The organism is Marinimicrobium koreense, assembly GCF_003762925.1.
GTDB lineage: Bacteria > Pseudomonadota > Gammaproteobacteria > Pseudomonadales > Cellvibrionaceae > Marinimicrobium > Marinimicrobium koreense.
The window spans coordinates 2,646,898-2,762,240 of sequence record NZ_RJUK01000001.1; the positions used below are offsets into that span (position 1 = coordinate 2,646,898).

Annotated in this window: 86 protein-coding genes (2 of these 86 only partly in view); 32 read left to right on the forward strand and 54 right to left on the reverse strand. The window is 54.8% G+C overall.

Annotated elements, in window-relative coordinates; all coding sequences use genetic code 11:
• Nucleotides 1–2,349 carry the 5' portion of a TonB-dependent receptor gene (locus EDC38_RS11520; RefSeq protein WP_246004396.1) on the reverse strand. 930 nt of this gene lie to the left of the window's left edge, so only the first 2,349 of its 3,279 coding nucleotides appear in the window; the start codon lies at nt 2,347–2,349; the stop codon falls past the left edge of the window.
• Nucleotides 2,350–2,763: 414 nt separating this feature from the next.
• On the opposite strand from EDC38_RS11520, the gene napE reads away from it, so the two are divergent.
• From napE to EDC38_RS16550, 6 genes are read left to right on the forward strand one after another with little or no spacing between them, the layout of a single operon-like run.
• Complete coding sequence (gene napE, locus EDC38_RS11525; protein WP_123638629.1) at nt 2,764–2,943, forward strand: periplasmic nitrate reductase, NapE protein; 180 nt, start codon at nt 2,764–2,766, stop codon at nt 2,941–2,943.
• Nucleotides 2,944–2,998: 55 nt separating this feature from the next.
• The gene (locus tag EDC38_RS11530; protein ID WP_246004397.1) at nt 2,999–3,337 is read left to right on the forward strand and encodes a chaperone NapD; all 339 of its coding nucleotides are present in this window, start codon (nt 2,999–3,001) and stop codon (nt 3,335–3,337) included.
• Nucleotides 3,334–5,838, forward strand: coding sequence for a nitrate reductase catalytic subunit NapA (gene napA, locus EDC38_RS11535; protein WP_123638630.1), 2,505 nt, complete (start codon nt 3,334–3,336; stop codon nt 5,836–5,838). Before EDC38_RS11530 ends, napA begins: the two co-directional genes overlap by 4 nt.
• Before the next feature lie 13 nt (nt 5,839–5,851).
• On the forward strand, nt 5,852–6,331 hold the full coding sequence (locus tag EDC38_RS11540; RefSeq protein WP_123638631.1) for a nitrate reductase cytochrome c-type subunit: 480 nt from the start codon (nt 5,852–5,854) through the stop codon (nt 6,329–6,331).
• A 12-nt stretch (nt 6,332–6,343) separates the two neighbouring features.
• Complete coding sequence (locus tag EDC38_RS11545; RefSeq protein ID WP_123638632.1) at nt 6,344–7,003, forward strand: cytochrome c3 family protein; 660 nt, start codon at nt 6,344–6,346, stop codon at nt 7,001–7,003.
• A gap of 40 nt (nt 7,004–7,043) precedes the next feature.
• Nucleotides 7,044–7,232 carry a hypothetical protein gene (locus EDC38_RS16550; RefSeq protein WP_123638633.1) on the forward strand — a complete coding sequence of 63 codons (189 nt, stop codon included), beginning with the start codon at nt 7,044–7,046 and terminating at the stop codon, nt 7,230–7,232.
• A 61-nt stretch (nt 7,233–7,293) separates the two neighbouring features.
• On the opposite strand, the gene EDC38_RS11555 is transcribed toward EDC38_RS16550, so the two are convergent.
• The 7 genes from EDC38_RS11555 to EDC38_RS11585 all read right to left on the reverse strand — a co-directional run bounded on the left by EDC38_RS11555 (nt 7,294) and on the right by EDC38_RS11585 (nt 20,004).
• A complete protein-coding gene (locus EDC38_RS11555) occupies nt 7,294–8,754 on the reverse strand; it encodes a tryptophan halogenase family protein (RefSeq protein ID WP_246004398.1) in 1,461 nt (486 codons plus the stop codon).
• Between the two features lie 60 nt (nt 8,755–8,814).
• On the reverse strand, nt 8,815–9,849 hold the full coding sequence (locus EDC38_RS11560) for a cupin-like domain-containing protein (RefSeq protein ID WP_123638635.1): 1,035 nt from the start codon (nt 9,847–9,849) through the stop codon (nt 8,815–8,817).
• Between the two features lie 38 nt (nt 9,850–9,887).
• A complete protein-coding gene (locus EDC38_RS11565; protein WP_123638636.1) occupies nt 9,888–10,616 on the reverse strand; it encodes a SapC family protein in 729 nt (242 codons plus the stop codon).
• A gap of 152 nt (nt 10,617–10,768) precedes the next feature.
• Entirely contained in the window at nt 10,769–13,819 is a 3,051-nt protein-coding gene (locus EDC38_RS11570) for a TonB-dependent receptor (RefSeq protein WP_123638637.1), read from the reverse strand.
• 843 nt (nt 13,820–14,662) lie between these two features.
• Nucleotides 14,663–15,382 (reverse strand): DUF6445 family protein, encoded by a 720-nt coding sequence (locus EDC38_RS11575; protein WP_281273526.1) that lies wholly within the window; start codon nt 15,380–15,382, stop codon nt 14,663–14,665.
• Complete coding sequence (locus EDC38_RS11580; protein WP_211331082.1) at nt 15,372–16,853, reverse strand: tryptophan halogenase family protein; 1,482 nt, start codon at nt 16,851–16,853, stop codon at nt 15,372–15,374. Before EDC38_RS11580 ends, EDC38_RS11575 begins: the two co-directional genes overlap by 11 nt.
• Before the next feature lie 151 nt (nt 16,854–17,004).
• On the reverse strand, nt 17,005–20,004 hold the full coding sequence (locus tag EDC38_RS11585; RefSeq protein WP_123638639.1) for a TonB-dependent receptor: 3,000 nt from the start codon (nt 20,002–20,004) through the stop codon (nt 17,005–17,007).
• Between the two features lie 1,104 nt (nt 20,005–21,108).
• Between EDC38_RS11585 and EDC38_RS11590 the strand changes: the two genes are divergently transcribed.
• The 4 genes from EDC38_RS11590 (at nt 21,109) to EDC38_RS11605 (ending at nt 25,586) form a co-directional block, all read left to right on the forward strand.
• The gene (locus EDC38_RS11590) at nt 21,109–22,419 is read left to right on the forward strand and encodes a CmpA/NrtA family ABC transporter substrate-binding protein (protein ID WP_246004399.1); all 1,311 of its coding nucleotides are present in this window, start codon (nt 21,109–21,111) and stop codon (nt 22,417–22,419) included.
• A gap of 60 nt (nt 22,420–22,479) precedes the next feature.
• Complete coding sequence (locus tag EDC38_RS11595; RefSeq protein ID WP_123638641.1) at nt 22,480–23,466, forward strand: ABC transporter permease; 987 nt, start codon at nt 22,480–22,482, stop codon at nt 23,464–23,466.
• Between the two features lie 14 nt (nt 23,467–23,480).
• Nucleotides 23,481–24,332 carry an ABC transporter ATP-binding protein gene (locus EDC38_RS11600; protein WP_123638642.1) on the forward strand — a complete coding sequence of 284 codons (852 nt, stop codon included), beginning with the start codon at nt 23,481–23,483 and terminating at the stop codon, nt 24,330–24,332.
• A 69-nt stretch (nt 24,333–24,401) separates the two neighbouring features.
• The gene (locus EDC38_RS11605) at nt 24,402–25,586 is read left to right on the forward strand and encodes an alginate export family protein (RefSeq protein WP_123638643.1); all 1,185 of its coding nucleotides are present in this window, start codon (nt 24,402–24,404) and stop codon (nt 25,584–25,586) included.
• 12 nt (nt 25,587–25,598) lie between these two features.
• On the opposite strand, the gene EDC38_RS11610 is transcribed toward EDC38_RS11605, so the two are convergent.
• On the reverse strand, nt 25,599–25,814 hold the full coding sequence (locus EDC38_RS11610) for a MerR family transcriptional regulator (RefSeq protein WP_123638644.1): 216 nt from the start codon (nt 25,812–25,814) through the stop codon (nt 25,599–25,601).
• A gap of 158 nt (nt 25,815–25,972) precedes the next feature.
• On the opposite strand from EDC38_RS11610, the gene gmk reads away from it, so the two are divergent.
• From gmk to EDC38_RS11635, 5 genes are all read left to right on the forward strand, one after another.
• Nucleotides 25,973–26,590, forward strand: a complete 618-nt coding sequence (gene gmk, locus EDC38_RS11615; RefSeq protein ID WP_123638645.1) for a guanylate kinase — start codon at nt 25,973–25,975, stop codon at nt 26,588–26,590.
• Between the two features lie 122 nt (nt 26,591–26,712).
• On the forward strand, nt 26,713–26,988 hold the full coding sequence (rpoZ, locus tag EDC38_RS11620) for a DNA-directed RNA polymerase subunit omega (protein ID WP_024461656.1): 276 nt from the start codon (nt 26,713–26,715) through the stop codon (nt 26,986–26,988).
• Nucleotides 26,989–27,046: 58 nt separating this feature from the next.
• Nucleotides 27,047–29,155: a bifunctional GTP diphosphokinase/guanosine-3',5'-bis pyrophosphate 3'-pyrophosphohydrolase gene (spoT, locus tag EDC38_RS11625; protein ID WP_123638646.1), complete on the forward strand. Its 2,109-nt coding sequence runs from the start codon at nt 27,047–27,049 to the stop codon at nt 29,153–29,155.
• A 328-nt stretch (nt 29,156–29,483) separates the two neighbouring features.
• Complete coding sequence (locus tag EDC38_RS11630; protein ID WP_123638647.1) at nt 29,484–30,902, forward strand: sulfatase family protein; 1,419 nt, start codon at nt 29,484–29,486, stop codon at nt 30,900–30,902.
• Complete coding sequence (locus tag EDC38_RS11635) at nt 30,892–32,394, forward strand: sulfatase-like hydrolase/transferase (RefSeq protein ID WP_123638648.1); 1,503 nt, start codon at nt 30,892–30,894, stop codon at nt 32,392–32,394. The genes EDC38_RS11630 and EDC38_RS11635 overlap by 11 nt, the downstream gene beginning before the upstream one ends.
• Nucleotides 32,395–32,448: 54 nt before the next feature.
• Here EDC38_RS11635 and EDC38_RS11640 read toward each other — a convergent pair whose 3' ends face one another.
• The 4 genes from EDC38_RS11640 to EDC38_RS11655 form a co-directional block, all read right to left on the reverse strand.
• Nucleotides 32,449–35,550, reverse strand: a complete 3,102-nt coding sequence (locus tag EDC38_RS11640) for a glycoside hydrolase family protein (protein WP_123638649.1) — start codon at nt 35,548–35,550, stop codon at nt 32,449–32,451.
• 156 nt (nt 35,551–35,706) lie between these two features.
• Nucleotides 35,707–37,407 (reverse strand): arylsulfatase, encoded by a 1,701-nt coding sequence (locus EDC38_RS11645; RefSeq protein ID WP_123638650.1) that lies wholly within the window; start codon nt 37,405–37,407, stop codon nt 35,707–35,709.
• A 187-nt stretch (nt 37,408–37,594) separates the two neighbouring features.
• A complete protein-coding gene (locus EDC38_RS11650) occupies nt 37,595–38,767 on the reverse strand; it encodes a family 43 glycosylhydrolase (protein ID WP_170162905.1) in 1,173 nt (390 codons plus the stop codon).
• A gap of 167 nt (nt 38,768–38,934) precedes the next feature.
• Nucleotides 38,935–40,080: a hypothetical protein gene (locus tag EDC38_RS11655; RefSeq protein WP_123638652.1), complete on the reverse strand. Its 1,146-nt coding sequence runs from the start codon at nt 40,078–40,080 to the stop codon at nt 38,935–38,937.
• Nucleotides 40,081–40,526: 446 nt separating this feature from the next.
• Between EDC38_RS11655 and EDC38_RS11660 the strand changes: the two genes are divergently transcribed.
• Together EDC38_RS11660 and EDC38_RS11665 are read left to right on the forward strand one after the other, a co-directional pair.
• A complete protein-coding gene (locus EDC38_RS11660; RefSeq protein ID WP_123638653.1) occupies nt 40,527–43,439 on the forward strand; it encodes a TonB-dependent receptor in 2,913 nt (970 codons plus the stop codon).
• A gap of 185 nt (nt 43,440–43,624) precedes the next feature.
• Nucleotides 43,625–43,978: a hypothetical protein gene (locus EDC38_RS11665; RefSeq protein ID WP_123638654.1), complete on the forward strand. Its 354-nt coding sequence runs from the start codon at nt 43,625–43,627 to the stop codon at nt 43,976–43,978.
• Between the two features lie 325 nt (nt 43,979–44,303).
• On the opposite strand, the gene EDC38_RS11670 is transcribed toward EDC38_RS11665, so the two are convergent.
• The 12 genes from EDC38_RS11670 to galE all read right to left on the reverse strand — a co-directional run bounded on the left by EDC38_RS11670 (nt 44,304) and on the right by galE (nt 62,482).
• Nucleotides 44,304–46,391, reverse strand: coding sequence for a Sip1-related alpha-galactosidase (locus EDC38_RS11670; RefSeq protein WP_170162906.1), 2,088 nt, complete (start codon nt 46,389–46,391; stop codon nt 44,304–44,306).
• Nucleotides 46,392–46,997: 606 nt separating this feature from the next.
• Entirely contained in the window at nt 46,998–47,543 is a 546-nt protein-coding gene (locus EDC38_RS11675; RefSeq protein ID WP_123638656.1) for an RNA polymerase sigma factor, read from the reverse strand.
• Nucleotides 47,544–47,880: 337 nt separating this feature from the next.
• Nucleotides 47,881–48,924 carry a glycoside hydrolase family 43 protein gene (locus EDC38_RS11680; protein ID WP_123638657.1) on the reverse strand — a complete coding sequence of 348 codons (1,044 nt, stop codon included), beginning with the start codon at nt 48,922–48,924 and terminating at the stop codon, nt 47,881–47,883.
• A 33-nt stretch (nt 48,925–48,957) separates the two neighbouring features.
• Nucleotides 48,958–50,538: a hypothetical protein gene (locus tag EDC38_RS11685; RefSeq protein ID WP_123638658.1), complete on the reverse strand. Its 1,581-nt coding sequence runs from the start codon at nt 50,536–50,538 to the stop codon at nt 48,958–48,960.
• Nucleotides 50,539–51,117: 579 nt separating this feature from the next.
• The gene (locus tag EDC38_RS11690; RefSeq protein ID WP_170162907.1) at nt 51,118–52,995 is read right to left on the reverse strand and encodes a family 43 glycosylhydrolase; all 1,878 of its coding nucleotides are present in this window, start codon (nt 52,993–52,995) and stop codon (nt 51,118–51,120) included.
• A 104-nt stretch (nt 52,996–53,099) separates the two neighbouring features.
• Complete coding sequence (locus EDC38_RS11695; RefSeq protein ID WP_211331083.1) at nt 53,100–54,656, reverse strand: sulfatase family protein; 1,557 nt, start codon at nt 54,654–54,656, stop codon at nt 53,100–53,102.
• 247 nt (nt 54,657–54,903) lie between these two features.
• Complete coding sequence (locus tag EDC38_RS16730) at nt 54,904–56,076, reverse strand: formylglycine-generating enzyme family protein (RefSeq protein ID WP_211331084.1); 1,173 nt, start codon at nt 56,074–56,076, stop codon at nt 54,904–54,906.
• Between the two features lie 341 nt (nt 56,077–56,417).
• Nucleotides 56,418–57,980, reverse strand: coding sequence for a sodium/sugar symporter (locus EDC38_RS11705; RefSeq protein ID WP_123638660.1), 1,563 nt, complete (start codon nt 57,978–57,980; stop codon nt 56,418–56,420).
• A 32-nt stretch (nt 57,981–58,012) separates the two neighbouring features.
• The gene (galK, locus tag EDC38_RS11710; RefSeq protein WP_123638661.1) at nt 58,013–59,176 is read right to left on the reverse strand and encodes a galactokinase; all 1,164 of its coding nucleotides are present in this window, start codon (nt 59,174–59,176) and stop codon (nt 58,013–58,015) included.
• Nucleotides 59,169–60,221 (reverse strand): UDP-glucose--hexose-1-phosphate uridylyltransferase, encoded by a 1,053-nt coding sequence (locus EDC38_RS11715; protein WP_123638662.1) that lies wholly within the window; start codon nt 60,219–60,221, stop codon nt 59,169–59,171. The genes galK and EDC38_RS11715 overlap by 8 nt, the downstream gene beginning before the upstream one ends.
• Nucleotides 60,222–60,265: 44 nt before the next feature.
• On the reverse strand, nt 60,266–61,420 hold the full coding sequence (locus EDC38_RS11720; RefSeq protein ID WP_123638663.1) for an aldose epimerase family protein: 1,155 nt from the start codon (nt 61,418–61,420) through the stop codon (nt 60,266–60,268).
• Nucleotides 61,421–61,471: 51 nt separating this feature from the next.
• Nucleotides 61,472–62,482, reverse strand: coding sequence for a UDP-glucose 4-epimerase GalE (gene galE / locus EDC38_RS11725; RefSeq protein WP_123638664.1), 1,011 nt, complete (start codon nt 62,480–62,482; stop codon nt 61,472–61,474).
• A 365-nt stretch (nt 62,483–62,847) separates the two neighbouring features.
• Between galE and EDC38_RS11730 the strand changes: the two genes are divergently transcribed.
• Entirely contained in the window at nt 62,848–63,849 is a 1,002-nt protein-coding gene (locus EDC38_RS11730; protein WP_123638665.1) for a LacI family DNA-binding transcriptional regulator, read from the forward strand.
• On the opposite strand, the gene EDC38_RS11735 is transcribed toward EDC38_RS11730, so the two are convergent.
• Nucleotides 63,839–65,038: an MFS transporter gene (locus EDC38_RS11735; RefSeq protein WP_123638666.1), complete on the reverse strand. Its 1,200-nt coding sequence runs from the start codon at nt 65,036–65,038 to the stop codon at nt 63,839–63,841. The genes EDC38_RS11730 and EDC38_RS11735 overlap by 11 nt on opposite strands.
• A 264-nt stretch (nt 65,039–65,302) precedes the next feature.
• Between EDC38_RS11735 and EDC38_RS11740 the strand changes: the two genes are divergently transcribed.
• Nucleotides 65,303–65,686, forward strand: a complete 384-nt coding sequence (locus EDC38_RS11740; protein WP_123638667.1) for a RidA family protein — start codon at nt 65,303–65,305, stop codon at nt 65,684–65,686.
• 56 nt (nt 65,687–65,742) lie between these two features.
• A complete protein-coding gene (locus tag EDC38_RS11745; protein WP_123638668.1) occupies nt 65,743–65,946 on the forward strand; it encodes a DUF3185 family protein in 204 nt (67 codons plus the stop codon).
• A gap of 3 nt (nt 65,947–65,949) precedes the next feature.
• Here the strand turns inward: EDC38_RS11745 and EDC38_RS11750 are convergent, their stop codons facing one another.
• The 5 genes from EDC38_RS11750 to EDC38_RS11770 form a co-directional block, all read right to left on the reverse strand.
• Nucleotides 65,950–66,843 carry a chemotaxis protein gene (locus EDC38_RS11750; RefSeq protein ID WP_123638669.1) on the reverse strand — a complete coding sequence of 298 codons (894 nt, stop codon included), beginning with the start codon at nt 66,841–66,843 and terminating at the stop codon, nt 65,950–65,952.
• An 82-nt stretch (nt 66,844–66,925) separates the two neighbouring features.
• Nucleotides 66,926–67,918 carry an alpha-L-glutamate ligase-like protein gene (locus tag EDC38_RS11755; RefSeq protein WP_123638670.1) on the reverse strand — a complete coding sequence of 331 codons (993 nt, stop codon included), beginning with the start codon at nt 67,916–67,918 and terminating at the stop codon, nt 66,926–66,928.
• Complete coding sequence (locus EDC38_RS11760) at nt 67,915–69,474, reverse strand: inactive transglutaminase family protein (protein WP_123638671.1); 1,560 nt, start codon at nt 69,472–69,474, stop codon at nt 67,915–67,917. The genes EDC38_RS11755 and EDC38_RS11760 overlap by 4 nt, the downstream gene beginning before the upstream one ends.
• The gene (locus EDC38_RS11765) at nt 69,471–70,262 is read right to left on the reverse strand and encodes an ATP-dependent zinc protease family protein (RefSeq protein WP_170162908.1); all 792 of its coding nucleotides are present in this window, start codon (nt 70,260–70,262) and stop codon (nt 69,471–69,473) included. Before EDC38_RS11765 ends, EDC38_RS11760 begins: the two co-directional genes overlap by 4 nt.
• Before the next feature lie 101 nt (nt 70,263–70,363).
• The gene (locus tag EDC38_RS11770; RefSeq protein WP_123638673.1) at nt 70,364–71,239 is read right to left on the reverse strand and encodes a lysophospholipid acyltransferase family protein; all 876 of its coding nucleotides are present in this window, start codon (nt 71,237–71,239) and stop codon (nt 70,364–70,366) included.
• 193 nt (nt 71,240–71,432) lie between these two features.
• Between EDC38_RS11770 and glyQ the strand changes: the two genes are divergently transcribed.
• The 4 genes from glyQ to EDC38_RS11790 are packed head-to-tail and all read left to right on the forward strand — an operon-like array spanning nt 71,433 to nt 75,861.
• On the forward strand, nt 71,433–72,404 hold the full coding sequence (glyQ, locus tag EDC38_RS11775; RefSeq protein WP_024461667.1) for a glycine--tRNA ligase subunit alpha: 972 nt from the start codon (nt 71,433–71,435) through the stop codon (nt 72,402–72,404).
• On the forward strand, nt 72,401–74,476 hold the full coding sequence (glyS, locus tag EDC38_RS11780; protein ID WP_123638674.1) for a glycine--tRNA ligase subunit beta: 2,076 nt from the start codon (nt 72,401–72,403) through the stop codon (nt 74,474–74,476). The genes glyQ and glyS overlap by 4 nt, the downstream gene beginning before the upstream one ends.
• Nucleotides 74,477–74,479: 3 nt before the next feature.
• On the forward strand, nt 74,480–75,085 hold the full coding sequence (gmhB, locus tag EDC38_RS11785) for a D-glycero-beta-D-manno-heptose 1,7-bisphosphate 7-phosphatase (protein WP_123638675.1): 606 nt from the start codon (nt 74,480–74,482) through the stop codon (nt 75,083–75,085).
• Between the two features lie 2 nt (nt 75,086–75,087).
• Complete coding sequence (locus EDC38_RS11790) at nt 75,088–75,861, forward strand: lysophospholipid acyltransferase family protein (protein ID WP_246004400.1); 774 nt, start codon at nt 75,088–75,090, stop codon at nt 75,859–75,861.
• 128 nt (nt 75,862–75,989) lie between these two features.
• On the opposite strand, the gene EDC38_RS16555 is transcribed toward EDC38_RS11790, so the two are convergent.
• The 11 genes from EDC38_RS16555 to EDC38_RS11850 form a co-directional block, all read right to left on the reverse strand.
• Nucleotides 75,990–79,688: a pectate lyase family protein gene (locus tag EDC38_RS16555; RefSeq protein WP_246004401.1), complete on the reverse strand. Its 3,699-nt coding sequence runs from the start codon at nt 79,686–79,688 to the stop codon at nt 75,990–75,992.
• A 255-nt stretch (nt 79,689–79,943) separates the two neighbouring features.
• Nucleotides 79,944–81,902, reverse strand: coding sequence for a pectate lyase family protein (locus EDC38_RS16560; protein WP_246004402.1), 1,959 nt, complete (start codon nt 81,900–81,902; stop codon nt 79,944–79,946).
• A gap of 257 nt (nt 81,903–82,159) precedes the next feature.
• On the reverse strand, nt 82,160–83,197 hold the full coding sequence (locus tag EDC38_RS11810; RefSeq protein ID WP_123638676.1) for a sensor domain-containing diguanylate cyclase: 1,038 nt from the start codon (nt 83,195–83,197) through the stop codon (nt 82,160–82,162).
• A gap of 135 nt (nt 83,198–83,332) precedes the next feature.
• Nucleotides 83,333–84,640, reverse strand: coding sequence for a glycosyltransferase (locus EDC38_RS11815; protein ID WP_123638677.1), 1,308 nt, complete (start codon nt 84,638–84,640; stop codon nt 83,333–83,335).
• Between the two features lie 8 nt (nt 84,641–84,648).
• Nucleotides 84,649–85,632, reverse strand: coding sequence for a lipid A deacylase LpxR family protein (locus EDC38_RS11820; protein ID WP_123638678.1), 984 nt, complete (start codon nt 85,630–85,632; stop codon nt 84,649–84,651).
• A gap of 163 nt (nt 85,633–85,795) precedes the next feature.
• Complete coding sequence (locus tag EDC38_RS11825; protein WP_024461675.1) at nt 85,796–86,110, reverse strand: DUF3144 domain-containing protein; 315 nt, start codon at nt 86,108–86,110, stop codon at nt 85,796–85,798.
• On the reverse strand, nt 86,094–89,243 hold the full coding sequence (locus tag EDC38_RS11830) for an efflux RND transporter permease subunit (RefSeq protein ID WP_123638679.1): 3,150 nt from the start codon (nt 89,241–89,243) through the stop codon (nt 86,094–86,096). Before EDC38_RS11830 ends, EDC38_RS11825 begins: the two co-directional genes overlap by 17 nt.
• Nucleotides 89,240–90,472 (reverse strand): efflux RND transporter periplasmic adaptor subunit, encoded by a 1,233-nt coding sequence (locus EDC38_RS11835; RefSeq protein ID WP_170162909.1) that lies wholly within the window; start codon nt 90,470–90,472, stop codon nt 89,240–89,242. Before EDC38_RS11835 ends, EDC38_RS11830 begins: the two co-directional genes overlap by 4 nt.
• A 53-nt stretch (nt 90,473–90,525) precedes the next feature.
• On the reverse strand, nt 90,526–91,470 hold the full coding sequence (locus EDC38_RS11840) for a hypothetical protein (RefSeq protein ID WP_123638681.1): 945 nt from the start codon (nt 91,468–91,470) through the stop codon (nt 90,526–90,528).
• Nucleotides 91,470–92,339, reverse strand: coding sequence for an ABC transporter ATP-binding protein (locus tag EDC38_RS11845; protein ID WP_123638682.1), 870 nt, complete (start codon nt 92,337–92,339; stop codon nt 91,470–91,472). Before EDC38_RS11845 ends, EDC38_RS11840 begins: the two co-directional genes overlap by 1 nt.
• Nucleotides 92,336–92,713: a GntR family transcriptional regulator gene (locus EDC38_RS11850; RefSeq protein ID WP_123638683.1), complete on the reverse strand. Its 378-nt coding sequence runs from the start codon at nt 92,711–92,713 to the stop codon at nt 92,336–92,338. The genes EDC38_RS11845 and EDC38_RS11850 overlap by 4 nt, the downstream gene beginning before the upstream one ends.
• A gap of 715 nt (nt 92,714–93,428) precedes the next feature.
• On the opposite strand from EDC38_RS11850, the gene EDC38_RS11855 reads away from it, so the two are divergent.
• Complete coding sequence (locus EDC38_RS11855; RefSeq protein ID WP_123638684.1) at nt 93,429–95,762, forward strand: Tex family protein; 2,334 nt, start codon at nt 93,429–93,431, stop codon at nt 95,760–95,762.
• A gap of 94 nt (nt 95,763–95,856) precedes the next feature.
• Here EDC38_RS11855 and EDC38_RS11860 read toward each other — a convergent pair whose 3' ends face one another.
• From EDC38_RS11860 to EDC38_RS11880, 5 genes are all read right to left on the reverse strand, one after another.
• A complete protein-coding gene (locus EDC38_RS11860) occupies nt 95,857–96,834 on the reverse strand; it encodes a YheT family hydrolase (protein ID WP_123638685.1) in 978 nt (325 codons plus the stop codon).
• Nucleotides 96,835–96,845: 11 nt separating this feature from the next.
• Nucleotides 96,846–97,733: a fatty acid desaturase gene (locus EDC38_RS11865; protein WP_170162910.1), complete on the reverse strand. Its 888-nt coding sequence runs from the start codon at nt 97,731–97,733 to the stop codon at nt 96,846–96,848.
• A 166-nt stretch (nt 97,734–97,899) separates the two neighbouring features.
• On the reverse strand, nt 97,900–99,270 hold the full coding sequence (locus EDC38_RS11870) for an MATE family efflux transporter (RefSeq protein WP_123638687.1): 1,371 nt from the start codon (nt 99,268–99,270) through the stop codon (nt 97,900–97,902).
• Nucleotides 99,267–99,740 carry a YaiI/YqxD family protein gene (locus EDC38_RS11875; RefSeq protein WP_123638688.1) on the reverse strand — a complete coding sequence of 158 codons (474 nt, stop codon included), beginning with the start codon at nt 99,738–99,740 and terminating at the stop codon, nt 99,267–99,269. Before EDC38_RS11875 ends, EDC38_RS11870 begins: the two co-directional genes overlap by 4 nt.
• 24 nt (nt 99,741–99,764) lie before the next feature.
• Nucleotides 99,765–101,030, reverse strand: coding sequence for a GGDEF domain-containing protein (locus tag EDC38_RS11880; protein ID WP_123638689.1), 1,266 nt, complete (start codon nt 101,028–101,030; stop codon nt 99,765–99,767).
• A 256-nt stretch (nt 101,031–101,286) separates the two neighbouring features.
• Here EDC38_RS11880 and EDC38_RS11885 point away from each other — a divergent pair, with 256 nt between their 5' ends.
• The 3 genes from EDC38_RS11885 to EDC38_RS11895 all read left to right on the forward strand — a co-directional run bounded on the left by EDC38_RS11885 (nt 101,287) and on the right by EDC38_RS11895 (nt 103,995).
• Nucleotides 101,287–102,324: a glycoside hydrolase family 43 protein gene (locus tag EDC38_RS11885; RefSeq protein ID WP_211331085.1), complete on the forward strand. Its 1,038-nt coding sequence runs from the start codon at nt 101,287–101,289 to the stop codon at nt 102,322–102,324.
• A gap of 24 nt (nt 102,325–102,348) precedes the next feature.
• Nucleotides 102,349–103,239 (forward strand): TraB/GumN family protein, encoded by an 891-nt coding sequence (locus EDC38_RS11890; RefSeq protein ID WP_123638690.1) that lies wholly within the window; start codon nt 102,349–102,351, stop codon nt 103,237–103,239.
• A gap of 213 nt (nt 103,240–103,452) precedes the next feature.
• The gene (locus EDC38_RS11895; protein ID WP_123638691.1) at nt 103,453–103,995 is read left to right on the forward strand and encodes a PEP-CTERM sorting domain-containing protein; all 543 of its coding nucleotides are present in this window, start codon (nt 103,453–103,455) and stop codon (nt 103,993–103,995) included.
• 114 nt (nt 103,996–104,109) lie between these two features.
• Here EDC38_RS11895 and EDC38_RS11900 read toward each other — a convergent pair whose 3' ends face one another.
• The 3 genes from EDC38_RS11900 to EDC38_RS11910 form a co-directional block, all read right to left on the reverse strand.
• Nucleotides 104,110–104,463 carry a DsrE family protein gene (locus tag EDC38_RS11900; protein WP_024461697.1) on the reverse strand — a complete coding sequence of 118 codons (354 nt, stop codon included), beginning with the start codon at nt 104,461–104,463 and terminating at the stop codon, nt 104,110–104,112.
• Nucleotides 104,464–104,645: 182 nt separating this feature from the next.
• Nucleotides 104,646–107,858 carry an efflux RND transporter permease subunit gene (locus tag EDC38_RS11905; protein ID WP_123638692.1) on the reverse strand — a complete coding sequence of 1,071 codons (3,213 nt, stop codon included), beginning with the start codon at nt 107,856–107,858 and terminating at the stop codon, nt 104,646–104,648.
• Nucleotides 107,855–108,919, reverse strand: coding sequence for an efflux RND transporter periplasmic adaptor subunit (locus EDC38_RS11910; protein ID WP_123638693.1), 1,065 nt, complete (start codon nt 108,917–108,919; stop codon nt 107,855–107,857). Before EDC38_RS11910 ends, EDC38_RS11905 begins: the two co-directional genes overlap by 4 nt.
• 218 nt (nt 108,920–109,137) lie before the next feature.
• Between EDC38_RS11910 and EDC38_RS11915 the strand changes: the two genes are divergently transcribed.
• The 4 genes from EDC38_RS11915 (at nt 109,138) to EDC38_RS11930 (ending at nt 112,083) form a co-directional block, all read left to right on the forward strand.
• Nucleotides 109,138–110,412 (forward strand): NAD(P)/FAD-dependent oxidoreductase, encoded by a 1,275-nt coding sequence (locus tag EDC38_RS11915; protein ID WP_123638694.1) that lies wholly within the window; start codon nt 109,138–109,140, stop codon nt 110,410–110,412.
• Nucleotides 110,413–110,442: 30 nt separating this feature from the next.
• On the forward strand, nt 110,443–110,868 hold the full coding sequence (trxC, locus tag EDC38_RS11920) for a thioredoxin TrxC (protein ID WP_123638695.1): 426 nt from the start codon (nt 110,443–110,445) through the stop codon (nt 110,866–110,868).
• An 85-nt stretch (nt 110,869–110,953) separates the two neighbouring features.
• Nucleotides 110,954–111,553, forward strand: coding sequence for an exopolysaccharide biosynthesis protein (locus tag EDC38_RS11925; RefSeq protein ID WP_123638696.1), 600 nt, complete (start codon nt 110,954–110,956; stop codon nt 111,551–111,553).
• Between the two features lie 65 nt (nt 111,554–111,618).
• Complete coding sequence (locus EDC38_RS11930) at nt 111,619–112,083, forward strand: riboflavin biosynthesis intermediates N-glycosidase (RefSeq protein WP_123638697.1); 465 nt, start codon at nt 111,619–111,621, stop codon at nt 112,081–112,083.
• 11 nt (nt 112,084–112,094) lie between these two features.
• On the opposite strand, the gene EDC38_RS16360 is transcribed toward EDC38_RS11930, so the two are convergent.
• The 4 genes from EDC38_RS16360 to EDC38_RS11945 form a co-directional block, all read right to left on the reverse strand.
• Nucleotides 112,095–112,247: a hypothetical protein gene (locus tag EDC38_RS16360; protein WP_170162911.1), complete on the reverse strand. Its 153-nt coding sequence runs from the start codon at nt 112,245–112,247 to the stop codon at nt 112,095–112,097.
• 249 nt (nt 112,248–112,496) lie between these two features.
• A complete protein-coding gene (locus EDC38_RS11935; protein WP_123638698.1) occupies nt 112,497–112,952 on the reverse strand; it encodes a hypothetical protein in 456 nt (151 codons plus the stop codon).
• A 17-nt stretch (nt 112,953–112,969) separates the two neighbouring features.
• Entirely contained in the window at nt 112,970–115,051 is a 2,082-nt protein-coding gene (locus tag EDC38_RS11940; protein ID WP_123638699.1) for an RHS repeat domain-containing protein, read from the reverse strand.
• A 34-nt stretch (nt 115,052–115,085) separates the two neighbouring features.
• On the reverse strand, nt 115,086–115,343 hold the 3' portion of the coding sequence (locus tag EDC38_RS11945) for a hypothetical protein (protein ID WP_123638700.1). Its footprint extends 90 nt past the window's final position; the window shows 258 of its 348 coding nt (coding positions 91–348); the start codon falls outside the window, past its right edge — the gene reads right to left on this strand; its stop codon occupies nt 115,086–115,088.

The window sequence follows — 115,343 nt, forward strand, 5'->3', positions numbered from 1 at the left end:
CACATCTTCGGTGAGGCCGAAGCTCAGGTTCAGGCTGGGCAGAACGGTGTCGTAATCGGTGCCCTGAACGGTACTGAGCATGGAGTCACCGGAGGCGAGTGCGAAGATTTCCGGATAGTCGTCTCTCATCACCTGATACAGTGATTCATCTTCACTGGTACCGCGCCGAGCGGTGGGCGGCAGAGTCACATTGCCCGTAGACGCCAGTTGATAGTTCACATAACGCAGACCGACATTACCGGTCAGAGGAACCGCCCAGTCGTCAAACTCGAAGTTCCCGCGAACATAGAATTCACTACGCTCTTCGTTGGTCGAGCTGATATGACGCGGCGCGAAGTGGCTGTACAGACGATCGTCCAGGTCTTCATAGGGTAGGGCACACTCGCCGCTGCCGTCCATGGCGTTACCCAGGGCACTCCAGGAGCCACAACCGTCGCGCAGGGTCTGAATATAATTTTCGGACAGATCCATTCGGGGAAACAGGAAGCTGTTGTTCGGCCCCTGCACGACTTTTCCGTCGTACTGATCGGCAAAGCTGACCCGCTCAAACAGCTCCGGCGCCACTTGCGGCGAAGCGTTGTAGGAGCCTTCAGCGGACCAGGGCGTACCCAGCGCCTGCCAACCCTCATACTCGGTATCGGCAATGGCCAGGTCTTTTTCCGAGTAGTAGGCACCCGCCTGAATGGAGGTGAAAGCGCCGTCGAAATCGTACTGGAAATCCACCTGGAAGCTATCCGATTCGGCGCTAGCGTCCACTTCCTGCTGCATGCCATTGCTCAGCCGCAGTATCGGGTTGGTGTAGGTACCATCCACTGGCCCATCAACTTCCGGCGGGTTGGAGGTGTTCGAGTTCAGATACTCAAAGGTTGGGGTATCGCCCCGCAAATCCATAAAGAAAGGCGCATGCTCAAAGGTCTGGTTGCCGTTGATGCGTGAGGTCAGGTTGTAGTTGTGGACTACCTGCGTCGACTCCACCCGCTGATAGTCCAGCGACAGGGTCATGCGATCAGAGGGGTTCAACTGCACATTGAGCGAGGTGTCTTCCACCGTATTTTCGTTGTAGTTGTAGCGCGAGCGGAATTGCAACGGCATTTCCGGATGGTTGGCACGGCCTACGCCCGAGGTCAGAAAGCCATCCCCATCGTAATCGGTCTGGTTATTGACGGTCAGCGGCCGGCCCTCATCGCGCTCATCAAACCACTGAATGGTATTGGGCACGTACGGCAGGAAGCCGCGGTCCCCCGACGCAATCACTCGCTCGCGCCACTCCAGAGAGGCTTTGGAGTTGATGTGTTCCAGTGTAGCCACGATGGTTTCTTCGGTATTGGCCCACTGCAATGAGGTGGTAAAGCCCGTGCGCTCACGGTCATTTTCCGCGGTGCTGATGTGGTAGTTGGCTGGCGCATACCAGGTGACCCCGTCGGGCTGACCTTCCAGCGCCTCGCCCTCGTAGGGCGGCACAAAGGCGGCGGCATCTTCGGCATCGTATTGGACGGTGTCTTCAAAACCCAGGGCATCACAGGCACGCCAATCAGAGGCGCCCGGAATACAGGGGTTGGAATACTGGCCTTCAATCACCCCGGGAGTAGCGGTGCCCCACTCGTCATAGGAGAAGGTGTCCAACACACCACGGCTGTGGTAATTCCCCAGGCCAACGCCATCGCCGCGGGTCTGGTATTCAGACTGGGAGCCGGCGATCAGAAAGCCGAACCGACCCGCACTGGTTTCCCAGTTGTCGGAGAACAGGGCCGAGAAGGACGGCGTCACCTCCTCCCGGTAGTCGCCATAGTGGCCCTTCGCATTCAGGGAGACGAGCCGTCCTTCAGAATCAAAGGGTTTGCGGGTGATCAGGTTGACCGTGCCAGCAATGCCGCCGGAAATCAGATCGGCGGTCTGGTTCTTGACCACCTCCACGGACCCCAGCAGCTCCGCCGGGAAGTCCTCATAGCTCAAGCCGCCCCAGGGGTTGGCACTGAAGGCGTCACGGCCATTGATTTCACTGCGCACCCGATCCAGGCCCCGCACCAGCACGCCCGTGCCTTCGTCAGCGTAGTGCTTGGGATCATCGGAGGAGGCAAAACGTTCAATGGTAACCCCCGGCACCCGCTGCAGCGCTTCGGTCACGCTACGATCCGGGAGCGCGCCAATGTCCGACGCCGTAATGACGTCCTTGAAGGTATCCGCATTGCGCTTGATGTCCTGGGAGGTTTCGATACTGGAGCGCATTCCGCGCACCACGATTTCCTCCAGTAGCGCCTCGTCCCCCTGCGCCACGGCGGGTTGGGTAGTCGCCACGGCGGCACTGCAGACCACCAGGCTGAGCAGCTTTTTATTGAACACGGTTGGCATGGTTGTGTATCCCCTATTGGCGTGTGTCATGCATTTTTTATGTTTGGCGGAGTATCACCTCCTGGATGTCCTTCCCCAGCAACGCCACCTGCGCTCCGTCCCGGAGCCGCCGGGCACTGGACCCATCCAGTGCCCGGCAATGTGATGAACATAACAATCGTGAAATAAAATATCAATAACTATTTATTTTTATGAAAACAACTTTCACGACCCTCGGCGCCAATTGCCCGGACAAACAAACGAAGCCTCTACTTTTTCCCGTATTTGCTCATAAAAACGTCAATTCGATATTGCCAATTCTTCTAAATCATCGTCGGAAATCCAGTGGTTGACCTGTATCAATGCACGCTCCGGAATATGTACTACCCTTTCGATAGTCAGCCTTGAATAACGAGATCGAGACACGGAGTCGCCATGTCAGTCGACACGCACCCATCCGAACCAGACAACTCGCAGGAAAAACGTCGGGAGTGGCGAATGTTCGCCTTCATCGTGGTTTTCCTGTTCCCGATACTCACCGTTGCCCTGGTCGGCGCCTACGGTTTCGCCATCTGGATGTACCAGCTACTGGCCGGGCCTCCCGGAGCGGGTTGATTCCCACAGCACTGCCTAACGCCACCCCCTATGAACCACCAACAGGAGGCTTCTCATGGCTGTCATGCACCATGAGCCCGACCATCAACAGATACCCGTCACGACGCTGCCGGTGGAGTGGCACGTTGCCAGTGTGATCGTGCACACCCAGCCCGCGGCACTGGCAGCCATCGAGCAGTGGCTACGCGAGCTGCCCCAACACTGGCCGGACGAAACGCTCAAATGCGCCGAAATACACGCCCAAAGTGATCAGGGAAAGCTGGTATTGGTGCTCGAGAGCACCGACGCACAAGCGATTCTGGATGTGATTGACCAGACCAGCGCGCACCCCGGCGTTGTCAACGCCGCACTGGTCTACCACGAAGTGATTCCGCCGGAGGAACAACCGCAATGAATCTGACCCGCCGCCAATTCGCCAAGGCCAACGCCGCTGCGGTAGCCGCCGCGGCCATCGGTATGCCGTTGCCCGCCAGCGCCAGCAACCTGGTCACCAACCGCGAGCTGACCAACCTGAAATGGAGTAAGGCCCCCTGCCGGTTCTGTGGCACCGGCTGTGGCGTCATGGTCGCCACCCGGGACAACCGGGTCGTGGCTACCCATGGCGACGTCAAAGCCGAGGTGAACCGGGGCCTGAACTGTGTGAAGGGCTACTTTCTGTCGAAAATCCTTTACGGACCGGACCGGTTGCACAAACCGCTACTGCGGATGCGCAACGGCCAGTACGACAAGAACGGCGACTTCCAGGAAATCTCCTGGGACCAGGCCATGGACTTGCTCGCCGACAAGTTGAAGCAGTCGATTCGCGAACATGGCCCGGAGAGCGTCGGCCTGTTTGGTTCCGGGCAGTGGACCGTTTGGGAAGCCTACGCGGCCAGCAAACTGTTCAAGGGCGGGCTACGCAGCAACAACCTCGACCCCAACGCGCGCCACTGCATGGCCTCGGCGGTGGGCGGCTTCATGCGCACCTTCGGCATCGACGAGCCCATGGGCTGCTATGACGACATCGAGCACGCCGATGCGTTCGTGTTGTGGGGCTCGAACATGGCGGAAATGCACCCGGTGCTGTGGAGCCGGGTCACCGACCGCAAGCTCTCCTACGAGCATGTCCAGGTGGTCGCCATGTCACCCTACGAAACCCGCAGTTTCGATCTGGCGGATCTGCCCATAATTTTCAAGCCTCACACCGACCTGATCATTCTCAACTACATCGCCAACTACCTGATCGAGAACGACAAGGTCAATCACGAGTTCGTCAACAAATACACCCGCTTTGTGAAAGGCCAGGACGATATCGGTTACGGCCTGCGCGCCGAAGACCCCCGCCAACAGCGGGCCAAAGGCGCCGACAAAGCCAACACCTGGAGCGATATCACCTTCGAGGAGTTTGCCGAATTCGTCAAACCCTACACCCTGGAACGGGCCGCCAAGGAAACCGGCGTCCCCAAGGCCCGCCTGGAACGGCTGGCAAAAATCTATGCGGACCCGGACATCAAGGTCATGTCCTGCTGGACCATGGGCTTCAACCAGCACACCCGCGGGGTCTGGGCGAACAACATGATCTACAACATTCACCTGCTGACCGGCAAAATCAGCGAGCCGGGCAACAGCCCCTTCTCGCTGACCGGCCAGCCCTCGGCCTGTGGCTCGGCTCGGGAAGTGGGCACCTTTGCCCACCGCCTGCCCGCCGACATGGTGGTCACCAACCCAAAACACCGGGCCATGACCGAGAAAATCTGGAAGCTGCCCGAGGGAGCCATCCCCGACAAGGTGGGCTTCTCCGCCGTGGAGCAGAGCCGCAAGCTGAAAGACGGGGTGCTCAGAGTTTACTGGACTCAGGTGACCAACAATATCCAGGCCGGCCCGAATACCAGTCAGGAAACCCTGCCCGGATGGCGCAACCCGGATGCGTTTGTGGTGGTCTCCGATGTCTATCCCACCGTCTCGGCCCAGGCCGCCGACATGATTCTGCCCAGCGCCATGTGGGTGGAAAAAGAGGGCGCTTTCGGCAACGCCGAGCGACGCACCCAGTTCTGGCACCAACTGGTACCCCCGCCGGGCGATGCCCGCTCTGACCTGTGGCAGTTGATGGAAGTCTCCCGGCGCATCAAAACCGATGACGTCTGGCCTGCGGAGCTGCTCAACAAAGCCGGGGAATTCAAAGGCAAGACACTGTTCGATGTACTCTTTGCCAACGGCCAGGTCAACCAGTTCAGCAACGATGACCGCGCCGAAGGTTATGCCAACTATGAATCCGAGGCCTTCGGCTTCTATGTGCAGAAAGGCCTGTTTGAAGAGTACGCCCGCTTTGGGCGCGGCAAGGCCCACGACCTCGCCAATTTCGATCGGTACCACCAGGAACGGGGCCTGCGCTGGCCTGTGGTGGACGGCAAGGAGACCCGGTGGCGCTTCCGCGAGGGCCACGACCCCTACGTGGAAGCGGGCACCGGCGTACAGTTCTACGGCAAGCCGGACAACCGGGCCCTGATTTTTGCCCTGCCTTACGAGCCCCCGGCGGAGTCGCCCGACGAAGAATACCCCTTCTGGCTCAGTACCGGGCGGGTACTGGAGCACTGGCACACCGGCTCCATGACCCAGCGGGTCGAGGAGCTGAACCTGGCCGTACCCCACGCGCTGGTGTACATGAACTACGAAGACGCCCGTAAGCAGGGCTTCCGCCGCGGCAGCGAAGTACGGGTGACCAGCCGGCGCGGCAACATCCGGGCACGGGTAGAAACCCGGGGCCGGATCAAGCCACCGGAGGGGCTGGTGTACATTCCCTTTTTTGACGCCAACCGGTTAGTCAACAAGCTGACACTCGATGCCACCGACCCGATTTCCCTGCAGACGGATTTCAAGAAGTGTGCCGTCCGCCTCGAACTGATCAGCCTTGCGTAAGGGAGAGCCCATCATGATCAAACTGATTAGACGCAGCATTCTGATGGCAGGCCTGGTGATGCCGCTGATCGCCTCAGGTGAACCACCCCAGGAGGTCCCGGCACCGGATGGTGTGCGCCAGGGTGGCACGCTCAGCCAGACGGCCGAAGCGCCTCCGCTGGCCAATGTGCGCTCGAGCATGCGCCGGCCTACACGCAATTACCCCGAGCAGCCGCCGATGATTCCGCACACTATCCGCGGTTACCAGGTGGACACCAACTTCAACCAGTGCCTGAGCTGCCATAGCCGCAGCGCCACCGAAGTCAGCGGCGCCCCCATGGTCAGCATCACCCACTTTGTCGACCGGGACGGACAGACGCTGGCCTCGGTTTCACCGCGCCGCTATTTCTGCGTGCAGTGTCATGTGCCCCAGCACGACATCGATCCGGTGAAGGTCAGTACCTTCAAAGGGGTTGACCAGGTGCTGGAAGATATCATCAAGCGCGGTGAGTAGCGGGGGACGGTTATGTGGAAAACACTGAAAGCGTATTGGAAAACGTTCAACCGACCCGCAACGCACATCAGCCTGGGGGTACTTACCCTCGGTGGTTTTATCGCCGGCATCATTTTCTGGGGCGGCTTCAACACGGCTTTGGAATTCACCAATACCGAAGAGTTCTGCATCAGTTGCCATGAAATGAAGGCCAACCCTTACGAGGAGTTGATCCCGACCATTCACTACACCAACCGATCCGGCGTGCGTGCCACCTGCTCAGACTGCCACGTTCCCCACGACTGGACCTACAAGATCGCCCGAAAAATGGAGGCCTCCAAAGAGGTGTGGGGCTGGATCTTCGGCACCATCGATACCCGGGAAAAGTTTCTGGACAAGCGCCGCATGCTCGCCGAGCGCGAGTGGCGCCGGCTGAAAGCCAACGACTCATTGGAGTGTCGCAACTGCCACAACTTCGAGTATATGGACTTTACTCAGCAATCACCCCGGGCCCGGGAAATGCACTCCACCCTGCTGGCCAGCGGCGAGAATACCTGCATCGACTGCCACAAGGGCATCGCCCACAACCTGCCGGACATGCGCGGCGTGGAATCGGGCTTTCACGGTGACCTGAGCGAAGTCTACGCCCCCGGCAGCACGGCCGTGGCCCGGTTCCTGTTGACCGAGGAATAGCCTTCGCTCACAATTCCGGAACCGACCAGGAGACCGAACTGTGAGCGACAACGTCATAGCCTTCAAACGGCCCAGCGCCAAAGAAAAGCACAAGGGTAAAACCTTGTGCCGCAGTGGCTTTCATAAGTGGAAGGTGGTCACCGAGCGGAAGTTTGATGTCAAGCAGGGGAAGTTGGTTACTCTCTACGAGTGCACTCGGTGCGGCAAACGGAAAACAACGGCCCATTGATAATAGGCCGATGATCGTTTAATGCTCGCACTGGACTGAGTGATAGCTGAACTACTCGCTATCAACAGCGCGACTTGCAGTAATGATTAATAAACTCCTGATGGGTGGGAATCTTGTTTACCGCATCGGAAATTGTTTTACGGGTGTTGCTTAGGTGGCCCACCAACTCCTCATCCGACATGGTACTAAATATCGAGTGATAGCGTTTCGGCATAATACCTTGGCCTAGCATCACGTGTAGCCAGGAGCTAAGCCTGAACAGTTCATTCTCACCCAGAAAAACCAGAGCGTTTTCTTTAAACAGCTCAATACGATGGGAAAGTGACTGCGGAATATCCATGTGCTTGCAATAACGCCAAAACTCGCTATCTTCGCGAGAGGTGGCGTGATAGTGCAATATAATAAAGTCGCGTACATTTTCCAGCTCAGCAATATTCTGCTGGTTGTATTCATCAATGATGGGTTGGGTAATCCCATTGAACGGAAACATCCGCATCAACCGAATGACTCCAATCATGAACATATAGATACTGGTGGATTCCAGAGGTTCAACAAAACCACTTGAAAGCCCGAGTGCAACACAATTCTTAGTCCAGAAGACTTTACGTCGCCCGGTCTTATATTTTATTACCCTGGGCTCGGTTCTGACCTCGCCTTGAACGTTATCCAAGAGGTGCTGAGTTGCTTCATCGCCGGACATGAACTTACTACAGAAAACATTGCCATTTCCCACTCGATGCTGCAATGGTATGTGCCATTGCCAGCCGGCTTTATGCGCCGTACAGGTAACGTAAGGTCGAGGAGACTCAACCGATTCGGTTTGAACAGCAATGGCACTGTCACAAGGTAACCAGTGCGTCCAATCTTCATAAGGTACCTTCATCGTTTTATCGATCAACAGGCCGGTGAACCCCGTGCAATCGATAAATAAATCACCCTCAACTACCTCGCCAGATTCCAATTGCAGCGCTTTGATATCACCATTCATGTGTTGCTGCACATGCTGTATCTTGCCTTCTACGCGTTTGGCACCTAATTTCTCACTGAATTGTCGTAAAAACTGGGCGTAACGGGTGGCATCCAGATGATAGGCGTAGTTAAGGCTGCCTTTTTTCGAGATGGCGAATTTATTGGCTTTGGCGGCTTGTGCTGCCAAGCTATACTCTTCAAATCCCGCGTGTATGCCTTTGCTTTTTCCATACAGCCAAAAGTTTTGGAAATCAGCAAGGTAACTACTTTGGCCAGTGGCGCCAAAAGGATGGAAATACTGCTCCCCAACCTGTCCCCAGTTCTTGAATTCAATACCGAGCTTAAAAACCGCCTCCGTAGCACACATAAACTCCTGTTCATCAATACCCAGCAACTTATGAAACGCTTTCATGGGCGGAATTGTTGCCTCACCCACGCCTACTGTTCCAATTTGATCGGACTCAACCAAAACCACGTCGATCAATTTCCCCAGTTGGTGGGACAATGCTGCAGCAGCCACCCAGCCAGCAGTGCCGCCGCCGGCTATTACCACTCTTCTTACACTAGTATTTTGCAACGCTAACCACCTACATCACCAACAGGCTTCAACAATTTATCGGTTAAGCTTATTTAGCAGCAAAGCACGCAACATTCGGGCTTTGGCCGAGTCAATTTCACCAAGATATCCACGCGCCTCCTCAGGTAAATGTGCACCTGCCCGGTCCGGGTCACCGAAGATGTAATAATCGAATATATGTTTCCAAGCTTGTTTTTCGTGCTCGGGCTTATCACGCAAGCTCAACAATGCGTGGTACAACACATTCATTGCGGGGCCCATATGTTTAGCGGAGTCACTCCACCAATAATTGATCAGCACATTAAAGCGACTTTTAGACTCCACTTGATGCCACCACATACTTGGCAGATATAGGGCATCACCGGGCTCTAGATCAGCAACCTGCCCGTGCTCTATTGCTTCGGCAAAGTTGGGGTATTGTTCGAAATCCGGATTATCGAAATCAACCATGCTTAACGCCTGGCCCCCGGGAGTGGGAGTCAAGGGCCCCGGGTAGAGGTTGGCTATTTGATCAGGTGGAAAGAGTGTAAACCGACGCTTGCCCACTGTACAGCACGCCAAATTATCCGAGGCATCGTAGTGACAGCAAGCGGTCGTACGGTTGCCAATCCAGATACTCGCCCGAACGTCTTCAATTGGGTAGCCCAAATCCGGTCTGGGAATTGCAATGTCATTTTCAGCCCTGAAACCAGGGAAGTGAGTATCAATAACGTTGGATGCAATGTAGTAAGAGGTCGGATTTTCCTCTTCAAAGCCTTTCTCTATAAGATCAAGAACTTCATCTATCGTCGTTTTCTTAATATCATAATTGAGCTGTGTGCGATTATCATTATAGAAGTAGCGTCCCTGGATCTCAGGAGGGCCGATACAGGCAAACGAAGGCCGACCATTATAGTATGAATTTAGATAGCGTATGGCACTACTGTCTGATTGCCGCCCTTCATCCACCAGCTTCCAATGCTTAACCAGGCCTTTAATAATTACCGGCTTTTTAGAGGCTATGACACTTTCGTCCAAGGATTCGCTTGAGCAGTCGGTAATAACAGCAGTTTTAGTGGCAATCGTTACCATGATATATCTTCATTACACATAATTTAGCTATTCTGACATCACTGTATTTTGGCATTTTTGATCTCTATCAACTTCCGTATATTTGTCATAGACGCAACCACAGCATAAGCCAAGGGCAGGAAACCGCGCTTACTCAACGCCTCCAATTTATCACCACTAAGTGAGGCGAGCTTCTCCTCATTAATAGTGTAGTTCCCTACGAGCTGACGCTTCTCCCCATTGTTCAGATCTATATCGATAGTGACCGGTTCAATTAAGTCTAATTCCGAAAAGGCACTAAACATAGCGTCTTGAGTGGCCATGCCTTCATGTATGATTTTTAAAACGCTCGTAATATGGTCTAAATATGGGCTAGTCCCGCCATGCTCGAGAAAGAGCGGATATCCATCCTCCTCGCTCACTTTGGGGTGGTCCAAATCTATATGGACCACAGGATTTGCACTGGAATCCTCATCTTGAGATTGCAGACCAATCAGGAACGGGCCCTTTACTATAGCGGCGGGAATATAATTTGCAGTCCAACCCGATCTATTAGCTGGATTAAGATAAAGATTCTCGTCTTTGTTTAGACCTAGAAGTGCCGTCGCTTGAAATTTTTGGGATTCAGAATTCTTCCTGATCAGAATAGGGTATTCTTTTTGCAATTCGACAAACTCGGTCGGGAAAGCCAAAATGCTAGCAATGTTGTCTCCAAGCTCAGCACTGTAACGTGGGATCACTTTCAAGTTCTGATGCGATACATTGTTCAGCAATACATGGTTTGTCATAGTCTTCTTATTTGACCTTCAAAAAATTGTGACATCTACCGGGCAGATAGAGAATAACAACAAAACCTGCCAAGTGAAATAAAAAAGCCGCTTTGCAGCGGCTTTTTTATTTATCAACGATAAGACTATTAATTAAATTTCAACCATTTTAATTAAAAGCTATAACGTGCGCCTACTGTATAACGTGGTCCCAGATCGCGCAGATCCCACATCATCTCGTAGTTACGACCATGAGAACGGCTGTCTTCACCTGTGATATTCAAGCCCTCGAAGGACACAAACAGGTCCTCAATGATCTCATAGCTCACACTCACGTCAATTTGAGAGTAATCCTCAATATAGCGTGGGTTAGCGAAAGCACCCCTGTTTGTCTCGTTTAGATACTTGTCACGCCAGTTATAAGCGATACGAGCCTGGAAGCCATAATTTTCGTACAAGCCCACCAGGTTTGCAGTATCGCTTAAGCCCACCAGCGCAAACTGAGACTCATCAGGAGAACCCAGGTTATCGAAGCCTACATCACCGCGAACCAGCGTGTAGTTGGCTTGAACACCAAAACCGGTATCGCCAAAGAAGTGCTGCACCGCAAATTCAGCACCGTGAATTTTGGCTTCCCTGGCGTTGTTTGGCGTATTGGTTCTGAAGATAGTCTCGGGATCTTCTGGGCGAGACCTCAGATCCCAGAGTCCTCCTGGCTGACCTGAGAGGAACTCGTTCTGCTCTTGAGTTGCCGTGTAGTCAACATTACCAAATTCAGTGACCCAAGCCTCGTTGTACGTTCCGTTTTGGTCAATAAATTCATTGAAGACCATCATACCGTGCAGGTTGTCGTCATTAAGCGCGAAGCCCCGATCAGCCAACTCTTCAGCCGCCGCTACCGCTCTCGGGCCGGAGGTAACGTCACGAATACCAAGCAACGGACGCTCTACCTGTTCGGACCCGATAAAGTTGAAAACATTCTTCTCAAAGAACCCAACAGACGCGTAGCTTGTATCGTCGTAATACCATTCCAGCGACAGGTCGAAGTTGGTCGACTCCAAGGGTAGCAGACCGGGGTTTGACGCGGACGCTGTAGGCCGTGCACCCAAGTACGTTGAACCACCGCCAGCTCCGAAGCTGTCTGCCGAGACACCCAAGTCACCCAGTCCCGCCCGGGCAATGGTTTTGCTGGTCGAGAAACGACCAACCAAATCATTGGTAATATTCAGGGTGAAATCGAAGCTAGGTAGCAGGTTGTCATAGCTGGCCTCAGCTGAGACCAGACTAGAGGGTTGGGAGGGATCCACGTTAATCGCAACGTCGTTGTTGGATTCCCAAATAGTGACATAGCCCGCTGCCAGAGAGCTGGAATCCACGTCCGTGGTTTCATAGCGCAAACCCGCCAAAATATTGAATGGCATATCGCCCAGGTCGCCGTTTACCGTAATTTGGGCAAAAGCCGCCGTCATCTGCTCATTGACCAGATTGTCAGCCGATTGATTCAGCGGCGCTGGCAAGATATCAGAGTAACGTGGGATCTCATTCGTGGCATAGTCATACAGCTCAGCGGCGTTAGCCCTGAAGCCATAACCATCCAGCGGGTTGTAGTCATCAAACTCGCCCTGAATGTCAAATGGCTCTACCAAGTCGCCAAACTCACCGGGGTAGGCCCCTTCCCAACCCCCTAAAGCAACATTGCTTGCCGTGTAGTTAAGCGTGTGGGATTCCATTTCGCGCGATTCAATACCAAAATCAATTGCACCGTTATCGAACTCATAGGTGCCATCAAGCTGGACTTGGGTAACCGTCATCATCTGGTCAGCTTGACGCAGATTTAGCATGGTTGAACTCACATCACCGGGGTCAATTACGCCGTTATCGTTTGCATCATTAATACTGTCATCATATTGGTTTTCAACAATAGGGAATTCTCGGCCGAACCACCATTCACGACCGGTGACGACGGGCGCCGCCAGAGCCATGCGTACCGAACCGGTTCCGAAAGGCCCGGTGCCGCGAGCGTGCATTTCCGAATCGTGTATATCCAGGTCAAAGCTGAGCGCATCATTAACCTGATATTCGAAGTTTACGCCAAATGATTCCAGGGTATCGGTTGTCTCTGCCCACTGCTGCTCGTACCCTTCATCGATACCGCCTGCGTACGATTCCCGGGCATAGATCATGGTGGCAATGTCTTGGTTGTCAAATTCGACAGCCTGAATATTGGCACCCTGCTGCATCCAGTTACCAGTTTGCCCCAACGCTTCTTTCACTTCATTTTCGGCAAAGGTGTAATCAACAGTCGCCGTAAAGTCTTCATTTGGCGCAAACTGGAGAGTCAGCTGCGCATTATCGCGGGTACGCTGAGTATCGGTAAACTCATAGCGCAAATCGAAGAAACGAGAATACAGCTGACCTTCTTCTGGCGCATTCTCCACATCTACGTCAGTGTTATTCCATGCTCTTTGTGGAGCATTCACGCTATCCCATTCGTAGATACCCCAATCGTTAACGTTGGCACCGATGGTACCTGAGTCACGCTGCTGGTGGCTTGCACTCAGCGAAACCCCCCAGGTGGCGTCGTCGTTAGAATAACTGATAAGCGTGGATAACTCTGGCGTAACATCGTCGCCGACACGGTTGGTGGTGTCCATCATCGCCTTACCACCAACAGTTGCATTAAAACCGGGGTTGTCCAAAGGCCGGGCTGTAAGAATATTGATGGTGGCACCAATACCACCAGTGACCATCGACGCTTTACCCGTCTTATAAACTTCTACGCCGCTAACAGCTTCGGATGCGAGGTTACCGAAGTCGAAGGATCTTGAACCGCCGCCTTCGCCGCGGTTGATGCCTGCCGTCGGCATGACACGACCATTCAAGGTCACCATATTGTTACCCGCGCCAAAACCGCGCACTGTTACTTCTGCGCCTTCACCGTTTTCGCGACTGATGGAAACACCGGTGATGCGCTGTAATGATTCAGCCAGGTTGGTATCGGGGAACTTACCGATATCCTCCGCCGAAATAGCGTCCACGACGCCGGTCGAATCACGCTTGATATCCATTGACTGCTCAAGCGAGGCACGAATACCCGTCACCACCACCTCTTCAAGCGCTGGGCTACTTTCTTGCGCCAATGCCACTGCAGAAAACCCTGACATTGCACATGAGGCGACGGCCGAAGCAATCAGTTTTCGTTTGAAATTCATATTTTTATACATGTGACTCTCCTAACTGAAACCAGGTTATTATTGTTGACACAGAAAGTGCCACAAATTGTTTACCAGCAAGCTGTCATCACTGCTGTACATTTCGGTTGGTTGATCACCATCGCTGAGCCAGGGGCAGACTCCCTTACTGTTATTGTCATATCCTGCTTCGGCATCCACTCGCTCTCATTCTCCGAAAACCATTCACCGATAAAAGAATTTTGCGCAAGGCGCTAAGCTATAGGCTTAAGATATCATTTGGAAATATCAATTTTATTTTTTATTCCTTTCGAGGTCTTATCGAGCCTGAAGTCACCGAGATCATCATTAGCCCCCCGCTCAACCCCTCATAACGGTCAAATCGACCATATTTATTAGTCGTATAGACAATTACATCTGAAAATACACCCTGTCAACTATTAATTACCTATGCCGAGTAAGCACGTACTTAGCTAATGGTGTACTCCTTCCAGAGTAGCCCCAAGCTCATCAATGTGCAAAGACCTAAGCACAAAAAAGAGTCATCTGACTTACAATATTATTATTGTATTACCTTTTATGCTTTTAGCCTGCTCCCCATGCTGTCAGCTTCGTTGTCGAGTTGGCGATTTCTCTAAAATTAAATTCAGAGTGGGCGGGATTAGGGCTGGCGAACCTTAAGCCTGGGCAGGTTTTTACCGGCCGCCACCTGGAAATCGCTCAGCCCTAGTGTCAAGTTTGAAGTGCGACAGAAGTAGCTAAGCGTAGGATAACTCCGAGGGAGAACGATGTTGATGACGTAAATTTACGACACGTAATCACATGTCAAATTGGGGGTCCACACCAAGGAAGTCTTATACTTCAAGTGTTTATTTGCTAGGGAGTCAAATCAACAACGTCGATAAAGCTGTTAATTGATAAGCGACCGGTGAGCGGGTCGGGGTCCGGATGAAAGTCGGCTTCGATGCACCCCGAATGAAGGATATTGCGGGGATAGACCACCATCCGATTGAAAACGCCTTCAACGCGATGGATTTCTTCAAACAATGGTGTAGATCCATTGATGTAGGCACGGCCGGGCATATTGGGTCCATCATTCTCCGACTCCAATGACCGCAGATAGGCCACTTTCCTATCTTCCGTGAGCCGCTCAAAACCGGTTTTGCGATGTCGATAGAACGCCGTGCCACCGTACCCGGATCGAAACAGGTAGTGGATGGCTGCCAGGCCTTCCGGTTCCAGAGAGTCAAAATGGGGAATACGCTGCAACAGCGACAGCTGCTCCGGCGGAGTCGTGACCAATGAATACTGACACATGGTAAATTTGAGTGTCCGGCCAGACAGGCCAAAGGCATCCGCCATGGCCCCCTGAAGGCTCTCCAGCACGAAGCGCTGGTAAGAAAGAGAAACAGGCGCTCGAATGCCGGGGAAGAAGCGCGACTGGGTCGTAAAGTTCAAATGACTCGCTTCTTCACGCAGCCGCTCTGGCTGCTCCACCAATTGGTCAATGATCATTACCGGTGTGCGCTCTTCCCCGACATGTTCCATCCGAATCGACCTTTCAGGCGATGGGGCCCATACACGATCAACCCTCACGACAATACTCCTCAACAAATGCTCCGTGCGGGGGGAGCCTCTCTACCCCCAAACTCACCTGTCGCCTGAAATCGTCCAACGTTTTTTTCAGTCGCTCGTCACCCATAGCACGGACAATCGGGTGGTAGCGTTCTGGATTGATTCGTTGCCCCAACATGACCTGCACCCATGAATCAAGGCGGAACAGTTCATTTGGAGACTGGTAGGCATGCCCCTGCTCCCGAAATAGAGCGATGCGCTCCCGTAATGAATCCGGAATGCTCATGCCACCGCAGTGACGCCAAAATGGGCTGTCAGACCGTTCTGTGGCGTGATAGTGCAGAATGATAAAGTCTCGGATCTTTTCCAGCTCATCTTCTGCAATCCGATTGTAATGGCTCACCAACGAAGGCGTTATACCGTCAAAGGGAAAGAGCTGAATCAACCGCGTCATACTGATCATGATCAGGTGGATTGACGTCGACTCCAACGGCTCAACGAAACCACTGGACAGGCCCACGGCCACACAATTTTTGTTCCATGTCTGACGACGCCGTCCCGTGCGAAACCGGATCAGGCGTGGTTCAGTCAGCGGCTCACCCTCGATACTTGATAAGAGCCGATCCCGCGCCGCTTCATCGCTTAAATAACGGCTGCAGTACACCAGGCCATTTCCCACCCGATGCTGGAGAGGAATACGCCAACGCCAGCCACTGTCGTGAGCACTGGACAAAGTGTAGGGTGGTGGTGGGCCGACGGATTCTGTCTGTACCGCCAAGGCGCTGTCGCAGGGCAACCAATGGCTCCAGTCCTCATAGCCGGTATGTAGAGCTTGCTCAATGAGCAATCCACGAAACCCGGTACAGTCGATGAACAGATCCCCCTCCACCACATCCCCGGATGCCATTTCCAGTGACTCGATATGGCCTGAATCGGGATTCAGGTGCACCTGTTGGATTTTACCCTCGATGCGCGTAACACCCTCGCTTTCACTCTTGGATCGCAAAAAGGCGGCGTATCGGGTCGCATCCAGATGGTAGGCGTAGTTCAGGCTGCCGTTCGGCGAGGTGGCGAACTTGCCTTCCCGAGCCGCCTCATGCTCCATGCAGTATTCCCCGAGCTCTCCACCGAAACCCTGCTCCCGGGCACGCAGCCAGAAATGCTGAAAGTCCGCCATCCAGGTTTCTTTCCCGGTCTTCCCGAAAGAGTGGATATAGTGGTCACCGTCCCGGGCCCAATTCTCAAAGGCGATGCCTAATTTAAATGTGGCGCCTGTGGCTGCCATAAATTGCTGCTCATCTACACCAATCAGTCGATGAAAGTTGCGCATGGGCGGAATACTGGCTTCACCGACACCGACGGTACCAATGTCTTCGGATTCGACAAGCACAATATTGAGCAAATCGCCAAGCTGCGACGACAATGCCGCCGCACAGACCCAGCCAGCAGTGCCACCACCTGCAATTACCACTTTGCGTACGGGCTTGTTCAAGATGCTCTCCTGACAAACAATTTCAATTTGTAGAAACCATATCACGGTTTTTCCAGAAACTCACCGGCGAAAAAAAAGGCCGCTGCAAGCAGCGACCTTTTTTTCTTACCAGGGACCACGCCAAGAGGCGGGTCCAGACGTTCGCACGACCTTAGAAGGCGTAGCGAGCACCGATCTGGTAGCGAGCGCCCTGGTCTTGCAGATCCCAGAGCTGGTTCACAGAGCGACCATGTTGGCGAAGATTTTCTTCGGTCAGGTTGATACCTTCGAAGAATACCGTCAGGTCGTCGGTCACATCGTACGCGACGTTCAGGTCAAGCTGAGAGTACTCCTCAACATACACCGGGTTCCGCGAGTTACCACGGTTGGTTTCATTGAGGAACTTGTCACGCCAGTTGTACGCCAGACGCACGGTGAAACCGTAGTTCTCGTAAATACCTACGAGGTTGGCGGTGTCACTCAAGCCTAGCAGCGCGAACTGTGACTCCGAAGGATCGCCCAGATCGTTGAACGCTACATCACCACGAACGATGGTGTAGTTGGCCTGGACACCGAAACCGGTATCGCCAAAGAAGTGCTGGGCAGCCAGTTCGCTACCGTACAGCTTAGCTTCGCGGTTGTTTACCGGTGTAGCGGTATTGAACACCATCAGCGGATCTTCCGCATTCGGAGTCAGGTCGTAATCGGTCGCAACGTCTACCGCGAAGTCAGCGTCGTCACTGTAGTCAGCCGCCCCATTCGGGAAAGCATCCGGATTATCCAACACAGCGGTCATTACAAACAGTGACGTATCGTTGATGTCATAGCCACCATCGGACAACGCCTGAGCTGCCTCTTCGACACGAGGACCATTGGTTACGTCACGCAGACCGAAGTGACTTTCCGGAATTTGCTCCGTACCGATGAAGTTGCTCACGCGCTTCTCGAAGAAGCCAGCTGACACATAGCTGGACTCATCGTAGTACCACTCAACCGACAGATCCAGGTTGTCTGATTCCAAAGGCTTCAGTGATGGGTTGGTTGCGTTTGCAGTCGGAGTGGATCCCAAGTAGGTGGAACCTACGTTCCCGAAGCCGCCCACGGATGCTGCCAACTGGCCGTAACCGGCGCGAGCAATGGTTTTGCTGTAAGAAAAGCGAGCTTTGACGTCGTCTGTCAGCGCGATATCGAAGTCCAGGCTGGGCAGGAGGTTGTCGTAATCAGACTTGACGGTAAACGCTTCCGTATTTTCACTGAAGACAGTCTGGAAGTCATTGTTGTCTTGCCAGACTCGAGCATCCGGAATCAAGGTGAATGACGTTGAGGTCACATCAGTGGTCTCGTAGCGGAAGCCGGTCACCAAGTTGGTTTCCATTCCGCCCAGCTCGCCCTGGATAGTTACTTGGGCGAACAATGCGTTGATATCTTCTTCAATCAGGTTGTTATTGGAGAAGTCCGGGTTATAAGCCACCGCATAGCCATTGTCGGCAGTGCCGTATTCGCTGACAGCCCACTCCGCCAAGGCAACCGGATTGCCGCGGGCGCCGTTCTGGAAACCACCGCCAGTGGGGTAATCATCGAACTGTCCCAACAGGCTGAACTCTTGCAGCAAGCCATCGGGAATTTCACCCGGGTTGGCTACACCCCAGTCACCCAGCGCCATGTAGCGATCCGAGTTCTGCTGTTCCATTTCTACCGTACGGCTTTCAACACCGAAATCGAAACGGCCATCGTCAAACTCGAAAGCACCATTGAGCTGTACTTGAGTGACATCAGTAGTCTGACCCGCGTACCAGATCCGAGCAACCTGGGAACCGAAGTCATTCAAGCTGAAGCCATCTTCAAATGTCGCCTGAGTCAGCGGCAGATCTCGATCCCAATCAGTTACCTGAGACGTCTGGGTCGGGTTGGCCACACTCACGTCGATAGAGCCGGCGTTACCCGGACCGTCCGGCAGACTCTCCATGGTCGAGTCATGAACGTCAAAGTTGAAGCTCAAGCGATCGTTGACCTGCCACTCAGCGTTGAAACCAATAGAGGTCAGTTCGTCGCGCTGCTCACGCCACTGCTGCTCGTAGCCGTTGTCTTTATTGGCCAGGGTCTCTGAGTAAAGGGCAGGAGTAGCAACTGCGGAATCATCAAACACCAGGCGATCAACGGTATTGCCGTTGGCATACCAGAAGGTCTGCTCGCCACGATGCTCAGTGAGATAGTTCTCAGCGTAGACCAGATCACCGGTCAGGGTGAGGTTGTCCTGGGGCTGGAACTGCAGGGTCAACATGGCGTTGGTACGCTCACGGTGACGATCCGAAACGGAGTAGCGAACATCGTTGGGACGACCATACAATTGGCCATCTTCCGGCGCATTTTCAATCACTGCATCATCGGTGAAGGAGTACAGTTCATCCTCACCCCAGCGACCAATGTTCCAGTCGTTAGAAGTGGCACCCGCAGCTCCGGAATCACGCTCCTGGAAGCTAGCTGCCAAGCTTACCCCAAAGGTGTCGGAGTCATCAGTCCAGCTGAAGATGCCGGACAGCTCGGGGGTCAGGTCATCACCCGTCAGAGTGGTGGTATCGTGAACGGCTTTAAAGCCCACGCTACCTTCGGTTCCGCGATCGAGAGGACGGGCGGTCTTGATGTTAATGGTACCGCCAATACCGCCGGTTGCGATGCTGGCGCGACCGGTTTTGTATACTTCCAGCCCAGAAACGCTTTCTGACGCCAGATTGGCAAAATCAAAGGCGCGCGTGCCGCCACCGCGGGTACCGCTGGCGCCACTACCACCACCGAAGGTGCTGGCGGCAGGAAGCTGGCGACCATTCAGTGTCACCATGTTGTTGTCGCCGCCAAAGCCGCGGATGGTGACCGACGAACCCTCGCCGTTACGGCGGTCAATGGACACACCGGTAATACGCTGCAGGGATTCAGCCAGGTTGGTGTCGGGGAACTTACCGATATCTTCGGCAGAAATAGCATCGACCACACCTGTGGCGTCACGCTTGATGTCCATCGCCTGCTGCAGTGATCCGCGGATACCGGTGACCACCACCTCTTCCAGCATGGGCTCGCCCTGCTGCGCGAATGCACCGCCGCTGAAGCCAGCCAGGGCCGACGAGGCCACGACTGAGGCGATCAGGCGCTTTTGAAAACTTTTACGATTGGGATTCATGGAACTCTCCTTACTGAGACCAGGTTATTATTGTCGGCACACAAGGTGCCGCAAATCATTTGCCAGCAATCTGTAACAAGCTGTTGTACGGTTTTTGGTTGATCACCACCGCTGAGCCAGGGGCAGAGTCCCTTACTGTTGTTGTCATTTCCTGCTTCGGCATCCAGACGCTCTCACTCTCCGAAAACCGATCACCGCAAACCCAATTCGGCGTCCGCTCACACGACACAGGCACCTAATCGCCATTAGAAATAAACCTGATGATTCTTATAACTTAAAAGAACTTACCAGATCCACTGACGTTTAGATAATCCTTTATGTGCCGCCTAAACCCACAATAGGGTAATAGTGACCATAAATATTAGTCTTCTAGACTATTACACTCCCACCCATACCTTGTCAACAACCAATTGCTTTGACGAAACAATCGGTTATGAGCGATTGATGTGTTCTTCATTCAGGTAAGTCGGGACGTCACCAAGGCCCAAATATTTAATCGTGAATAAGTAGGGGGATGCCCTTAAATATTATAATAATAATATTTTGCTTCGGCTTGAATTATGCGGCTTCACCTGACTGATCACATTAGGCTCCACACCCTAGAGCTAACTTCATAGCCATGCTTGCCTCATTCTCGCGCACCTCAAACCTCGTCCACCGTACCAACTTGGCGCACTCTTTCTGTCGTCATGCCCGCGCTTGAGGCAAACACAGCTGGATTATCCTGACCCAGGATGAAGCACCTCTCTGTTTTTCGATCCACTGCTGTGCAAATCGGCCAATCCTCCCCTCATTTACGGGAAATTTCCTCTATCTGCTCAGTCGTCGTTTCGTTGGCACAGCTTTTGAATACACCAGCTCGTGCACCCGACATTCACTTGTCCCTTTAGTTTGCGATCGTGAGCCAAGCCATCTGATTGTTCCTGTCGAACAGTCAGCGACACATGACGATCAGTTCCGTCATCCGTGTTTTTCACTTTTCAGGAGTCAACAATGAACACCTTTCTTGACGCGCTTCGCTCTTTGCGTCGCTCATTGCGACGCCCTCTATCATCCTGCTTTTGTCAGATCTCAAAACGGTTGGGATTTGCATTTATTGCTTTAATGAGCCACTCCACATTGGCCGTTGGGCCACCCGAGAAAGCAGACCTGCGGTTTGGCTTCATCAAGCTGACCGACATGGCCCCTTTGGCCATTGCACTGGAAAAAGGCTACTTCGAGGATGAAGGCCTTTTCGTCGAGCTGGAAGCTCAGGCGAACTGGAAAGTGTTATTGGACGGGGTGATCGACGGGCAGTTGGACGGCGCTCACATGCTGGCCGGTCAACCACTGGCGGCCACCATTGGCTACGGCACCAAAGCCGATATCATCACCCCCTTTTCCATGGACCTGAACGGCAATGGCATTACCGTTTCCAATCAGGTTTGGGAGGCGATAAAACCTCATCTACCAACCGGCGAGGACGGAAAAATACAACATCCGATCCATGCCGATGTCCTGAAGCCGGTCATTGAATCAATGGCCAAAAAAGGTGAAAGCTTCAAAATGGGAATGGTGTTTCCCGTTTCCACACACAACTATGAACTCCGCTACTGGCTCGCCGCCGGCGGTATACATCCGGGGTTCTACGCTCCCCACAAAGGAGACACCTCCGGCCAGAGGCAGGCCGACGCCTTCTTGAGTGTAACGCCACCACCCCAGATGCCTTCAACCCTTGAAGCAGGCACTATTCACGGCTATTGCGTGGGGGAACCCTGGAATCAACAGGCCGTTTTCAAAGGCATCGGTGTGCCCGTCATCACGGATTACGAAATCTGGAAAAACAATCCCGAAAAAGTGTTTGGGATAACCCGGGAGTTCTCCGAAAAGTACCCCAACACCACCATTCGCCTGACCAAGGCGCTGATTCGTGCGGCCAAATGGTTGGATGCAGACGATAACGCCAACCGGGAGGAAGCCTCGAAAATTCTCTCTCAGCCCTACTACGTCGGGGCCGACTATGAAGTGATTGCCAATTCCATGACCGGCACGTTCGAGTATGAAAAAGGCGATACCCGAGAGGTTCCGGATTTCAATGTATTTTTCCGCCACAACGCGACCTATCCTTATTACTCGGACGCCATCTGGTACCTCACGCAGATGCGCCGCTGGGGCCAGATCAGCGAATCCAAACCAGATGAGTGGTACTTCGACATAGCCCGAAAGGTCTATCGCCCGGACATTTATGCGCAGGCAGCTCAAGCGCTTATTGCAGAGGATTATGCGGTCGCCGACGAGTTCCCCGACTTTGCCAGCGAGTCCGGCTTCAAGCCCCCGCAGGATGATTTCCTCGATGGCATTACTTACGACGGGACCAAGCCGACCAACTACATCGAATCACTGGAAATCGGTCTGAAACAGAACGACACCCTGTAGTCCCGCATTTAGATATGTTGGGCGCTGCAAATCGCCCAACCTTACCCGGAGGACGTCACCATGACTTCCACAACCTTTCAGAAACCCAGGTGGTTTCGCTGGCCTATCAGCGGCGACCGGTTGACGAACATCGTCAGCACCATCACCTTACCCTTGATTGGACTGGCCCTTTTCATTGGCGCCTGGCACATCGGCGCCCAGCAGGTAAACACCTCGCTGGGCACCTTTCCCGGACCCGCCGCCGTCTTTGAGCAGTGGCAGAACCTGATCGATGAACATCAGTCGGAGAATCTTCGGGCGCAAGCGTTTTACGAACGACAGGAGAAGCGTCACGAGCGGCAATTGGACAAGAATCCGGATGCACAGCTCACCTTTCGGGACTATAACCGTCGTCCGACATTTTTCGATCAGATAGTTACCAGCCTGTTTACCGTGATGACCGGTTTTCTTCTGGCTACTGCGGTGGCTATTCCATTGGGGATAGTCATCGGCCTGAGTACTACCACCTACAGGGCAATCAATCCGATCATCCAGATATTCAAACCGGTATCCCCTTTGGCGTGGCTACCGCTGGTCACCATGGTGGTGAGTGCGGTTTACGTCAGCGATGACCCGATGTTTGAAAAGTCCTTTATCACCTCGGTGATTACCGTGGCGCTGTGCAGCATCTGGCCAACCCTGATCAACACCGCCGTGGGCACCGCCAGCATTAACAGCGACCTGCTAAACGTCAGTCGGGTGCTGAGCCTCAACTGGTTTACTCATGTAAAAACCATTGTACTGCCCTCGGCCATTCCCATGATGTTCACCGGACTTCGGCTGTCACTGGGTATTGCCTGGATGGTATTGATTGCTGCGGAAATGCTCGCCCAGAACCCGGGGCTGGGAAAATTTGTCTGGGACGAATTCCAGAACGGATCCTCCAACTCCCTCGGACGCATTTGCGTCGCAGTATTGATGATCGGGTTCATTGGCTTTTTGCTGGACCGCTGTCTACTGCTGATTCAGAGCCGCGTCAACTGGGATAAAACAGCGATCTCTCGCTAACCAAGGAGTTTGATATGAGTCAAGTTCACCTCGAATTAACCCAGGTCGGAATCGATTTTCCCACTCCCAAGGGTCCGTTCAACGCACTCAGGGATGTAAACTTGAAAATCGGTCAGGGCGAGTTTGTTTCGCTGATCGGCCATTCCGGCTGCGGTAAATCCACAGTGCTCAATATAGTCGCCGGTCTGTATCAAGCCACCAGTGGCGGCGTGGTGCTCAATGGCAGGGAAGTGAACTCTCCGGGACCCGAGCGTGCAGTGGTGTTTCAGAATCACTCGCTGCTCCCCTGGCTGACGGTTTACGACAATGTCGCACTCGCGGTCAAACAGGTCTTCAAGGGCCAGAAGTCCAGGGCGGAAATGCGTGACTGGATCGAACACAACCTGGCACTGGTACAGATGACCCACGCCATGCACAAGCGCCCCGGTGAAATTTCCGGCGGCATGAAGCAACGGGTCGGCATTGCCAGGGCGCTGGCCATGGAGCCGCAGGTGTTACTGATGGATGAACCCTTCGGCGCGCTCGATGCACTGACCCGCGCACACCTTCAAGATTCGCTGATGGACATTCAGGCCACCCTGGGCAACACGGTCATCATGATCACCCACGATGTGGATGAGGCGGTTTTGCTGTCCGACCGGATCGTGATGATGACCAACGGCCCATCAGCCACCATCGGAGAGGTTCTGCCTGTATCCCTGGAGCGCCCGCGGAACCGACTCGATCTGGTGGACAGCCCCGAGTACAACGAGTGCCGCAGTGCCGTACTGCGTTTTCTGTACGAGAAGCAGAAGAAGATTGAATCCATTGACGCCAAACGAAAGGCCAAAAAAAGTTGGGCGCAAAAATTGAAAATTACCGGCTAGCTCCTCTATAGACAAAAACATCTTTTACCAAAAATTCATTACCCGATTACAGAACTGGAGAAACCTGCAATGCACAGAATGACTTATCCCCTGAGCGCCTCGCTCGCCCTATGCCTGAGCGCCCCGGCCGCTGTTGCTCAAAACGGTATTGTCGAAGCCCTGCAAAGCGGCGAGACCCAGCTGCATCTGCGCACCCGTTTCGAAGATGTGGACCAGGACGGCGTGGAAGGCGCCAGCGCCTTCACTCAAAAAACCCGCCTGACCTATGCCTCCGGACGCTATGAAGGCTTCAGCCTGCTGCTGGAGATGGACGACACCACCGCGATCACCGATGTTGACTACAACGACGGCACCGGCATCAACCCGGGCACCGCCGTCATCGCCGACCCGGAAGGCACCGAGATCAACCAGTCCTACCTGGCCTATCAGGCCGGCGCCACCCAGGTGAAGTATGGCCGCCAACGCATTCTGCTGGACAATCAACGCTTTGTCGGTGGCGTCGGCTGGCGCCAGAACGAGCAGACCTACGACGGATTCTCGGTCAGCAGCAAAGCGGTGGATCAATTCGAGCTGTTCTACGCCTACGTGCACAACGTGAACCGCATTTTTGGTGAGAGTGTGGCCGGTGGCGATGACAAGCATCAGAGCCATCTGCTCAACGGCAAATACACCGGGCTTAATGCCGGCACGCTGGTGGCCTACGCCTATCTGCTGGACAACGAGACGGCGCCGGGGCTGGCCAGTGATACCCTGGGGCTGCGCTGGCAGGGCACCTTCAACGAGACCTTCAGCTACAACCTGGAGTACGCCACCCAAAGTGAGGCGGGCGACAACCCGACCGACTATTCCGCAAGCTACCTGATGGCCGAAGGGCTGGCCAAGGTGGAGGGGTTCAGTCTCAAACTGGGCTACGAGGTGCTGGGCTCGGATGACGGCGCCGCGGCGTTCGCCACACCCCTGGCCACGCTGCACGCCTTCCAGGGCTGGACGGACAAGTTTCTGGCAACGCCCGCCACCGGGGTAGAGGATATGTACTTCAGTGTACGGCGACCGGTCGGGCCCGTGAACCTGACGCTGGTGTATCACGACCTGAGCGCCAATGAGGGGGATGCCGATTATGGCTCCGAGCTCGGGTTGGTAGCTGGCACCAAGGTGGGGCCGGTGGGCCTGACCCTGAAGTACGCGGACTACAGCGCCGATGAGTTCGCCACGGATACCCGCAAACTGTGGCTGATGGCGGCGGCCACTTTCTAATCGGTCGATTCGTCAGGCGTTATCTACCGGGCCCAGTTCCTCATCAATCAGCCCGATCACGGTGCCCACACCGTTTTCGCGCAACCGCTCCAGGAGCTGGGCCAGGTCGTCAACCCGCTGCGGGTCAAGCAACCCCGCCTCGTCGGGCGCCAGGCGACCTTTTTCGATCATCCGCTGTACGAAGGCTTCGCTGGCATTCAACCGCTCGGCGGCGGCTTCTTTCGTCATACCTTGTGTCACATTCACCTCATTGGTCGTTTTTCACCGGAGCACGGTCGATGAACCCCGGTTAAAGCTGTGTCATAATGCCGTTTTTTAGCGCCAAAGTCGCCCTGCATCGCTGGCGTTACCCACTCAACCCAGACCGACCCGAGAAGAGCAGCTTCATGAGCAGCAAAGGCATTCTCTACACCGTTTCCGCCCCCTCCGGTGCGGGCAAAACCAGCCTGGTCAACGCCCTGGTGAAATCCAGCCCGGAAGTCTGTGTCTCGGTGTCTCACACCACCCGCCCCATGCGCCCCGGCGAGCAGGACGGCGTAAACTACCACTTTGTGGACCACGCCCGCTTTGAGGCCATGCTCGCCGAGAATGCTTTCCTGGAGCACGCTAAGGTGTTCAGCAACCTCTACGGCACCTCCCGTCACTGGGTGGAAGATACCCTCAACCAAGGGCTGGACGTCATCCTGGAAATCGACTGGCAGGGCGCCCGGCAGGTTCGCGAGCAGCTTCAGGATACCGTCAGCCTGTTCATTCTGCCCCCGTCGCTGGCGGCCCTGCGCCAGCGTCTGACCGGGCGCGGTCAGGATCAGCCGGAGGTCATTGAGGCCCGTATGAACGAGGCCATCAACGAAATTTCCCACTACCGGGATGCGGACTATCTGATCATCAACGATGACTTCACCACCGCACTGGCGCAGTTCCAGGCCCTGATCACCAGCCAGCACCTTAGACGCGACCGGCAGGAACAGGTTCACAAAGCCATGCTGGACGAGCTATTGGGCTGACGCACGGCGAGCAAATTGTGTACAATATCCGGTCCGATTCCCGAATTTCCCGGCGCCGGCACCCGGACCCCTTGAAGGTCCAGGATACCGACGCCATTTCAATACTGTGAGTACGAGACACTATGGCACGTATTACCGTTGAAGATTGCTTGGATCACGTCGACAACCGTTTCGAACTGGTGATGGTCAGCGCCAAGCGCGCCCGCCAGCTCGCCGTGGGCGGTAAAGACCCGCACGTTCCGGAAGAAAACGACAAGCCCACCGTCATCGCGCTGCGCGAAATCGAGGAAGGTTTTGTCGACGCCAGCATCCTGCTGGAGGCTGATGAGCCGATTCGCCAGGAGGCACCCAGCGCCGAACACATTCAGGAAACTGAGGCCCAGCCCGGCAACGAGTAAGCGCCTCGCCATTTAATACCCGGCCGGGTCCGCCCCCGGCCTCGTTTGGAGTAAGGCCTTGCAGACGATCGAAGCCTTGAGTCACAGGCTTTCATCTTACCTCGAGTACAGCCAAATCAATTTGGTGAAGCGGGCCTACTTTTACGCGGAACAAGCCCACGACGGACAAAAGCGCCGTAGCGGCGAAGCGTACATTACCCACCCCTTGGCCGTCGCCGACATCCTCGCCAACATGCACATGGACCATCAGAGCCTGATGGCCGCCATGCTGCACGACGTAATCGAAGACACCGGCATCAGCAAAAAGGCCATCGCCAAGCAGTTCGGCGATACCGTGGCCGAGCTGGTGGACGGGGTAAGCAAGCTGACCCAGATCGAGTTTGAATCCCACGCCGAGAAGCAGGCCGAAAACTTCCAGAAAATGGCTCTGGCCATGGCCAACGACCTGCGGGTCATTCTGGTCAAACTGGCCGACCGACTGCACAACATGCGCACCCTGGGCGCCATGCCGCCCCACAAGAAACGCCGCATCGCCAAGGAAACCCTGGAAATCTACGCCCCTATCGCCCACCGCCTGGGCATGAATGACATCCGCCTCGAGTTCGAGGACCGGGGCTTCTACGCCATGCACCCGCTGCGGGCCAGCCGCTTGCAGGCGGCCCTGAAAACCGCCCGGGGTAACCGCAAGGAACTGGTCGAGCAGATTCAGACCGCCATTGAAAAGCGGCTGGAGCGGGAGGGCCTGATTGCAATCGTGATCGGCCGGGAGAAGCACCTGTACAGCATTTACGAAAAAATGCGGCAGAAAAAGAAGTACTTCAAGGAAATCATGGACGTCTACGCCTTCCGCATCATCGTGGACAGCGTGGACACCTGCTACCGGGTACTGGGGGTCATTCACAACCTGTATAAACCGGTAGCCGGGGAGTTCAAGGACTATATCGCCATTCCCAAGGCCAACGGTTACCAGTCCCTGCACACCGTGCTGCTGGGCATGCATGGCGTCCCGATCGAAGTGCAGATCCGCACCAAGGAAATGGACGAGATGGCCAACAACGGCATCGCCGCCCACTTCCTGTACAAGAACAGCGGCGATGAAAGCATCAGCCACAGCCGGGCCCGCCAATGGGTTCAGGGCCTACTGGAAATGCAGCGCCGGGCCGGGGACTCGTTGGAGTTCATCGAGAACGTCAAAATCGACCTGTTCCCCGACGAAGTCTACGTGTTCACACCAAAAGGACGCATTGTCGAGCTGCCCCACGGGGCCACGCCGATTGACTTCGCCTACGCGGTCCACACCGACATCGGCCACAACTGCGTGGCCTGCCGGATCAATGGCCGCCTGGCACCCCTGTCTCAGCCCCTGCAGAGCGGCCAGAAGGTCAACATCATTACCTCACAAGGCGCCCAGCCCAACCCCAATTGGCTCAATTTCGCCGTGTCCGGCAAGGCCCGCAGTGCCATCCGCCACTTCCTCAAGCACCAGCGCCATCACCAGTCGGTCGCTCTGGGCAAGCGGCTGCTGAGCCGCTCGTTGGCGGATGTCGGCCTGAAGCTGGATCAACTGAGCGAAGAGCAGGAAAAGCAGTTGCTCACCGCCACCCAGATGAAGTCCATGGAGGACCTGCTCGAAGACATTGGTCTGGGCAACCGGGTCGCGCAGGCGGTAGCCAAACTGCTGCAGCCGGACGCCGACGTCAATCCCCCCAGCGGCAGCATCTACTCACCGCTAACCATTGATTCCGCCGAAGGCATGATGATCACCTTCGCCCGCTGTTGCCGCCCGATTCCGGGCGACCCGATTATCGGTCACATCAGCTCGGGCAAGGGCCTGGTGGTCCACCAGGACACCTGTCGCAACATCACCGAGCTGCGCCACAAGCCGGAGAAAATCAGCTACGTCAATTGGGCGCCCACGGTCACCGGCGAGTTCCTGGTGGATGTGCGGGTGGAAGTGGAGTCCGAGCGGGGCATCATCGCCACCCTGGCCACCCGGGTGACCGAGCAGGGCGGCTCCATTGAGCACATCAAGGTGAACGAACGGGACGCGCACAACAGCGTCATCAACCTCTGTATTGGCGTACACAACCGCATCCATCTGGCCAATATCATGCGTCGGGTGCGCAATCTCAGTTTTGTGCTGCGAATCAATCGGGCGAAGAACTGACCCCGTCAATAGACTCCGCGCCCCTCAATTGTAAAAAGGCGTAGCCCGTCGATTTCGCTCAACGACCATCGACGATATGCTTAGCAGCCTCGCTTGGCCGACAAAACTTTGTGCAGTAGTTAAGCGATGGCATCGGTGCGAAGTTTCCTAGGTCCTCCCTAGCCGAAGTTGAACACCGCGGGCTCGGCTACCTCTTCGAAACGCCCAACGTCACTCCAATTGGCACCCAACTCATTTTCCATCCTGTGCATTAGAAACTAGTTCGGATTCTCACTTTAAATCCGTCCTTTTCTAAGTGAAGCCACCCTTATAAAAACTGAGTGCTTTTATGAAAACAATTGCCCTGTTATCTCTCGTTTTTCTGTGTTTCCACGCTAAGGCGCAGGAGAGCCCCAACATCTTACTCTTCATCGCTGACGATCTCGGCTACTTAGACACAGAGATTGCCAATTCGCCGGATGCAAAAACGCCAAACATCAAACAACTTGCCTCCGAAGGCATGGTATTTGAACGCGCTTACGTCAACAGCCCTACTTGCGCTCCAAGCCGAGCGGCGCTATTCACCGGATTGCGATCACAGCGCAACGGAATTGAAGCTAACCACGATAAAACCCGCCTTGAGGGCGTCAAGCATATACTGACGGGATTCCAGGATCTTGGATACGAAATAGCTGCCTTTGGCAAAATCCGCCACGGCAAAAAGGGACAAGACCCGTGGGATCACGGGGTCGAACACTACGGGGCCGACAGTATCGACATCCAAGAGATTGCAACTTTCCTCAAGAAACGCGACCCAAACCGTCCTTTGCTACTGCTGGTGGGGTCCAACCCACCACATGTTCCTTGGCCCAGGAAATCCTCTTTCGATCCTAAGGACGTTACGCTACCCATTAAGTCAATAGATACCCCGAAAACCCGAATAAGCTGGTCTCAGTACTTGGAGGACGTCAGAACAATGGATGAGCTATTTGGTCAGACCAAAACGTTGTTTGAGCAATATTCAGGAAAAAACAGCATTGTCGCTTTCACGTCGGACCATGGTGCACAGTGGCCCTTCGCCAAGTGGAACCTCTACGAGGCCGGAACACGAGTACCCTTGGTTCTCAAGTGGCCTGAAAAAGTACCCGCCGGAAGCGATACTCAAGCTCTGGTAAGCTGGATTGATATTTTCCCGACACTGACAGAGCTGGCCGGTGGCACTCTAAAAGTCGACATCGACGGAACAAGTTTTGCCAATGTTCTTCGCCATGGCAAAAAAGATCATAGAGAAAAGGTTTTCACTACCCATACAGGGGACGGTGTTGGTCCTAACGCCGCCAACAGCTATCCAATGCGGGCCGTGGTGCAGGAGCGATTTAAGTACATACGAAATATGCACCCGGAGTTTCTCTACACCAATCATTTAACCAAAAATGTGCATATGGACCACAACAAGCATTGGCCAGAATGGGAGAAGCGTGCGAAACACGACCCTCATTCTGCGGCGATCGTGGGTGCCTACCTCGCACGACCGGCAGAGGAGCTGTATGACCTTAAGCTAGATCCTCACGAACAAAATAATCTAGCACAAGACCCCGATCATGTTGATGCTCTATTAACACTCAGGAACGAACTAAATCAATTTATGCACGAAAGTCGGGATAGGGTTATCGTTACCGGTCAACCTATTAGGCTCATCGACTGCTGGCTGATTGGCTGTCCCCTTCAAAATTCGGAGCCTAGCTCCAGAGAGTTTAATGAAAACTGAACGTTATAGCTGGGAACCCAACTGGCGCCGATTACATCACGTTAGTACAGGAAATTATACTTTGGAAAAATTAAAGCTTTATCTGCGGTGCAGCCTTTTGATTGTTGTTCTACCAGCAATAGTCGGATGTGGCAGCTACACAGCTACCACCAATCAAAAGCCGAATATACTATTCATTTTAGTTGATGACATGGGCTTCGGTGACTTAAGTCTTACAGGGAACAAACAAGTCGAGACACCCAATATCGACCAGCTGGCCGCTAACGGCTTATTACAGCGCAACTTCTATGTAGCTTCTCCCATTTGCTCCCCCTCCAGAGTTGCTTTCTTTACTGGTCAACACCCGTCTCGATACAAAATACACTCCTTTATCAACACCAAGGATCATAACCACCGTAGGGGCATGGCTCACTACTTGCCGGAAGACGCGTTCACTCTAGCAGATTTAACGAAGCGAGCTGGATATGCCACTGCTCATATCGGGAAATGGCATATGGGTGGTGGGCGCGATGTCGGAGATGCGCCGCTGCCCACTGACTATGGTTTCGATGAATCCTATGTATCGTTCGAAGGATTAGGCAATAGATTATTATTCTCAGATCATCAAAACAGGCTTTCGGAGCGCAGTTCGGAGCTTGCCCAAGGCAACATTGACTGGCGACCAAAGCATGAAACAACTGAGATTTATTTTGATAAAACTATTGATTTCATTAACCGGAAAAAATCCCAACCCTTTTACGTCCAACTATGGCTCAATGATGTCCACACTCCTAACATGCCCTCAGATGCCATGTTATCCAGAATCGAAGATAATGGGCTATCGATCAATCAAAGGAAATTCAATGCTATTCTCGTCAACATGGACAAGCAGCTTGGGCGCCTCTTTAGCCATATAGAAAACCAAGGTCTGGCCAACAATACCTTGATAATTCTAACCAGCGATAATGGCCCAGAAAGCAAAAAGCAATACTACCAGAATGGAGAAATACCGCCTGGCAGTACGGCTGGTTTGCGTGGACGGAAGTGGAGCCTGTATGAAGGCGGTATTCGTATGCCGCTTCTGGTGCAGTGGCCAGAAAAGATCATAGCGGGTCGACAGGACGACACCACTTTAATCACTGCGGTTGATTTCTTGCCGACCGTCGCTGCACTTTTGGGCGAACCTCCACCTCAGTCTGACGGGCATAACCTGCTTCCTAGCTGGACAGAGGCCCCCATTCGTCATCGGCCAAAGCCAATATTCTGGGAATTTGGCAGCACTGGTGATCCAGACGCACACCCTAGATCTCATCTAGCATCGGACCGAAGCCCAAAACTGGCTATTCGTGACAACCAGTGGAAACTGCTGGTAAATCCGGACGGTACGGGGGTAGAACTTTACAATATTGCAACCGATCCACATGAAAAAAATGAAGTTTCAGGGCAGCATCCAAGTATTACTGAGCGTCTAACTAAGGAGGTGACATCATGGCGAGCGGGGTTTAAACACTAAGCAGATATTTTTAAGCCCGGCCACTACCAACCGGGCTTAATTTTAAGTTTGGCTCTAAAATCGAACACGCTCAAAATGAGTTATAGAGTCAAATTCGAGATCGACATTTTCGGCATAAAGCCCTACACGGCCAGGCTCTCCGGCAAGAGGGTCGACAACATCAAACTGTAGTTCATTATTGACCCAAACCATGACACGCCCTCCCTCTTTCGCAACGCGATAGAAGTTCTGAGCACTGACTTCCTCACGCACAACAAAGCTGAACGGACGGTTTTCTCCCTCCGGCACATTGAGACGAACCCTATCCGCTGTAACATCGGCATTGAACGTTGCGTCATGGAAGCGGCCTCGGCCATTGAAATCGTACGCTACTGGTGCAACTGTCCACTGGCCTCCATCGAAGTACTCAATTCCAAAATTTTCAGACTCTACATTCGGTAGCCGGTACGTGACCGACAAATAATTATTGAAACCGGAGTGCCAAAGGATCCGCGCCATGGATAATCGAGACTCTGCACGTAAGTCATACTCGTACTGCGTTTGCGTATCGCCCTTGTGGTTACTGTGCCCATAAGTTACGTCGCGATACGCTGAGGATTCCGTAATAACAGTCGACTTGCCATCTTTCACGTGAACCAACTCGTGCGTTTCCTCTCTAAAGTTAGTCCGAGCCAACATGTAGTTTTTTTCATCGACCCAATGCACCACTACTCCTGCATAACCCCTGGATGGTAAAGTACTGCTAGAGGCGTTCACTGAAAACTCGTAGTTCAACAAGCCATCACCTTTGATAGAAATTTGTCTTCCATCGGTCGGCGGCTTTAAACCTGTCTCTGTCACGCTCCAGGTCTTATCCCAGCCGTTAATGTAGGCGTCATTTTCTTCGAATCCACGAGTCATGGAGACATTGTCCATCAGCACATCTGTATCCGTGCGGGAAACAAGCCCCATTCTTCCAGCGGAGTCAATGCGGTCGTCGATAAAAATCGGCTGGTCATTATTGACCTTGTAGTGGCCAACTTCGGCGAATAGACTATTTCCGTTTCGATACACTCTAAGTGGGTGAAAAGGTTCCTTGAAATTTGCTATTCGTGAATCGTCATCAAGAAAAGCGAACGAATCTGGTAGCGCGTACGTCGTGCGTTTCTCAATCCCTTCTAATCGATCTACAACGACGACAGAATCATTTACCCTGTCGAGTAAAACCTCTACCCAGCTATCATCATCCTGATACCAAGCGATGATACCGGCCAACATCTCTAAACCAGTCCGACTGGCTTCAGAAGCCTGCGCCAAATCATCTTGTCCCACGCCAGCGAACTGCACATGAGATTCAACGTAACCGTTAGCAATAGGGGAAGTACTGAACAGGATGTGTTTGGCGCTCTCTCCAGACATCGAGAGCTCACCATTCTTCGAAAAACCTATTGTTCTTCGGGCTTCCATTTTCGATTTGTCGGTATTGTTAAAATCCAGGGTCAGTGAAGGCGCAGACGATTCCAGAGGTTTAACCGGCGAGCTTTTTGCTGTAGGGCCTTCAGTAACCATTTCATCGTCCCAAAAATAGATGCGATCCTTTCCTTGTCCATTGTCATTATTCCATAGCGCCTTGTATACAACCCAGGTTTCGAAGCCGTTTAACCCTTTTAATATATTGGGCTGGGAAGGAATGACAATGTCAGGCTCATAGGGCTCTCCGTTGGTATCATAAACCCCAAAATCCACCTGATGGAATTTCTTCTCATCCATGGTACGCGCTGCGACGGCCACAACATTTTCTCCTTTTCGCAGCATGTGTTGTGGAATCTCAGTATTCTGGAAACCACGTTCAGGGGAATTGTCATTACGGCGATCAATGAGTACATGCCCATTTACCGACAGTGTTCCGAGAGCTTCGAAATGGTGACGTAAAATAATTCGCTCTGGAACTGTGTCTAGATTGAAAGAGCGCCGTAGCCAGATAGCCGCCGGCCCCTCCTCGTGCCCCCATTTCTTTCCATTATTCTTTTCATAATTGTTGACGATACTGGGAATTACGGTGCTCTGCTCTATCTCCGGATACCCGAAACCACCTTCCGCTAGCGTCCAATTACTATCGTCATAGGCGGGATTGTCCCAGTTGGAATCCGGCTTAGAGAACGTTAATCGGTATTCTTGTGCGCCATGCTCCGAAGTGGGAAGGATAGGCGTGTATTTGAGCAATAGACGTTCGAGGTTCCTAGTCAGAAGCTTACCCGGATATTTATCGGCGTTACTCATCGTTTTGTAATCGGCGTTTTGCGCGACGCCGGTATCGTACAGACCGGTTCGCGGACTAAAGTGGTTCCCGACGAAGAGCAAGTAATACTGCCCATTTCGGTAATACATTTCAGGCCCTTCAAAATTGAATTTGTTGAAGGCCTCCCAGCGACCTTTTTCACCGGACAGGACTTCGTGGCCGTGGGTGGCGTCAATCTCCCCCGGCTTGTATGGTGCGTTAAGAAATGAATCACCCACTTTCCAAAACCATGCTTCGCCGATACCCTCAGCTCGGGGGAACTCAAATGGTTGAACTTTGCGAATGTAGAGTAATGTTCCGTCATGAGCAACGAAGAACTGTGGATCAATGCCACGCCCGTAAGGATGCTCCGGTAAGCTGTGGAAGAATTCAGGTTCATCATAGATAGTTTCGGGCTTACCATGTATGAGACCAACACCATTGAAGACGTGAAAGAAGACACCGTTGTGGAAAACGACGTCACCTGCCCCGTACGCCTTGTATCGAGAACCTACATATTGATCATTGTTTTCAAAAGCCGGGTCTGATACCCACTCAGGCAGAGTGGACTCAGAGGATGAAATAAGCTCGTAAGGCTCGCTCCAATAACGCAGATCCTTGGAAAAATAGCCATTTCCGTTTGAGGGATACCCCGTGAGAAGATACTTTCCTTGATACTTCTCGATGGTTCCATCAAGTATCATGACTTTTTGATTGTCGATATGCTCTGGTGTCCAGTAGAACGGATTAGCCGTCAGGATGGGCGCATCGTTCTCTTCCGCCACCTGACCAGAATCGCTCCGAACTCCCGTAGTAGTTTCTTTTGCGCCCTCCTGGCTGACGCAAGATGTCAGCCCAATAATGAAAACCAGCGAAAATTCTTTGAATCTCTTAAACATAGGTATGTTTCCGATCGAAGGGTATGGCTCCAACAGAGCTTGGGTTCCGTGGCGCTAGGGCATGACCGATCGACCAAACCACTAGCACTTTCGCGACCGTCTCCCCCAAGACCACGGTGGAATTGAGGTGTGGAACGAAACCCGTCTCCGTAGCGCTTATTCCTCGTTGTCTCGGGTGGGAATGATTAAACCCGGCTTGTGCTCATAAAGGCGCTCCTTCACGCTCCAAAGTCCTCCCGAGTCAGGGCGGCGCTTCCCTATCCATTGGTCAACAAAATCGCGCTGCGCCCACTTTTCATACTGTAATATCATTGATTGGGCAATATCGGGGTGTTTTTGGAAAAGGTCGACAGTCTCGGTGCGGTCTGCATCCATATCATACAAACGCCAAGAACCCAACAGTCGAGAAACTAGCTTCCATCTCCCGTCACGCACCGCACGGTTACCCTCGTGTTCAAAGAAAATTGGCTCTGGTCGGCTTAGCCTCTTCCCTTCAAATAGGGGAACTAGGCTTACTCCGTTCATGGGTAGTATGTCAGTATCCCTGTACCGTGCCGGATATGTAGCATCGCTAACGTCGATTAAGGTGGGAAGTATGTCTATAACATGGGCGGGCGTGTCCAGGAACTCTTTTTCCGGACGCTTTGAAATACCAGTTGGCCAGTGAGCAATAAAAGGCGTTGCGATGCCACCTTCAGTAGAGAAGTGCTTGTAAAGCTTGAATGGTGTGTTTTGCAGCTCCGCCCAGCTCTGTCCGACGAACACTCTCGACGTGGGGCCTCCCAATGGACTCCCCAGCGACATACCGTTAGGGCCACTTTCCGCAGAACCGCCATTATCTGACAAAAACAGGATTAATGTATTGTCGAGTTGCCCTTGTTCCTTCAAGTATTGCGTCAATCGCCCAACACTCGCATCCACATGTTCCATAGCGGCTGCATAAACCGCCATTATATGGTCGTAGCGAATCTTATCCTCGCGGCTTAGGCTGTCCCAATCCGGAACGTCCGGTGACATCTCGGGCAAAAGCCAGTTTTCATCCAATAATCCAAGCTCAATCTGGCGCTGATAACGCTCCCGACGAAGAACTTCCCAGCCTTTCATGTAGCGGCCTCGGTATTTCTCTATGGTCTCCTGTGGTGCCATTACCGGAAAATGCGGAGCAACGTGAGACAGATATAAGAAGAACGGTTTGTTAGTAGCCTCGGCTTCCTGGATAAACTTAATTCCCCAGTCTGTCCATAGATCAGTTCCGTACCAGTATTCGTCTGATACCCGATTATCGTCCAGTTGCAGCTTCTTACCATTTAAAAAAATGGGGGAAACAACCTTTTGTCCTTTTTTAAAAGAAGCCTGATCCGGGAAATAAACGCCACCAGCGGGTAAAGCCAGCGAAGCCTGAAAGCCACGTTTATGCGGGGGCGTTTCATTATGTCCTAAATGCCACTTACCGGTCATCGCCGTAAAGTAACCGGCATCAGACAGTACATCGGCGGCCGTAACGGCTCGATCATGAAGGTAGCCAAGCGTCCCCCTCGATCCTTGACGCTCGAATCCTGCCAAATAGCCCATTCCTGCTTTATGCGGGTACATCCCTGTTAGCAAAGACGCCCGCGTCGGACTGCAACGAGCCGTATTATAGAACTGACTCAATTTGACACCGTTGCTAGCCAATTTATCTATATTGGGAGTTGGGATCTCCCCTCCATAGCTACTTATATCGGAGAATCCCATATCATCTAAAAGTATAACGACAATATTTGGCTTTTTATCAAGACTTTCCGTTGAAGCGTTGGCCACGAAAGAAACGTAGGTAAATACCAAGATAATATACAAACCACATATTATTTTCGCCATTCAACGCTCCTAGAAGCTATTTTATATCATTCAAAACGTTAATATTTTTGGATTTCTACTCGATGTAGTGAACATTGAAATAGTTTTGACAAACTTCTATAGCTATTTTTACCACCAACTTTGATCGCTGCGCACAACTTAAACAAGTTAAGCGCAGCGACATAAAACACAGCTTTGTTATTGTTTACTACCTCAAGGTTCTAGAAAAGTCAGGGTAGAATCTTTCACCAACCATACGCATTGGAATAATTGCCGGACGAGTAAGAAACTTCCGCTCCAAAAGATCTCCACGGGGATTTCCAAACATGGTTGCCCACCAATTCCCTTCCTTATCCTTGAATAAATTATTGTGACCGGCCCCAATAACGGATGTGTATCTATCACCGTAAGGTCCGTAAACATTATCGGCCGTTGATATCACCACGTCGTAGCTGTAACGATTGGCAGCCCAATCCTTTCGGTCTTCGTAAACGCGAGTCGGATCATTGGGCTCGCCCGGATCATAGGCATAGCTTCCATCAGGCATACGAAAGCTCCAAATTGCTTGGACGAGATGATACTTTCCCTTTGCCTTGAAAATGTAAGCCCCCTCAATGTAGGGCTTTCTGCCATACTCCTTTTCATCCAACTTTCGCATAGGCTCAGCCAACCCACTCATATCTTCTTTCATTCGTGCAATTTCATGATTGTGTCCCACGAAATACACAGTGCCATCATCATCCTCGAACAAGCTTCCATCAATTCGAGGAAAGATTGGGCCATCACTATTTCCTTCTACGTTTTCATAGGGTCCCGCCGCTTCTCCTGTCTTACTACGTAGAATAAAGCTCCCTTTTCCGTTAGGATTTTCAGGAATAGTTGCGACAATAAAGTAATTTTTCTGACTTTCAATATAGTGAATTTCCGGCGCCCAGAGAGTACGACGCTTGCTGCTTATTGGGTTACCATTGAGATCCACAGTACGATTATCGTCAGCATAGAAGTACTCTTTCTGCCAAGTTCCATGCTTATCGAAATCCCATACAACGCCCATCGACTCCCAGTCTTTTAAATCTTTAGAGCGCCACAGCTTAATTCCTGGACTGCGATCATAGGCCGTTAACCTACCCGGCATCCCTACCGTTCCGGTCATATAGTAGTAGCCGTCGTTTCCTAGGTTAACGTATGTATCCCTGAGCCAATGATCAAATAAGGGCTCTACAGAATCTGGGATTTGTAATACGGGATCTTCTACATTTACCTCCCCATAGCGGGAAGGCTCATCGGCCGAAAGCTCACTCTCGTGCGTCTCTACCCCTTGGCATGCACATAGCAATGCCGATAGACCGAAAGTAATAATGGGATATGTGATACGTTTCATATAGTTTATACTCGCCATTGTTTTAACCGAATTGTATCCTAGTGTTGTTCTCCGGTCATAGAGAACATTCACATGGTACCTAGAAATTTGTAACATTCAGCCCATTTCGAATGGGTTATACGGTCGAGGCAGACATCCTTGAAGCCACCTCGACTCAAAACATTACGCTACTGCTTGGGAAGGTCTCTAAAATCATCTAGCCACTGAAATCCTTCGTCCTCTGAATTACAAGTACTGAAGCAGAACAACCCATTGTATATCCATGCATCCGAGTTGCTCGAATAGTTTGGAAACGAATTCTGACGCAACGCAAAAGTGGCAACTCGAATTTTATTACTATTTACGCTAAAATAATCTCTGTGGACATTTCTCAAGTAGTGTCTACGCGAATTAGTAAAATTATGCATTGCATTAAAGTCCAACCAACGCGACGTACTTTGTATATTCTGCAACGTTACCAACTCCTCCCAAACTTTCTTGTTTGTACCTCCAGGATAGTATTGGTTAGCGTAAGAGCTTGAAAGCGAGTTTCCATTATTACTTTTATACCAACGCATCAACGAAAACTCTGTTATTATAATACCTTGATTACTACGAATCTCACCCAACGTGAAATTTAATGCATCACTCCACTCTTCAATCAGATTGTGATGCATGTGAAGGTCTACACCTGAAATCCAGCTTTTGTCCTTTGCAAACTGCATCAAATCATTGAACACCGCTGTTCTTTCAGACGTTTTGTGGACATTGTTGAAGGATCCCATGTAGATATCATATGCATAATTGTTATTATTTTTGAAGTTATTGATTTCAATCGCCATTCTTTCATACCAATCCGTCATATCTCCATCCCTAAATGTCAGATCAGTTTCACGGAAAGGCTCATTGCCAACAACGACAATGTCAATATTTCCTGCTCCTGCACCCCGTATGACTTTACGCATAATATCAAAATCGTCTAGTCGTCCCTGCGTTCCAGGACCAGGAAAATCGCGTCCATTAGTAGCCCACTTCAAATTGAGAATCGTTTTATATCCCGCGTTGTGCAGTGCCCTGAAGTTAGTAATGCTCGGGTCAGCATCGACTTCCGCCTGACTCTTTCCGCGTAGATTCGACATATCGACAAACATCCTCACCCATACTGTTCCTGAGCGCTGCAGCATGCCGTTTTCACTAAGATCGGAAAGTTGGACTCCCAGACCGTTTACATTTACACCCATTGCCTTATCAGCCTTCGCAGGTAAAATAGCCAAGCAGGAAACTGTAAGGGCCACCCACAGTACATCTGTTAAAAATCGACTAGTCGCAAACATTTAACACATCCTCTTATTTGACATTATTGGATCGACTGGAATAGTCCCTCATCTAGCAAGTAGCTTCGGAGTCTTTTCTACAGCCGCCTAGTATCTTTACTCTTACTTCATGAAGAAAAGACGTGTAGAAAAGCATAAGCCGAATTGAAATAATGAGATTTACATTACTTTATAATGTATTTTTATAATACATTTGGTTTCATAATAGTTCCTAATCTCCCCTGTTAACCAAATAAATTTCAGCCTGTACCGCAATTAAGCTAAAACTTGGCATTTTCTGGACATTAGGCTAAAACACGCCTTCGAGTAATCACAACCAACACATCCAGTTCGGTTTTTTCGGACTTACGCGTCTTTAATAGATAAGGGCGCAAGTTCTACCTGCCGATCATGCGCCTCATATGAAGAAAGACTCACTAACAAATAACAATGGGTGAATTAGCACTATGACTACCAAAGCGACTAACTTGTCCCCCAAACGCCTTGCGCAAGCCATCGCACTTGGCGCTGCGTCGGCTGGCGCAGCCTACCCCTCGCTAGCCCAAGAGGAAGCGGTGCTTGAGGAAATTATTGTCTCCGGCGTCCGCTCTTCTATTGAGGGCGCTGTAGACATCAAGCGGCGGGCGACTAACATTGTAGACGGCATTACCGCTGAGGATATCGGCCAAATGCCAGATGTATCCATCGCTGACGCCATCAGCCGTATTCCCGGGGTTAACTACACTACAAACAATGGCCGTGCTGAATTTGCGACAATCCGAGGACTGACTCCTGATTTGACGCTGACAACCTTCAACGGTCGTATCTTGACAACCACCGCTCCGGGCACGCGTCGCGTTGCGATGGGCCGATTGCCATCGGAGCTTCTTAATCGAGTTACAGTGGCCAAAAGTCCTGAAGCAAAGATGATCGAGGGCGGCGTTGCCGGAACGGTTCAGCTCGAAACCGTAAAACCTCTTGATCGGAAGCGTCGCAGTGTTGTCGGCGTGGTGCGGGGCCTTCATAACGAAAATGCCGACGACATCGAAACCGCTGACGGTATGGGCTGGAGAGGTAGCTTATCTTATATCGATCAATTAATGGACAACAAGCTCGGTATCGCTCTCGGCTGGGCTGGACTTGATGAAGACACGCCTGTCTATGAGAACCGGTTGTCAAACCCTAGGTTCCGGGCGCCAAATAACGGACCATTCGGAAACGCTGATGAGAATCTTACGCCACGGAATGACCTCGATAACAGTGGTCTTCGAGAGGTATCTCCCGGAGCGGTTAGCTACGATATCGTAGATCAGGATGTTGAGCGAAATAGCTTCTTGGCCGTCGTTCAATACGAACCAACGGCTGATTTTAGTCTGAACTTTGACGCAGCTTACGTAGAACAAACCACATTTGTTCGCAATAACCGGCTAATTTTTGAGAACTTGCTGATTCCTGAACTTGGTCCCTCTCCAGGAACTGAGGGTGATGTATCCATCAAAGAGTTTCTTTCCGGCTCCGATGACGCGTTCGAGCTCCTCACTGCGGTTTCCGATGGATTGGGCAGAATTGTCAACTTTCGAAACCCCAACAACATTGACGAGGAAACCGTAAACCTGGGGCTTAAATCCGAGTACCGTATCGGAGACTGGACTCTGGGGGCGAACCTCTCCCACTCAAGCTCGACGCAGGATCGCGACAACCCCACACTGGCCACACAAATGTTGAGCGTCGATGGCCGGCCAGGGCTTCCGCTAACACGAAATGGCGCATTTGATATCACGGACTCCGGAAATATAATTATTGGATTTGAGGAGGGCGTAGAGAATCCGGAACAATGGGGCATTCGCAATATACTTACGTTCCAATCGGAATCGGAAGACGAAATTAATTCACTAAGTTTTGACGCAAATTGGAATGTCAATACGGGATTTATTTCGTCTGTTGACTTAGGAGTTAGAATCGAACAGCGCGACCTATCCCTGGTAACAGATCGAAACCGTTACTTTTTTGGTCCACCACCGACGTCCGGAAACTGGCCTACTCTAGACGAATCTGATGTGGCTTTCGATTTCCCATATTCTAGCTACTTCAATAGCTACGGTGATCCTTCACGCGACGGCTCGAACGGCCTGGATTATACGCCCTACTGGCCACAATGGAATGAAGATGCACTTATTCAACGTGCTTTCGATGAATTTGATCGTCAAGACCGGCCTGCAAGTTACTCGTTTGAGGACCAGCTGAACTCCTTCGACCTACCAAACACCTTCGATCTATCCGAGGACACCGCTGCCTTCTATGCTCAACTTAATTTTGATAGCGAAGTCGCGGGCTTAAACTATTTTGGTAATGCGGGTATTCGTGTTGTATCTACGGATGTTGAAGCCTCTGGATTTAGCGTTTCGCTAGACAACCTTACAGCTCGATTTGATGATGAGACGCAGTCTTACGCCTTTGGCGGAGTGAGCAATGACTTGCTGTCCAACACTGAAAGTCATTCTTACACCAAAGTATTACCCTCACTTAATCTAACGTTCGAGCTGACGGACAACTTGTATTTGAGAACGGCTGCCGCCCGAACTATGTCTCGACCGCTATTAACCGATTTGATTCCCACAGTGGATACAAATGTAGACGCAAATCAAGCTGAGTCATTACGGTTGACACCTAAATCACCAGACCTCGATCCTTTCTTCGCGGATCAAGCGGATCTATCGCTTGAGTGGTATCTCAGTGAAGATATCTCAATGACCGCAGGCTATTATTTCAAGAAAGTCGAAGCGTTTTTGACTCGAGAGCTTCAAAATGCCACTACCCCTGCGATTGAAGTTGATGAGAGTGGTAACCCAACTGGAGAAACACTTGACGTAGAAACTCTAATTAATAGGCAAGTAAATGCTGACACATCATTCGACTTCCAGGGACTAGAGTTCTCTTACAATCATTACTTCGGTATGGGCTTCGGTGTTACCGCTAACGCGTCGTTCAATGATACTGATGCCGTTGAGGACAGCACCGGCGTCGGGACAAGAATAATTCCGGTTCCGGCTGGAGGCATTAGCGACGAAGTGTATAACGTTATCCCTTACTACGAGCAAGGCCCGCTAGCAATTCGACTTGCGTGGAATAAAAACAGTGGTTTCAGTCGTCCCGCTCGCGGCTCTTTCCAAGAGACCCCAGATGGTCGTTTGGATATGACATTTCAATATGAAGTGAACAAACATATTAAAATCATCGGGAGCGCGAGAAATATAACCGACGAAACTCTGGATCAATATACTTACCTTTTTGAAGGTGTCGATCCGGTATCCACCGGATACCCTGAACGTATAGTGTCTCCGGGACGATCCTATACTCTGGGGCTTCGGGCGCGCTTCTAACTTTTTTACTTAGTTCTAGGCCACTGTTGAAACAGTGGCCTATTTTCTAATAAAAAGCCATGAGAAACGGTTCGTTCGCTAAAGAAAGTAGCTTGATATTATTTGAATACAGCACTTGGATCTTCTACATACTGGCCCCAACAATATGAGCTAATCACTGTATTTCCAAATAATATGGCAATATTATGGAAGAGCGCCTTAAGGCGATCCAGATTTTACGAAAGAGCTTTCAGAGAGTGGATTCGATGAAGCAAAAAACAAGAGACAACAACGTTGAGTTATCCGCACTTCGTTGGCTTGAACGAAATCAACATTCAAACGACGCCAACAACACTCTTAAGGATTATTTGACTTGGATGCGAGATCCTGATAACGCTCAAGCGTATGAAAAAGCACTTCATGTTCTTTCACTTGTTAACTTCTTATCCGAAACTAAGCAGATAAATGAAATCAGTGAAGAAACCAACAAGCGTGTAAGCATAGAAGGACGTTGTAAAGACCACAATTCCCAGAATAGAAAATTGGATCATGAAACCTGACTGAATTTTCATTTAACCTCCGGCTCCACACAATCTTTTACCTATTCTAGAATTTCAACGCTTTCTTATTAAAAACGCTTTAAATTCTTCCTCTCCCGGACATGTAGCTTTAGCATCCCAGGTTTGATCTGACAGTTATAGCTTTTCTGTTGGTTTCTGAGAGATCAGATCTAGACTACCAAACCTTACAACTGTGCGTTTAATATGAAATAGCATTATAAGTGCCGGAGACTCTTTACGTTTTCTTTAGGAATATCCATGTCATTGAAAGGCCGTTGCTTAGATGAAAAGCAACGACCAATAACGCTAAATTTATCACGCGGGCTTATAGTTTAAGATTAATTGTCACTGCTTCACTTGAGTGGGGCGCTTGGATTTCCCAAAGGTGCGTATCGAGCTGATCGACTTTAAAGCCTTGATTGCTAACTGGCTTCTTTTTGTGATAAACAACAACAGGGCCTGATTCAACGAGAGTAAAAACCAGATTTTCCTTGTCATACTCAATCTCCGAAATGGTGGCCGCACTTAAGTATTTGTCACTGCGACCAATTACAGCCCAGCCTTTCTGAATAGGAGACAGTTGAATAAGCTTGTCCGAAAAGCCTTTAAGTTCGAAGTCAAAACTTTCGTTCAGCTTGCCGCCAGCTTTCTCGTACCAATCATAGTAAACCAGTCCTTCTTCGGTTAGCATCCAATCTTTTTTCTCATCCTGAATCATTAGGTCTGCTTCGAGATAATCTTGCGGTTTAATTGAGGCTCTCACTGCGTTTTTTGGCGTCGGGTGAACTAGGTTATAAGCTATAATAGTAGCCGATCCATTAGCAAGGGGCGCAATGGTTTTATAGGCTTCGGCGACATTAAGCGCATCTAGCCCCGCAGATTCCACCATTGGTGATGACGGCGCAATTGGACGCAGGAGCCTTCCATCATGAAAGCTCAACGGATCAATAAGCTCCGGAACAAAGTCGGCCGGCGCGTCGGAGAGATAAACAGGGGCGCCCGAAACTGCCTTACTAACAGCCATCATTCGACCAGAAACTCTATCGCTCGAATGGAACATATCGTGATCTGGCCAAACGACTTGACCAGCCCAAAGCGTATTTTGGTAGCTCTGGTAAAGATGTGACTTCGCCTTGGCCTGGTCATTCAACAGGTAGTCGACACTGACGCGACTGACATTGCTGTAGCGTGTATTGAATACCGTTAGCAGGTCGAGCGCGAAGCAGTTAATCAGTCCCTGAGAAAGATTGTGTACGGACTGCTCTAAAGACTGAGCATTACGTGCGACGGCCTCAACCGGATTTTCAGTGCCGAAATAGAAGGGAAGCACACGATTTTGATTGTCGATTTTTACAAAGTCAAAACCTTGATCAACCGTTCGTCCTATCATCGTATCGTAGAAAGCATGAGATGCCTCGGGCGTATTCTTCGGAATTAGGACCCCCTTTTTTTGCTCGCTTTCGAACAGATGGTTATCTAGGGCCTTTTCAGTGTGATCGACATGCAGTCCCTGCCAATGACCATTCATCGCGTGCCAAATCGAAATCCAGCGAATCTTATCAGACTTCAACTTCATGAGTGGTTCGAAGCCATTTTTGAACGTTTTTTTATTGGGGTTGAATGAGAGAAGCTGGCTGTCTGGCATCCTGCTACCGGTTTGGTCCTGATGACCATCATCGACGAGCACCCAGCGTACGGGAACCGAGCTCGCTTCGATTTTCTTGATCGCATCAACCAGTAAATCAGAGCTGATGTTTCGACGGTACTGTTCCCAACTGGCCCAGCCCAAGTACTCAAAGGGCTCAGGGTACACTTTGTCTTTGCGGAGCTTGAAACGGCCCTCTAATGGCTTCTCGGCGGCCGCCTGTTTGTAAATTTTTTCGAAGGCTTCATGAGGTGTGTTGGCCATCGCCCATGCAAGAATCGGAATGTCGCCACTGGTCGTTGCTGTGCCGAAATTGGAAAGAATCAGGTCCAAGCCATTGTTGTCGTCAATCTGGAGGTAGGACATAGTCTTTGGTCCAGCCAAACCGTGCACAATCAGATACCTTCCGTCTTTTAATTTGAATTGTGCAATTAGGCCTTTACGCGAAGGGTTAGACGCTGTCGAATCGGGTTTGTAGCCGTCTTCTACTAAGTTGCCAAGCTTCTCCGCAGGCCAAGCGAAGATTCGATTTGCAGCTCCGTGCAACCTGTCTTTTCCGTCGGTACTGAAATAGACGACCGAATCATAGGGAGGGAGTTTAATATCCCAACTATCGAGCGTGAAATTTTCCGGTGTTTTTTCGTAGCCGCCAAGGACCTTGATCCCAGAATCATCAAGCGCAGTAATGTCCAAGGTTTTTGCGAACGCCAATGAGCTTACAGCCCATGATAAAACAAACGTAATGGATGCGGTTAATAGTTTATTCATACTTTCCTCATTTATTAAATAACCCGTAAACGGGTATGGAAGAGATTGTCGAATCTGGTGTACATAAATTCTAGCGCGACGCTTCTGATGACTTGGATTTATAGAAACCATACCTAAACTTAAGTCCCTTAATGAGATCTTCCAATAGCTCCTATTCTTTCATCCTTCGCCACTCTTTATAGGCAATGGTAATGAAATAAAACGCCATGGACTGTGGTACTTTTCAGCTATATCACTTTTCCGCATTTTTCCGTTTTCAGTTGAACCAACCCGACTATCGATTTAGTCCTATTGGCTATTATAAAGTTAACTAAGTAATACCCCGATAAGTCATAAAACAATAACAGATTCTCTTGGACTTCCTGCGGGAACACTATGACCTTCACGTAATTTCCTTCGAACCGATCCATGCATGGTCCTTAGGCTAAATTGGCGGCGTTCAGGCCATGCACTAAAAATTACCATAACTCTCGGATACTTTTGGAATTATCAAATTAGGTCCGTTTCAAATTGGGGAGGGGGGGGATAAGTACCATAACCTGAAAAGCCTTGTCATAATAAAATACGTTGCTACCTAGCAGAGTACCGATTAGTTATTTATTTTATCTAAACCGCTAACACATCGCCCAATAAACCGATAGCTTTTGCGGTATGCTTTTCAGCAGATCTCGTCGAAATACTCATTAGCTCAGCTATCTCAGCATAGGGGCGATTTTGAATCGCCCTCATAACAAAGATGTCTCGAGTACGCTCCGGCAATTTGTAAAGTTCAACTTTCAGCTTGTTCACTGCTTGCTCACCCATAGCGGCACGCTCAGCGGAAATTTCCGACCAAGGTTCGGGAGCGTCTTCCAACGAACAGTGTTCGCCTTTCGACCGAACGGCATAGTAGCGAAGATAATCTTTATATGTATTGGCAGCAACCCGGAATATATACGAATCAAGATTGTCTATACGGTCACAGCTGTTGCTTTTCAGCAAACGAAGAAATACCTCTTGAACGAGGTCTTCCGCCTCGTCAACACTGCTGACACACTTTAAGAAGTATTTGTAAAGTGGCAACTTGTATTCAGAAAATCTTTCTGCAGCCGAGCAAACATTCTTGCCTCTGTCAGCGCAAGTATCGCCTCGGGCATATTTATTAAGCTTCATGTTAGCTCACCTCAGCTTTGAGCTATCGAGTTCTGCAAATGTGTATGCACAACACTTTTGGAGCACAGGCGTCACTAATTACAGGGCCGCCACATCACCTTTACGCAGAATTCAGTGCGAGGTTAGCAGCCGATTATGTAAACGTTATACCTACATTAACCCAGAGTTTTATGCCTGTCAAACGATAATAATGTAATCGTTTAACCTTTTTAGACTATTTCGTGATAAAATGGCTCACGCCGCTAGCCGAGATCTGACAGCAACTAGCAGGTGGGAGGCACACCAAAAAAGTGTTGGCACCTACTCTCTTACGCAGTTTACCCAGAGGGGATTCAAATCATTTCAGTGCTTGCTTTTTCCTTAAATAATACGCCGATTTTGGTTCAACGACGACAAGATCCTCCCCCCCTCCAACATTCCTAAACTGAGCTTTTACAAGGGCCGTGGCACGTGGATGAACGTCTGTTGCGGTTGCATGGGTATGAAACACATAGAAAAGCTGCTTATCGTCTCCAAAGAAGAAATCTCCATGGCCAGTGCCATCTGCGCCCATTGAATCTCTGTCGATAATTGGGTTCCCAAAGTAACGCTTCCAGGGCCCCAATGGCGAACTTGAGGTTGCATAACCCACTGCGTAGTCATCGCTTTTGAAATGGTTGGCAGAGTAGAACAGGTAGTATGTCTCGTTATGCTTAATTACCGTAGGGCCCTCAGCTACCACAGCCGACTCGAAGGTCTGAGTATCCTCCCACGTATCGGGCTGGGGCGTAATGCAATGCCGGAGAGTTTCAGGTTTAATCCCGCTCAAATCATCTTCAAGCTGTGCTACATAAATGTGGTTACCTTTATCCAACCTCACATGGTAAAGATACACTTTCCCGTCATCATCCTTGAAAACGAAAGGATCTATCTGTCGGCGACCCTCGCCAAGAGGCATAATCTCTTCCTGTACAAAAGGCCCCAAGGGCGACTCACTATGCGCAATCGCAATATTCTCATTAGCTGTATATGCGATATAGTAAAGGTTTTTGTGCTGAAACACCTGAGGTGCCCAGAATCCCCTGTCGCCATAAGTCTGCTGACCTTTATTCAAAACGCGTCTTTTTTCGACGCTGCCCGGTGCATGCCATTGAACTAAGTCGTCTGAAACTAGAACTGGGAATCCAACTTGCGGCGGTGGTTCCGTTCCGTACAAATAGTATAGCTTTCCGTCATAGTGTATCGTTGGGTCCGCTATACGGACCTTATCGGGCTCGTACACCGATGAATGGTCGAGACCGGCTGTCGCTATCTCATTCGGTAGGGAATCGCTTTGAGCGCAGGACGCCGCTATCAGTGACATCAGGATAGTCACGATTGATATTTGAATTTTTGAAAACATATTAAGTCGTCCTGTTTATCGTTTTTAAAGAGGCTAGCGCCACAAGTCAAAATCCTTATGAAGATACTTGTTGAAGGAGAACGTCCCATCAGCATTTTTTCGTACGGTGCGACTTAAAATGATACCGTTTAGAATCCAAGGACTAGTATTTTCATCGAAGATTTGTTGAGCACCAAACTGCTGCCATACGCCGTAAGTGGCAAGCTCAAACTGACCAGATGCTGTATCCATGAAAACATCGAACGCCTTCGAGAAATAGTCATTCAGCATGCTGTCATACCAAGGATGCGCAGTCACAAAATCGATCCATTGTTGTCGACTGATACCTGCTCCGCTTGCCTGTCTGGCCAGAAGATCGTTTAGATATTCATGTACCTCCCAGTTTGGGTCAATGCCATAGGCTCCTGCAAATTCCGCATCAATTTGATCGCTCGTATGCTGCTTATAGTAGCGCATAGCTGAGAACTCCGTACTGATGATCTTTTGATCAGATCGGATACGATCCAGTGCATACTCAATAGATCGCTTCATTTCGCCAAAATCACTATCTATATGGTGTATGTGCAAATCCACACCCTCAACCTCGGGCGTAGCTCTGGCGAGCTCAAGAAGCCCGTCAGATGCTGACTGGAACGCAACGTCATCGAGTCTATTGAAAGCACCCAAATAAATAGGCATATTCTTTTTTTCACTTCCTGCACGGTACGCTACCGTGGCTTGAAGCATCTGTTCGTAAAAGCGCTCTAGATTTGGTGCATTGCTGGGCGCGTTACCTGGACTTTCGATAATGGGCTCATTTCCCACAACGATGATATCAGCGTGCCGCCAAAATCTATCATATAGCTCAGACAAATTGCTTTTGTAAGTATCCATTATAGCTTCGTCCGGATCGGGCATATTACGATCTGGATTCTTGAAACCCCATTTTATATTGATGATTATCTTATATCCCTGCGCCTTAAGTTCTGCAATGTTACTCAACTTAGGAGAGTTATTAAGCCGGTATGGTGGCGTTGGGTCATCATCAAAGAAAAAGAAATAATCCAGAAATCCTCTAGCCCATTCGCTGTTGAGCTGATCGATCGTCTCTTTCGTTTTACCCGTATAGTTTTGAATGGCGCCGTTTAGATTCACACCGATTTGCGGAAGCTTCGTCACGGTTTTAAAAACAGTGCTATAATCCCCTACCGTTAATGCAGCCTTGTCGGTCCAGTTTCTCTTGGAACTCGCGATGAGTCGAACTTGCAAAGAATCGCCGTTTTCTACAGTCGAGGAAGTATCGGTAAATGTACCTTCATTAATAGCGTACTCACCGCCCTCAATACTTATAGGTAAAGTGGTATCAATACCGGAGATTGTCACTAGCTCAGAGGTAACAAAAGAACCCGGCGCCACGTCATGTTTCGGATTAAAAAGGAACACATCGGGCGCATCAACCATTTCTTGGTTCGGTTCCGGCGCTGGATCCTGGGATCCGCACTCATCAATGATTGACGATTTGCAGTCTCCTTCCGTACTACTAACCGAACTGCTTCCACCACAAGCACTGACGACCAGCACTAAAAAAATAAGTGTAAAACTCAAACAAATATTATTTTTATACTGAATAAACATGAATTAGCCTCGCTGATCTCAAGTCCACTTTAGCCTATCAAAGGCCCGGCGATAGTCTCTGTTAAGGTCATAGCTACCAGTTTGTCTAAACTGTACAGTTCGATTGACGAAAATTCCGTTAAGAATCCGGGGACCCTGGGTTTTGTCAAAACTCCCTCACAACCCTGTTTGAAGGCTTAGTTCGCCAAAAGAAACTGTGGATATTTCGTAAAAATTTCATAAGCATCTGTCAGGCACCAAAGTCGGTATTGCAATGGTGGACATGTAGGTCTATTCCATAGACTTCTGGAGTTGACTTCGCTAGCGCAAGCATTGCCTCCGGTGCCTCCTGAAACCGGGGGAGCGACAGCCGACTCAAGATGTATTCGCCCCCTCAATATCGATCGCTTTAGCAACATCGAGCCTAACCCGGACTGACAAAATTTCAGTTCTAAATAGAACATCGCGAAACTGTGCGAGAACAACTTGGTCTTGGGTGCTTCCGGCAACTGCCGAGTTGGCGATGGCTGAAAACATCAGCACAGCCAAGACAGCATCAGAAAGTCCATTTTTTTTGACTACTTATATCAGGGAACATCATTATATCCCTTCAGCCTCACCCGCCGCCTCCCCATGTTGCCGCACAGGCTTAAGCTGCATGTGGTTGCTTATGACAATGGGCACAAGACCGAAGTGCATTCGGAAAGGCGCAGTGATGTCGTTACCAAACATAGTGGTCCACCAGTTTCCGGACTTGTCCTTGAACACTGTGCCGTGTCCTGCGTGGGGAACGCCCATTCGCGCCTTGGTGTAAGGACCCCAGATGGTATCGGAAACACCATACATCATGTCGTAGGTACCGTTAGTGCGCAGAGGACCATGCCACTCTGCCCCTGTAAGAACATACTTACCATTTATTTTGGCCAGCGCGTTTCCTTCGTAGCCTACGTGGTGGTTTTCGATCGTCTGCAGTTTGCGTGGTGGCGCCACAAAACCAGATCGGTCTGCATTAAGCTCACCGAGGCGTCCCCCGCCCCAAAGAAAGTACAACTTGCCGTTACTATCCTCAAAGATATAGCCATCAATGCCGTCAACGAATTTTCCCTCCGTGACATTGGTATAGGGGCCTTCAGGTCTTCCTGTAGCGCTTTTGAACAAGTAAGTCACGCCCTTACAGCACAGACTGAAGGTCAAATAGTACGTATCGTCGCTTTTAACATATTTAAATTCGGGGGCCCAGAGCTGCATTCTCGAGAAGTCACCAGGACCTAGCTCGCTCCAACTCCAAATGGTTGCCACATCCTCCCACTTCTCAAGATCCTTGGACCGAAATAGCGTAATTCCGCCATCGCCATAGAGATATCCATAGCCATTCTGTGTTCCGACAAGATAGTAATAACCATCACCGCCTAGTGTCACAGATGGGTCACGAAGGGTCTCGCTGGAAAGACGAGGCTCTTGCTCAGAAACAATAGAGTCCTCCAAGATAACATCAGAAACTGGCCTAAGTCGCTCTCGTTTGGAGAATTCCAAAGGAACTATCGCAGGTCTCGTACGCAACGCCGCATAGCGATCGGCTTCGGGCGCGGCGTAAGTAGCGTAAAGCTGCCCATATTCATCTTTGAAAATAGTCGTTTGTCCGGCATGGGGTACCGCAAGGTAGCGACCCGAATATGGTCCTAGCAAGTTTTCTGACTCAGCGACATAGACATCATCCGTCGCCGTCTTCATGCGGCCGCTTACTTCGTTGGCGAATCCGTAGTACTTACCGTCAATTTTCTTGATGAAAATCCCCCGATCGCCTATTCGATCACGTGCGGGCCAATCTTTTTGCGCCGAGAAGTCTGTTCTCGGGTAACCATCGTTTGCCGGTTTGATGAATTTTGATTCACCTATGACTGATGTGAGAGATTCATCTAAGGGAGCGATGAAACCATGCCCATAGAGAAGATAGCTTTTTCCATCTTCATCGTGAAAGAGGGAGGGGTCCGACTGGTGACGAATGAGGCAGTCAGATTCTTTGTATGGACCCGAAGCATCGCCTGTAATGCTTTTCGCCGTTCGGATACAACCCAGTACATCAACAAAAACGATATAAAATTGGCTATCAATGTAGTGGATTTCTGGCGCCTCATAACGCTCGCCCTTTGCGTCGTATACAGCGCCCAGTGGAATCCATTTTCGTAGGTCTTCAGAGTGCCATACGTAGATTCCGTTATTCGGTTTTTTGAGATTGGTTCCGGTCATATAGTAACCATCTTCAGCGCGGGTTATACTGACATCCTTCAATAAGTTATCGCTGAAAAGGGGTTTCAATAATTCGGCGCTCGAACCAGGCTCGTTAACTGCATTTAACTGATTTGAAGGGTGATCCCTAAATAATAGGTCGCGCTCACCCTCTTCTTCCTTCCTATCAAGTGGCGAGGCAGAGACAACCATCGAAACTGCGAACGCAAAAAATACAAACCAGCATTTCATAGGGAGCCTATTTGCATATTTTGACCAGCACATATGGTTCGTGCTCCTTAATTTTGGCGAACGAACCACTAGGTTTATTTAGAAATAACCTGGTTACAGCGCGGTCACTGAGTGGATTTTATTTCGTCAAGCTTGCTCTGGAGTTCTTTTAGAATCTTAGGATGTCGCTCGGCAAGATTGACTTTTTCCTCAGGATCCTCTGATAAATTGAAAAGTTGAGGGTGGCCTTTCAGGCCGGCATCCACCGCTTTGTTCTTCATCCAATCGGGCAACGTACCTGTGAACGGTTCAATATATTTCCAGTCCCCGCGGCGCAATGCCAGAGTATATGCTTCCTCCAGCATGTATGTACGTCCATCCTCATTAGCATCCATAAGTGCGGGCAAAATATTTTCGCTATCTTTTGCTTCCTTTCCGTTTAGTTCTACACCAATTAGTGATGCCAAAGATGCATAGAAGTCAATGTGGCTGAACAGTGCGTCGCTAACACCTGGCTGAATTTTCTTCGGGTAGTAAGCAATCATAGGAACTCGGGTTCCCGCCTCTAGAATGCTGTATTTACCGCCTGAGAATGGACCACTGGGCTTATGATTACCAAGCATCTCCACTGCAAAGTCCTCGTAGCCGTCATCCAACACCGGTCCATTATCACTACTGAATAAAATCAGCGTATTATCCAGGAGATTATGACGCTCAAGCTGTGACACTATTTCTCCCACAAACCAATCCAGTTCGACGATATGATCCCCACGGGGACCCATATCGGTCGCACCAACGAATTGCTCATTGGGTACACGCGGCACATGAATATTATTGGTGGGCAAGAAGAGGAAGAATGGTTCGCTTTTATTCTTTTCTATAAAATCTTCTGACTTCTTAGCGAAGTCTTTTGCAAACTCTTCATCTCTATACTCTGCTGACTTTCCACCTTTCATATAGCCAATGCGACTAATTCCGTTTACGATGCTGTCGCTATGCTGGTCATCAGCCTGCTGTTTGAGTAGATCCGGCCGTTCGCGCCCCACCGGGCGGTCTCCGATTTTCTCCTTGTAACTAACGGTAATTGGATCTTCCGGATCCAGGTTATAAATTCGCTGATTTTCCAAGTATGCAGTCGGTACACGATCACCGGTTGCCGGGATCAAAAAGCTATAGTCAAAACCAAGCTCCGCAGGTCCCGGACTTACATAGTCATTCCAATCAATGTTTCCACTGCCAAGTCCTAGATGCCACTTTCCAATTACGGCCGTGTTGTAACCAGCACGCTTGAACATGTCGGCAAGGGTTGGCTCTTCAGGGTCTATTACTAGCGGGGCATCGCCCGGTATGATTTCTGCCTCTGCGCGAAACGCGTATTGACCCGTTAGCATGGAAAAACGAGAAGGTGTACACGTAGCTGCTGGACTATGAGCATCAGTAAAGCGAATGCCTTCGTCAGCCAATTTATCTACATGAGGCGTTTTGACAGCCGTTGCGCCATAGCTACTGAGGTCGCCATAACCTAAATCATCAGCATAAATAAGGACAACGTTAGGCTTACTTTCATTGTAACTTGATGATGCAACATCGCTGATTGGCCCCGATGAAGTTTGGTTTTTTCCGCATCCGGATATGACTAATAAACTCATGCTAATTAGGAAAATTTTATTTACGGACATCATGATTGTATCTCCTATGTGTATTTTTCTTCGAACCTTACCGTGGAAGATTCCCGGCCATCAAAGCCTATAGCAGGATGGGCCATTATCAGAGAGGTTTCGCTTCCGTACTAGACCAAGTTCTATGCTTGTCACCACTGGCGTCTTTCTATGAATAATATCCTTATAAACAAGTTTCGTAACACTCTATTATGACTACTGCTGGATGGTCGCCGAATTCTTTGTTCTCCTAGCTCGGTCGTTTGGCAGGCTAATCTTCATCCTTTACAAGCCTGAACCCGACGTGGGCATGTCCCGAATCGGGACTAGACTTCATCCGAGCGGACACGCGATAACTTTCACAGTAGGTCTCATGACATAAGAAGGACCCTCCTCGAAGAACACGCTTCGGTACCCTAGGTTCCTGCGGATCATGGCTCTTTTCCGGCCCCGTAGGATTGGTAATGTGGCCCTGTCGTTTTGCTTGAGAGTAATATTCCGAGTGATACCAGTCGGCCGTCCACTCCCACACATTTCCCGCCATGTCATACAACCCATAGCCATTGCTGGGGAAAGACTTTACAGGTGCTGTTCTGTAAAAGGAGTCCTCTTTTGTATTGTTATCCGGAAAGCGTCCTTGCCAAATGTTCGCCTTATGCTGCCCTGTATCAACCCCCTCGTTGCCCCAAGGAAACATATTATTCTCTAAACCGCCTCGAGCAGCCCACTCCCACTCTGCCTCCGTAGGCAACCGCTTCCCTGCCCAACGGGCGAAAGCCTGAGCGTCGTCCCAGGATACATGGACCACTGGATGATTCTCTCGACCTTCAATGTCACTGTCAGGTCCCTCAGGATGACGCCAGTTGGCCCCGGGAACCCAACGCCACCAATTCGCGGGGTTGCTCAGAGATACAGGTTGGCCTGATGGAAAAAATACGAGTGAGCTGGGGACCATTACATCATCTGGTGGGCGAGGAGTACCCGGCGGGAGCTGCTTTTTAATATCTTCCCAATTCGGTTGGCGCTCCGCTGTGGTAACATAGCCAGTCTCTTCGACAAATTGACGAAACTGGGAATTAGTAACCTCTGTTTTGTCCATCCAAAAGCTAGACACAGTGACTTCATGTATGGGCGACTCATCTGGCCTTGCGTGATGGGAATCAGAGCCCATTAAATATGTACCACCCGGAATCAGTACCATTTCTGAGCGGGAAGGTGTTACCTCAGACTTAATCACTTCCTTGTCTTCAGCTAAAGCAAAACGCTCAGACAATGTACCACTACAATGAGTTGAGGAACCATTCCCCCCCTCCCTATTCTGGTTCAAAACCTGATCTCGGTTACCACTTGTGTCTAATGTGTTTGCATAGGTGGAAAAACATTGAACCAACAACAACATTAATGTCGGCAAAGTAAGGGCAGTTTTAGTTCGAGGCTGTTTCATAAGGCAATCACGCTAAGTAGTCAGATTTGTCATTATTTTGAAGTACAAACGAACCGTATGCTTTATTACCGTAGTCGAACTTCAAAAAAATCTACGTGCCACATTCGAACACCGAAAGTCGGCCAAAGAAGACAAACACATCAGTGACATCTTGCTATTGATGCGTCGCTAATGCCGTGTCAATGTAAACGTTATACCCTCGCCATCCCCAGCCGTCAAGCGCTCCTTGACGCACTTTATGTCAATCGCGGCGGAGGGCTTAAACCCTCCGCCGCGTAGCTTTCTAAAGAAGCCAAAATTTTCAGAAAAACCTATCTCAAATACCAACTAAGTAGAGCAAGTTACCACCAGGCGACATAAAACGCCGCAAGAATGACAATGACAGCCAGAGCCGACACATCGAAACCCGGGCGGGTAGCAAATGTGATATCTCCGAGCTGCACCGGCCTCTCATGCTCCGGCGTTCGCCCAAGCAGTGATACGACGACCGCCACCAGAACGCACATCAAGAACACCATACCCACCCGGTCGATAAAGGGCAGTTCGGGCCAGAACAGCTTCAGAGCCACGCTGAATATCGCCGACCCCAGGGCTGCCGCCAATCCGCCGTTTGCCGTCGTCCGCCTCCAGAACATACCCAGTAGAAATAACGTGACAATCCCTGGCGTGAAGAAACCCGTGAACTCCTGGATGTACTGGAAGGCTTGATCAAACTGGCCCAACAATGGCTGCGCGACCAGCATGGCAACCACCAAGGCGGATAGGCTGGCGACACGCCCTATCAACACATAATGACGCTGGCTCAGACCCGGGCGGTATTTGGCATAAAGATCCATGGTAAATATGGTCGAAATGCTGTTGGTCATCGATGCCAAGGACGAAACAATCGCGGCGATCAATGCGGCAATGATCAGGCCTTTGAGACCCGAGGGCGCGAAAGTCAGCAATGAGGGGTAGGCTTGATCCGGTCGCTCCAGATTCGGCACTAACAGCACGGCAGCGATACCGGGCAGTACCACTATCAAAGGCATCAGCAACTTCAGGAATGCGGCTAACGCAATACCTTTTTGAGCCTCGTGAATGCTCTTGGCTGCCAGCGCACGCTGAATGATGTACTGGTTAAAGCCCCAGTATGACAGGTTCATGATCCACAAGCCTCCTACCAGTACAGACAGGCCGGGCAAGTCCTTGTAGTGGGGACTCGAGGGTGCCAGGATCATATCGAACTTCTCAGGCAACTCCCTAGTCAGAGTGACAAATCCGGATAGGGCCCCTCCTCCGTCGCCAATCAGGGTCAAAACGGTATAGGTGAGAAACAATCCGCCCAACACTAGCAATACCACTTGGATAATGTCGGTCATGGCAACCGCTTTCAAACCGCCGTAAAGGGAGTAGGTAATGGAAAACAGTGCCAAAAACAACATTCCGTACAGGATCTCAATGCCGCTAATGGTGTTAATCGCCAAAGCTCCCAACCAAAGCACTGCGGTAAGATTCACGAACACATACACACCGAGCCAGAACAAAGCCATTACCGAGCGAACCCGATGATCGTAACGCTGCTCCAGAAACTGAGGCATAGTGTAAATTTTTCGCTTCAGAAAAATTGGCAGGAAAAACTTACCTACGATAATCAAAGTCAACGCCGCCATCCACTCGTAGGACGCAATTGCCAAACCTATATGGTATCCGGAGCCGGACATCCCGATAATCTGTTCAGCAGATATATTGGCGGCAATTAGCGAGGCACCAATGGCCCACCAGGGTAAGCTGTTACCCGCGAGAAAGTAGTCATTGGTGTCCTTTTGATGACCGGTTTTCTCCCGAGACACCCACCAGGCAATACCAATAATGCATAACACGTAAGCGACAAATATCCCGATATCAAAAGTGCTAATCTGCATAAGTAAACCTTTTTATTATTACGGTGATTGAGTTAACAATTTTCGTCTAAAGAGGTTTCACTGAATGCCCCTTGCTCTGCCGTACAAATATAAAGACTTTCTCGAATACCCGTGCGGGCGTGATACTCAACCGATACCGCATTCTCCACCGAAGGAACCAGTTCCTTGGGCACCAGGGCCACAACACAGCCACCGAATCCGCCTCCGGTCATGCGCACCCCGCCTTGGGTACCAATGACCTCGTCGATAATGGCAACCAGGGTATCTACCGGTTCGATTGTGATTTCAAAGTCTTCCCGCATAGAGCGATGGGACTCCGCCATCAGTTGACTGACGATTCGGTAATCCGACTCCTCCAGCGCTCGGCCCATGGCGAGAGTCCGATCATTCTCGGATATAACGTGGCGGGCACGTCGGAATACCGGATCAGACATTCGTTCTCGCCCGGCGTAAAGTTGGTCCATAGTCGCCGCACGCAAAGACTCTACCCCCAGAAGACTTGCCGCCTCTTCACACTGTTCTCGGCGTAGGTTGTACTCGCTGTCCACTAATCCCCGTTTAACGTTGGAGTTGACGATGACGACCTGATAATCGGGATTAATAGGATGGTATTCATAAGCGAGCGACTGGCAATCGAGTAGCAGCGCATTTCCCGCTTTGCCTAGTGCCGAGATGAGTTGATCCATAATCCCGCAAGAACAACCGACGAACTCATTCTCGGCCCGCTGCCCGATTAGAGCAGCTTCGACGCCACTGAGCGGCAACTTATACAAACTGGCCACCGCCTTGAGTACCGCTATTTCCAATGAGGCGGATGAACTCAGTCCTGCCCCCTGGGGTACATTGCCGGTAATTATCATGTTCACGCCGTTAAAATCGTACGTTTCACTCAGAACTTTCAAGACCCCCCGGACATAATTGCTCCAGGGTTGCGCCTGATCAAATCGAATGTCATCCATGCTGAAGTAACTGGTTGCACCAGAGTAATCCATAGCAACTGCAGAGATAATGCGATCGTCTCGCCGGCCGACAGCAACATCAGTACCGAAATTGATCGCGGCCGGAAATACGAAGCCTTGATTGTAATCCGTATGTTCACCAATTAGGTTGACACGACCGGGCGCGCGAGTCATCACATCGGGGGCACACTGAAAGTAATACTCAAAGGCTTGCGCCAGCTTGTTGAATTCAGCCATGGTTCTGCTCCCGTTTGTAATGAATCGCCGAAAGAGATCGTAATCTCTCGGCGGCTTGCTCAGGCGTCAAGTCACGCTGAGCTTCCGTCAACATTTCGTATCCCACCATGAACTTACGCACCGTGGCCGAACGTAGCAGGGGAGGATAGAAATGGGCATGAACACGCCACTCAGGATGAGCACTTTGATCAAAGGGGGCGCCATGCCAGCCCATTGAGTAGGGAAAAGACACCTGGAAAAGATTGTCGTACAACGTCGTCAGACGCTGGATAGCTTCAGCCAGCGATTCGCGCTGGTCTGAATTCAGATCTGACAGACGGGCCAGTTCAAAACGCGGCAACAACAATGTTTCAAACGGCCAGGCGGCCCAATAGGGAACCATTACCAACCAATCCCGATTTTCAAAAACCAGGCGTTCTCGCTGTTCAACTTCACGTTCAGCATAATCCGCCAACATGGATCGACCATTCGCCTGATAATAGGCCCTGAAACGCTCAAGTTTGCGCGCCGCCATGGTCGGTATTTGCTGCTGTGCCCACACTTGCCCATGAGGATGGGGATTGGAGCACCCCATCATCGCCCCTTTGTTCTCGAACACCTGTACCCAGCGATACTCACGCCCCAGCTCTCGAGTCTGCTCCTGCCAACAATTGATGACGGCCATGAGCTCCGAAATACTCAATTCAGGAAGTGTTTTTCTATGATCAGGCGAGAAGCAGATGACTCGACTGCGCCCCTGCTCGGCGGCCATAGTGAACAGGGGGTCGTTGGTACTCACAGATGGCGTATCGGGTTTGAGCGCGGCAAAATCATTCTCAAAAACATACGTAGATTCGTAGCACGGATTCTGCTCACCATTTACTCGCCGATTGCCCGGGCACAGATAACAGTCCGGATCGTAGGGTGGCCGCCTTTCGGTGTCCGGTAGCTCAGACTGGCCCTGCCACGGCCGTTTGGCCCGATGCGGAGAAACCAGCACCCAGTCGCCTGTCATGGGGTTAAGACGGCGATGTGGATGCTCAGTCGGATCAAAGGTGTTGTTCATTTCCAATGCTCTGCTGTGTTTCAGTTTAACGTCTGCCAAAATCACTATCGCGCGGAGAAGCGGTAGATGATCTGCTGTTTATAGGTGTCCCCCGGACGCAGGATGGTGTCAGGGAAATTGGGATTATTGGGTGAATCAGGAAAGTACTGGGGCTCCAGACACAGAGCCGTTCGGTGCTCATAAGCGAGCCCATTTTTACCCCGAGTCGAGCCGTCAAGAAAGTTACCCGAATAGAACTGCAAGCCCGGACTGTCAGTGACTAAGGTCATTCTTCTGCCCGATGCCGGGTCACTGAGAACTGCCGCCACCTGCAAGTCATTGGGCGATTCCTCTGACAAGACCCAGTTGTGATCGTAGCCGTGGCCGAAAGTCAGTTGTCGGTTATTTTCCCCAATACTTTCGCCAATTGCCTTGGGCTTAGTAAAGTCAAACGGCGTTTCAGAAACCGAACGAATCTCACCCGTTGGAATCAATCCTTCGCCTACCGGTGTAAAATGATCGGCGCGGATTTGTAAACGATGGTCGGCGATGGATCCCGAACCAGCCAGATTAAAGTAGGCATGATTAGTCAGGCTTACAGGAGTCGGCATGTCAGTCTTCGCCTCTAGGGTCAAGCGCAACTCGTTCTCTTGGTTGAGCTCATAGACCGCCGTAGTGGTCAGCGTTCCGGGGTAACCACCTTCTCCATCTGGACTGACCAGTCGTAGCCGAACTCCTGCGGTCTCTTGGGTATTATAAGGTTCAGCCTGCCATACTTGCTTGTGGAATCCGGTGCTTCCGCTGTGCAGGTGATTACCGTTATTGTTTTTCTCAAGCTCATAGGTTTCCCCATTCAGCTGAAAATGACCTCCGGCTATTCTATTACCGTATCGCCCGATTATAGCGCCAAAATACTTGGTATCATTGACGTACTCATCAAAGCTTTCATACCCAAGTACGACATCGTCGATATTGCCCTGTTCATCCGGAACCTCGATTGACCGGATGATGCCACCATAGTTCAAAATGCGAACCGTCATTCCCTGGTCGTTGCTCAGAGTAAATTCGGAAACATCCTCACCCTTAGGAGTTTTACCGAAATCTGTGACGGTGACGTCCACTACCGAATCACCATCGCTGCACGCGGCCATCGAGAGTAGCCCGACAGAGGCTAAAATAGGCCTCCAACATAAGCTAAAATCGCGTTTTAGAATTATCATTATTAAATCCTCACAGGTTAATTACGCAAGTAATTGATTCCCCGAGTTCCATTATTGAAAGCCATTCGGGTTCGTAGACTGCCAGCGCCAAACATCCTCTGCCATGAGATCAATGCCAAGCTCCGCCCGCCAGTGCAATTCTCGCTCAGCTTTGGCAGGATCGGCCCAGCACTCTGCGATATCGCCTGCGCGACGGGGAGCCAACTCATAGGGAATAGGGCGACCAGTCGCCCGCTCGAATGCGTCCACGATGTCGAGAACGCTGTAACCACGTCCGGTACCCAGGTTATAGATGTGGACCCCAGCGTCCGTGTGGCAGTGCTCTAGTGCCGCCAGGTGGCCCCGCGCCAGGTCCACCACATGGATGTAGTCGCGTACTCCGGTGCCATCTTTTGTGGGGTAGTCGTTACCAAATATCGACAATGAAGGCCGTCGTCCCACCGCCACCTGAGCGATGTAGGGCATGAGATTGTTGGGAATGCCGTTGGGATCTTCCCCGATCAGACCGCTCTCATGGGCACCGCCGGGGTTGAAATAGCGCAACAGAATGACACTCAGATCACGCTCAGCATGCGCCACGTCTTCGAGCATCTGTTCCGCCAGCCATTTGGTGCGACCATAAGGGTTGGTCGCCGACATAGGGAAGTCTTCCTGAATCGGTACCGACGCCGGATTACCATAGACAGTGGCCGACGAGCTGAACACGATGCAAGACACATGGTGCTCCAGCATAACCGACACCAATTGTCGGGTACCATGGACATTGACATCGTAGTAGTCCAACGGAATCTGTGTGGACTCGCCAACCGCCTTTAACCCAGCGAAGTGCATAACAGCGTCAAAACGATGGTCGGTGAAAATGCACTCCAAGGCTGCCCGGTTTCTGATGTCCGCCTCGTAAAAGCTCGGACTCTGACCAGAGATTTGCTTAAGGCGATCCAGTCCCGAGCGTTTGCTGTTAGCCAGATTGTCCAGAATCACTACCTGGTGGCCCTGGGAGAGCAGCTCCACACAAGTGTGGAGACCTATATAACCCAAGCCACCGGTTACCAGAATTTTCATGCCCACCCTCTTGTTATCCGGGAATTTCTGACAGGTTATACGTTTTCCCTCCGATTTTAAAGCTGCTTCACAAACAAAAAACTATCTCCCCCTCGCTATTAAATGGCAACAACCGCCAAAAAATAAAAATATTCTGCCAATTATTCCTGAGAAAAAGCCAATAAGCCGAATATATATTATTTATAATAATTTATAATTGCAATGTTATTCGTTGCCGGTAATCCTAAGATTTTTGCCAACAGGTGGCTTGAAAATGCATCATTACGGCCAGGAAGGTTAAACGATTACAACGGCTCTCACTCTTAAGCTGCGACACCTTAGCGGATCTGGTATTGTTACCGCTTATTCTGGAACAGGTTTACTCAATGGCCACCATTAAAGACATTGCCAATGCCGCCGGCGTATCGCTGGCCACGGTTTCCCGGGTCATCAACGATGGTCCCAAGGTTGGCAAGGCCACCCGTGAACGCATCAAGAAAATCATGGACGAAATGGGCTACCGGCCCAATGCCAACGCCCGAGCCCTGGTCAACAAACGTAGCGCCTCCTTGGGCGTGGTGCTTGCCGAACTGTCCGATCCATTCTTTGCAACCCTGGCCCATGGCATTGAAGCCACCACGCGCAAACAAGGCGTCCAGATCCTGATGAGTTCCGGCTCCATCGAACGAGAGACCGAACGCCAGGCGATCGAAACCCTACTGGAGCATCGCTGCGAAGCCATGGTGGTACACAGCAAGGCGCTGGATGACGAGACACTGATTGATCTGGCCGGACAGGTGCCCGGCTTTGTGTTGATCAACCGCTACATCCCCGAAATAGCCAATCGCTGCGTCTGGCTCGACAACGTCGCCGGCGGTCGGGCCATGGCCAAATACATGCTCAGCCAGGGCCACCGGGATATCGCCGTAATCAGCAGTCGCTATCAGATTGAAGACCCGGTGCAGCGGATTCAGGGCATCCGGGAGGAGCTGGAGCAAGCGGGTATAGCTCTGCCCGATGCCAATATCGAGTACAGCACGCCGGATCAGGAGGGAGGGGAGATTGCGGTCCAGAATCTGCTAGCCAAGGGTAAGCAGTTTACCGCCGTTCTCGCCTACAACGACGCCATGGCATCCGGCGCCATGACCATTCTGCAGGATCACGGCATTGACGTACCCAACGAAGTTTCGGTAATCGGCTACGACGATGTGTTGCTGGCGAAGTACTGTCGCCCCAAACTCACCACCCTACGCTATCCGGTGGAGGTCATGGCGATGCGTGCCGCCGAGCTGGCATTGAGTTACGCCTCGGGAAACCGCCCAGAGCCCGGAGTCACTTTCAAATACACTCCGACGATCGTGAAGCGCGAATCGGTGGTCAAGCGCTAGCCGGTCGCGGATTGCGCCGCTCCATCCGCCAGGCCAATGCGAAAAACACCAGCCCCGCCACGGCCGTGGTGGCACCGACATAACCCGTCGAACTCCAACCCAAGCCCGCCGAAATCGCCAGGCCTCCCAGCATAGGGCCAATGGCATTCGCCGTATTGAAGGCCGCGTGGTGGGAGGCGGCAGCCAGGGTCTGGGCGCCCACCGCCACATCCATCAGGTGGGTCTGAAGGGGCGGTGATACCGCCGCCACCGTGCCCACCAGGAAGGTCATCATCAGAATGCTCCACAGCTCACCGGTGGCCGAAGGGAACACCAGATACACCGCCAGGCTCCAGAGCAACGCGCCGCCCACCGCCTTGAACTGGAATTTGTCGAACAACCAGCCGCCGAGAATATTGCCCAGAAAGCCGCCCGCGCCGAAGGTCGCCATGGCGATGGGAATCCAGCCTTTTTCCACCTCGGTGACGTACAGCAGGGTAGGGGCCAGATAGCTGAACACGCAGAAGACGCCGGCAAAGCCGGTGGCACCGATCATCAGGGCCAGCCATACCTGAGGGCGGTGAAACGCCTTGAGTTCGGCCACCGGGCGGTTACGGGGCTGGTTTCGGTCCAGGGGCAGGTAAATGACAATCAGGATCACCGTCAGAAACGACACCGCCGCGACCAGGACAAAAGCATAGCGCCAACTGATGGACTGACCCAGCCAGGTTGCCAGCGGGTTGCCGATCAACACCGCCAGGGTCAGCCCGATCATCACCCGGCTGACCGCCTTGCCCCGATCACTGGGCGGCGCCAGACTGGCCACCACCAGGGCGGCCACCCCGAAATAGGTACCGTGGGGCAGGCCAGCAATAAACCGGAATGCCAGCAGCGACTCATAGCTGGGCGCCAGGGCACTGGCGATATTGGCCAGGGTGTAAAAGCCCATCAGACCGATCAGCAAGTGCCGCCGGAACAGCCGCGCGCCAAACACCGCCAGCAGCGGTGCCCCCACTACCACACCCAGTGCGTAGCTGCTGATGACATGACCGACCTGAGGCTCGCTCACCCCCAGACCCTCGGCGATACCCGGCATCAGGCCCATGGTAGCGAACTCCCCGGTACCGATACCAAAACCGCCCACGGCCAGGGCGATTTCGATCAGCCACATCTGGGCTTTGGTCAGGGTCGGGCTGGTGGAAGTGGTCATGTGCGGTCCGTAACTGTGAACGACGCCACCGCCGGTATGCCGCCTACTGTGCTGCATACCGTCATTCGGAGCGTTGTTGTGATTGTCGTTTGTGGGGAAAGAGGCTTATGGTGGGCTGCACCACAAAGGCGCGCATTGTACCCCATTTCTGGTAGCTCGCGCAGGGCGTCCCGATGAGGGCGCCGCGCAATATCTGGCCCTGACGCCCGCCAATCACTATACTGAGTGGTTTTCCCACGCAGAGCATTACCGAAGGATTCTGTTATGACCAACCGCGCCGTGATCCACACCGATAAGGCCCCGGAGGCCATCGGCACTTACTCGCAAGCCGTCAAAGTCGACAATACCGTTTACCTGTCGGGCCAGATTCCGCTGAACCCGGAAACCATGGAGTTGGTGGACGGAGGCTTTGAAGCCCAGGCCGAGCAGGTCTTTAAAAACCTGGCCGCCGTGTGTGAAGCCGCCAATGGCAGCCTGAACCACATCGTCAAGCTGAACCTCTATCTGACCGATCTGGACAACTTTACCGTGGTCAATGAAGTCATGGCCCGGCATTTCCGCCAGCCGTTCCCCGCCCGTGCTGCGGTGGGTATCAACCAGTTGCCCAAGGGCGCGCTGTTCGAAGCCGAAGGCGTCATGGTGTTGTAACCCATGGTCTATACTCCCCAAGCAGGACATTCATTCACTGTGACGGGAGTCGCGCTATGACAACCAATAAACTGATCGGGCTAATACTGCTGGTCGTCGGCCTTATTCTGTTGTATTTCGGTTGGCAGTCCTCCCAATCGGTGGGCGACCAGGTGGCGGAGGCGTTCACCGGTCGGTTCACCGACGAGACCCTGTGGTTTCTGATAGGCGGCGCCGCCGCAGCCGTTGCCGGCGCCTATATGGCTTTCTTCCGAAAGTAGGGGTCAGCCCTCGGTCAGTGTTTTGGCGCCGCGAAGCATAGCGTGGACCAGTTCCTCGGCGTCGAACTTGGTGAGCGCTTCATTGGCGCCAACCTGATGGGCATAGCTCACACTCATTTCGCTGTTCAGTGAGGTGTGCAGAATGATGTAAGCGTGACTCAGCGCCTTGTCGTCGCGCACGCTGAAGGCCAGCTCGTAACCGTCGAGCCCCGGCATTTCGATATCACTCACCAGAATATCAATGGCGTTGTTGTCTTTGGCCGCCTGGCGCATGCGCTGCAGGGCTTTTTCGCCATTGGTCAGTACCTGATAGGGAATATTCAGTCCGTCCAGCGCATCCTGGAGTTGCTTGCGGGCCACATGGGAGTCGTCCACCAGCAGGATATTCAGCGGTTTGAGCTGCTCCCGCTGGACATCGGTCAGCACCGCCCGGCGGCGGCCCGGCGGGTCGGGGTAAACCTGGGCAAAAAGCAGTTCCAGGTCGATCAACTGAACCGCCTGATCCTCGTGCATATACAGGCCGGTGACAAAGGCCCTCTTGCCCAGCATCTGCGGGGGCGCCTTCACCTCTTTCCAGTTGGCATCCACAATCCGGTCGATACCGCGCACCAGAAAGCCAATGTCCTTGCGCTGGCAGTCGGTTATGATGATCGACCCCTGACGCATCTCCTCGTCGGACAAGGGTTTGTAGCCTACCGCCGCCGCCATATCGATGACCGGTATGGTTTTGCCCCGCACGGTGGTCGCGCCGAGAATCGCCGGGTGTTCCTGCAGAATGCGGTTGAAACGGGTATAGGGAATGATCTCACGCACCTTGAGCGTGCCCATCGCAAAGCTCTGAGTAGGCGTGAGCTTGAAAAGCAGCAGTTTCTGGGCGTGTTGCGCCTTACCGTTCATGGGCAGTCTCGGAATTCGAAGTACATCTGATGTCAGGGGGGTACACTAGCGTATCGGCGGTTTGCGCGTAAACCGAAGGGAATCAGGCAATTTTTTGGGCTGGCCCGGCCGCCGGGTCCTCGGGAATCGCCTCGGCAAAGGCCTTGATCACGTAATCCACCCGGGCTTCCGGCGTCTTGTGCAGGCCAGCCTTCAGGGACTCAATATGGCGCAATCGGGGTAGCAGTCCCAAGCCGTTAGCCACCTGGATCGCCAGCCCCGGACGGGCATTGAGCTCCAGGAGCTGGGGTCCCCGGCTTTTATCGAGCACAATGTCGGTGCCGATGTATCCCAGACCGGTCATTTCATAGCAGCGCGAGGCGAGCACCAGCATTGAGCGCCAGTCCGGCACCTTGATTTCGTTCAGGGGCTTCTTGGTGTCCGGGTGCAACGAGACGCCCAGACCGAACTGGACCGCCTTCAGGCAGCGTCCCGTGGCAATATCCAGCCCCACGCCCACGGCGCCCTGGTGGAGATTCGCCTTGCCATCGGAGGCATGGGTGGCCAGGCGCAGCATGGCCATCACCGGGTAGCCTTTGAAGACCACCACACGGATATCCGGCACGCCCTCGTAGGAATAGCCCTCAAAAATATCGTCGAACTCAATCAGGTCCTCGACGATCACCACATCGGGCTTGCCCCCCAGGGAGTAGAGACCGGCGAGAGTGTTGGACATGTGCCGACGGATTTCTTCAATGTCAATTTCCGCTCCGGAGGCCTTTACAAACTTGCCTCCATTGCGGCCGGTAATCACCAGAATGCCTTTACCGCCGGAGCCTTTGGCAGGCTTCACCGCGAAGCCATCGAGTTCGTGAAGCTGTTTCTCGATGTGGCTGATCGCGTGCTGCTCCGACACCACAAAGCGCAGGGCCGGCGTTGCCAAACCAAACTCCTCGGTGAGCAGTTTGGTTTTCAGTTTGTCATCCACCAGCGGATAGCGCGAGCGGGTATTGTAGCGGCCAATAAACTCCCGGTTGCGGGCATTCATGCCGAGAATACCCAGCTTTTTCAGGCGCCAGGGGCTGATCCACTTCATGATTTGTCCGACCCCGCGGCGGCTTCCTGCTCCAGCGCCATGGCCCGGAACCGGCGCAATTCCGACAATTTATAGCCGGTGTATTGGCCCATCAGCATGATCAACGCCAGGATCACCAGGTTCAGCTCCGGAAAGTTGAAGCTCAGATGGTTGGCCAGGGGCAGCTGCATCAACAGATAGGCCATCACCGCCACCAGCAGACTGCCCCCGCCCTGAATCACCACTTCGTGGGCACCTTCCTCCTCCCAGAGAATCGACATGCGCTCAATGGTCCAGGCGATGATGATCATCGGGAAAAAGGTGATGGTCATACCGGTACTGAAACCCAACTGATAGCCGAGCAGGCTCAGCATCGAAATCAGGAAGATCACCAGCACCACCAGCGTCGCGATCCGAGCCACCAGCAACAGGTTCAGGTGTGACAGGTAGCTGCGCAGCATCAGTCCGAGCGATACCACCACCACAAAACTGATCAGCCCGGGCAGCAGTGAGGTTTGCAGAAACGCCAGGGAGATCAGTACCGGCATAAAGGTACCGGAGGTTTTCAAGCCCACAATAATACGCATGAAAACCACGACCAATGCACCCAGCGGCAACAGGAAAAGCATTTTGAACATGCTCTGCTCTTCAATGGGAAGCTGCTGAACCCCCAGCAGGGCGAAGGCACTGTCACTGAATTGCGCCACCGCCAGCTCTTCAGCGGGCACGGTCTGGCGGATCATGGAGAAGCTGACCCCGGAGTTGCGCCCCCCGGTGACATCGAGCAGGGAGGCTCCGCCGCGATGCCAGAGCACCAGGTTCTCCGGCACGCCCTGTTCACCGGTCTGAGGGTTGAACAGCACCCACTCCTCACCATTGTAGGCTTCCACCATCGGGGTCAATGTCTGGCGGCGACGGGCGTCTTCCAAAAACAGACCCATGACCTGACGGGCGGGAATATCGGCCTGGTTCAGCAGCCGTTCCAGCAGCAGGGAACGACTGCCCACCTCTTCGATCAGCAACGACGCATTCTGATCGCCGGTCGGGTTGTTCAGTCGCTTGATCAGCTCGCGGGTCAGGCTCTCGGGGGTACTGGATGTCTCCAGCGCCTGGGACAACAACTGATTGGCCGCTGTATCCTGCGGCTCTTCCCAGTACAGGGAGCGGGGCTTCGGCGCTTGTTGCTCATCATCGGGGCTTGGTTGCGGCCCTACTTCCGACACACCACCGATCAGTTGCGCTTTGTAATACAGCGTTTGAGGCCCCCTCGCTTCGCGTTTGGACCACTCCCCCCGGCGATCACCACCCTCTTCGATGATGGAGAAGCCGTACCCGGGGGACGTTGCGTGTTCGGTGTGCAGGCGGAAATCCGGCGGATTATCGGGCAAATCCAGACTGACCAGTACCTCGCCCCCGGTGGCCTGAAAATCGACCCGGGCCTCCACCAACCAGACCGGCCGCTGCTCACCGGGCCAGAAGGGCAGCTCCATTTCCACATGCCGGGCCCAGGCGGTCGCCAACCCGGCCACCACCAGACTCACCACAATCAGGTAGAAGGGGACGCGGGATTGGGTCATTCGTCAGTGCTCTTGTCGACATCCGAAGGTTTGGGCGGTTTGGGTTCGGTAATATTATCCCGGGCGACGTCTACCAACATGACATCGCGCAGGACATTGCGGCCAATTAACAGGGGAAACTCCATATGGCTGCGATCTGACAGGGTGAATTCCGCCATCTGGGTCAGGGAACCCATGGTGATGCGCATCTCCACCACCGGGCGTTTTTCAACATCTTCGCTGCTGGCCTGAATAATACGGACTTTGCGCGACCGGGGACGTTCCAGCTCCACCAACTGGTCCAGGTCCGGGTCGTGAATTTTGAACCGCACCCACTCTTCACCGTTGCGCTCAAAGATCTCAATCTCCCGGGCGTCCATGGAGGAGGTGGTCGCGCCTGTGTCGACCCGTGACTGCAAGACAATTCCCAGGTCCGTCAGCAGTACCCGCTCTTTGGCACCCACGACCTTTTTGTCCATGGCGTCACCGGGAACCGGCAGTGCCAGGCCCTGCGCACATTCGCTACCAGCGCCCCTGGACTCACGCCCGTCTCGTTCACTTTCAACCAGATCGCGCAGCGCTTGCTCATCCTGTTGCTGCAGCTCAATGCTCTGGCGCAGCAGCTCCAGCGCCTCGGCAATTTGCTGCTGTTGTTGCTCAAAAGTCAGATCGCGCTGCTGTTGTGCCAACAGGCACTGATTGGCGGCTTCCATATCCGCTTTTTTGACGAGAACGTGATGGGTGCTGCACGCCGAGAGGAGTGTCAATAACGGCAGCAAGGCCACCCATTTCAGGGGACGGTTGTTCATGTTTCCCTTCCGATTGATGATCATATTCATACAGTGTACCCCAGTGCGGGGGCTGGCGGCGTCAACGGCCTGCTTTACAAAGGTTAAGGCCTGTAAATTGTTCAATAGCGGGGCGCGTAGTCATCCGGTAGCCGGCGAAACCGCTTGTATTCCCATTGATACTGGGTCGGCGCTCTGAGCACACAGTCTTCCACGCTGCGGTTCAGGCCGGCGACTGACTCAGCCGCATCCTCTGCGTATATCCGTTCGTCTGCGGGCAGAACCACCATTTTGAAACCTTTTGGAACCCGCTGGGCGAACACACTCACCACCTTACAACCGGTGCGCTGAATCAGACCGTACACCAGTGTCATGGTAAGCGCCGGTTGTCCGAAGAAGGGCGCCACTTCCGCGCCATTGCCACGCTCGGGCACCTGATCGGGCAGAATCGCGACAATCTCACCCCGCTTCAGCGCCTTGAGTAGTTGACTGACCCCTCGGCGATTGGTCGGCGCCATATCGATATTGTCTTTGCTGCGCCCTTGCAGAATCATTTTGTCTAGGGCGGCCTGACGCGGCGGTTGGTAGAGCGCCGTCAAACGGGCGTAGCTGGCCAGAAACGGGCCAATTGCCTCCCAATTGCCCAGGTGGGGCGCCAATACCAGGACGCCCCGTCCCTCGGCCTGGGCCGCCTTGAGCGCCTCGTCGTTTTCCACCTCGACAATATGCCGCTGCAGCCATTCCCAGGAGTGCAGCCAGACCGCCGCCGCCTCCGCGACGGTTTTGCCGGTCTCGGTGAGGCTCTGGCGCACCAGCCGCTCCCGGGCCCGATCTTTGATATGGGGCTGGCACAGTGCCAGGTTCTGCCGGGTAATACGGGCCGAGCGGCCACTGCTGAGCCACATCAGCCAGCCGGCAAAGCCGCCGAACACTCGCCCCACAGACAACGGCAGGCGCCCGAGGAGCTTCAACATCCATACGGCGAACCGTTCTTTCATGCCTAAACCACCGTTAAATCGCCAAAGTGCGCGCAGTTTACGGCAACCAGCCGTACCAATCACCCCCCAACTACCGCTATAATTCGCGGCTGTTTTCGCTCAGGGCCCTGGTGCACCATCAGCGTCCTAGCGACTGGCGCGTTATATAACGCGACTTCAATTTCTCGACCTCATGCTCGGAGGCAGGTTACCCGTGTCAGACAGTCAAACCCCCGCCGGCGCCCACTCGCCCGATGTCAGTACCTTTCAGGGGCTGATTCTCGCCCTGCAATCCTACTGGGCACGCCAGGGCTGCGTGATCCTGCAACCGCTGGACCTGGAAGTGGGCGCGGGCACCTTTCACCCGGCCACCTTCCTGCGCTCGATCGGCCCGGAAACCTGGAACGCCGCCTACGTGCAGCCCTGCCGCCGGCCCACCGACGGCCGCTACGGCGAGAATCCCAATCGGCTGCAGCACTATTACCAGTTTCAGGTGGTAATGAAGCCCTCCCCGGCCAACATTCAGGAGCTGTACCTGGGTTCGCTGAAGGAGCTGGGCATTGATCCCGCGATCCACGACATCCGCTTTGTGGAAGATAACTGGGAATCGCCCACCCTCGGGGCCTGGGGCCTGGGCTGGGAAGTCTGGCTGAACGGCATGGAAGTCACCCAGTTCACCTACTTCCAACAGGTGGGTGGCCTCGAGTGCTACCCGGTCACCGGCGAGATCACCTATGGTCTGGAGCGGATTGCCATGTACCTGCAAGGGGTGGACTCCATTTACGATCTGGTCTGGACCGTGAACCCGGCGGGCGACAAGGTCACCTACGGCGATGTGTTCCACCAGAACGAAGTGGAAATGTCCAAATACAACTTCGAGCAGGCCGACACCGAGTCGCTGTTCAACAGTTTTGATGTCTACGAGCGCGAGAGCGAGCGCCTGATCGGGGAGGGGCTGCCCCTGCCGGCCTATGAAATGGTGATGAAGGCCTCCCACGCGTTCAACCTGCTGGACGCCCGTCACGCCATTTCCGTGACTGAACGGCAGCGCTTTATTCTGCGGGTGCGCAGCCTGGCCCGGGCCGTCGCTCAGGCCTACTTCGACGCCCGCAAGGCCCTGGGCTTCCCCCTGGCCCCCGAAGCCCTGCGCAATGAACTTCTCGCGGCAGAGGGAGACGACCAATGAGTGCCGATTTTCTGTTTGAACTGGGCACCGAAGAGCTGCCCCCCAAAGCCCTGAAAACCCTGATGAACGCGTTGCGCGAGGGCATCGCCGGCGGCCTGGACACCCAGGATCTGGACTACAATGCCATTCACGCCTACGCCAGCCCGCGCCGCCTGGCGGTATTGGTGAGAGACCTGGCAGAGCAGACCCCGGTCAAAGAGGTGGTCACCTACGGCCCGCCGGCCAAGATCGCCTTCGATCAGGACGGCAACCCCACCAAGGCCGCCGAGGCCTTTGCCAGCAAAAACGGCCTGAGCGTGACCGAGCTGACCACCGAGAATGACGGTAAGGCGGACAAACTGGTGGCCCGCTCCAAGGCCGGCGGCCAGTCGGTGGTGGAGCTGCTCGGCGATATTGTCAATGACGCTCTGGCCAAGCTGCCCATCGCCAAACGCATGCGCTGGGGCGCCAGCCGCACCGAATTTGTCCGTCCGGCCCACTGGCTGGTGATGCTCTACGGCGATGAAATCGTCGACGCCGAGGTGCTCGGCCTGCGCGCCAACCGCTGCACCCGCGGCCACCGCTTCCATTACAACCACGAGCTGGATCTGTTCAACCCGAGCGACTATCTCGAGAAACTGGCCTCCACCGGCTATGTGCTGGCCGATATGGACGCCCGTCGGGACCTGATTCGCGAGCAGGTGGACGCGGAAGCCAAAAAAGTCGGCGGTACGGCGGTGATCGACGACGATCTTCTGGATGAAGTGACCGCGCTGGTGGAGTGGCCGGTGGCGCTGCTGGGCAACTTCGAAAAGCGCTTCCTGAACGTGCCCGCCGAAGCGCTGATTGCCTCCATGAAAGAACACCAGAAGTACTTTCACCTGGTGGACGCTCAGGGCAAGCTGATGCCCCACTTCATCACCGTGGCCAATATCGAAAGCGACGATCCGGAACAGGTCATCGACGGCAACGAGCGGGTGATCCGCCCGCGCCTGTCCGATGCTGCCTTCTTCTTCGATACCGACCTCAAGCACACTCTGGAAAGTCGCCGTGAGCAGCTCAAGCCCATCGTGTTCCAGAAACAGCTTGGCAGCGTGTTCGAGAAAACCGAGCGCATCGCCGCCCTGGCCAAACAGATTGCCGCGCAACTGGGCGCCGATGAAGCACTGGCCGAGCGTGCCGGCACCCTGTGCAAGTCGGATCTGGTCACCGAAATGGTGCTGGAGTTCGACAATATGCAGGGCATCGCCGGTTACTACTACGCCCGCAACGACGGCGAAAACAAAGACGTCGCCCAGGCCATGCAGGAGCAGTACCTGCCCAAGTTTGCCGGCGACGCACTGCCGGAAACCACCACCGGGGCCATTATCGCCCTGGCGGATCGCCTGGATACCATTACCGGTATTTTCGGCATCGGCCAGCAGCCCACCGGCTCGAAAGATCCCTTTGCCCTGCGCCGGGCCAGCCTGGGCGTGCTTCGCCTGCTGGTGGACAAGCAACTCGACCTGGACCTGCGCACCCTGTTGGAACAGGCCGTGGCCCAACACACCGGACTGACCGACACCGATGGTCTGGTGGATCGGATACTGGATTATATGCTCGAGCGCTTCCGCGCCTGGTACGAAGACGCCGGCATTCCGGTGGAAGTGTTCCTTGCGGTAAGCGCGCGCAAAGTCAGCAATCCTCTGGATATCGACCAGCGGGTGAAGGCGGTGCACGAGTTTTATCAGTTGCCCCAGGCCCAGGCGCTCGCCGCCGCCAACAAGCGGGTAGCCAATATTCTGGCCAAGTCCGGCGCGCCGGCCGGTGAGCTCGACCCGGCCCTGCTGCAGGAGTCCGCCGAGAAAGCCCTGGCCGAAGCCGTACAGGCCAAGGCAACCCTCGTCGAGCCGCTGTTTGCCAAGCGCGCTTACACCGAGGCGCTGACGCAGCTGGCGGACCTGCAGGAGCCAGTGGATGCCTTCTTTGACCAGGTAATGGTCAACGCGGAGGATGACAAGCTGCGCAATAACCGTCTGGCACTGCTGCAGCAACTGGGTGACCTGTTCCTGGCGGTCGCCGATATTTCCCTGCTCGCTCCGGCGAAAGGCTGAACCATGAAACTGATCATTCTGGACCGGGACGGCGTGATCAACGAAGACGCCGGCGATTACATCAAGTCCGTCGAGGAATGGCAGCCCATTCCCGGCAGCATTGAAGCCATTGCCCGGCTCAGTCGGGCCGGTTTTACACCGGTAGTGGCCACCAACCAGTCCGGCCTCGCCCGGGGCCTTTTCGACCTGGACGACCTGGAGGCCATGCACGCCAAACTTACCGCCCTGGTGGAAGAAAACGGCGGCAAGCTGGAGGCGATTTTTTACTGCCCCCACCACCCGGACGAGGACTGCAAGTGCCGCAAACCCAAAACCGGCATGCTCGATGCCATCGAGGCGGTGTTCAACACCTCGGTGCAGTCGGCCTGGTTTGTGGGCGACACCAGCAAAGATCTGCAAGCAGCCCTGACCAAGGGCTGTCAGCCCTGCCTGGTGCGCACCGGGCGCGGGCGTGAGACCGAAGCCGAACTGGCTTCGTTCCTGGATGCCGGCGAGCTGGAACAGGTGCGCATTTTCGACCACCTGGAGGCCGCGGTGACAGCCCTGCTGTCAGAGCCCGAGCAGGCCGGCGCCGCCTCTGATCCGCAAGACCACGAAGGACAGCGTTAACCGTGTTGTACAAAGCCTTTCTCTACGTCCGCACCACGATTTTCGATATTGGCTACTACGGATCGGGGATTCTGTTTGGTGCCCTGAGCACGCTGATCTGGCCGTTTCTCCCCTACCAATGGCGCTACCGGCTGATCAATCAGTGGAACCGCTTCGTGATGTTCTGGCTCTGGTTCTGCTGCAATATCCGCATTGAGGTGCGAGGCGATATCCGCAACGATCTGCAACCCTATGTGGTGATGTCCAAGCACCAGGGCGTGTGGGAAACCCTGTACTTACAACTGTTCTTCCAGCCCATCTCCACCATTCTAAAAAAAGAACTGCTGCGCATCCCGTTTTTCGGTTGGGGCCTGGCGGCACTGAAACCCATCGCCATCGATCGGAGCAATAAAACCCAGGCGCTGCGTGATGTGAAGAAGAAGGGCGTCCAGGCCATCAAGGATGGCAATAACGTGCTGATTTTCCCGGAGGGTACCCGCACCCGTCCCGGTCAGGTGGTGCCCTACGCCCGCAGCGGCGCCGATATTGCCTGCACCGCCGGCTGCCCGGTCATCCCGGTGGCCCACAATGGTGCCGAATGCTGGCCCCATAAGGATTACCTGAAGTACCCGGGCACCATCACGATGGTGATCGGCGAGCCGATTTCCAGCGAGGGGAAAGATCGCAAGCAGTTGACCGAAGAAGTCCGGGACTGGATCGAGTCCACCGCCAAAACCCTCCCTGTCGGCCGCAAAGACGGCCGCAGACCCTGGCTTGAATCATCACCAGACCAATAAATAACGGACATATCAATTCGTAACGTCCGGCCCGCCATGGGGAATACCGTTGAGACGGACAAAAAAGGGCCGACACAAAGGTCGGCCAGTCAAGCGAGGGGATTCGCCGTCGTTGGAAATCGACGGGTTTACTGACAGGGCACCTTGCCCAGACTCAAAACGTAGTAAATATCGCCCGCGAGCGGCGAGTTGAACGGCAGCTCGCCGTGCTTGCCGGCGGTCGCGCTCACGTAATCAATCAAGTCCTGTCCCGCATCCAGCCGGAAATCATTGATCGTATCGCGAGACGCCACGGTGTACTGCTGAGACAGATCACCGACACTGCCCGACGCATCCGTCAGCGCACGCTGGGTTGAGGCGTTGATATCGCACGCGCTATTACCGAACCATAGGTAAACCCCATCGGCGCGGTAGCTGCCGCCGCTGACATCGCGGGTCAGGTTGCCCTGCAGCTCGTCCAGCGCGCTGTTGATATCGTCTTTCTCCTGGAAGTCGCCATTGATGACCAGCGCATTGTCCTCCCATAGAAGGTCGGCACCCACGCGGACACTGATGATGTCTTTGCGGTAGTTCATGAACAGGTTGTTCCACATATGGGACGTGCCCCGACGGATCAGCGGAACCCGGCGCGCCGTGTTGCCAAAATCGAAGTACAGATCATCCCGGGTCACAAAGGCATTGTGGTGCATGGTAGTGGTGATGTTTTCGTTGATCTCACGACTATCACTGGATCCGTGCAAAGCGGCACGTTTGACGTCCACCACCCGGTTGAACGACATGGTGATATCGTAGGCACCGACTTTCACGTCAAACGCCGAGTCACCGGTCAGGTCAAACGTGTTCTTGTGAATCCAGATATCGTGAGACGCACCGGTAGAGCGAATCATGTCCGGGTCCAGTCCGTGATCTTCGGTGTGGCCGGCGCCGCGGAAATCCAGGTGGGTCAGAATCACGCTGTTGGCGGTCTGGGTCGGCTGACCGGAGCTGTCCTTCCCGATGGCAAAACCACTGAAGCGGAAGTAGGCATTACTCATGCGACCGTCGATGGTGGTATTGGAACTGATCACCGGGTTGCGAATGGGAAGGTCTTTATCGTCCAGACGATTGTTGAAGAACTCCTCCAGACACTGATCGTGATCGTTATAGCCGCGATTCGAACACCACTGACGGTAATCGACACACTCCGCCTCGGTACCACCGATACGGCTCAGAACATCCGAGTTGCTGCAGTGCAGACGGTACATGGCCACTTCCGTTTCGGGCGCAAAGTCATTCTTGTCGAACACAATCCAGTGATGATCTTCGCTGCTCATGGCATCAAAGATCTGCTGCTCTACCGAGTCACTGCTACTTTTGGTAATCACAGTCAGCGTGCTGTTGCCATTAGGGTCATAGCCGCCCAGAGCGTTTTCACCATAGCCCACGGCACGGCCCAGAGTCTGCGCCAGACATTCCACAATCTCCTGATCACTCTGCAGCGATGTATCGCGCCAGTTGACGTTTGGGTTGGTAGCCAACTCCACGCAATCATTACTCAGCGGTCCAGAGTAATCCGGGAAGCTACTGCTCGACTGACTGCTTGAGCTGCTCGAATTGCTGCTGGAGCTGTCCGACGATGAGGAATCGCTGGACGAACTGTCGCTGCTGTCAGACGAGCTGGAAGACGAGTCACTGGACGAACTGCTGGAGGACGAGCCGCCGTCAGATACGTCACCGGTCGCGTTGTAGATTTCAAACTCGGCAATCTGCGGCGCACTGCTGGCGCTGTCGATAACCAGGTTGACTTTGTACAGGTCTCGGTCACCAAAACCGGTGATGATCCGTTCGCTGCCCAGGGTCGAGCCGGATGCGAGTACTTCATTGGTATCGTGATCTTCCAGACGCCAACTTTCCGTGGCGCCATTGAGCTCACGGATGATCACGGTATTGAAAGTACCACTGAAATTTTTCACTCCGATGCGTTCACCACTGGTGCCGCTCGGCTGCCAGTAGCTGGCCAGATTGCCGTCATTGACGTTGCCATAGCTGGTACCGCCACCCTTGCTGGAACCGTCGGCGCCACCACTCAGAGCCAGATTACTGCCCAACTCAACCGGCTCACCGCTATCACTGGAAGAATTACCGGACGACGAACTCTCTGAAGAGGACTCACTGGAACTGTTCTGACTGCTGGAAGACGAGCTGGATGACTGCTCCCCGCCGCCACTGACCGGCGCATCAAGGCAATCGGTCACGATACCGGCGCCCGCATTGGCCAACACGTGAGCCTTGGTATCCGCCGCAAACAGACGACTGTAGCTGTACGGGGGCAGATAGCTGGTGGTGGACTGCACATCAGGTCCGGCAATCACGCCATCGCTGGGGTACTCAACCCAATTGACGTTATTGAAGGTATTATCTTCAACGTCCCAGTAGCCCAGCTCACTGCTGTAGAAGGAGACGATCGGGTTCTGAGCGTCTTCGAACACATTGCCCTCAATACGCAGGGTGGCCCCCATACGTGAATTGATCCCGGTGCTGATCACGCCATCGTAGTAGTTATTGACGATATGCCCTTCACCAAAGCGGAACAACGGCAAGCGCGAGTTGGCGTTCTCCCAGTGGTTCCCCCAGAAGGTGATCCGGCGGTCGTAATCGTCACCGTCACTACTTCCCCACAGGGAGGTTTTCCAGCTATCACGCAGGATGTTATAGCTGATGGTGATGTTGTCGATCTCACCTTTACCACTGACCAACTCGTCGTAGTAGTCCTTGTCCACGTCCAGCGAGTTGTAGAAAGTATTGTGATCGATCCAGATATTGCTGGACGGACCGTCAATGGTAATGTGATCTTTATCGCCAATGCGGACGTAGCGCATGGTGATGTTGCGCACGATCACATTATTGGCGCGCCAGATCTTGATGCCAATACCGTCAAACAGGGCGTTATCGCCCACGCCGATGATGGACACGTCGTTCATGTCCTTGATATCGAATTTGGTCACGTTGGAATTGTCCGGGGTAATGATGCCATCGACGTAGATGGTCAACGGGGCGCCGCCTTTGTTACTGAGTGCCGCGGCCAGCTCGGAGCCGGTGCTCACCGTCACTTCATCCCCGCCCTGACCACCGGTCGTGCCGGCGCCCAGGGACGCAAAACCCTGAACGGTGTTGGCCTGTTCACAGGACAGCACTTCACCCGGTGTGCCGGGCTGGGAACTCGAAGAACTGCTGGAGGAGCTTTCAGAGGAGCTGCTACTTTCGGAGGATGAACTATCGGAAGACGTATCCGAGCTGTTGCTTTCGGAACTGGACGACTCCGAGGAGGAGCTACTTGATGATGTCGACGAACTCGAAGACGATGAGCTGGCGCTTCCGCTGTCGGTCGCGCTGTACACTTCGAACTCCGCAATCTGCGGTGCGCCACTGGCGCTCTCGATCACCAGATTGATTTTATACAGGCTCTGGTCACCGAAGCCGGAAATGATCCGCTCGGAGCCAAGCGTTGAACCACTGGCAAACACCTCACCGGTGTCGTGGTCTTCAAGACGCCAGCCCGTCGTGGCACCGTTCAGCTCACGAATGATGACAGTATTGAAGCTGCTGCCGATGTTTTTCACACCGATCCGTTCATCACTGCTGGAGCCCGGTTGCCAGTAGCTCGCCATGTCGCCATCAATGGCGTTGCCATAGCTGCTGCCACTGGCTTTACTGGAACCATCGGCCCCGGCATCCAGCGCCAGGTTCGGCCCCAGATCAGCTTGAGCGATACAGGCAAAAAATAATGAGGAATAAACGACCTTGGAGGCGTATCGGCTGATACGCCCGGATTGGTTGATGATTGTCATGTGCGTAACCTTGTTTGACGTTATGGTTTTTTGGTTTGCGTCCGTTCAGCACCGCTCCTGTCTCTCACCGGGGATTCAATCACATTCTCAGCCAGCCAAAATGTGAACCAGGTCACACTTATTTAGCCGCAACGAAACCGGTTAGATAAGTTTGAAATAGCGAGAGAGTCGCGATATCAGAGTTTTGAATGAAATACCCGCGGAGCGAACTCCGCGGGTGTCAGCCTAAACCGGGTTGGGGTCAGTCAGATGGGATCAGGGTGCAACGCAATTACTGATCACACCGGCTCCGGCGTTGGCCAGCACATGCCCTTTGGCATCCGACGCTGGAAGCGCAGAGTAGCTGTAGGGCGGTGTGTAGCTGACTGTTGACTGGACATTGGGGCCGGCAATGATGTCGTCCCCTGATCCTTCTTCCCAGGTGATATTGGAGAAAATGTTGTCCTGGACATCCCAGTAGCCGATTTCGTCACTGTAGAAAGAGACAATCGGGTTCTGGGAGTTCTCGAACACATTGCCTTCAATCCGGATAGTGGCACCCATCCGCGAATTGATGCCGGTGCTGAGTATGCCGTCGTAGTAGTTGTTGATGACATGACCCTCACCAAAACGGAACAGCGGCAAGCGGGAGTTGGCGTTTTCCCAGTGGTTGCCCCAGAAGGTCACCCGGCGGTGGGAGTCATCGCCATCACTGCTGCCCCACAGAGAGGTCTTCCAGCTATCGCGCAGGATGTTGTAGCTGACCGTGATGTTATCAATATCGTTCTTACCACTGACCAATTCGTCGTAGTAGTCCTTGCCCACATCCAGCGAGTTGTAGAAGGTGTTGTGGTCAATCCAGATGTTGCTGGACGGGCCATCAATGGTGATGTGGTCCTTGTCGCCAATACGGACATAGCGCATGGTGACGTTGCGGACAATCACATTGTTGGCGCGCCAGATCTTGATGCCGATACCATCAAACAGGGCATTGTTGCCCACACCGATGATGGACACGTCGTTCATGTCCTTGATATCGAACTTGCTCACGCTGGAATTTCCGGGCGTGATGGTGCCATCGACATAGATGGTCAGCGGATTGCTGCCTTTGTTATCCAGGGCCGCTTCCAGTTCGGTGCCCGAGGAAACGGTCACCACATCACCGCCGGCACCGCCCGTGGTGCCGCCACCGAGGGAGGCAAAGCCACGCACCGTGTTGGCCTCCTGACAGGAGAGCGGGGAACCCGGATCGCTGGGTACCGAGCTGGACGAAGAACTGGACGACGAGCTCGAGGATGAGCTGCTGGAGCTGGAGGAACCATCCCCGCCGCTGACTTCAATGTAATCGAAGTTCGGCCCACCCGAGGATACCGTGGCATCGGCGCGGATCACATTGCTGCCCGCCGCCAGGTTGACCGTCACGGTCTGGATGTCCCAACTGGACCAGCCACCGGTGCCCTCGAAGTCAACGCTGGAATGCGCCACCTGGCCATTCACGCTGACCGTCATCGGACGGTTGGCGGTAGTGCCGTTGGCGTACCGGAACGTCAGGGTCGCGTTGCCGGAATCCGCCTGATTGACCACCCATTCAATGTAGCTGTTACTGTCGTTGAGAAGGTCAACGAAGCCGCTGCCACTGTAGCCGGAGTGATTGGTGGCCACCACGCCGTCAAAATCGACCGCGTTTTCCGACTCGTAGCGAACGGTTTCGCCGCCAGAATCCGAGGAGTTGGACGACGAACTGCTGGAGCTGCTGGATGAGCTACCGCCGCCGTCGGAATCGTTGTAGATCTCGAATTCGGCAATCTGCGGTGCACTGTTGGCGCTTTCAATAACCAGGTTGACCTTGTACATCTGTCGGTCACCAAATCCGCTGATCACCCGCTCGCTGCCCAAAGTAGAGCCTGACGCTAGCACTTCGTTGGTATCGTGATCTTCAAGACGCCACCCGGTGGTGGCGCCATTGAGTTCACGGATGATCACAGTATTGAACGTGGCATCAAAATTTTTCACGCCGATCCGCTCACCACTGGTGCCACTGGGCTGCCAGTAACTGTTCAGATCGCCGTCATTGACGTTGCCATAGCTGCTGCCACCGCCTTTACTCGAACCGTCAGCACCGCCGCTGAGGGCAAGATTGCTGCCGAGATCGGCGTGGGCGATGGTGGCCAGGGAGCTACACAGAGCCACGGCGAGGCACCGGCGTAAGAACCGGTTGGGGTTGATAGTTTCCATGATGCTTGAACCTTTTGATTAACGTTATGGTTGTCGGTTTAGGCTGTACGCATCCTTTCAGCACCGCTCCTCTCTCACGGGGCGATTCAAGCACATCGGGAAATTTCAAAAACGAGACGTCGTTCGCAGTTCGGGCCAGTCAAGTCCTGGCCCGAAACGACTTTCGTCAGAATCTTTTTTGGTTAGACAGATTTGAAATGCTGAAGATTTTTTATATTAAAAATGTTTAGATCGATCAACAACCAACGCTGGGTTGATCAAGCAAAAGCCCGGAAGGTCATCCCGTTTCGACCCGCGGCTTTGGTTTCATAGAGCGCCTGATCGGCGGCATTGACCAATTTGGTGGCCAACACGCCGGGGCCGGCATTGGCGGCGGTCACCCCGATACTCAGAGTCAGGGGTATCTCCACGCCCTCTGCCGTCACCGGTCGACCACTGACCCGCTCGACCAACCGCCGCGCCAGAAACTGTCCCATTTCTGCCGGGCACTGAGCGGCAAACACCAGGAACTCATCGCCTCCGTAGCGCGCCACCACATCCTGCGGCCGAACAGCACCCCGGAGCCGCTGCGCCACTTCTCGCAAGACTTCGTCACCGGCGACGTGTCCATAACGATCATTGACCTGTTTGTAATAATCCACGTCGACCAGCATCACACAAACATCTGAGCCCGACCGCTGCGCCACCGCCAACTCCCGTTGCATCAATACGTCCATCCCCTGGCGATTCCAGGCCTTGGTCAGTGGGTCGATCAGGGCGTTCCGCCGGGCTTCATCCAGCTCGTCAAGTAACTGGGTCTGTTCCGCACTGAGCGCCTCCACCCTTAGCTCGTTCTCCACCCACGCCGCCAGACTGCGCAAGGTATCTTTCTGCTCCTCCGTTAAGGTCCCCGGCGCATAATCCACCAGGCACAGAGTGCCGACCAGTTGGCCCTGATATTGAATGGGCTGGCCCGCGTAAAAACGGACATGGGGGTCGTCGGTAACCGCCGGGTGGTCATGGAAGTCCGGGTGCACTCGCGCGTCTTCGACCAGCAGCAGTTCATCATGGTTGATGGCGTGGGCGCAGAAAGCGACATCTCTCGGAGTTTCCGGCACCCCGAGTCCCTGCGCGGACTTGAACCACTGTTTGTCCCGGGAGATCAGGGTGACCAGCGAAATCGGTACGTCAAACAGTCTGCACGCCAGTCGGGTGATCCGGTCAAAGCGTTCCTCGGCGGGGGAGTGCACCATCGCCAGGGCGTCAACGGCGGCTGTGCGTTCAACCTCATTGGCGGGGATGGCGGGTGTTCTCATGGTATAGAAGGCCTTTGGGTTTTGTCCGGCTTTTGTCGGGTTACGTTTTTGGCTAACCCGACCTACAGTCGGTATCGGTGGCACGGCTCGACACTCGAGAGTCGCAAACCGTTAGTACACAGTTAGCTTAACGGTTCAGGGACTATTGTGCGAATCGTCACGGGCGGCGAGGCGGTTTTTGGCCTCGATCCATTGGCTCATGTACTGGGTGCTGCGGTGTTGATGGTGACGCAACATCGTGCCGACAATATTGCGACGTCGATGGTCGACCAGAGTGGTTTGCAGGGTACGCAGGCGATCGAGCAGAGCACCCTCAAACCGCTGGGGAGAAAATCGCTGGGCCAGAGTTGTCCGGCTTTGGATCTGGGCCGATTGCCATCGAGTTTTGTCCTGATACAGAGAGACTGCTGCCTCGAGAAGAGCGTCGGCATCATCAGCCACCACGCCCGGCCAATGGTTCTGGTCAGCCATGGCTTCAGCACCCACCGAGGTGGTCACACTGGGCGTGCCACAGACCATGGCGTCCAGCAGCTTGCCCTTGATACCGGCCCCAAAGCGCAGCGGCGCCAGGCAGACGCGTGCCCGTCCCATCACCTCGCGGGCATCTTCCGCCCAACCGAGCACCCGGAAGCCCTGCCGGGGGTTGTTCAGCGCGGTGGCTTTGGGTGGCGGATAGGCGCCGTACAGATGCAATTCAGTTTCGGGAAGAGCCGCGCGGATGCGCGGCCACAGGTCGTGTTTCAGCCACAACACCGCATCCCAGTTGGGGGCGTGGCGAAAGTTGCCGATACTGACAAAGTGCTCGCGCGACTCAAAGGGCAGGGGGTTCCGCTCGGATGAGGCCCAGAGGGGCAGGTACATCAGCAAGGACGGCGGCACCTCGAAGGTATCCGTCAGCAGCTGCATTTCAAACTCGGAAATCATCAGGCTCAGGTCGCAGCGATAAATCGCGGCCAGCTCGCGCTGCAGCAGGTCGCTGTCGGCCATTTCCTGAAACAGTTCGTCGGGGGCGGCGGTTTCCGGGCCGACCGACTGGCGCTCGGCTTCGGAGCCAGCAAGGGACTGACGACGTTTCAGCCGTGCCCAGCGGGCGGCGCGCAGGCTGTGCAGGTCTTCGGTATCCAGCAGCCTCACGGCGCTTGGGCAGGTTCGCTCAACCCGCCAGCCAAACTGCTCCTCGGTCATAAAGCGATCAAAGAGCACAGCATCCGGCGCTTGCTCGGCGAGCCAGCGGTCGAAGCTGTCCGCGTTCAGTTCAACGGCCGCTTCCGCGATACCTCGCGCCGGAAGATCGAGCCGGTGCTGGGAGGGCAGGGCGGCGCTGGCAAAGGTGATCCGCCAGTCGGACCGCTGAAACTCTTCCAGTAGTTGCACCATACGGGTGCCCGCCGCTGAAGATTTCGGTTCGGGCCAGACACTGCCGAGGACAATCAGGTGTGGCATAGCATGACTTACAGTTTCCAGCCCAGCTTCAAGGCGCCAAAACGCTGTCGGGCGGTGGCGTTCTTGTCCAGGTTGCTGTTGTTCACAAAGCTGAAGGTGAGGCTGAAACGCTCCCAGGCGTAGGAGGCGCCGATGTAACCCGCGTATTGATCGTGGCGCAGATCACCGCTCTGGCCGGAGCGCAGGCCGCCACCGCTGACAAAGATCTGGTTGTACACATACTCCGCACCGCCTCCGATATAGACACTCCAACCGCCATCAATGGCCATGGGGGTACTGACCCGTCCGACAATCTGGGCCGCGGTACCAAAGCTACGCTCCAGTCGGGTGCCGTAGCGAAGAATGACCGCCGCACCGGCGGCGCTCTCCAGGTTGCCCAGGGTGCCGCTGCCCACCAGGAGCAGATCGGCATGGGGCTCTTCGCTCGGCGCCGGACCAAACCGCCAGACCCGGGTGCGCTCAATCTGGCCGACCGGCTCGTCTTTGACCTGGTAGTCCCAGCCCTGAGGCTCGGTTGCTCCGACCATTTTGTGCACGGCCCGCTGTACTTCATCGGCGCCGGAGGAGGGGCCAACAATGCCCACGGTGACGCCGAGCGTATCGGCCACATCGTCTCCGATAACGGTGTAGGCCGCCCGCAGCTGCAGAAGACCGGCGTAGGGCGCATCGTTCGGGTCTGGCACCGGCTTTTCAATATCTTTCGGGGTCAACATGGCCTGGCCGATGGTGAACTCGGTCACCTGCAGTTCGCCATAGGGGTCGGGCAGCAACCATCCGTCAAAGGGCATCACCAGAAACGGCACATCGTACCGCTCCGGAACGGTGTCGGCGAGGTCAAACCAGGACACGTAGAGACCGTTGGTGTAGCCACCCCCATCGGTACCGGCAAAGAGGTCGTTGTGCCAGACACCGGTAATCCAGTCCACATCCGCGTAAGCAGGAAAAGTCAGTAAGGCTGAAACGGCACCGGCCATCAGCTTGGGTAAATGCATGCTTGCACTCCATCGAAGCCGATCCGAAAGCCGTCGGCGAGTTCAAAGGTGACACTGGGGTACGCGGGGTAAAGCTGGCTGGATGCCCAGCCCACCCGACGACGCTCTGGAGGCTAGCATAAGCCGGCGTCACCACACCGTAAAAAAGTGTTGGAATGTGACTTCAGTGCAGGGGTTCATCCGGACGTTCGTTGGCGATGTACACCTTGTAATGCTCCCGATAGTCCTCCAGGTCCGCCTCCAACTGCTCGCGGAACTGGCCGCTCAAAAACGACAGAGCGGACGGAATTTCATCGGTGTACTCCTTGCGATCCAGGGATGAGGTCGCAACCACAAAGGCGCTGAAACGGGAACAGGCCTGAAGCAGGGCAGCGGATACCAGCGCCGGGTCACCGGCCTGGTCCACCGCCTGATTGGCGTTTTCGATAAATTCGTCCACCAGGTTCCAGAAGGTGTCTTCGTCATGGGGTTGGTTCATTCAAGGCTCCATCGTCATCAATGTCTGGACCCTGACGACGCCCGCGCCAGGTCGCCCAGCGCTGCCCGACCCGGTCAGCGGCCAGGTACAGGGTCGGCACCAGTATCAGGGTCACCGTGGTGGCAAAGAGTACCCCAAAGGCCAGGGAAATGACCATCGGAATCAGGAACCGCGCCTGCACGCTCTGCTCCGCCATGATCGGCATCAGGCCAATAAAGGTGGTGACCGAGGTGAGCACAATGGCCCGGAAACGGTCCCGCCCGGCCTGAAGCACCGCCTCCAGCACCACCAGGCCTTGATGGCGCAGGCTGTTGATCCGATCCAGCAGGACCAGATTGTCATTCACCACCACCCCGGCACAGGCGATAAAGCCGAGCATGGACAGCATGCTGATTTCCCGGCCCATCACCAGGTGGCCGATGACCGCGCCCATAAAGCCGAAAGGAATGGCGGTCAGGATGATCACGGGCTGCCAATAGGAGCGGAAGTTGACCGCCATGATGCCGTAGATCAGCAGCACCGCCAGGACAAAGTTCTTGCTCATCGAACTCATGAAGTCCGCCTGGTCCTGCATATTGCCATCGGGGGACAGGGTCAGCCCCGGGAACCGCTGCTGCCACTCGGGCAGGTGTTCGCGCAACAGTTCCGCCACGATGGCATTGGCGTCCTCGCCCTCCTCGACGCTGGCGCTGATACCGATGGTGCGCTTGCGATCCCGGCGCTCAATGGTGGAGTAGCCGGGCACGAAGTCGATGCGGGCCACGTCGAGCAGGGGAATCTGGGTGCCATCGGCCAGGCGGATACGCATCCGATCCAGTTGGGAAATATGCGCCCGCTCCTCGCGCGGATAGCGCACCAGAACCCGCACGTCCTCAATGCCGCGGGGAATGCGTTGTACCTCGGCGCCGTAAAACGCCTGACGCACCTGCTCGGCCACCTGACCGAGGGTCACCCCCAGAGACTCCGCCGCCGGGCGCAGCTCGATATTGATTTCCTGACGGGCCTTCTCGATGGTGTTCTCGACGTCATACACCCCCGGAAACTGGGCCAGCACCCGACTGACCGCTTCGGCGGCCTCGCGCTGGGCATCCAGATCGTTATCGGCAATGCTCAGGTTCAGGTTGATATCGTCCCCGGCGGCGTTGATGGTGAAGTCCAGCCGGAATTCCTTGGCCTCTGGAATATCGCCGATCAGTTCCCGCCAGCGGCGGCTCACTTCCGGGCTCCCGATGTCCCGCTCCTCGGCACCGACCAGGCCCACCGACACATAGACGTTTTCACCCCAGGCCCAGGTCTGGATGCCTTCAATGAGGTCTTCTTCACTCCCGCCGGTCAGCTCCTCATCCTGATCCAGCCCCAGGGCCGCCGATTCGACCTGACGCATGATGCGGGTGGTTTCATGGAATGGGGTGCCCTCGGGCAGGGTGACCCGTGCTTCCAGGTAGTCCGAGGGCACCATGGGCATAAAGCTCACGATCAGCCAGCCGCCGATAAACACCCCCAGGGACAGCAGAAACGCCACCGCAAACCCCGCCAAGGTGGCCAGTTTGTGTTCCAGCATCCGGGTGAGGTAACGCAGATACACCCGGTCGGCGAACCAGTCCAGACTGTCCGCCACTTTCTGGCGGGCGTGAGTCAGTTTGCGCAACAGTGGGTTCTTACTCTCCCGTTCCGGTTTCAGGTGGGAGAGGTGGGAAGGCAGTATCAGCAGACTCTCAATCAGGGAGAACAGCAGGCACAGAATCACCACCACCGGGATGGCAAAGGTGACGGTGCCCATGGCGCCGGGGACAGCCATCATGGGGGCAAAAAAGATCATGGTGCTGATTACCGCCAGAAATACCGGCGTCGCGACCATTTTGGCACCGCTGGCCGCGCTGGACGTGCCTTTGAGACCATGCTGATGGCGGGTGTAAATACTCTCACCCACAATAATGGCATCGTCCACTACAATCCCCAGAACCAGCAAGAACGCAAACAGGGAGATCATATTCACGCTCACCCCGGCATAGGGCAGCAACCAGACCGCACCGGCAAAGGCGGTGGCGATGCCCACGCAGACCCAGGCCGCCAACACCGGGCGCAGGAACAGCATCAGCACCACAAACACCAGCAGAAGGCCGGTAATGGCGTTTTCCAGCAGCAGGTTCAACCGGCTCTCGTACAGGGTCGACATATCCCGCCAGACTTCCAGGGTCATCCCCGCCGGCAGAATGTCCCGGGTCCGCTCAATGTAGGCTTCCACCTCTCGGGCGGAGGCGACGATGTCCGGATTCTCGGTAATCGACAGGTCCAGAAAGACCGCCGGTCTGCCGTTGAACTGAGCGAATACGCTCCAGTCATCAAAGCCGTCCCGGATCTCGGCCACATCCCTCAACATCACCTGGGTGCCATCGGCGGCGGTGATCACCGGGATTTTGCCGAAATCCTCGGCGGTGTAGGCCTGGTTGCGGGTCTGAATCTGGATATCGCCGCCGTGGGCGCGAATCACCCCGGCGGGCACATTCAGGGACGAGCCGGCAATGGCATTAGACACATCCGAAAAGCTCAGGCCATAGCGACGCAGGCTGGCTTCGGACACCTCGATACCCATCTCATAGGGTCGGGTGCCGTTTAGCTCCACATGGCTGACCCCATCCAGCAGTGTCAACTCATTGCGCACCCGCCAGCCGGTTTCCTTCAGGGCCGCCTCACTGACGTCCCCGGACAGCGCCAGGCTCATCAGAAAACTGCGCCCGACAATCTGCCGGGTCACCGGGCGCTCGACGTCACCCGGGAAGGTACTGATGGCATCCACTTGGGTCTTGATGTCGTTCAGCACCCGCTGGGGGTCATAGCCTTCCACCACTTCGGCCCGCACCGAGCCCCAGCCCTGGTTGGAGGTGGAGGTGATTTCCTCAATGCCGTCGATATCGGCGATGGCCTCCTCGATCCGGATGGCCACCTGTTCTTCCACTTCCGAAGGCCCGGCCCCGGGGTAGTTCATGGAGACTTCAATGAAGTTGAGCGATACCGTCGGGAAGACTTCTTTATCCAGTTTGCTGGTGCTCACTAATGCGCCGATGAAGATCAGCACCATCAGAAGGTTGGCGGCTACCCGGTTCTCGACAAACCACTGAATCAACCGGTTCATACGCCGCCCTCAGCCTCCGGCTCCGCCGGCTCGTCTTCGTCTTCAGCAGGCTCTGGGGTTGACTCCTCCTCACCGGCAATCCGGACCGACACACCCGGGCTGACATAGCCCTGACGGTCGGTGATCACCGGCTCGCCGTCGCGCAGATCCCCCTTGACCCAGATTCGCTCGCCCTCGATGGTGAGTACCCGCACCTGCTTTTCCACCACCTCGCCGTCCTCGCTGACGCTGTACAGCCGGTCGCGCTGAAACACGGCGGTGATCGGCAAAGAAACGATATCGGTCAGCGGCTTGCCTTCAATCTCGGCGGTCACAAAGGAACCCATCAGCAGCGGCGCGCCATGACGCTCGGTGTTGAAGGGCTCCGGCAGTTCCGCCACGGCGTACAGCATGCGCGACTGCGGGTCCAGGCTGGCCTCGGTGCGCACCAAGCGGGCCGACCACTGGTGGTCTTCGCCCAAGGCTCGCCCGTGCAGGGTCACCGATGGTTGGGCCGCTTGGGTCAGTTCATCACCAAAGGGCAGGTTGAGCAGCGCCGCCTGAGCATCGGTCAAGGGCAGGCGCACCTGGGCGAGGGTGTCTTCATAAACGTCCGCCACGGGCGTGCCCGGCCCGATAAACTGCCCCTGATCGGCCATGGTCTGTCGGATGCGACCATCGAAGGGCGCGCGTACCTCGGTGCGCTCCAGCTCCAACTGGGTCTGGTCCCGCGCCGCCCGGGCGGAGGCCACTGCCGCCTCGGCCGCGGCAATCTGGGGCTGGCGCAGAAACAGCGCATTGGCCTCGGCATTGCCCAGATCCCGCCACTCGCGCTCGGCCTGACGGGCCCGGCCGCGCTCTTCGGCCAGCAGACGCTCCGCCTCACGCAGTTGAGCTTCGGCCTGGGCGAGGGCATTGCGGTAGTCCCGAGGGTCCAGCCGCACCAGCCAATCCCCTTTCTGGAACCGACCGCCGGCCACAAATTGCGGTGCCGACTCGATGATCTGCCCACCCACCTGACTGACCAGTTGGATATCCCGACGCGGCGTGACGGTACCCTGGGCCTCGACGGTCAGCGCCCGGTCCTCCAACTTCACCCGCTCCACCTCCACCACTGGGCGGGGTGGCTCGGGCTCCGGGCGGGGCTCGGGCCGGGGCTTGAGATTGAGCAGCGCCACGAAGCCCAGCACGCCCACCACAATAATCAACAGCGACAAAGGCACGCGCCGCAACCAGCCAAATAACCTCAAAATCGTCTCCTTAATATGTTTCCCAGCCTGCAAACCTTCATGCGGGCATCAGTTTACAGCTCATACCGGTAATTGCGCAGCCAGATGGCCGCGATGGTAAAGCCCGCCGCGACCACCAGACCCGCCCAGAATGCCGGTTCACTCAGCGTCTCGCCCCACTGGCTCAGCCAGGCTTCGGGTTGCGCCTGGGCCCGCACCAGCCCTTCGAAGGACCGATGGGTGGGCACCCAGATCGCCTGCCACAATTCCACACTGCGCAGTATCCACAGCTCCAGCACCATGGCCACCGCCGGGACTCCAAAGGCCACCAGAAACGGGGATTTTTTAGCGTAGGCGGAGGCCAGCAGCAACCAGGCCCACAGCGGCAGGAACCAGAGTGAGAACTGCAACCAGCCGGACACCAGCGCCAGGCTGTGGCCCAGAAAGGTGCCGATCAGACTGCCCATATCCGGTAAATCCACCCCCAACTGCCAACTGATATACCCCAGCAACATCAGCAGGTGCAGCAGGCCCACCAGCAGCGAGGCGCCGATAAAGATTCCCGGCCCCACCAGCGCACCGAACGCCAGCTTGGTCAGTACCACCCGGGTTTCGGACACCGGCAGGGATTTCCAGAACAGAATGCTCTTGTCACGCCGGTCCGAATAGAGGCTGCCCAGCAGGTAGACCTGACTGACCAGTAGCAGCGTCAGAATAAAGGGGATGGCAATGGCAGCCAGCGCCGCCCGCAGTACCTGGGGATGAGTGCTGAACAGATCCCCGGACATCAGTGCGCCCACCAGATCCGCGCCGTCTTCAAACTTCTGCAGGTTTTCGGGCGCGCCGCGCAGCTCGTTGAGCGCCGCATTCAGTTCGATATTGCCGGTGATCATGCCCATGACCATCAGCGCGGCGATCACCGCCGCCACCCACAGGGGCGTGCGCAGGAAGGTACCCCGGGATTCCCAGAATTCGCGCTGGCATTGCATCCACACCGGACGCCATTGAATCGGGTTCATCAGGCAGCCCTCCCCGGTTGTGCCCGTTCCAGTTTGGCGACAAACAGATCCGCCAGCCCCGGGGTTTTCACCTCGCCCAGAGGCGCCAGGCGCTCCGCGCTGACCCCTTCAAAAATCAGACACTCACCGCCCAACATGGAACGCTGATGGATCGGACCCAGCGCCTGGGCCTCCGCCAACCGATCGCCGCTCACTCGCAGCTCGACAAAGTCCTGCTCCAGCGATTCCATCGAGGTGTTCAGCCGCAGCTCGCCATCCCCGATAAACACCACGTCGGTGAGCAGATGCTCGATCTCCTCCACCTGATGGGTGGTCACCAGAATGGTTTTCTGTTCGTCGAAGTAGTCGTTCAGCAGGCTGGTATAGAACTGCTTGCGATAGAGGATATCCAGCCCCAGGGTGGGTTCATCCAGCACCAGCAACTGACTGTCGATGGCCATGATCAGCGCCAGGTGCAACTGGGTGACCATGCCCTTGGACAGCTCCTTCACCAGCGAGCGGCGCTCAATGCCGGTTTTGGCCAGGAAACCCTCGGCTTTGGTCCGATCGAACCGGGGATGCACCCCGGCCATATAGTCCAGCGCCTCACTGACCTTGAGCCAGCCGGGCAGGATGGCGGTATCGGCAATAAACGACACCCGCTCCATCAGGGCCGTGCGCTGACGCTGCGGATCCAACCCCAGCACCCGCAGATGCCCCTCCACCCGGGCGAGACCGAGAATGCCCTTGAGCAGGGTGGTCTTCCCCGCGCCATTGGGGCCGATCAGGCCCATGATCCGACCCGGCTCCAGGGTCAGGTCGATGCCTTTTAAGACCGTTTTGGGCCCGTAGGCCTTGCGCAGGCCGCGCGCGTCAATCACCGCTGTCATGCCTTATCCTCCCGTTGATAATCCGCCAGGGCGCGCCGCAGCGCCTCGCCCTCAATGCCCAGACGACGCGCCCGCGCCACCACCTCGGGCAGTTCCTGCTCCAGAAATAGCTTGCGCTCGCGCGCGAGTAAGTGCTCACGCGCACCGGCGAGAACAAACATCCCCAGGCCCCGTCGCTTTTCCACCAACCCCTCATCCACCAGGGCCTGGTAGGCTTTCGCCACGGTGAGGTGGTTGATCTGATAATCCGCCGAGAGCTGTCGCACCGAGGGCAGTGCATCCCCCTCGGCGATCTCCCCTTGCAATATCAACCGCACCACCCGCTCGTAGAGCTGGCGGTAGATGGGTTGGTCGTCATTCCAGATATCGGCCACAATGGCTCCCTTGGTGAACTGGTGTTATACATAACTATAACACCTGATCGCCAACTGACAACCCTTTTTCTTCCGCGTAGGGCGGGTAAGCGACAGCGCACCCGCCGTTACCCACCTTTGACGCGGAAATCTAACGACCTTGTGGCCAATATCCAGACCGGGCCGAGAAGCGAGGATACCGTTTCAAGACACGCCGTGAGCCCATCCCTGGGGGCTCGACGCGCGGAATCCCGCCGCTTACGGTCTTGAAACGGTATCCTCGCTTCCCGACCCTCAGTGCCACCATAACGCTTATTAGCCGCGACTTTTGATGTACCGGGGAAACGGCGGATGCGTTCCACTTATCCGCCCTACGCCACCTTTCGTGCGACTGCATAGTCAGGCCGTAGATGGCACTGAGGTCCGGGACGTTGTTTGGTGTGGGTGCTATTTCCCGAAACGTTATGCTGACGCCGCGGAGGCTGGGTAACCCCTTGTGAGACCGTCGCCTGCCTGGACGGCAGGCGATCGAGCCCCCATGGATGGGTTCACGGCGTGTCTCACAAGGGGTTACCCAGGCGGAGCATTCTGTTCGAAGTACCTACAATCAGAAATCCGGCCTAGCCGCTCTCACAAAAATTCCCCAAAAACAAGACTGGTCTGGCGGAGCCAATTGCGGATAATGAGCGGCCTTGGCATTTTGTTTAATCAGAGATTCTCAACCTTAGGTCAGCGCATGAACAGCATCTCCCAACGCATCGCCGAAGAACTGAACTGCCGCGAACAGCAGGTCGCCGCCGCCGTCGCCCTGCTCGACGAAGGCGCCACCGTGCCCTTCATCTCCCGCTACCGGAAAGAGGTCACAGGCGGGCTGGACGATACCCAGATGCGTAACCTCGAAGAGCGCCTGCGCTACCTACGGGAACTCGAAGACCGCCGTGAGGCCATTCTCAAGAGCATCGCCGAGCAGGAAAAGCTGACCCCCGAACTCGAGCGGGACATCAAGGCGGCGGATACCAAGACCCGCCTGGAAGATCTCTACTTACCCTACAAACCCAAGCGCCGCACCAAAGGCCAGATCGCCATCGAGGCGGGCCTGGAGCCCCTGGCCGAGGCGCTGCTGGGAGACCCGAGTCTGGACCCGGAAGCGGAAGCGGCCCAGTACCTGAACCCCGAACACAAAATCGACGACACTAAGGCCGCGCTGGATGGCGCCAAGTACATCCTGATGGAGCGCTTCAGCGAGGACGCCGAGCTGCTCGGCAAGCTGCGTCACTTCCTCAAGCAGGAAGCCAACCTGAGCGCCCGGGTGGCGCCGGGCAAAGACGCCGACCAGTCCCAGGAAGTGCAGAAGTTCCGGGATTATTTCGAACACGATGAGCCCCTCAGGAGCGTGCCGTCCCACCGCGCCCTGGCCATGTTCCGGGGCCGCAACGAAGGCATTCTCAACCTGTCTCTGACGCTGGGTGAGAAGGAGCCCGAGCGCACCGAAGCCCACCCCTGCGAGGCTATGGTGGCCGATCACTGGCAGATTCGCGACCAGGGCCGGGCCGGGGACAAGTGGCTGGGCGAGGTGGTGCGCTGGACCTGGCGGGTCAAGCTGCTGACGCATCTGGAAACCGACCTGCTCAGCGAACTGCGGGAAGTGGCCGAGGAGGCCGCGATCAAGGTGTTTGCCGCCAATATGAAAGACCTGCTGCTGGCCGCACCGGCGGGCCAGAAAGCCACCATCGGCCTGGACCCGGGCTTGCGCACCGGGGTGAAAGTGGCCGTGGTAGACGCCACCGGCAAGGTGGTTGATCACGGCGCCATTTTCCCCACCGCGCCTCAATTCAAAATCGCCGAAGCCGAGGCGGTGATCGTCGCCCTGTGCAAAAAGCACGATGTGGAGCTGATCGCCATCGGTAACGGCACCGCCTCCCGGGAAACCGAAAAGTTTGTTCAGGACATGCTGAAAAAGCACAGCGACCTGAAAGCCAAGAGCGTGATGGTGAACGAGTCCGGCGCCTCGGTGTACTCCGCCTCCGAGTTTGCCGCCAAAGAATTTCCGGACCTGGACGTCACCATTCGCGGCGCCATTTCCATCGCCCGTCGTCTGCAGGACCCGCTGGCGGAACTGGTGAAAATCGATCCGAAATCCATTGGTGTGGGCCAGTACCAGCACGACGTATCCCAGACCCAACTCGCCCGGGAGCTGGACGCCGTGGTGGAAGACTGTGTGAACGCCGTGGGCGTGGAAGTGAACACCGCCTCGGCGCCGCTGCTGGCCCGCGTGTCCGGTCTGAACCAGACCCTGGCCAATAACATTGTTGAATTCCGCAACGCCAACGGCGTGATCCGCTCGCGCAGCGAACTGAAAAAAGTGCCGCGCCTTGGGGACAAAACCTTTGAGCAGGCGGCGGGCTTTTTGCGCATCGCCGGCAGCGACAACCCGTTGGACGCCTCCGGTGTGCACCCGGAAGCCTACAGCGTGGTGGAGAAAATCGCCCAGATCAACGCCCGTGAAGTGAAGGGCCTGATCGGCGACTCGGCGTTTCTGCGCAGCCTGAAAGCGGCGGAGTACACCGACGAAAAATTCGGGGTCCCGACGGTCACCGATATCATCCGCGAGCTGGACAAGCCTGGCCGCGACCCCCGCCCGGAATTCAAAACCGCCCAGTTCCAGGAAGGCGTGGACACCATCAAGGATCTGGAGCCGGGCATGATCCTAGAAGGCTCGGTGACCAACGTCACCAACTTCGGCGCCTTTATCGATATCGGCGTCCACCAGGATGGCCTGGTGCACATCTCCGCGCTGTCCAACACCTTTGTGAAAGATCCCCGCGAAGTGGTCAAAGCCGGCGATGTGGTGAAAGTCAAAGTGATGGAAGTGGACGTGCCGCGCAAACGCATCGGCCTGTCCATGCGCCTGGACGATGAGCCGGGTGAGAAAACCGACGGCCCCAAAGGCGGCCCACGGCGCGCGCCGAAATCAAGCGGTGGTCAGAGCCGTCAGGGCAACCGTGGTGGTCAGGGTGCCGGCATGGGCAGTATGGGCGCCTTGTTGCAGGAAGCCTTGAAGAAGAAGTAAGCGCGTTTGAACCGAGCGGCACGCCTATCGTGCCGTTCGGTTGGCGACAGCCACAGGGGATTACGGCGGATGCGGGCTGCGCCCTTATGCCGCCCTACGCGACCGCCGTGCGTTCCATGAACCATTGGAATCGGCGTTCGTACCAATGATGGTGATCTGATTTTCGTTTTACGAAACCGGTATGGCCGCCGTGGCGGGCCAGCTCCAAATAAAAATTCGTGCTTTCTTTGGCCAATTTAACCGGTAACTGATTGTTGTCAATAAAAGGGTCGTCTTCAGCCGTAAGAACATAGGTCGGAACGGTGATGTTTTTCAGGTGGGACAGGGAGCAAGCATGCTGGCGGTAGTGCTTCGAGCTTTCGAAGCCGTGCATGGGTGCAAACAGTCGATCCTCAATCTGGTCCACACTTTTGCAGTCCCGCACCCAGTCCATATCCACTTCGTTACCAAAATCGATATAGGCCGCTTTACGTTCAAATTTGTCGAGCAATGAACGCACAAAATGCCGTTGATACAACCAGTTGTTCAGGGGCTTGGTCATGGCCGCATGAAACGAGTCCAGCTCCAGCGGTGGCGATAATAAAAAGGCCCCTTTGACGACCGGGTTGACCTCCGAGCTGTCCTTCCCCAGATAATTCGCCGTGATGGTTCCGCCCAGACTGACACTGACCAGATAGATCCGGCGATAGTGTTGACTGTAGTGATTGACCAACGCCTTCAGATCCTGATAGTCATGGCCGAGGTAGAACCAGCGCGTGTGATTGAGCCGTTTACCGCAGGAGCGCATGCTCCAGTTCAGGGTATGGCAGCCCCAGCCGGACACCGTATGGGCGAAACTCAGTAGCGGTCCATCTTTGGCATGACTCTCCAGGCCGTGGCTGAAGATTACCAGGGTGTCACTCTGTCCAGGGCGGTACCAGAACAGTTCCAGCTCGTCGCCATCATCGGTACTGAAATGATCCGGTTCGGGCCGTTCGCTCGGTCGATGCCGGAACAGACGCAGGGACAGTGTCTGCAGGTGGCCGTTACGAAACAGCCAGGGAGCGCGATAGTCAGAGTGAATGATGGGCATAGCTCGGCGCCTCACTGAGCGGTATCGGATGAGTGTTGAGTGCGGGAGCGACAGGCCGGTCGACGACGTAACGGTTGGCAAACGCGAGAGAGCAATCGATCCAGATGATCGATCCAGTAATAGATGGGCACGGTTCGGGTGTAGCAATGCGCGGGAATCAGCGGCTCCAGTTCTTTATGCAGCTGCGGCAGTTTGGACCAATGAAGACCACACTTGTGATGGTGTGCCGTGTGGTAACCGATGTTGCCCGTCAGAATGTTCAGCCACTTGGAGTCCACCACATTGCGACTGGCCGCCATGGGGTTTTCCAGGTCTAGCTCCAGATGGTGATAATAGGTGGCACGCATGGTGACGATGAGCGAGGCGAACATCGGAAGCCAGAACACACACAGTGCCGGAAGTGGTCGATACACCGTCAACGCCAACAGTATGCCAAGGCTGGCCGACAACTCGATCAAGTACCGACGCAATAACTTCGGCCGTTGACAGGCGATGGCAATCGCCCGTGGGTAGGTAAGAAACAGGCCCTCGGCAATATAGCGCCACAGGCCGATGGTGGTGCCGCCGGCCTGCCAGCGTGAGGTGTCCCGATTCTGATCCAGGTAGTGACGGTGGTGTCCGTGGATGTGGTGCAAGGTCCAGGTACTGGCGAGCATTCCGGTCTGGAACCCGTAAACAATTTCCAGCAGCCGATTCATCCAGGGGTGGTGAAAGGTCCGGCAGTGATGATGGTTATGGTTCCAGACACAGACATTGGTTTTCGGGAAAATGCCGAGCAGGAACCAGCTGACCAGCCAGACAATGCTGTCCACGAATGCGTAAACACACAGGTCCAGCAAAAAATAGAAAAGGATGATCCCGACCGGCAGCCGATCCTCGGAATGGCGAAAGAGTTTCATCGACGCCTCCAAAAACAGAGGCTCTGGGGAACAACAAGCGGGACTGCAGGTGGTATCACACATCACTCCTTGATGATTGGGGGGCTAATCCATCAGCCGCGATGTTAAGGGGGGTGTCGAATTACCGACAAGGAACCGGGTCACAGTTCACAACAGGGGCGTGCTTTTAATCGTCTTGTGTCAGATTTTTCATCCATAACCGCTTACCAATGCGGCGCCACATGGGAAAGAACTTGAGCGCGTCTTCCAGAAACATCAGCGCATAGACAATCAGGAATGGCCAACCCAAGCCAAAGATGGCCAGAGCACACAGCGGAATCCCCACCCCCCACATGACCAACACATCGGTTATCAGTACGAAGCGATTGTCGCCACCGGCGCGCAGCACACCGATGATACGCATCATGTTGAATATCTTGACCCAGACCAACGCACAGAAAATGCCCAGCGTCGCCCTAAGCAGCTCGGCGGTATCCTGCTCGACCTCACCAAAGGCACTCAGGATCCAGGGGCTGATCAACCACAGAGTCAGCGACAACGTCAACACCAGTATCAACGTCAGGCGATCAAACACTTTGTGCAGGCGCCAGGCCTCCTCGGTGTTGTCCGCCCCCAAGGTACGTCCGACCATGACCGCGCTGGCGTTGGCCAGACCAACAAACAGAGCAAAGAAGGCGCTCTCGATCGGCACGATCACGCCCATCACCGCCAGAGCGTGGGTGCCAGTGAAGCCGGTCATCACATGGTAGGTGGCATTGCCCAGCCCCCAGAGCCCGTAGTTCGCGACCAGAGGCAGCGAGAAGGCCAGAAAGCGTCGGGCGGGCTGCCAGGCGAGCGCCGGCTTGAATTGCGCCCAGCGCAACGCAAAGCCGTGTTGACGGCCATACACCCAGCCGAGAATAAACAACAGTTGACAGAGGCGGGCGATCAACGTGCCCCAAGCGGCCCCGGCCACACCCAGGGCGGGGAAGCCGAAATGACCAAAGATCAGGATATAGTTGAGCGAAACGTTGATCAGAATCGACAGGGTACCCGCTGCCAGCGGCATACCGGTATTGCCCAAGGCCCGCAGGGACGCCTCGTAAATGACGATCCACTGGGTCAGCAGCAATGCCGGTGCGGTAATTACCAGATAGCGGGCGGCGAGGGCCACCACTTCCGCGTCCGGATTGAGCCAGCCGAGCCAGATTTCCGGGCGAACACCGAACAGCAGCAGAAACGGCACCATGGTCAGGGTGCCCACCATCAGGGTAACGCCGAGGGTACGCTGACAACTGGCGAATTTACCGGCACCACTGTATTGCGCCACCAGTACACTGCAACCCGTCGCCAGACCACTCATCAATACCAGCAACAGGAAGTGCAACTTGGCCGCCAGCCCCACGGCGGCGATCGCCTCGGATCCCAGTCGGCTGACCATCACCACATCGGCCATACCGAGCAGCGATTGCAGCAGCATCTGCAACGCGATGGGCAAAGCGAGCAGAATGACCGTCCACCAGAACTGACGGTTATCCGGACGAAGCGCTGTGGTCATTCCCGCAACGGTCCTGAAGCCCGGCGAGCATTTTTCTGTAACCAACGATCAAGCTGGTCGGCAAACTGCTTGCGATCGGTCTGGGAAAATCCGGAGGGTCCGCCGGTCACTTCACCGGTGCTGCGCAGCTCTTCCATCAGGTTGCGCATGGCCAGACGCTGGCGAATGTTTTCCCGGGTAAAAGGCTGGCCGCGCGGGCTCATGGCCACCGCCCCGTTTTCCACCACCTCCGCCGCCAGGGGAATGTCCTGGGTGACCACCAGATCACCCGGTTGCAGCAGGCGCACAATCTCATTGTCGGCCACATCAAACCCGGCCATCACCTGCCGGGTTTTAATAAAGGGAGAGGGGGGCACACGAATGCCCTGGTTCGCCACAAAAGTGGTGGTGATTTTCCAGCGATCCGCAGCCCGACAGAGAATGTCTTTCACGACCACCGGACAGGCGTCGGCATCAACCCAAATTGGCATAATTGATCTCGTTGTGAAGGGTGCCTATTCGAACCGGATGACTCGGTTTCGGCCCTGGCGTTTGGCCCGGTAAAGAGAGGCATCCGCGCGATCGAGAGTCATTTCCAGTTCACCGGGCAGGGACGCGGTGGCGACACCGATACTGACGGTCGCCTGTTCGCGCTCCAGCTCCGGATGCACAAGCTGAGCAACCTGAACCCGAGCGCGCTCAGCGACGCGCGTCGCTGCCTCAAGATCGGTGCCCGGCAGTGCCATCAGGAACTCCTCACCGCCCCAGCGCGCAATCTGATCACGTTCCCGACAGCAGTGGGCGAGGGTCTCCGAAACCCTGCGTAGAATAACATCACCCACACCGTGGCCATAGTTATCATTGATGGGTTTGAAGTGATCGATGTCGATGAACAGCACACTGACCGGCCAGGCCGTCGGGTCAGCCTTGACTACTTCAAAGTATGCGGACAGGCCGTGACGGTTCATGACCCCGGTCAACTGATCGACTTCGGACAACTGCTGATACTGCTCTTTCTGCGCTTTCAAGTGGGTCGCCACACGCCGAAGCTGGTAGAGCCGAACGGCGCCAGCCAGCAGAATGACCACCGCCCAGGAAATCAGAATGTAACGGTACCAATGCTCTTCCGATACCCAGTCGCCTTCAAAAACCACACGGCGAATGCGCAATTCGTGATACCCCAGCGCCGCGGGGAAGGCGATATCAATGCCGAACGCCGCTACCCGCTCAATGCTTCCCTGCGCATGCTTTCTGGGAACATTGTTATTGTTGACCCACCAGTCCGCCACGGTGAACTCTGACAGGTTGATTTCAATGGTGTCCGTCGTTTCATCAACCGACACGTACATGCTCATGTATTTAGAGGAATCCACCGGTTCCTGCATGCTGGAAAAACCAGGCTCGAACTCACGAATAAAAAATCGCAGCTTTTTATTGGCGCCCTGGTAATCCACATCGACCCGCATGAGATCGTAGTCACTCAAGTCCACCAGCGGTGGATCGGCACGACCGTCCAGAATGATATGCAGTCCGCAGAAGGGCTCCAGGTCGATTCGGGGAGTCTGGAGTTTGCAGCGTAGGTGAATGTCGGAGGGACTGGCTCGTTCCGCATAGCTGGCCCCACCAAAGATGTCTTCGGAATAGAGATACCATTCCGGATTATCCGTGGGAATCCACTGCCATGTTTTCGCCGGCAGATAATCGTAGGCTCCCACCAGGCCCAGGGTGACCAATGCCCAGACAAGCAATACCTTGCCAATAAGCGTCGACTGCTGTGGCATCAGGCGCGAGCACCCCCACTGGTCGGCGCCCACCACTCGGACGGTGGCCGGAAAGGCACCTTACGCTGATAACAAAAAGGCAAAGAAATTCGATGTTCCATAGCAAATGGTTATGGTCTTTATCGCGTCTACTGTACTGAGAGTATGCACCGGAGTTCGACGGTGCGCCAGCCTGACCGCTCAGCCTTGATCAAGGCTGGTCCATAGGGGTTCACATGCGCCATAATGACCGGCAGACGGATTCGGGACACGCACCATGATGCAACTGCAAAACGCACTTCGCCGCCCCTGGTTATGGCTCACTCTGGGCTGTTCACTGCTATGGGGTTGTATGGAACAAGAAGCTCCCTCACTCACACCGCCCGGCATTGAAAACCCGCTGATTCTGCAGCGGGCCGACCCATGGGTGTATCAGGATGAGTCCGGACATTTTTTCTTTACCTCCAGCGTGCCCGAGTTCAACCGCATTGAACTGCGACAGGGCGATAGCCTCCAGGCCCTGCAGAGCGCCTCGCCCGAGATCATTTGGCGGAAAAAGACCAACGGCCCCATGAGCGCCAACATATGGGCTCCAGAGCTGCACCGCATCGACAAAAGATGGTATCTCTATTTTTCAGCCGGCAGCCAGGAGCATCCATTCGATATTCGCCTCTATGCACTCCGCAACGACGCCGATAACCCCCTTCGAGGCACCTGGCAAGAAGCGGAACAGATAAAAACCCGCCACGATACCTTTGCCCTGGACGCGACCACCTTTGAGCAAGCGGGGACGCGCTACCTGGTCTGGTCCCAGAAAGACCCGGAAGACCTTAAGCCAGCGTCTTTGCATATCGCCAGGTTGTCAGATCCCGTCACCCTCGAAGGTCCCGAAGTGCTCATTGGACGGCCCGAGTTTGCCTGGGAGCAGCGGGGTATCCCGGCCAACCAAGGCGCCAGTATTATCAAGCGCGGCGACCGCATTTTCATCTTTTATACCGCCAGCGCAACCGACCACCGTTCGGCGATCGGTGTGCTATGGGCCGAGGCTGATGCCGATCTGCTGGATTCCCAATCCTGGCATAAGCTTCCGGAGCCCGTACTGGCAACCAACGAAACACACGGGCGGCTGGGTCCGGGCCACCCCAGCGTCATCCAGCATCGCCCCTCCGGTGACACCTTGATGTTCTACCACAGCCGGGACTACAAGAACCTGCATGGTGGCGAGCTTGAAGACCCCAATCGCCACACCCGCGTGCGGCGGGTTCAATGGGACGAACAGGGGATGCCTGTGCTACGCTCTGAGCTCCCTGATTAACCTGCACTCAAGGAGGACAGCACCATGATCTTCACGTTACGCCACCCGATTCACACGTTGGTACTGCTACTCGGGGTCAGCTTCGCCCTGGGCGCATCGGCCAGCACCAGCCTGTTTGAAATCACCAAGGGCGAGCAGCGCATTTTCCTCGGTGGCACCATCCATCTGTTACACCCGGACGACTTCCCACTGCCCGCCGAATTTGACGCCGCCTACGCCCAAGCGGACGCCCTCTATCTGGAAACCGACCTCGGGGTCATGCAGGATCCGGCCTTTGGCCAGAAAATGATGCAGGTCATGATGTACCCGCCCGGCAAAACCCTCAGTTCCGAGCTCAGCCCGGAGGTATGGAAAGAGCTACAAAGCTTTTCCCAGGCGAACCAGTTCCCGGTACAGCAGTTCATGGGGTTCGATCCGGCGTTTGTCAGCATGGTAATGACTGTGATGCTCGCCCAACAGAACGGCATTCAGGAGGGCGTTGACGCCTACTTCTATCAGAGAGCACAACGCGATGGCCTGCCAATGGGCGAACTGGAAACGGCCGAGCAAGTGCTGGATTATATGCAGGTGATGACCGGCCACGACGGCGACACCATTATTCAGGCCACATTGACCGACCTGAAGCGCTTTGACCAGCTGATGACCGATATGGTCAATGCCTGGCGTACCGGGGACCTGGAAACACTGGACCGGGAAATGGCGCAACCGATGCGGGAGCAGGCCCCCGGGATGTATCGGACGCTGATGACCGAACGCAACAACGATTGGCTCCCGGTGCTGGAGTCCCTGTTTGAGCAGGAAGGAACCGAACTGGTTCTGGTGGGCTCGCTGCATCTGGCTGGAGATGACGGCTTGCTGAACTCGTTGGAACAGAAGGGCTACGCGGTAACCTCCTATACGGTCAACACCGACTAGCTCTGTCCTTGTAGAACCCGGCGCCAGCAGGCGGTTTTTTGCGTCGGGTCACTTTACAAAACCCGCCCCCGTCAATGACACCCCATTAAACAACGTCAATGATGGCGCGGGTTTACCCGCCTTGGCACAGTCCCTGCTTCAGTACCTGCGATGCCGAATGCTCGAGCCTCGGCACGGACACAATACGCTGTTCGATTCAAGTAGGTACCTATCATGAACATTTTATCAAAAGGATTTCGTGTCGCTCTGGCCACGGTTATTGTGGCGTTTGCGAGCCATGCACAGGCTCTGTTGTTGGGACCGGGAGATGCAGACTGGACCAGCAACTCAACATCCAACCTGAACGGAACCCAGGTGGCAGACATTGTCGGAACCAGCTCGATATTGGAGCTTTACTATAAAAAAGATGTTGACGACGGTAAGGAGAGTGGCAGCTTTACCACCTCTTATAACGCCGCTTTTTCGGGCGACCCCAATAACGCTCTGATCACTTATGTCGGTGGAGCGTCAATTATCTGCCCGGAGTGTTATCTGATCGTCAAGAATGGAAAGCAGCCCCAGTATCTGTTCAATCTCGCAGACTGGGATGGCCTGGAAAGCCTCGACCTGCAAGGGTTCTATCCCAAAAAAGGCGCCATTTCCAATGTCGCGATCTGGGGTAAAACCGGAGTCAGCGTACCGGAGCCCAGCGCTCTGATACTGATGGGATTGGGATTGATCGGCTTGGGAATGGCCCGGCGCCGGGTAGCCCGCTAAGGAGAAGCTAATCAGCAGGGAGGATTACCCAGATCAAGGATGATGCCTCTTCTACGAAAAAGCCCGCAAGGAACTGCGGGCTTTTTTCTTTTGGGGTCGGCGTTTGATCCGTTTTCAGAACGCCATGGACTTGCAGTCGTCCCGAGCCACCTGTTTGTAAAAATCCCCCATGCCCCCCATTCGGGTGCCGTCGAGAATCTGGCCGTCCCCGATACCCCGAGCTTCGGCGCAGGGCTTACAGACAATAATCTCCGCGTTCTCGTGCGCAAACACCTCCGCAAACTTGGCCGGCGGACCGCAGGGCACCACCTTCTCATGGCAGCCTGGAACCGCCAGGGTCACCGCATCGTGAAACAGGATAAGGGTGACGGTATCACCGGCTTCCAGCGCCGTATTGGCGAAAATAAAGGGAATCGCCGCCCGGGTGGTATCGCTCGGCCCCCAGGTGGTGGAAATGGCGTAGTGCATAGTCAGCTCCTGTTTCGATTGCATTCAACATAGGCGCCGCATGGGTGCCCTTGGATGTTCGGTTTTGGTTACGGCGGATGCGGGCTGCGCCCTTATCCGCCCTACGCAAACTGCCGTACTATCCTTAGGCGTAGGGCGGATAAGCGCCGCAAGGCGCGCATCCGCCGCTACCTCACTCCCAACTACTGTGTCGGCTCATGTTGGTAATGGTACGCGTAGTAGACCACCGGGATCACCAACAGTGTCAACAGCGTGGACACCGCAATACCAAAAATCAGGGACACGGCCAGGCCACTGAAGATCGGGTCGTCCAGAATGAAAAACGCGCCCATGGTAGCCGCCAGAGCCGTAAGAATAATCGGCCGGGCACGCACCGCCGCCGCGTCAATCACCGCTTCGGCCAGAGGCTTACCCGCCTTCTGCTGATGCTGGACAAAGTCCACCAACAGAATCGAGTTGCGCACGATGATACCCGCCAGGGCGATCATGCCGATCATGGAAGTGGCGGTGAACTGTTTATCCAGCAGGGCATGGCCCGGCAGAATCCCGATCAGGGTCAGGGGAATGGGGGCCATGATGATCAAGGGCAGGCCATAGGAACGGAACTGCGCCACCACCAGCAGATAAATCAGGATCAGCCCCACCGAGTAGGCGATACCCATGTCCCGGAAGGTCTCAAAAGTAATCTGCCACTCGCCGTCCCATTTCAGGCTCCAGGCGTAGGGGTTGTCCGGCTGGTCGGTCCAGAATTGGGCCAGGGGGGCGCCCTTGATGGGCGTTTCGTTCAGCGTTGAAACCACATCCAGCATGCCATAGAGCGGGCTGTCGAGCGGGCCCGCCATATCGGCGTAGACGAAGGTCACCGGCAGCAGGTCCTTGTGGTAAATGGTTTGGTCCCGGGTGGTTTCCCGGAATTGCACCACTTCACTCAGGGGCACGCGGGTGCCGCTCTGGCTGATGACCGAGAGCGAGCCCAGTAGCGCCTGATTGGCCTTGTAGGCTTCGTTCAGCTCCAAACGGATCGGAATTGGTGCCTTGCTGGCGGTGCCGTGCAGGTAAGTCACATCGGAGCCGGACAGCGCGGCGGTCAGGGTATCGGCAATCGCCTGCTGGCTGACGCCCAGACGCGCCGCCCGCTGACGGTCCACTTCTGCAACCAATTTGCGCTGGGGCGCTTCGATATCATCGTCGATATCGACGAGGTCTTCGGTATTTTCAAACACCGCGCGCACCTCTTTGGCGACCTCCATCTGACCGCGATAATCCAGCCCGTAAACCTCGGCCACGATGGGCGCCATGACCGGTGGCCCCGGGGGCACTTCGACAATTTTGACGGTCGCATTGAGCGACCGGCCAATGTCCTGCAGGGGCGCACGCACCGCGCGGGCAATGTCGTGGCTCTTTCGGTCGCGCTCGCTCTTGTCCACCAGGTTGACCTGAATGTCGCCCTGATGGGGCTCCCGGCGCAGGTAGTACTGGCGCACCAGGCCGTTGAAATTGATCGGCGAAGCGGTGCCGCTGTAGGTCTGGTAATCGAGTACCTCCGGCACGGTCTCCAGATGATCCCCCAGAACGTTGAGCACCCGGTTGGTCTGCTCCACCGGGGTGCCCTCGGGCATCTCCACCACCACCTGGAACTCGGACTTGTTATCAAAAGGCAGCATTTTCATCACCACCGCCTGAAAGCCCACCAGTGCCATGGAACCGCCAATCAGCACCAACAGAACCACCAGCAGACCGACCCGGGCGCCGCGGCCCTCACGGGCGCGCAGAAAGGGGGTCATCAGGCGCTCGGACAGTCGGTGGGCAAAGCCAGAACGGTCGTTTTCGTCCGCCGCCTCGTGGTGAGTCACCCGGGCAAACAATCGGCGGTAGAGCCAGGGGGTGAACATGAAGGCGACAATCAGGGAGATCAGCATGCCCATGCTGGCGTTGATTGGGATCGGCGCCATGTAGGGGCCCATCAGGCCGCTGACAAAGGCCATGGGCAGCAAGGCGGCAATCACGGTGAAGGTGGCCAGAATGGTCGGGCCGCCCACTTCTTCCACCGCATAGGGAATGCGCTCGGTCATGGTCTTAAGACTGCCGGTGGCGCGTCGGTGGATGTTTTCCACCACCACAATGGCATCGTCCACCAGAATCCCGATGGAGAAGATCAGGGCGAACAGGGAGACCCGGTTCAGGGTAAAGCCGTAGGCCCAGGAGGCGAACAGGGTAATGGCCAGGGTCACCACCACCGCGGCCCCCACCACCAGAGACTCGCGCCAGCCCAGGGTGACCAGAACCAGCAGCACCACCGAGGCGGTGGCAAAGAGCAGCTTTTTGATCAGGGTCTGGGCCTTGTCGTTGGCGGTTTTGCCGTAGTCGCGGGTCACGGTGGCGTTGATGCCCTCGGGCACAAAGGTACCCTGCAGGTGCTCAAAGCGCTCGATCACCTGCCGGGCCACCTCCACCGCATTGGACCCCGGCTGTTTGGCTACCGCCACCGTGACGGCGGGCTGACGGGGCAGGGACTGCTCATGGGCGGGGCCCATACCAAAGCTGACGTACTGTTCGGGCTGATCCGGCCCCAGGGTGATGTCGGCAACATCTTTCAGAAACACCGGGCCTCCCTGGTTCATGCCCACCACCAGCTCGGCCACTTCGTCAGCGCTGCTGAGAAAACTGCCCGCCTGCACCTGAATGACCCGGTTGTCCGCCACCACATTGCCGGCTTCGCGGGAGACATTGGAGGCCATCAGGGCATTGCTCAGTGACTGAATATCCAGGCCATAACCGGCCAGCTTCTGCGGGTCCAGGCGCACGTTCACCGCCCGGGTGGGGGCACCGATGGTGTCGATATCCCGGGTACCGGGCACCCGCTGCAGTTCGGTTTCGATGGTGTGGGCCACCCGCGCCAGCTCGTGGGCTCCCACCTCCGGGTCATCACTCCACAGGGTACCGGCGACGATGGGTACATCATCAATGCCCATGGGTTTGATCAACGGCTGGCCGATACCCGCATTGGCGGGTACCCAGTCCTGGTTGGAGTAGAAGGCGTTGTACAGCCGGACGATGGTTTCCTGGCGGGTTTCCCCCACTTCGAACTGCACCGTCAGTACTGCCATGCCGGGGCGGGAGGCAGAGTAGATATGCTCGACGCCGGCAATTTCCGAGAGAATCTGCTCCGCCGGGGTGGCCACCAGTTGCTCCACCTCCCGGGCCGAGGCGCCGGGGTAGGGAATGAACACATTGGCAAAGGTCACGTCGATCTGGGGTTCTTCCTCCCGGGGCGTGACCAGCACCGCAAACAACCCGAGCAGCAGACCCATCAGGGCCAGCAGCGGGGTGATTTCGGTGGTCAGAAACTGCCGGGCGATTCGGCCGGACAGGCCGAGACGGGGTTCCTCACTCATTGCGCCTGCCGCTCCTTCAGGGCGATGCCCGCCGCAATGGGATCCAGCGCCACCCGCTCGCCGGCGGCCAGGCCAGACAGGATCACTCGATGGCCGTCCGGGGTCAGCTCACCGGCACGGACCTGACGCAACTCGATGCGATGATCCGGGTGTACCACATACAGGCCGGTGACCTCGCTGCGCTGTACCACCGCCGAGGCGGGCACCCGCAACAGGTCCTGCTCACCGCGCTTGAACGCGACTTTGACCAGCGTACCGGGAAACACCTGATGATCGCCCTCAGGCAGAGTCACCCGGGTGCGAAAGGTATGGCTCCCCTCGCTCGCCGCCGGCGAAATACGCACCTCGGTGGCGGCCAGGCTGGTGCCGTCGGGCAAAACCACCCGGGCCTCGCCGTGCTCCCGCAGCGGGCCCACCAGGGATTGAGGCACTTCCACCACCGCGCGCAAGTGCTCCAGAGACAGTCCGGTCAGCAGGGGCTGGCCCGCACCGGCGGTTTCCCCTAGCTCGATATGCCGCTCTTCCACAATGCCGCTGTAGGGCGCCCGCACCACCGTGCGCTCCAGGTTTTCCTGAGCCGCGCGCACGCCGGCCTCGGCCGCACTGACCCGCGCCTGGGTCGATTCGAAGGTGGAGGTCAGCCGGTCCAGCTCGGCCCGGGCAATCAGCTCCCGCTCGAACAATTCCTGCCCCCGCTCATACGACTGACGCGCCTCGGTCAATTGGGCGCGGGCCTCCTGCAGGGTCGCCTGGGCGGTGGCCATCTGGGCCTGTTGGTCGGCATCGCGAAAGCGCACGATCACCTCGCCCTTTTCGACGTAATCGTCCACATCAAAGGGCAGCTCCATGACCCGGGCGCTGACCTCCGACGATACCGTGGAGCGATGTACGGCTTCGAGCACGCCATCCAGACGGGTTTCTTCAGCGACGCTGACCGGCTCTATGCGTTGGGTATCCAGGCCAGGGTCAGACCGATCGGGTGACGCCGTGGCGGGGGAATCAGAGTCCGAGCAGGCGCCCAAAAACAGGGACACGGCAATCAGGGCGATCCATCTTTTCATTGGGCAACTCCGGTGTACTCATCTGGGGACGATATCGACTGTTAGTATGCGCAGGGTTATACCTCCTGCGCTTGATGTGCATCAAGGTTTACCAACCCTTGCACTCGCATACTGGACGGGTCATGTCTACATCAGAATGTCCTGGGCGACAGGCCTAAGCATAGACCAGAATCGACCCGGTCACGGTTCAGCACAATACGTCTTCAGAGGGTAAGACTATGGCCAGCATAGCGATCATGGGGGCCGGACTGGGCGGTATGCAGGCCGGCTACGATGCAAAGAAAATCCTCGGTGCCGGACACCGGGTGGTACTGATCAACCCCAGCCCACACTTTCAATTTACCCCGTCCAATCCCTGGGTGGCGGTGGGCTGGCGCAAGCCGGATTCGGTCACCGTGGATATCGGCCCGGCGGTCAGCGCCAAAGGGGTGGAGTTTATTGCCGCCGGCGTGACCCACATCGATCCCAAAGCCAACCGGCTGACCCTGTCCAACGACGAGCAGGTCGACTTCGACTACCTGATCATCACCACCGGCCCCAAGCTCGCCTTCGATGAAATTCCCGGTTTCGGTCCCGAGGGTTATACCCAGTCGGTGTGCACCAACCCCCATGCGCAGTCGGCCTTTGCCGCCTACGAACAATTTCTGGAAAACCCCGGCCCCATTGTGGTCGGTGCCGTGCAGGGGGCCAGTTGTTTTGGCCCGGCCTACGAGTTTGCCTTCATCCTCGACGCGGACCTGCGCAAGCGTAAACTGCGCCACAAGGTGCCCATGACCTATGTCACCAGCGAACCCTATATTGGCCACATGGGCCTGGGTGGGGTGGGTGACTCCAAAGGCCTGCTCGAATCCGAATTTCGTCAACGGGATATCCGCTGGATTACCAACGCCAAGGTGGATGAAGTTACCCAGGAACACGTCAAAGTGACCGAACACAATCTCAAGGGTGAACCGGACAAAACCCATGAAATCAAAAGTCGCTTTACCATGTTGCTGCCCGCCTTCAAGGGCGTGGATGCGGTGGCCGCGGTACCGGAGTTGTGCAACCCGCGCGGCTTCGTGCTGATCGACGATTATCAGCGCAACCCCACCTATCCACACATCTATTCCGCCGGGGTGTGTGTCGCCATTGCACCGCCCGAGCCCACGCCCATTCCCACCGGGGTGCCCAAAACCGGCTATATGATTGAATCCATGGTCACGGCGGCGATCGAAAACATCAAAGCCGATATCGAGGGCAAAGCGCCCCACGCCCAGGCTACCTGGAACGCCGTCTGCCTGGCGGACATGGGCGATACCGGCGCCGCCTTTGTGGCCCTGCCCCAGATTCCGCCGCGCAACACCACCTGGGCGAAAAAAGGCAAATGGGTTCACCTGGCCAAGGTGGCCTTCGAGAAGTACTTTCTGCACAAAATGCGCAGCGGCAACACCGAACCGGTGTACGAAAAGTATGTCCTGAAGGCGCTCGGTATTGAGCGTCTGAAAGAGAAATAGCGGTCAACTACCAAGGAGCCCGACAGCACCATGATCCAGACCCTGTGCCCCCATTGCCTGACGCCCAACCGGATCGATTCAAGCCGGTTGGGCGACAGGCCCAAATGCGGAAAGTGTCACCAGGCGCTGTTCATCGGCGCGCCCTTGGCTGCCGACGATGCCCAGTTCCAGCGGTTGCTCAGCAAAGAGCAGCTACCGCTGGTGGTGGATTTCTGGGCGGACTGGTGTGGCCCCTGCAAAGCCATGGCGCCGGTATTTGCCAAAGTGGCGGCGGAGCAGGAGCCACGGGCGCGGTTTGTGAAAGTCGACACCGAGCGGGCCCGTCAGGCCGCGAGCCAATGCAATATTCGCAGCATCCCGACGCTGATGATTTTCAAAAACGGTAAACCGGTGGCCCAACAGGCCGGTGCCTTACCCTATCCGAACCTGGTGCAATGGTTGAACAGCGCTCTGTAAAGAAAAAGTCGCGACTCGTTCATGGTGAAACACTCACGGAAGCGCTACCCTATAGACCTTTACCCACATCGGTAGAGGCCCGACTTTGGACACCAGACCCCACGTCGCATCCCTGGATGAAGTACTGGACCGGGTGGCAGACATCTGCGATCACCGGCCGCGAGTTTCCATCGACGCCATCATGGACGCCATCGGCCAACGTTCCTTTGGCCCGGTGTTGCTGCTGATTGGCCTGATCGTACTCGCCCCCATCATTGGCGATATTCCCGGCGTACCCACCCTGTGCGCACTGATGGTGCTGACCATCTCGGTACAGCTTCTGCTGCACAAGGAACACTTCTGGCTGCCCCGGTGGATACTGGCCCGCTCAGTCACCACCGCGCACCTACTCAGAGCCATCCGGGTATCGCGCAAACCGGCCCGTTTTATCGACCGGCTGGTCAAGCCCCGGCTGATCTTCCTGATTCGCGGCTACATTCCCATGCGCTGTGTCGCGCTATCCAGTATGGCCGTGGCACTGATGATGCCGCTGATGGAATTTATCCCCTTCAGCGCTAACCTGGCCGGGGCGGTGCTGACCTTTTTTGGACTGGCCATTATCGGCCGGGATGGGTTGCTGGCCCTGTTGGCCTTTTTGTTTACCGGGGCCAGTGGGGCGGTGATTGGGTGGGCGCTCTTAGGTTAACCCTCCCAATTAACGCTATCTGTTACACTCAATCACTCCCAACTACGCCATCGCAGTGCATTGCCATGACCCTGTTTCAATCTTCCGAACTTGAGCGCGCCGTTCACGTGTCGCGCCTTCAACCCGAAGACCCCCTCGGCTGCACCATTCAGCGACCTTTTGAACTGGACGGATTTGAGTGGCCCACCGCCGAGCATTACTACCAGGCCATGAAGTACCCGGGACGAAAGCGGTTTGATGACATTCGTCAGGCCCACACGCCCGAGCAGGCGAGACGCATCGGTCGCGGCTGGCTCAAGCGACCCCGCCCCGACTGGGACAAGGTGCGTACCGTCGCCATGACCCGCGCCATTTATACTCAATGCCAGATGTATCCGGAGTTCTCCGAAGCCTTGTTGGCGACGGGCGATAAGAAGATTGTTGATGTGAGTCAGTACGATTATTTCTGGGGACTCGGAAGGGATCTTCGGGGCGAGAATCAGTATGGGAAGGTGTTGATGGCGGTTCGGGAGAAAATTTCTTCTCCCTGAAAGCCGGTGTTTCAATCAACGAGTCTGACCCCTTTGGTTTCCGAGGAGTCACCCACCATCCTGCCGTTGGCGTCGTCCGAGTAGCTCTGGTCGTCGCTGGTTTTACACAGCGCGTGGGGGCCTGCGCCTTGCTGGCACTTGGAGCCATAGGTGTAGCTGCCCACATCAGACTTGTTTTTGATGTTGCCCAGAGCGTCGTAGTCGACATTGACCTTCTTACGGCCACTGACCTTGGACCACTTCAGGCGGTTGAGCTTGTCGTAACCAAAGTCCTCTTGTACCGGCTCTTCACCATGGTGGTCATAGCGGCACAGAAGAGTGCTCAGATCTTCCTAGCAGTGCTCCCGACGCTACACTGCACGAAAAAATCAGCGCGAATCAACGACTTTTTGTTCCACCTCCAATTTATCTTTCTATAATTCCAACCGGACATCCAATATCTGCTTGACATTTCTTTTCCACTTTTCTCCCATATTACCGCTACAATTAATATCAATTATTATGCTCGAGGAGTTAACCAGATCGTTTCTTAAAATTATCCCATCAACAGCATCAATACTTTTAAACGATACAAGGGCATTAGGCTCTCTGCCGCTAGGCTCCTTCCCTATGACGATGTCTAATCCACCCAAGCTACATTCATTCACTTCTCGCTGGGAAATTGTAATATCTGTCAAGGAGGGAGAATTTATGCTAGTAAGACTAATAATAACCCCAAAATCCTTTGCTTCAGCTACATTCGTGGAATAAGTTTCCGAGCACGGTTCTGGACCACAATCAGCAGTTTCTGCAAAAACACTGCAGTGGAAACCAGCCATAAGCAGTAAAGGGTACTTGCACATGAGCAAGAACTTCTGAACGAACTTCATTTTTCACCTCCAATCCACTACTGAGTGTTTCGATACCTTTCCAAAACTTTTTTACCGAAAAAATTCGCACTGATTTCAGATGGCTTTCTAATGTGCGCAACCTCATGACCAATGATAAAAACTCCAGCTTCAAGTCCTGAGCTTATAGAACCAAATTTGAAGTCATCAAACCCCCTTCTTGATAAATTAATTGCTCGAATATCGGCAGAAAAAGCGGTTCTATAAATAGTTACTCTCCCGCCTCTTTCAACTCCTCCGAATATTCCATATCCAGACCTCCGAGCTTTAGCTGCTTGATTAAAGTCTTCGAAAAACTCCGCTTCTCCAGTCTCCGGATTGATCAGAGCATACCTGTTATCCAAATTAATTTTGGCTGGATCGACATGGGCCGCTTCCTCCACGGATAAAACAAACGCCTTTGCTTCCTGATACAATCTTTCAGCGTCCTCTTGTGAGATCTCATTGAGACTTCCAAAACGAACTGATTGCTCTGAAGCTCGATTTTCCTTAATCTTCTGTTCCCCCAGCGCCACCGCCCAAGAGAAAGCCGCATAGGCCGCCCCATTTGCAAACTTACCACCGGTCGCCTCCGATATCGACCCCGCTATCACACTGGAGGCGATCAGCTCGGCAGCAGCATTATCTAATCCTTGAACGAATCCGCCCGTTACAGCCCCCGTATACGCGCTGACAAAGCCATGCCCGAACTTACCGCCCCGGAGCGTAGAGGTAATGCCTCCCGTGACACCAAAGACAAACGCCTCGCCGCCACTAAAGCCGCCCCCACTCGCTGCAAATCCCTTCCCCATGCTGGCCATCACATAGGTACTGAACGCCGAAACAGCGACATCAAACGCATCACCACCGTAGTAGGCCGTTGTCGCCGCCGCTAACGCGGTGCCACACGGAATACAGTGGAAGGTGACAATGGCCTGAACGACGGGTTTCAGGAAATTGTCCCTGAAACGCGTCCAGGCGGAGAAGCCGCTGGGGTCGGTCGCATTGAGCGGGTTGTTGTGTACATAACTATAGCGGTTATAGCCTTGTGTGTCTGTCACGCCGTCGATCAGCGGATCCGCCTGCAAAAACCGGCCCAGTCGCGGATCATAGATCCGCCCATTCATATGGATCAAACCCACTTCATCCAGCATCTCGTGCCCGGTGAAGCCGCGCTTGGTGATGCCGGTAATGTTCGTTTCGAGTTCGCTTAACGCATCGTCCACCAATGGGCCCCAGTTCAACGGATCACGGCGCTGGCCCCAGGGGTCGAAGCTCATCCGCGCGACCAATTGACCGATCTCGTTGCTGATGATGTCGATCGAACCCAGGTGGTCCATGTGCAGGTAGTGGGTGGTTTTGCCCGCCGGTTGGCCGTCAGCACTGCGGGTGTAGCTGATCAGCGCGCCACCGGGCAGGCGGCGCTTGATTTCCAACCGACCGTCCGGGTGGGTGATGCGCTCCACATTGCCCAGGTAGCGGGTGAGGGTGGTGGCACCCTGCGCGCTCTCGTCCGTGCGCAGGTAGCGGGCCCGGCTCGGACTGTAGGCAAAACGGGTGGTGTGGCCGCCTTTGCTGATTTTGGTGGGCTTGTCGAAGCTGCTGTACTCAATGGTCCGGCCCGAGGAGTCGCCGACCATACTACCGTTGGCGTCGTACCAGTAGCTCGTGCCGTCGCTGGTTTTACACAGGGCGTGGGGGCCTACGCTCTTGTCGCACTCGGCGCCATAGCTGTAGCTGTAGCTGCCCACATCGGACTTCTTACTGATGTTGCCCAGGGCGTCGTAGTCGACGTTGACCTGCTCACGGCCACTGACCTTGGACCACTTCAGGCGGTTGAGCTCGTCGTAACCGAAGTCCTCTTGTACCGGCTCTTCACCATGATAGTCGTAACGGTATATGAGGTTGCCCAGCTCGTCCCATTCGTATTCCTTATCCTGCAGTTCCCCGAACAAGCCATTGAAGAGGTCGGCGCGCTGGGTCCGGAGTCGGCCGGTGGCCGAGTAATAACTCCGTTCAGTGGTAATGCCGTTGCCTTGACGCGAGCGAGTGACGTTGCCGCGCAGGTCCATCTCCAGCACTTGGTAGTAGTAGTGCTCCATGCGGCCGTTCTGGTCTCAATAGACCATCAGGACATTACAGTAAGTCCGACTTCAGCACTGGCTCACCACAGTACAGACACTTGATATGACGCTGGGCCAGTGAGCGGCTGCACTTGGGGCAGTTGTGCGATTTGACGTACTTTCCATCCAGCTGACCATCGCGCAGATCAATTTCCTGTATTTTCGCGATCACCATTTCCTTGCTGAACCCAACATTTTCCATCAGTTCACACATGGCCTGACAGACCAGGGAGAGGTGATCCACATGGTCTTGAAGCACTGAAATCTCGGA

What these genes read in the sequence shown, in the direction of transcription:
- napE (WP_123638629.1), top strand. Translation starts at nt 2,764, where the DNA reads ATGTCAGTCGACACGCACCCATCCGAACCAGACAACTCGCAGGAAAAA.
- EDC38_RS11530 (WP_246004397.1), top strand. Translation starts at nt 2,999, where the DNA reads ATGGCTGTCATGCACCATGAGCCCGACCATCAACAGATACCCGTCACG.
- napA (WP_123638630.1), top strand. Translation starts at nt 3,334, where the DNA reads ATGAATCTGACCCGCCGCCAATTCGCCAAGGCCAACGCCGCTGCGGTA.
- EDC38_RS11540 (WP_123638631.1), top strand. Translation starts at nt 5,852, where the DNA reads ATGATCAAACTGATTAGACGCAGCATTCTGATGGCAGGCCTGGTGATG.
- EDC38_RS11545 (WP_123638632.1), top strand. Translation starts at nt 6,344, where the DNA reads ATGTGGAAAACACTGAAAGCGTATTGGAAAACGTTCAACCGACCCGCA.
- EDC38_RS11560 (WP_123638635.1), bottom strand. Translation starts at nt 9,849, where the DNA reads ATGGTAACGATTGCCACTAAAACTGCTGTTATTACCGACTGCTCAAGC.
- EDC38_RS11565 (WP_123638636.1), bottom strand. Translation starts at nt 10,616, where the DNA reads ATGACAAACCATGTATTGCTGAACAATGTATCGCATCAGAACTTGAAA.
- EDC38_RS11570 (WP_123638637.1), bottom strand. Translation starts at nt 13,819, where the DNA reads ATGTATAAAAATATGAATTTCAAACGAAAACTGATTGCTTCGGCCGTC.
- EDC38_RS11585 (WP_123638639.1), bottom strand. Translation starts at nt 20,004, where the DNA reads ATGAATCCCAATCGTAAAAGTTTTCAAAAGCGCCTGATCGCCTCAGTC.
- EDC38_RS11590 (WP_246004399.1), top strand. Translation starts at nt 21,109, where the DNA reads ATGAGCCACTCCACATTGGCCGTTGGGCCACCCGAGAAAGCAGACCTG.
- EDC38_RS11595 (WP_123638641.1), top strand. Translation starts at nt 22,480, where the DNA reads ATGACTTCCACAACCTTTCAGAAACCCAGGTGGTTTCGCTGGCCTATC.
- EDC38_RS11600 (WP_123638642.1), top strand. Translation starts at nt 23,481, where the DNA reads ATGAGTCAAGTTCACCTCGAATTAACCCAGGTCGGAATCGATTTTCCC.
- EDC38_RS11605 (WP_123638643.1), top strand. Translation starts at nt 24,402, where the DNA reads ATGCACAGAATGACTTATCCCCTGAGCGCCTCGCTCGCCCTATGCCTG.
- EDC38_RS11610 (WP_123638644.1), bottom strand. Translation starts at nt 25,814, where the DNA reads ATGACGAAAGAAGCCGCCGCCGAGCGGTTGAATGCCAGCGAAGCCTTC.
- gmk (WP_123638645.1), top strand. Translation starts at nt 25,973, where the DNA reads ATGAGCAGCAAAGGCATTCTCTACACCGTTTCCGCCCCCTCCGGTGCG.
- rpoZ (WP_024461656.1), top strand. Translation starts at nt 26,713, where the DNA reads ATGGCACGTATTACCGTTGAAGATTGCTTGGATCACGTCGACAACCGT.
- EDC38_RS11630 (WP_123638647.1), top strand. Translation starts at nt 29,484, where the DNA reads ATGAAAACAATTGCCCTGTTATCTCTCGTTTTTCTGTGTTTCCACGCT.
- EDC38_RS11635 (WP_123638648.1), top strand. Translation starts at nt 30,892, where the DNA reads ATGAAAACTGAACGTTATAGCTGGGAACCCAACTGGCGCCGATTACAT.
- EDC38_RS11640 (WP_123638649.1), bottom strand. Translation starts at nt 35,550, where the DNA reads ATGTTTAAGAGATTCAAAGAATTTTCGCTGGTTTTCATTATTGGGCTG.
- EDC38_RS11645 (WP_123638650.1), bottom strand. Translation starts at nt 37,407, where the DNA reads ATGGCGAAAATAATATGTGGTTTGTATATTATCTTGGTATTTACCTAC.
- EDC38_RS11650 (WP_170162905.1), bottom strand. Translation starts at nt 38,767, where the DNA reads ATGAAACGTATCACATATCCCATTATTACTTTCGGTCTATCGGCATTG.
- EDC38_RS11655 (WP_123638652.1), bottom strand. Translation starts at nt 40,080, where the DNA reads ATGTTTGCGACTAGTCGATTTTTAACAGATGTACTGTGGGTGGCCCTT.
- EDC38_RS11660 (WP_123638653.1), top strand. Translation starts at nt 40,527, where the DNA reads ATGACTACCAAAGCGACTAACTTGTCCCCCAAACGCCTTGCGCAAGCC.
- EDC38_RS11665 (WP_123638654.1), top strand. Translation starts at nt 43,625, where the DNA reads ATGGAAGAGCGCCTTAAGGCGATCCAGATTTTACGAAAGAGCTTTCAG.
- EDC38_RS11670 (WP_170162906.1), bottom strand. Translation starts at nt 46,391, where the DNA reads ATGAATAAACTATTAACCGCATCCATTACGTTTGTTTTATCATGGGCT.
- EDC38_RS11675 (WP_123638656.1), bottom strand. Translation starts at nt 47,543, where the DNA reads ATGAAGCTTAATAAATATGCCCGAGGCGATACTTGCGCTGACAGAGGC.
- EDC38_RS11680 (WP_123638657.1), bottom strand. Translation starts at nt 48,924, where the DNA reads ATGTTTTCAAAAATTCAAATATCAATCGTGACTATCCTGATGTCACTG.
- EDC38_RS11685 (WP_123638658.1), bottom strand. Translation starts at nt 50,538, where the DNA reads ATGTTTATTCAGTATAAAAATAATATTTGTTTGAGTTTTACACTTATT.
- EDC38_RS11690 (WP_170162907.1), bottom strand. Translation starts at nt 52,995, where the DNA reads ATGAAATGCTGGTTTGTATTTTTTGCGTTCGCAGTTTCGATGGTTGTC.
- EDC38_RS11695 (WP_211331083.1), bottom strand. Translation starts at nt 54,656, where the DNA reads ATGATGTCCGTAAATAAAATTTTCCTAATTAGCATGAGTTTATTAGTC.
- EDC38_RS16730 (WP_211331084.1), bottom strand. Translation starts at nt 56,076, where the DNA reads ATGAAACAGCCTCGAACTAAAACTGCCCTTACTTTGCCGACATTAATG.
- EDC38_RS11705 (WP_123638660.1), bottom strand. Translation starts at nt 57,980, where the DNA reads ATGCAGATTAGCACTTTTGATATCGGGATATTTGTCGCTTACGTGTTA.
- galK (WP_123638661.1), bottom strand. Translation starts at nt 59,176, where the DNA reads ATGGCTGAATTCAACAAGCTGGCGCAAGCCTTTGAGTATTACTTTCAG.
- EDC38_RS11715 (WP_123638662.1), bottom strand. Translation starts at nt 60,221, where the DNA reads ATGAACAACACCTTTGATCCGACTGAGCATCCACATCGCCGTCTTAAC.
- EDC38_RS11720 (WP_123638663.1), bottom strand. Translation starts at nt 61,420, where the DNA reads ATGATAATTCTAAAACGCGATTTTAGCTTATGTTGGAGGCCTATTTTA.
- galE (WP_123638664.1), bottom strand. Translation starts at nt 62,482, where the DNA reads ATGAAAATTCTGGTAACCGGTGGCTTGGGTTATATAGGTCTCCACACT.
- EDC38_RS11730 (WP_123638665.1), top strand. Translation starts at nt 62,848, where the DNA reads ATGGCCACCATTAAAGACATTGCCAATGCCGCCGGCGTATCGCTGGCC.
- EDC38_RS11735 (WP_123638666.1), bottom strand. Translation starts at nt 65,038, where the DNA reads ATGACCACTTCCACCAGCCCGACCCTGACCAAAGCCCAGATGTGGCTG.
- EDC38_RS11740 (WP_123638667.1), top strand. Translation starts at nt 65,303, where the DNA reads ATGACCAACCGCGCCGTGATCCACACCGATAAGGCCCCGGAGGCCATC.
- EDC38_RS11745 (WP_123638668.1), top strand. Translation starts at nt 65,743, where the DNA reads ATGACAACCAATAAACTGATCGGGCTAATACTGCTGGTCGTCGGCCTT.
- EDC38_RS11750 (WP_123638669.1), bottom strand. Translation starts at nt 66,843, where the DNA reads ATGAACGGTAAGGCGCAACACGCCCAGAAACTGCTGCTTTTCAAGCTC.
- EDC38_RS11755 (WP_123638670.1), bottom strand. Translation starts at nt 67,918, where the DNA reads ATGAAGTGGATCAGCCCCTGGCGCCTGAAAAAGCTGGGTATTCTCGGC.
- EDC38_RS11760 (WP_123638671.1), bottom strand. Translation starts at nt 69,474, where the DNA reads ATGACCCAATCCCGCGTCCCCTTCTACCTGATTGTGGTGAGTCTGGTG.
- EDC38_RS11765 (WP_170162908.1), bottom strand. Translation starts at nt 70,262, where the DNA reads ATGAACAACCGTCCCCTGAAATGGGTGGCCTTGCTGCCGTTATTGACA.
- EDC38_RS11770 (WP_123638673.1), bottom strand. Translation starts at nt 71,239, where the DNA reads ATGAAAGAACGGTTCGCCGTATGGATGTTGAAGCTCCTCGGGCGCCTG.
- glyS (WP_123638674.1), top strand. Translation starts at nt 72,401, where the DNA reads ATGAGTGCCGATTTTCTGTTTGAACTGGGCACCGAAGAGCTGCCCCCC.
- gmhB (WP_123638675.1), top strand. Translation starts at nt 74,480, where the DNA reads ATGAAACTGATCATTCTGGACCGGGACGGCGTGATCAACGAAGACGCC.
- EDC38_RS16555 (WP_246004401.1), bottom strand. Translation starts at nt 79,688, where the DNA reads ATGACAATCATCAACCAATCCGGGCGTATCAGCCGATACGCCTCCAAG.
- EDC38_RS16560 (WP_246004402.1), bottom strand. Translation starts at nt 81,902, where the DNA reads ATGGAAACTATCAACCCCAACCGGTTCTTACGCCGGTGCCTCGCCGTG.
- EDC38_RS11810 (WP_123638676.1), bottom strand. Translation starts at nt 83,197, where the DNA reads ATGAGAACACCCGCCATCCCCGCCAATGAGGTTGAACGCACAGCCGCC.
- EDC38_RS11815 (WP_123638677.1), bottom strand. Translation starts at nt 84,640, where the DNA reads ATGCCACACCTGATTGTCCTCGGCAGTGTCTGGCCCGAACCGAAATCT.
- EDC38_RS11820 (WP_123638678.1), bottom strand. Translation starts at nt 85,632, where the DNA reads ATGCATTTACCCAAGCTGATGGCCGGTGCCGTTTCAGCCTTACTGACT.
- EDC38_RS11825 (WP_024461675.1), bottom strand. Translation starts at nt 86,110, where the DNA reads ATGAACCAACCCCATGACGAAGACACCTTCTGGAACCTGGTGGACGAA.
- EDC38_RS11830 (WP_123638679.1), bottom strand. Translation starts at nt 89,243, where the DNA reads ATGAACCGGTTGATTCAGTGGTTTGTCGAGAACCGGGTAGCCGCCAAC.
- EDC38_RS11840 (WP_123638681.1), bottom strand. Translation starts at nt 91,470, where the DNA reads ATGAACCCGATTCAATGGCGTCCGGTGTGGATGCAATGCCAGCGCGAA.
- EDC38_RS11845 (WP_123638682.1), bottom strand. Translation starts at nt 92,339, where the DNA reads ATGACAGCGGTGATTGACGCGCGCGGCCTGCGCAAGGCCTACGGGCCC.
- EDC38_RS11855 (WP_123638684.1), top strand. Translation starts at nt 93,429, where the DNA reads ATGAACAGCATCTCCCAACGCATCGCCGAAGAACTGAACTGCCGCGAA.
- EDC38_RS11860 (WP_123638685.1), bottom strand. Translation starts at nt 96,834, where the DNA reads ATGCCCATCATTCACTCTGACTATCGCGCTCCCTGGCTGTTTCGTAAC.
- EDC38_RS11865 (WP_170162910.1), bottom strand. Translation starts at nt 97,733, where the DNA reads ATGAAACTCTTTCGCCATTCCGAGGATCGGCTGCCGGTCGGGATCATC.
- EDC38_RS11870 (WP_123638687.1), bottom strand. Translation starts at nt 99,270, where the DNA reads ATGACCACAGCGCTTCGTCCGGATAACCGTCAGTTCTGGTGGACGGTC.
- EDC38_RS11875 (WP_123638688.1), bottom strand. Translation starts at nt 99,740, where the DNA reads ATGCCAATTTGGGTTGATGCCGACGCCTGTCCGGTGGTCGTGAAAGAC.
- EDC38_RS11880 (WP_123638689.1), bottom strand. Translation starts at nt 101,030, where the DNA reads ATGCCACAGCAGTCGACGCTTATTGGCAAGGTATTGCTTGTCTGGGCA.
- EDC38_RS11885 (WP_211331085.1), top strand. Translation starts at nt 101,287, where the DNA reads ATGATGCAACTGCAAAACGCACTTCGCCGCCCCTGGTTATGGCTCACT.
- EDC38_RS11890 (WP_123638690.1), top strand. Translation starts at nt 102,349, where the DNA reads ATGATCTTCACGTTACGCCACCCGATTCACACGTTGGTACTGCTACTC.
- EDC38_RS11895 (WP_123638691.1), top strand. Translation starts at nt 103,453, where the DNA reads ATGAACATTTTATCAAAAGGATTTCGTGTCGCTCTGGCCACGGTTATT.
- EDC38_RS11900 (WP_024461697.1), bottom strand. Translation starts at nt 104,463, where the DNA reads ATGCACTACGCCATTTCCACCACCTGGGGGCCGAGCGATACCACCCGG.
- EDC38_RS11905 (WP_123638692.1), bottom strand. Translation starts at nt 107,858, where the DNA reads ATGAGTGAGGAACCCCGTCTCGGCCTGTCCGGCCGAATCGCCCGGCAG.
- EDC38_RS11910 (WP_123638693.1), bottom strand. Translation starts at nt 108,919, where the DNA reads ATGAAAAGATGGATCGCCCTGATTGCCGTGTCCCTGTTTTTGGGCGCC.
- EDC38_RS11915 (WP_123638694.1), top strand. Translation starts at nt 109,138, where the DNA reads ATGGCCAGCATAGCGATCATGGGGGCCGGACTGGGCGGTATGCAGGCC.
- trxC (WP_123638695.1), top strand. Translation starts at nt 110,443, where the DNA reads ATGATCCAGACCCTGTGCCCCCATTGCCTGACGCCCAACCGGATCGAT.
- EDC38_RS11930 (WP_123638697.1), top strand. Translation starts at nt 111,619, where the DNA reads ATGACCCTGTTTCAATCTTCCGAACTTGAGCGCGCCGTTCACGTGTCG.
- EDC38_RS11935 (WP_123638698.1), bottom strand. Translation starts at nt 112,952, where the DNA reads ATGAAGTTCGTTCAGAAGTTCTTGCTCATGTGCAAGTACCCTTTACTG.
- EDC38_RS11940 (WP_123638699.1), bottom strand. Translation starts at nt 115,051, where the DNA reads ATGGAGCACTACTACTACCAAGTGCTGGAGATGGACCTGCGCGGCAAC.